Source organism: Ochrobactrum sp. RH2CCR150 (assembly GCA_014138095.1).
In the GTDB taxonomy this organism is placed as follows: Bacteria; Pseudomonadota; Alphaproteobacteria; order Rhizobiales; family Rhizobiaceae; genus Brucella; species Brucella gambitense.
The window spans coordinates 226,914-342,256 of the sequence record JACGXE010000005.1 but is presented as its reverse complement, the minus strand read 5'-3'; the positions used below and the strand labels follow the sequence as shown (position 1 = coordinate 342,256).

The following is a 115,343-nucleotide window of genomic DNA, read 5'->3' as shown; positions in this document are numbered from 1 at the left end:
TCTTCCGGGTTCTTGACCGCCTCAATCTGTTGAACCGTGTCCAGCAGCGGCTCGGCAGGCATGCGCATGCTGAAGCCGTTGCTGCGAAGCTCGTCATAGCTGAAGTTCACTTCACGGCTCTTCATGACGATATTCTTGGCCGAGAACGGACCATAGACCGGCTTAGCGTCCTTATCGTCCGGTCCGGCTTTATCCGTATAGAGACGGGCCAGATAAACTGCGTCGATGTCTTTGCCTTCGGTCAGGCCCATCGAGCCTTGCATCTGGTCGCGGACTGGTTCGCCCTCTTCCTTGGGCACTTCAAACGCAAATTCAAACGTCGTGCCTGCAGCGGAAAAACGGGCGACGTGACCTTGCTTGATGTCCTCAAGCTTCACGTCCTTGTAGGAGACTTTCTGCTCGTTGCCCGCAATGGTCTGAACCAGATTGATTTCCGGTGCAACGACGCTCTTGGCCGAGAAGCGGCCAACGCGCTCGGGCACGGTCAGCTGGCTGTTGCCAAAGGTCTCGCGCAATGTCGAAATATCGAAATTCGCATCGTCGATCTTCACATGGGGAATGGAGATCTTGTAGTTGGCGACTTGCGTGTTGATGTCGGACGCATCAAGCATACCTGTCAGAAACAGGAACTTCGGACGACCTTCAATCGAGCCGATGCGCACTTCAGAGCCGTTCTTGAGCGGCATCGTCACATCGCGCAGATGAATGCGCCCGAAGAAATCGGCCTCTACTGAACCGGCCTTGCCGCCGCGCTTTTCCAGTTGTGACGTGATGGTGTTCTGAAGCGTGATCTTGTATCCGGTCAGACCAGCGGCAGCTATCGCGATGACCGCAACGGCTGCCCAAAGCGCCTTGCGTCCACCCTTGCCGGTCCCGTTCTTTGCCTGCTCCACGATATTCGTCCTTTCAGCGCAATTGAAACGGTAGTTGTGTCAGCCGTCATCGCCTTGGGATCGTACAACCAGACGAACAGTCGTGGTTTGCAGAAACACGGCTAAAACAACGGTTTAGAGCATCGTCTAACTACCTGTAATTGTGTGCGCAAGCAGGAACGGCAGTTGTTGCCTGATTTTTCGGCATACCCCCAATTAAATGCGTAGTTTTTTAGTAGATCGCGCTAGAAACGCCACAGTAATTCACATCAAAGCGGCGCTTGCGGGTGCGGCGAACCATCATAAGCACCCCAGATCGACTGGTCGAAATTGACGATGGCTCCGGTCATCAGTCCCGATTCTTCCGAAGCAAGAAACGCGATTGCACGCGCAACTTCCGCAGGGTCGATCAAGCGCCCGAACGGTTGTGCCTTGGCGGCGTCATCAAGCCAGTTGGTGGGCGCGCCATGAAATTCGCGCTGGATACGGTCTTCTCCGTCCGACGCCATCCAGCCGATATTCAGGCAGTTGACGCGGATGCGATTGCGCAGGACCGAATAGGCAACGTTGCGGGTCAGCGTGTCGACTGCGCCCTTGGACGCACAATAAGCCGCGATGAAAGGTTGACCGCCCATCGACGACATGGAGGATATGTTGACGATAGCTCCCTCTACGGTGTCACGCCGGAAAAGCTTGATGGCTTCCTGAATGAGAAAGAAAGGCGCTCTGGTGTTCACAGCAAACAGCCGGTCGAAAAGTTCTGGCGAGGTATCCAGAATGGTCCCGCGGTCGGTCAGCCCGGCAGCATTGACCAGAATATCGAGACGCCCGAATGCACGATCAGCTTCAGCGACGATTTTTCTGCAATCCTCGACTTTCTCCAGATCGGCCTGAACAAAAACCGCGCGTGTGCCGATTTTCTCAAGCAGATCAACCTGCGCCCGTCCCTTTTCCGCGGAACGTCCACAAATAACCAGACCGGCTGCTCCTCGCTCGGCAAACAGCTTTGCCGTGGCCGCACCCAATCCTTGCGTGCTGCCGGTGATGACAGCAACCTTGCCTTTCAACTGCTCGCTCATCGCAAACTCCGAGACCTGATCAAACTCTGCCGCCCAATTCGGCTGACAGATCGGACAATTCCTGACCGCCAGCCATCAGGCTCTGTAATTCATCCATATCGACTTCACTCTTGGTGCGGGTGCCCAGCGTCACACCGCGATTGAGCACAGTGAACTTGTCGCCCACCGCATGAGCATGGCGGACGTTGTGGGTGATGAAAATCACGCCCAGACCCCGCGCGCGCACCTGATTGATGTATTTAAGCACCATCGCGGTCTGGCGGACGCCAAGCGCGGAGGTCGGCTCGTCGAGGATCAATATCTTCGCCCCGAAATAGACCGCGCGGGCAATGGCCACGCATTGCCGCTCGCCGCCGGACAGCGTGCCCACGGCCTGCTGCGGATCGCGCACATCGATGCCGATCCGGCGCATTTCCTCACGGGTTACGTCTTCGGCAAACTGCGTATCGAACCAGCGCAGCGGCCCGATCCCCTTGGTCGGTTCGCGCCCCAGAAAGAAGTTCCGCATCACCGACATGAGCGGGATCATCGCCAGATCCTGATAGACGGTCGCGATACCATGGTCGAGCGCATCGCGCGGGCTGTTGAACACGACCTGTTTGCCTTCAACAAAGAAGTCACCGCTCGTCGCCTTATGCACACCGGACAGGGTCTTGATGAGCGTCGATTTACCCGCGCCATTATCGCCGAGCAGGCAATGGACCTGTCCGGGTTCGACGCTCAGCGAGACGCCATTGAGCGCAATAACCGGCCCGAAATGTTTGACAAGATTACGGATTTCAATCGTTGGCGTCGTCGTTGTCATTGTCATGGCAACCTCCCGGCTCAGCGCTCGCCCGTGGCGCGCTTGCGAATGAAATTATTGAAGAGAACGGCGATCAGCAGCATTCCGCCGAGGAAGACGAGATACCAGTCCTGATCGATCTGCGTGTAGGTCAGGCCGATCAGCACCATGCCGAAAATGATTGCGCCGAAGAAAGCACCGATGGCCGAGCCGTAACCACCCGTCAAAAGACACCCGCCGATGACCGCTGCGATGATGGCTTCAAACTCTTTCTGGAAGCCGCGCCGCGCATCGGTCGATCCGGCATCAAGCACGGTGAGGATAGCGACCAGTGCTGCGGCCATGGCCGTGCACATGAAGAGCGTGGTCTTGACGCGCCGTACTGGAACGCCGGAGTTGCGCGCCGCCAAAGCATCACCGCCAGCCGCAAAAATCCAGTTACCGAAGCGGGTGCGCACCAGAACATAGGTGGCGATCAGCGCCACACCGGCGAACCATAATACCTCGACCGGAACGCCTTTTACGGTTGGTTCGCCATTCGGAAATTTGGCAATCAGGTCATGCTCAGCCATCCAGGCGAACAATCCCTGAAAAGCATCGCCCGAAAACAAACCGGCAATCATGCTGTTGCCGACGGCTTCCTTGACGCCGCGAAGCTGCGTTGCACCGCCGGTTGCCCATTTGAGACCAACCAGCGACAGGCCGCGCAGGATAAACAGAAAAGCCAGCGTCACGATGAAGGACGGCAACCCCGTCCTGATGACGATCTGGGCATTGATCACGCCGACCAGCGCCGCAAAGACAAGTGTAAGAATAATCGCCACGATCAGGGGCACCTGCCAGACGACAAGTGCTGCGGCAAAAATCAGACCTGCAAAAGCCACCATCGAGCCGATGGAAAGATCAAACTCGCCGCCGATCATCAGAAGTGCGGCGGCAACCGCCAGAATGCCCAGCTGCGACGCAGGCGCCATGAAGTTCATGATGCCCGCAGCCGTGAACATTGCCGGATTGGCCGTGGTCAGGAAGAAAGCCGTGATGAGAATAAGCCCGGAAACGGCACCAAGTTCAGGTCGGCTCAGGAGCCGCTGGATCGGACTTGCCGTTTTCAGCCGTTCGTCTCGTTGCTCCGCAATCGTCGCGGGCTTCGGTTCGGACATTGGTTCACTCATGATTTTCTCCTGAAATCGTCTCGCAGATGCTCCATGCGCAGCCGTCGAGCTTCGGGTGCGACCACCCGTTCCCGCCCATCGCAATGGGCGGGTCAAATGTCAGTTCTGAAAGTAGTTTTACCTGATGCCCTTGGCGGACAACTCCACAACCTGCTTGGCCTTGTCCTTGGTAATCAGGTTCGGACCGGAAGGCACATTGCCGCCGGGCATCAGGCCGTATTTGGCATTGAGGGCAAGGAACGAGACCGGCAGATAGCCCTGCAGGAACTGCTGCTGGTCGATGGCGAAGACTGCCTTGCCGTTCTCGACTGCCTCAAGGAAACCCGGAGACATATCGAAGGTTGCGACATGGATGCCGCTGCGACCGCTTTCAGCAGCCGCCTTCACCGCCGGTTCACCGGCAAGCGTGGCATTGAGCGTCAGGATCGTATCAATCGTCGTATCCGAAGCGAGCGCTGCACGCACCTTGGCTTCGTTTTCAGCCGGATCGGTCGAGGTCGGCAGAACGGTCACGTCACCGAAGCCTTCCTTGAAACCGGCGCAACGCTGATCAAGCGAGACATTGCCCACTTCCTGATTGACGCAGATGCCCTTCTTGCCGCCAGCCTTTTTCAAGGCTTCACCGGCAGCTTTACCGGCATCCGCCTCATCCTGACCGACATGCAGCAGCGCGCCGAGCTTCTTGGAAGCGTCGGAGCCGGAGTTCATAGAAATGACCGGAATACCCGCCGCGACAGCACGCTGGATCGACGGTCCGAGCGCATCAGCATCCGGGATCGATACGACAATGCCCTGCGGCTTCTGGTTGATGGCCGCATCGATAAGCTGCGCCATCTGCACCATGTCGAAGGTTTCCGGCGCACGATAGTCAACCTTTGCGCCTGTATCCTTGGCAGCTTCTGCCACACCATTCTTCACAACGGACCAGAACGGGTCCGATGCCTGACCATGACTGACGACAACAATATTGATGTCAGCCGCATGCGCAGCGAATGATGCAGCCATGAGGGCTACGCCAGCGACTGCCGATTTCAAAAGAGATTTCATGTTCACTCCTCCCATTGCCCGACGCTCCCCGCCGGTTTTCTCGATCTTCAGCCTTACCGGTAGCGTTACGGTGACTTCCTCCAAGCCATGACCCGCAACATACACCAACTTCAGCTATTCAATAGAATGAAACAATCATTAGAAAATTCTCGTGGAATTATAATTCCATTTCTGCTAGCTCATGTCAATCGCATAAGCTCTCCCCGAACGGCATATTTTCCGGCTGGATTATGTGTTTTGCGGGCGCAGCTTTGCCAGCATGTATGGTGTCAGCGCTTGGGAGGAAGGCATGGCAGTCGTTACAGGTCTGATCGGGTCCGGCTTTATGGGCAAGACCCATGCGCTGGCGCTGGCCAACGTCAATCGCATCTTCGATCTGCCCGTGCAGGTCGAGTTGCACACGCTGGCCGACATTGATGAAACAACGGCGCAGAAAGCGGCAAAACAGCTGGGCTTTACCCGCGCGACCGGAAACTGGCGCGACCTGATAGCCGATCCGGCAATCAATCTCATCGATATCACCACACCCAATCGCTTTCACAAGGAAATGGCTCTGGCAGCGATCGATGCGGGCAAGCATGTCTATTGCGAAAAGCCTCTCGCCCCCAGCGCAGCCGACTGTCTGGAAATGACGCTGGCAGCAGAAAAAAAGGGCATCCAGACAGCCGTTGGATTCAATTATCTCAAGAACCCGATGATCCGACTGGCGAAAGACATTATAGACAGCGGTGAAATTGGAGAGGTCCGAAACTTTCGCGGCATCCACGCGGAAGATTTCATGGCCGATGCGCGCATTCCCTGGACTTGGCGGCTGGACCCGGCAGGCGGTGGCGGCGCTCTTGCCGATATTGGCAGCCACATCATCGCCGCTGCGCGCTATCTGGTCGGGCCGATTGCCGAAGTCATGGGCAAAACCGTCACCGCCATCCGCGAGCGCCCGGATAGTGCCAATCCTTCACAGAACAAGCCAGTTGAAGTGGATGATGTCTGCCACGCCATGGTCAGCTTTGCCAATGGAGCAACCGGGACGCTGGAAGCGAGCTGGATCGCCAGCGGGCGCAAAATGCAGCACGACTTTGAAATCTCCGGCTCCATGGGCGCGATCTTCTTCTCGCAGGAGCATTTCAACGAGCTGGACCTGTTTCTCTATGCCGACAAAAAGGGACAGCAGGGCTTCCGCAAGATTTTTGCCGGTCCTGACCACGAACCCTATCGTTCGTTCTGCGTAGCGGCGGGACACCAGATCGGCTTCAACGATCTCAAGACCATTGAAGTGCGTGACTTCCTGCTGGCCATTGCGGGCCATAAAACCGGCCATGCCGATTTCCGCGAAGGCTATGAGGTGCAAAAGACGCTGGAAACGATCTACGCCTCAGCGCGCGAAAGGCAGTGGCGCAATGTTTAAGCGCGGGATTTCGGCTGCACGATGAACTGGCCGTCGAGATGCAGGATATGTGCTTCAATGCCATAAATCTGTCGTAGCCGCTCTGACGTCAGCACATCCTGCGGCGGGCCATCCGCCGCAAGACGCCCGTTATCGAGAATAATCAGCCGCGTGCAATATTGTGCCGCGAGGCTCAGCTCATGCAGAGACGCAATCACCGTCTGACCTTCTTGCGCAAGGGCTGCAAAATTTTCCATTAAGGCCAGTTGATGCGACGGGTCGAGCCCGGCCACAGGCTCATCGGCAAGAATGAGCGGCGTATCCTGCGCCAGAACACGTGCTATCAGCACTCGCGCCAGCTCACCGCCGGAAAGCGCATTGGCTGGACGCTCGCCGAAAGCTTCAACATCCATGCGTTGCATTGCCGAGCGGATCAGCGCCTCATCGCCAGCGTCCAGTGAAGCAAAGCTTGGTTTCAGCGCAGAACGTCCCAATGAAACCAGCATATGGGCGGAAACAGGCCAGGCGACATCGCGCTCCTGCGGCAGATAGGCAACCGCGCGGGCTTTGTCGCGCGCATTGAGATTACCTATCGCCTGACCATCCAGCAAAACTGCGCCATCCGCCCGGACAAGACCGAGCATTGCTTTCAAAAGTGTGGTTTTGCCCGCGCCATTCGGACCGATGAGACCGATGAACTCGCCCGCCCCCGCATCGAAGTCGACCTGATCCAGAACGGTTTTCCCGCCCAGCGACACGCTGATATTTTGAACCGTGAGCGCCGTCATACGAGTTGCCTGCGATATTTGAACACCAGCCACAGGAAGAATGGTGCGCCGATCAAAGCCGTCACGACACCAAGCTTCAGTTCCCGCCCCGGCATGGCGACCCGCACCAACACATCGGCAGCAAGCAGCAAAGCAGCACCGCCCAAGCTACTTGCGACTAGCAGCCGCGACGGTCTCGCGCCAACCAGCGGTCGCAGCAGATGCGGCACGACAAGGCCAACGAACCCGATAGACCCTGCCACCGCCGTCGAAGCGCCGACACAAAGTGCCGTGCCGAGAACGGCCAAAAGCTGCACACGCGCCAGACTGACGCCCATGCTTGCCGCGGCGTCCGCTCCGAGCGTCAGGCTATCGAGCGAGCGCCCAAGCGACAGCAGCATAATCCAGCCAACGAGAATGAACGGAACCACGAGCATCACATGGGTCATCGACCGGTCCGCCAGCGAGCCTAGCATCCAGAACACGATTTCCATGGCTGCGAAGGGATTAGGCGACAAGTTCAGCGCCAGAGCGGTCAGCGCTCCGGCAAGGCTGGTCACTGCGACACCGGCCAGAATGACAGCCAGCGTTCCGGCATTGCGCCCGGCCAGAACCTTGACGAGAAACACTGACGCGAATGCACCGGCCAGCGCAAGCAACGGCAAAGCCAAAGGAAACAGCAAAGACAACCCCGTATAAATGGCGACGACTGCGCCAAACGAAGCCGACGCGCTGACGCCGAGCAATCCCGGCTCTGCCAGCGGGTTTCGCAGATAGCCCTGAAGTGCCGCCCCTGACAGGCCCAGCGACGTACCAATCAGCAGTGCCAGCAAGGCGCGCGGCAGACGGATCTCGCGCATGACCAGCACGATGGCATCGCCCTCGCCGCTGAACAGCGCCCGAAGACTGTCGCTCACGCCGATATTGGCTGGCCCGATCAGCAGCGACCACGCGAAGAGAACCGCAACGAGCAAGGCAAGGCCGACAAGCAAAAGCACGAAACGAACGTTTTCAGTCACGCGCGGCCTCGCCAAGTTTTGCCACCGCTTCAACGCTGAATGGCCCGCCGCAAACGGTCAGATTATCGGGAAGCGTCATTGCTTTTGCCTCGCGTTCTATTGCGCGCAGGGCCGGGTGTTGGAAATTCTGGAAAGCGAGCGCCGGTGTTCGCTCGTTCGCACTGAGGATCAGCATATCCGGCTTTTCCATCACCAGCATTTCCAGAGGCAGCGCCGCAGGACCGTTGATGCCAGCCCGGTCGGCGATATTGTCCAGCCCGGCAAGCTTGACCGCCTCATCAATCAACGTGCCGCGTCCGGATGTGTAACTATTGGCGAAATAAAGCGCGACAGTCTTGCGATGTTGCGGCTTTTCTATCGCCGCAAGCCTTGCCCGCATGGAAGCGACTTGTGCTTCCGCCTGCTCTTCGCGCCCCAGCAATGTGCCCATGCGCTGCAGATGTGCTTCGATATCATCAAAAGAGCGGGCGGGCGCGAACTGTTCCACGCGCAGGCCAAGCCTGCGCAGGAGATCGACTGTCACCTGCGATGAAAACGTGCCCGCCAGCACCAGATCCGGTTTCATGAGGAAAATCTCTTCCGCCTGCGCATGATTGATCGGCAGTTTCGCCGCCTGCGCGGCCAGCACGGAAAGCTGCGGATCACGCGACAGATGAGAAACCGACTGCAATTGGCCCGGAGCGGCCAGAAGCATCGCCAACTGATCGGTGCAAACATTGATCGACACCACGCGCTGCGGTGGTGCAGCCTCGGCAGATGAAAGAGCGACCGAAACCGTGGCGGTGAGCGCCAGAAGCCAGTTTCTGCCAAGGATCATCGCTCTCATCATCTGCCGAAAAACCTCAGAAATTACGCGTCAGGCCGATATTGAAGGTACGGCCCGGCGCAATATAGCCGGAGGTCGTCTGGTAGTCCTTGTCAAAGATGTTTTCGACCGAAAACTTGAGCTTGGACTGCTTGTCGATGGCATAGAGCGCTATGAAATCGGCGGTCACATAGCTGCCGAGCTTCTGCGTATTTGCCGCATCGGCATAGCGCGAGCCGCCATAAAAGACACGGCCCGTCAGGTCGAGCCCCTCAAACGGCGTATAGTTCACCTCGGCGGTCGCCTTGAAGCGTTCGCGATAGGCAAGATCGGTGTCGTTTTCTTCATCGATGGGGCGCTTGAAGTCGAGCCCCCCCTTCACACCCCACTGGTCATTGAAGCGATGACCCAGCGTCGCCTCGAAGCCCGTAATCTGCGCACGCGCTACATTATAGGGAAGATAGGAAGGCGCTGTGCTCATGATCGCATCGCGCAATTCGTTGCGATAGAGCGCAAGATCGAGGCTGGTCGCCGCCGAGATCTGCCAGTTCAGCCCCACTTCATAGGAGCGCGACTTTTCCGGCTCTAGGTCGGGATTGGCGAAGCCCGGATAATAAAGCTCGTTGAATGTCGGCGCACGAAAGCCGGTCGCATAAGAGGACCGTACGACGAGATCGGGAATAATCTCATAGCTCGCGCCGATATTATAAGTCGTGACATCGCCGAACTGCTGGTTGTGGTCGTAACGCACGCCGCCATCCACGCGCAGTGCTTCATATTCCAGAGAATATTGGCCGAACACCGCCGCGAGATTGCGTCCCGTCTCATCATATTCGACGGTGGAATCGATGGTCTCGCGATAGGCTTCGACACCGCCGGTGACAACGTGCTTTGCCTTACCCGTCTCGAAACTCTTTTCGGTGGAAGCGAAGAGGCCGTAGCGCTTGGTTTCATAGCGGTCCGAACCGGGCATGCCCTTACGGAAATTGCGGCTGCTGTCGATGCCGCTGCTCAATTCAATTGTCGAAGACCAGTCATCCGTGTGATCGATCCGCGTACCGACTTTTCCCGTGAACGCAGTGCTGTAAGCCTCATTCGCGTAGGGAGCAGTGGCGTCATACTGATTGCGGCCCCGGCTCAAAAGTCCGTCCGCATAGAGCCTGCCCCAGTCGAAGTCTTTTCCAAGCGAGAAATTGAACGAGCCTTGCAGAAAGCCGTCCCGATCCGGCTCGTGCCCAAACGCATCAGGGCTGGTGAAATCATAGCCTTGCGTGCCGGTTATCGCCGCGCCAAAGGCATAATCGACACCAGCAGCGCTTTGTCCCTGTATCGAGCCGGATGCATAGCCGCCCCAGGGATGAGTGACGCCCGTGGTCAGGCTGCCGCACCATGAGCGCTCGCCGCAGGCCCTACCCTGCTTGGTAATGATGTTGATGACACCACCCATCGCATCAGCGCCATATTGGGCCGAATGACCGCCCTTGGCGATCTCGATACGCTCGATGGAGGTCAGCGGAATATTGGCCAGCGCTGTTGTTCCGTCGGTTGCCGAGGCGGAACGCACGCCGTTGACCAGCACGACCGTTTGCGTGGACGACATGCCGCGCAGATAAATGTCCGATTTGGAGCCCTGCCCGCCATTCGTCCTGATCGAAACACCGCTATAGGTTTTCAGCAAAGATTGCAGGTCGGGGGCTGCCGAGCGCTCGATTTCAGCCGCATCGATGACCGTGACCGACGATGTGGATCGTTGCAGCGAAGTCGCGCGGCGAAGCGGAGTGACGACGATCGTGTCGAGAACCACGCCTGCGCTGGCATCATCCGTGGCGCTGACAGTTTGGGCCGAAGCGTCGAGCGGATTTACAGCCGCAAAAGCCGCAGCAAGTAAAATCGATAATCTTGAAATATGCACCTGTATCTTCTCCTGCAAGGCAACACCGCCTGACCGCAGGTCGAAGAAATGAGGGAAAACCCGTTTCTCGTTCCGGCGGCAACATTTGTTCAATGTCACCGCTACGGAAAGCCGCGCCCCGACACGCCCCGCGTCGAAACTAGGTGACCGGATACGGCAGGTCTCCTGACTTCCGGGTCGCCGCTGTTCTTCCGCCTTCCCGAGTGCACGTGCATTCAGTGGCTTAATCGCCTTGGCGATTTTGGAAGATTGCTCTCCGGTTACAGTTGCGGGGGCAGTCGCAGAATTGGCCAGATGGCCTCACCGCGTTCCCTTTTCATCCGCCTTTTACAGCGAAACCGTTTCCTGTTTTGAGCGTTAGCAAGGCTGATGCGGATTAGCAATGCGCCAAAAAGGCTTCACCCTGAATCGCATTCTCAACGAAGCGATTCAGGGCGTTGTTTTCAAACGTCTTTGACTATCTCAAGAACGCCCGGAAACGTTGCAGGGCGAAGTAAAACAGCACCGAGCCGATCACGATCAGGGCCAGAAACTGCGGCCAGACCACGCCGATCCCCGCCCCCCGGAACAGGATTGCCTGCGCCAAGATGACGAAATGCGTATTGGGCGCTACCAGCATTATGTTCTGGATGATATCCGGCATGCTTTCCCGCGGGGTCATGCCGCCTGAAAGCACCTGCAACGGCATCAGAACCAGCATCAACAACATGCCGAACTGTGGCATGGAGCCTGCAACCGTCGCCAGGAAAATGCCGAGGCTTGTCGTTGCGAAAAGCTGCAATGCGGCACCGGCAAGGAACAGGAGGACAGACCCGTAAACCGGCACGGCCAGCAGGCCTTGCACCACAAAGACCAGCGCAAAAGCCGAAGCCACCAGCACGACCAGCCCCATGGACCAGACCTTGCTGACCATGATTTCAACCGGCGTCACCGGCATGACGAGCAGATGCTCGATGGTTCCGTGTTCGCGCTCGCGGATGAGCGCCGCGCCGGTCAGGATGATCGACAGCATGGTGACCGACGAAATGACATTGTTGATCGCGCCAAACCAACTCTTGTTCAGATCCTGATTGAAGCGAGATCGCAAATTGAGATCGACCTTCGTATCCGCCGTGCCACGATAACGGTTTAGAAACTCGTTCACCTCACCGGAAACGATAGACTGGACATAACCGCCGCCCGTAAAGGCCTGACTCATGCGCGTTGCATCCACATTGAGCTGAATCGTCGGCGACCGTCCAGCCAACAGATCGCGCTGGAAATTCGGCGGAATGTTCAGCGCAAACGTATCAAGCCCCTCATCCATGCGACTGTCCATCTCGTAGGACGAAATGAGCTTGGGCGGCACGAAATAAGGCGGGTAGAAAGCGGCAGTGATACGGCTGGAGACCGGCGACTGGTCCTCATCGACAATGGCGATGGCCGCATTGCTGAGGTTTTCAGGCTGCGCTCGCGCGGATGTATAGACCGCCAGCGTGAACGCATAGACGATCAGGAGCAGAAGCATCGGATCGCGGGCGAGACCGCGCAGTTCCTTGATGCCGAGCTGAAGTATGTTAGCTATCCGCATCTCAGCCCGCCTGTTTCTTGAGAAGGAGAATGGCCAGTACCATCAGCACCGGAATGGCGATCAGCAACGGGATGAACGACCCGGCAAGATCGCCGAAATCCAGCGCCTTGGAGAACACCCCGCGCGAGATGGTCACGAAATAGGTCGTCGGATAAATCTTGCCGATAAACGCGCCCGCACCCTGCAATGACGAAACCGGATCGATGATGCCGGAATATTGCACCGCGGGAATGAGCGTCAGCAGGGCGGTACCGAAGATGGCGGCAATCTGGCTGCTCATGAAGGTGGAAAGCACCAGCCCCATACCTGTCGCGATGATGACATAGAGCAGCGCCGCCGCTGCATAGGTGAGAAAACTGCCCGTAAACGGCACCCGGAAGATGAAGACCGCAAAGGCCGTCAGCATCAGGAAATTCAGGAACGCCAGCGCGATATAGGGCAATTGCTTGCCGAACAGGAACTCGAACTTGGTCACCGGCGTCACATAGAAATTGATGATGGAGCCAAGTTCCTTTTCGCGCACCACGCTCAAAACCGCGAGCATGGCCGGGATCATCAAAAGCAGCATTGGAATGACGGCTGGAACCATCGCGACCAGACTCTGAACGTCGGGATTGTAGCGATAGCGAATTTCCAGATTGAAATTGCCCACCGTCGCCGCATTGCCATAAAGCTCGCGCGCTTTTTGCGTCAGCCAGTTGGCATGCATGCCCTGCACATAACCGCGCACCGTTTCAGCGCGGGTTGGCATGGCGCCGTCAATCCACGCCGCCACCTCGACAGGCCGCCCATGCGCAATATCTGCGCCAAAGCGCGGCGGTATCTCAATGGCGAGACTGATCTCACCATTGCGCATCCGCCGGTCGAGATCGTCATAATCGGTGATCGGCGGCATTTCGGTAAAATAGCGCGAACCGGCAATCTGCTGTGTGTAGTCGCGGCTGACCGTTGTATCGTCGCGGTCAAGCACGGCGAATGTCAGGTTTTCAACGTTGAGATTGATGCCGTAACCAATCACGAACATCAAAATCACCGTGCCCAGAATGGCAAGCGTCGCGCGGATCGGGTCGCGTTTCAGCTCCAGCGCCTCGCGCCGTGTATAAGCGAGCATGCGGCGCGGATTGGGAAGCCAGCTTGAAGAAGGATTGGCGTGGCCCGTCGCGGCCTGAACCGGCGCTGGCGTCTCTTCTGCAACGGGTGCAGCCGGTTGGGCCGTCTCGCCGATGGCTTCAGTCAGGTAGGCGATAAAGGCTTCTTCAAGCGTAGCCGAATTGCGGCTTGCCGTGATCGCCTTTGGCGTGTCGCTGATCAGCACCTTGCCCGCATGCATCAATGAAATGCGGTCGCACAGCTCCGCCTCGTTCATGAAGTGGGTGGATACGAAGATGGTCACATTGTCGTTGCGTGACAGATCGGCAAGAATTTCCCAGAAAGCATCACGCGCCACCGGATCCACGCCGGAAGTCGGCTCATCGAGAATGAGGATATCCGGCGAATGGATCAGCGCCACCGCCAGAGACAGGCGTTGGCGGATACCGAGCGGCATGGAATCCGGCAGTTCATCCATCACACCGGCCAGATCGAAACGCTCGGAAAGTTCCTTGATACGTCGCGCCGTCAGTTCCGGCTCCATGCCGAACAGCTTGGCGTGAAGCTCCAGATTTTGAAGAACGGTCAACTCTGAATAAAGCGAAAAGGCCTGCGACATGTAGCCGACGCGACGCCTGATATCGATATCCTTCGGATCGACCTCGCGCCCGAACAACCGCGCAATGCCATCGCTGGCAGGTAGAAGCCCGGTCAGCACCTTCATGGTCGTGGATTTGCCGCAGCCATTGGAACCCAGAAACCCGAAGATTTCCCCGCGTGGAATGCGGAAGCTCACATTATCAACCGCCGTGAAATTGCCGAACCGAACCGTGACATGTTCGGCTTCAATGGCGATCTCCGCATCGGCACCCGGCGCACGTGGCGGAATGACGATTTCCTTGTGCCCCTGCCGCAATTCCTCCGGCAGCAAGGCAATGAAGGCAGCATCCAGATTGGGGGTGCCCGTGCGTTCCAGCAGTTCCTTCGGCGTACCTGTCGCCAATATCTGCCCGTCATTCATCGCGACAAGCCAGTCGAAGCGCTCCGCTTCCTCCATATAGGCCGTCGCAACGATGACACTCATCCCCGGCCGGTCCTTGCGGATATCGTCGATCAGCTCCCAGAACTGGCGACGCGACAAGGGATCAACACCGGTGGTCGGTTCGTCGAGGATCAGAAGGTCCGGATCGTGAATGAGAGAACAGCAGAGGCTTGTCTTCTGCTTCATGCCGCCGGAGAGCTTGCCTGCCGGGCGATCCGCAAAGGGCGACATGCCCGTGCGCGCAAGAAGATCGGCAATGCGCCGTTCCCGCTCCTGCCGGTCATGACCGAACAGCCGTCCGAAAAAGTCGATATTCTCGAAAACCGAAAGCGTCGGATACAGATTCTTGCCTAGTCCTTGCGGCATATAGGCGATGCGCGGATAGGCAGATTCGCGATGCTTCCGGTCGGCAATATCGCCGCCCAGCACCTCGATATGTCCTTCCTGCATGCTGCGCGCACCGGAAACGAGCGAAAGCAAGCTCGACTTGCCGACGCCATCGGGACCGATCAGGCCGATCATACGCCCTGCGGGAATATCGAGATTGACGTCGCGCAGCGCCTGCGTAGCGCCGTAGGACAATTTTACGCCCTTCGCGCGAACGACAAAACTGTCGCCTCCCGCCTCAGACTGGACCGAAGCTTCACTCATTTTACGGTTTCCGCGAGGTTCTTCGGCCATTCAGCAGCGGAATCGAGCTTGACATAGGCCATGCCTGGCAGCCCGGTTTTCACTTGCTGGATATATTTCTGAAGCAACTCCGGCGGAATCTTTGCCTTGACGCGGAACATCAGCTTCTGACGTTCCTCTTCGGTTTCAACCGTTTTCGGCGTGAACTGGGCAACATCGGCGACGAAGGAAATCGTGGCCGGAATGACGTATTGCGGTGCGGCATCCAGCACAATGCGGGCCTCGGCACCGATTGCGACGCGGCCAGCCTGCGCGGTCGGCAGGAAGAACGTCATATAGACATCGCCCAGATCGACGAGGTTGAGCACGCGACCGCCTGCCGAAAGCACTTCACCGGGCTGGGCAACGCGATACTGCACACGCCCCGCGGTTGGCGCAACCAAGGTGGCGTCGTTGATATCCGCGACGATGCTGGCAATCGCCGCCTTGGCCGCTTCTACCGACGCCTCGGCATCGACAACCTGCGCCTTGGCCGCACTGATGGCTGCCTCGCTGGCCGCAAGCTGCGCCTTCGCAGCCTCGACCGCTGCCTGCGCACCCTGCGCGCTGGCGCGATCATCATCGAGAACCTGTTCGGAGACGGTTCGAGACTGGGTCAGCGCCTGCGAACGGGCCAAGCGCCGCTGAGCTGCATCCAGCTGTGCATTGCGCTGGGCAACCGTCGCCTGATTGGCCGCGAATTCCGCTTCGCGTTGCGTGACAAGGGCTTGCGCCGTCTCGATGCCGATCTGCGCCCGGCGCAATTGTGCCTCCGCCTGCGCACGCTGGCTTTCAAGCTGGTCAGTATCCATACGCGCAAGGATCTCGCCCTGTTTGACGAAAGAACCTTCATTCGCAAGTATTTCACGGATTCGCCCGGGGCTCTTGGTTGAAATATCGATTTCGGTCGCTTCGATACGGCCATTGCCCGAGGCAATTCCGTCGGGCAATCCGCTGCCGTTCATGGCTTTCCAGGCATAGTAACCACCGACGGCCAGCGCCACCACCACTGCAGCCACAATCCATTGCTTGCGGTTGGAACTCATGCGAAACACCCTCTTTGCAATCTCTAAAACGCAGGCATTATTCTCGAATTAATTCAAAGCATTGGCAGATGGTTCTCACCTGTCGGGCTGTTCGCATTCCCACCGCCCCGCTCGATAATAACCGGAGAACCACTCGGTTGAGGATATGGAACAACTGCGCAAGTTGACAACCAGCAAATGCTAATTAACGCGTGATAAAGTAAATGCCGTCGCGGTCCTGCATACAGGCCCCGATTTTCTATTGCTTTGACCTGAATCAACAAGTGCTGAAATACTCGCAACTTCTTTGGGAATTTCTGCTGAATTCAGAGCGAATGAGAAGCGCGGGTGCCGATTTGGTGAAATAGAGGGGCAACGCCGACAGCACCCGCTGGCTGCCGAAGACGGCGGTACGGAAGATCGCGCTGATATGCGCTCGACAGATGGATGAATGCCGGGATGCCTTTTAGGGCCTGGGCATCCCGGGTCGCCGATTCTGGTGGAAACCGGCAACGGCTGGAGCATTAGCAACTTTGCACGAACCGCACTTTGATTAAGATCAAAGTTGACCGCAGAGATGCATCATTTCTGAACGCACTTGCCCCAGCTCTTCTTCAAATAACTGGACACATTCTTGAGCTTCGGTTCTGACAGAAACCCTTGTCGAAACAGGATGCTGCCCTTCACTTCTGGCAATGACTGGTTGAGTTCCAGCTGACGCTTGACCTCGCTTAAGCCGCCGCCTGCCTGCCAGCCCGGCTCTGATGTGGTTGCGGTTCCAGCGCGATAAAGCGCCATGCCGATGTAAAGGTCAGTCTTGGTGCCGCGCACCGTATCCGCCCACCATTTGACAATCGTGTCGTATGGCACAGCCTTTCGGTCGAACGACCAGTAGACCTGCGGCGCGATATAATCGATCAGGCCGTCCTTGACCCAGCGTCTCGTATCGGCAAAGTCGCCGTCGTAGTTCGTCTTGCCCGCGCGTGTGGCCGAACCCAACGGATCATCAGCCTTGTTACGCCAAACACCGCCGGGGCTGATGCCGAAACGCACATTCGGCTTGATCGACTTGATCTTGTCGGAAATCTCCTGAACCAGCGTATAGGTATTGTAGCGCCGCCAGTCATACTTGCTGGCAAAGCGCGTGCCGAAACGGGCGTAGGTCTTGTCGTCATCGAGAGGCGAAGACGCGGTTTCGTAATAGAAATAATCGTCGAACTGGATGCCGTCGACATTGTATTTCTGCACGACCTCGGCGGTAATATTCGTTACCCACTGACGCACGGCTGGAATGCCGGGATCAAGAACATAGCGATCCGCCGACACACCCACCCATGACGGGTGGGTCTTGTAGACACTCGACGGCGAATCCCTGGATGAGTTCTTCAACTCCTTGCGCGTCGATGCCTTGACGTCCATCGAAACCCGATAGGGGTTGAGCCACGCATGAAGTTCGATACCGCGCTTGTGCGCCTGCTCGATGGCAAACTGCAACGGGTCAAATCCCGGATCCTTGCCGAGTGTCCCTGTGAGATAGGACGACCACGGCAGGTAGGATGACGCATAAAATGCATCCGCCGCTGGGGACACCTGAAACACCACGGCATTGATTCCGTGTTCCGACGCTTCGTCGAACAGCTTGACCAGTTCCTGCTTTTGCCGGCGGATACGTTCCTCATCATTCTCGATTTTCGTTGACGCGCGCGACGGCCAGTCGAGATTGAGAACCGTCGCGATCCAGCTTGCCTGAAACGTATCACAATGAGAGGGCGTGGACGGCGATATGTCGAGAGGCATGGGCATTCCGCTTTTGATTTTGCATTTCCATCCGCAAACAATACGGCCAAGGCTTGGATATGGTCATTTTAGGCACTAGCTTAAAGCAGAATTTTCAAAAGCGAGGGCTCATGTACAAGAATATAGTCGCCACGACCGATGGATCGGAATTTGCAGAGCGCGGTCTCGTGCATGCATTTCAGCTGGCCAAAGCCGTTGGGGCCAAGGTCACGGTCGTGACGGTCACCGCGCCCTATTCCGTTTCCGGCCTGCCGGGCGGCTGGACCGACAGTCCTGCTTTCATCGAACGTTTCGAACAGGAATGGAAAGACTTCGCCGAGACGGCACTGGCACGCGCCAAGGAACTCGCAGCAGAAAACGGTGCAGAAATCCACACGTTGCATGTAATTGCCCAGCACCCGGCGACGGCCATCATCGATTCCGCGACGGAACTGGGCAGCGATCTCATCGTCATGGCTTCAAACGGACGACGCGGTTTCAAAGGCCTGCTGCTTGGCAGCCAGACCTATGAAGTCGTCACGCGCAGCACCGTTCCGGTGCTCGTCGTTCGATAGGCTCGATCTGATAGAAAATCGCGGCGGTCAGCTTGTCTGGTGACCGCTGGCGCTCTCGACATCGACCCGGAAGAACACAGGTTCCAGCTTGCGCGTACCGCCGTCCTTCGTAACGGTCTTCGTATAGGCCGGTTCCCACCATGTCGGCTCTGCGGACATGATGTTGACGATGGCCGCCTTTTCGTCCTCCCGGGCGATCTCGCGATACCGACCGTGCAGCACGACGGTTTTCCATTCGGTACGCGATATGATGTGATCAAAAAGGATGCAGACAGCATCGTTCTTGCGCATGGCTGCGGTCTTTTGTCCATCGGTTGTGAAGGAATAGAGCGACCCGCCATTAAACCGGAAACTCATCGGCACGATAACAGGGCGGTCGTCCAGAATATAAGCCAGCCGCCCCACATGCGAATTCTGAATCATCTCCCGAAGATCGTAGTCCGACATTTCCTTGATCATCATGGCGCGTCGTCTCCTGAAAAAGCTCTCTCAATACTCCTAATACATAGGGCAGCAAGATTGCCTTGACAGCGATCAATGGCGCGAAAGCAAATTGCGTCAGATGAACAGTCGGCCCTCGGCAATCTTGACCGCCGTGCCGCCGATGCGCGCGCCCGTGAGCTTCTGCCCATTGACGTCGAGTTCAAGACGGATGAGCGATGGACGCCCCATTTCCATGCCCTGCTCAACCCAACATTGCGAGCTGCCATCCACCGGCTTGTCGTTCTGCTGGATCATTCCGGCGAAGGCCGCGGCTGCCGAACCCGTCGCCGGATCTTCATAGACATTCGCACCGGTCACAAACATGCGCGCATGATAATGGCTGTTGAAGAGGATCGTCTCGCGGCAATAGACATAGATCGGCAGCGGGCGACCATCGACATGCGGCAGACTCTCGGTGACAAAGACCGGATCGATCGACACCTTGGCCGCGGCAATGAGATTGCTAACCGGCACGAGCAGATAAGGCGTCCCCGCGCTCCAGACCCCCGGCACATGGTTCTCAAAACCGATCTCGTGGGTTCCAAGCCCGATGGCCGCGGCGGCTTCTTCTTTTTCAACCCGCACATCGACCTTCTCCGGCAAGCGCGGCAGATCGAATTCAGCGAATGCGCTGTTGTCGCCCAGAATGACGCCGCAGCGTACAATGCCAACTTTTTCTTCCAGCGCGACAAGCCGGTCGGCCTCGTCGCCTGTCTTGCGGCGACGCGCCAGTGAAACGGCCGCACCCACCGTCGGATGACCGGCGAAAGGCAGTTCGTAATCGGGGGTAAAAATCCGCACGGCGGCTTCATGGGCGGGATTGGCAGGCGGAAAGATGAAGACCGTCTCGGACAGATTGAACTCGCGGGCGATGGCCTGCATGCGGGCGTCATTCAGCCCTTCGCAGTCATGAACGACGGCCAACGGATTTCCAGCCAGAGCTTTCTCGGCGAAAACGTCGAAAACCTCATAAAAACGGCCGGAAACAGCGGCTTCACTCATCCCTCATTCTCCCCTCGACACTTTTCCGGAAATAAACCAGAACCAGTGTCTTCAACAATTATATTCAAGCATCACATTTATCGAATTCAGTGCGAGCATAGCCAATTTATCGGCTCTGTCATCAGCAAGTCTGGCTTATTTGTTCAATGGCTGAAATGCCAATCGGCAAAAGCGCGAACATAAGACGGCGTTGCATCGCCCATCTTGCCCGCTCCCGTTATCGGAATGATCTCGGCCAGCTCTGGTTCCACCTGCGAAGACACGAAATTTTCGATCCCGGAAACCAGCTCCCGCGACGGCGCATCGAACCGATAACGGCGGAACAGCGCGATGCTGCGATTGCCAGTCACCAGATTGAGCTGCGCCTCGCCTTCAGCGTCGGCCAGATCGAGACCGGTTTCTTCATGCACCTCACGCCGCATATTGGCGACATAATCCACACGCCCCTCGACAATGTCATTATCGTCAATGGATCCCGCCGGGAAATAGATGCGACCTCCGCCTGCGTTCTGTAGGCCCATGCGAGCCGCGATCAGATGGCCTTCGCTGGAAACAATGACACCCACGCCAAAAATGTGCCACGGACGGACAGGCTCCGGGTCGTTGCGCCAATGCATCAGCGTTGCAAAACTGCTGCGCTTGAACCCCGCCTGCAAGACACTATCGGCCAGTATCGCCTCCGGCGCCAGATAGATTTCGCCGTCGAACAAGGCGGGCTTTGCAGCCTGCTCACGCTTCCAGTTGAGCGCAATCGTCTGTTCGTGCTGCTGCGTATATTCAAGCGGCCCCGGAACGACGCGTACATCGACGTCGTCGATGACATGAACTGTATTTTCCCGCACGTGTTCCATAAGAATTTGGTCCTGCTTCTCAGACAATATTCAACGTCACGGCAACCGGGCAATGATCGCTGGCCTTGGGCCGGTCCCAACCCGTGCGCGGATAGCGCTCCACCTGCTGATCGGGCGGAAAGACCGTGCGCCAGGGCTGGCCGCGACGGACGATCTGCGGCACCGCACTTTCATTCTTCAAAGCAAAGGATGGTGACGCCAGGATGTAATCAAGCTGACAAAGATGTCGCTCCTGTGGTCCGCGTGTGTGATAGAGCGTCCAGCGATCCATGACCGGGCGGCGCTCCACGAAGTTGACGGCAAAGCCGTCGCCGAGCAGCACATCGAGCGCGCTTTCCTCTTCCTGAACCGGCGTGAAGTCATAGCCGTTCCATTCGTCACCACCGATGAGGATACGCTCGCGATAGTCGTTGAAATCGCCGCAGATCAGCCAGCGCCGATCGGCTGCCTTGGCCGGTCCGAACTTGTCTTCGATGATCCGGCGGATTGCCCGTGCCTCGGCGCGGCGTACTGGCAGGGATGCTGTACGACCGTCAAAGCCGTTGCGCGCACCAGTCATGGATTTGAGATGTGTCACAAAAAGCGACACCGGCTTGCCCGCAATGCGCAAATCCACATTCAGGCAATCCCGCTTGAAAATGCGGTCGTGCGGCTCAATGCCAAGCTCTGCCAGAACAGGCTCGTAAAGTCCGAAATCAGTGTAGGTCAGATGCGCGTGGCTGGTGACCTCGCCCACCTCGATAGGTTGGCCGTCGCGGGTCGTATCCCGGATCATGACGGCCACGTCGATGCCCCGGCTGTCATTGCCGTCGATCAGATATTTGTGCCTGTAGCCATGGCCGATCATCTTGAAAAGATAGCCATATTCGAAGGCATTGAGCGCGGCCAGATTATCGACTTCCTGCAAACACAAGATGTCAGCGCGGGTTTCAGCGATTGCCAGCGCCGTCATCTGCCTTGTATCGTCAGCATGAGCGACAGCACGCGCCTGCTCCAGCAGACGGTATTGCGCCTCATCACCGATTTCGAACAATTGCAGGCTGCGGTCCTGATGCAATTCATTGCGGAAGCCGGAAAAATCGAACCGGCGCATCAGATTCTCGACATTGAATGTGGCTATCGTAAACATGTGCCAGCAATCTCGCCACTTGCATCGCGATTGGCAAGGACTTCTTGGCCGCGCCGGTATTTTTCCCCCGAGCGGATGATTTTGGAAGATAAAACACCCATATTGGGTGTATGGCGATAGCGAATGCCCGCACGCCATGCACGAAAGGCAAAGGTCGTAATGCTCAAGAAAGCCCTGTGCGCAGCCATGATTTCGAGCCTGTTTGCGGTCGGATTTGCCGTGCCGACTATGGCTGTCGAATTGCGCAAGACGCCCTATCTGCCATCCTTGCAGCCAGCCAGACCGCCGATCGTCAATCCGAATTCGAATACCAATCGCCCTGGCCCGAATTCGCCGGGATGCTACGGCTCGGTCACCTGCCGTAACAGTGAAAGCTATATCTCCGGCGAAGGTGTGTTGCGTTACAAGAACGGCGAACCGCTGGATGTGCGCCCATCGACCCGTCCGCAGGTTCAGCGCTTGGGGCCGAGCGTCAATCACATGCAGTGGTGCTCAAATCGCTATCAAAGCTACCGCAGCTCCGATGACACGTATCAGCCGCTCGCCGGCCCGCGCACCAGCTGCAACTCACCATTTCAATAAAAGACGAACCAATGAAAAAGGCCGGGATAAACCCGGCCTTTTTAATTCTCTTCCGATGATCAGGCAGCAGCAGCCTTGCTGTGCGTGCGGATCAGGCGGCCAAGCCGCATGATGCCTTCGTCGATCATTTCGTCATTGGCGCACGAATAGCTGAGACGCAGCGTATTTGCGCCGCTGGCATCAGCGAAGAATGCCTTACCCGGAACGAAAGCGACCTTCTCGGTCTCAATGGACGATGCCAGCAGCTGTGCGCCATCCATGCCTTCCGGCACCGTGACCCAGATAAACATGCCGCCTTCAGGCTTGGTCCAGCTGGTGCCTTCCGGCATATATTTGGCAAGGGCGTCCAGCATGCGGTCGCGGCGATGCTTGTAGACCTTGGCCACCTTGGCAACCTGCGCATCGAAGCCATGCGTCGCGACATGATGGATCGCGATCTGGTTGATGGTCGAAGAATGAAGATCAGCCGCCTGCTTCATGAGCACGAGCTTGCGGATAACGTTCTTCGAGGCAACCACATAACCGACGCGCAGACCCGGTGCGAGGGTCTTCGAGAACGAGCCGCAATAGATGGTGCGGGTCTTTTCGATGTCGCCGCCATTGCGGGCGATGTCGAGCGAAAGGATCGGCGGGATGGCTTCACCATTGTAGCGCAGATATTGATAGGCTGCGTCTTCAATGATCGGGATATTCAGCTCGTCGGCCTGCGCCAGAAGCTTTTCACGGCCAGCCAGATCGACGGTTTCGCCGGTCGGATTCGAGAAATCAGCCGACAGATAGCTAAACTTCACCTTGCCGCCCGCCTTTTCAGCGGCCTGCGCATAGGATTCAGGCGTGCGGTTGCCCGTGATCGACAGCGTATCGTAGGTCGGCTCATAGGCATTGAATGCCTGCAAAGCGCCGAGATAGGTCGGCGCAGTCACCAACGCGGTATCATTGGGCGAAATGAACAGCTTGCCGAGATAGTCGAGCGCCTGCTGCGAACCCGAGGTGATGAAAACATTGTCCTCGGTGCAGGGAATGCCGATCTTGGCCAACTCGCCGACGAGCCATGTGCGCAGCGGCTTGTAACCTTCGGATACCGAATATTGCAGCGCGGCATTTGCTTCCGCGCCCGTCAGCGTTTCCTTATAGGCAGCCTGGAAAGCTTCATGCGGGAACAGCGCCGGGTCGGGAATGCCACCGGCAAACGAAATAATGTCCGGGCGTTCCAGAAGCTTCAGAAGTTCACGGATTTCCGATGCGCGCATGCGTTTGGAGCGCGTTGCAAAAACATTTTCCCAGTCCAACACGGGAAATCTCCTCAATTAGACTTAACCATCCATCTGATGGAATTCGTACTAGCCAGATCTCCTCAAACCCTAGCTAATAGGGGGAAGCTCTAGCGCAATTTTTATCCAACGAGAACAGCTTTTCCCATGCTTCTATGGAATAAAGCTATTCGAAATTCTTTTGGCCTTCGACGTGCATGAAACGGAAAGCTGGCGCTGTGTTTTGGTTCTTTTCGTTCGCGGCTTAATCGCGATCAATCCAACCATTCAGCGTCAAGTAATGAAGGGGCGTTTGAAACGCCCCCTCTTTTTACTCGTCATGGAAGCTCGAAGGATTAGTTGCGAGCCTTATCCACCAGCTTGTTTGCTGCAATCCACGGCATCATGGCGCGGAGCTTTTCGCCAACTTCTTCGATCTGGTGCGCATCGTTGTTGCGGCGGATGCCCTTGAAGCGAGCAGCACCTGCACGATATTCCTGCATCCAATCGGAGGTGAACTTGCCGGTCTGAATGTCTTTCAGAACGCGCTTCATTTCTTCCTTGGTTTCGGCAGTGATGATGCGCGGGCCGGTGACGTATTCGCCCCATTCAGCGGTGTTCGAGATCGAGTAGTTCATGTTGGCGATGCCGCCTTCGTAGATCAGGTCCACGATCAGCTTCATTTCGTGCAGGCACTCGAAGTAGGCCATTTCCGGTGCATAACCGGCTTCAACCAGAACTTCGAAACCGGTGCGGATCAGCTCAACCACGCCGCCGCAGAGAACGGCCTGCTCACCGAACAGATCGGTTTCGCACTCTTCCTTGAAGGTGGTTTCGATGACGCCCGAACGACCGCCGCCAACGCCCGAAGCGTAGGACAGAGCGAGGTCATGCGCATTGCCGGAAGCATCCTGATGGATAGCGATCAGGCAAGGCACGCCGCCGCCCTTCTGGTATTCGCCGCGAACCGTGTGGCCTGGGCCTTTCGGTGCGATCATGACAACGTCGACCGACTTCTTCGGCTCGATGAGGCCGAAATGAACATTGAGGCCGTGTGCGAAAGCAATCGCAGCGCCGTCGCGCAGGTTGCTGTGGATGTGGTCGCGGTAGATGTCAGCCTGCAGCTCATCCGGGGTCGCCATCATCATGAGGTCGGCCCACTTGGCGGCATCGGCAACGCTCATCACCTGAAAGCCGTCAGCTTCGGCCTTCTTGATGGTTGCGGAACCTTCGCGAAGGGCGACGCGCACGTTGGCAGCACCGGAATCCTTCAGGTTCAGCGCATGGGCGCGGCCCTGGCTGCCGTAGCCGACGATAACCACATTCTTCGACTTGATCAGGTTAACGTCTGCATCCCGGTCGTAATAAACGCGCATTTCCTATTCCCTTCGTTTCCAGTTTATTCTCTGGCCTTCTTGCGTCAGCCGATCTGATTAGGCTCCATACAGAGCGAAAAACTGCTTTGTGGCGCGCCGGGCGTCCCGGATGACCACGTCGTCAGTCAGTTCCAGCCGGTCGCCCAACAGCAACCGGATTTGCATGTCCCGGACCACAAGCCCGAAGAACGTGCGAAATGCTTCGTCGATATCGTCGAAAGCAAGCAGCTTGGCTTCCATCCCCATTTCAAGGATCGGCATCAGGCGCTTGGCCATGGCCACCGGTCCGTTGGAGAGAACGATATCGCCCAGCGCCGACTTGCCCGATGCCGCATGGCTGACCGCCAGACGGTTAAGCGCAATCGACGTGCGCCCCGAAAGCACCAGCAACCAGTCGCGGGCAAAGTGCTCCAGACTTGAGAAAAGCGATTCCGCATCAAGCTTCTCGCGCGCCAGCGGCACAACGCGAACCTTGGAGGCCTGCCAGCGAACCATCGCCGTCAAAAGACCGTCGCGGTCGCCAAACCATTTATAGAGGCTTTCCTTGGAACAGTTGGCGGCACGCGCAATGCTCGCCGTCGTCAAAGCGCGGTCTCCGCCTTCAACAAGAAGGCGCAACGCCTGCTCCAGAACATCGTTCTGACGCGGCGAAAGAGCCTGCTGCTTTTGAGCCTGCAATTCGTCGCTACCATCAGTCACGGGTTACTTCCTCCTCTTGTACCGTACGGTACGGTTCCCATTCTATTAGACCTTGCCGCATAGGCGGTCAAGCGAGATTTTTGAGAAATTCGGAGGGCGAAGGCGCATACTAAAGATGTCGCTGCCAATAGCGCGCTTGAACTAAGCGGCTGCGTAAAAATAGCAGAGAAAACAAAAAATTAGGGCGTCATCCGGAATCAAATTCTCAGATAACGCCCTGATAAACCACAGCCTGTTAAAGCGAATTCCCGATCAGATATTCACCTGCGTGCCGATTTCCACCACGCGGCCGGTTGGAATCTGGAAATATTCGGTCGCGTCGGATGCGGTGCGTGCCAACAGAATAAATAGCTTATCCTGCCATAAAGGCATGCCGGAATGCACCGACGCCTTGAGCGAGCGACGCGACAGGAAGAAAGACGTCGTCATAATGTCGAACTTCCAGCCAAGCTTGCGGCAAAGGCCAAGAGCGCGCGGAATATTCGGCTGCTGCATATAGCCGAATTTAAGCGTCACCTGCATGAATCGCTCGTTATATTGCGAGACGCGGGCGCGATCCGCGCTCGAGACCCACGGCTTCGAAGCCGTGACGACGGTCAGGATGACATTGTTCTGATGCAGGACCTTGTAATGCTTCAGACTGTGCATCAGCGCGGTTGGCGCACTTTTCGGATCGCCCGTCAGAAAGACGGCTGTTCCCGGTACAATCGTTGGCGGACGCTTTGCCATCTGCTCGACGATGAGGTCAAGCGGCACTTCGCCCTTGCGCGTCTTGAGGAAGAGATGCCGCGTGCCCCTCACCCAGGTCCACATGATGATGACGAGCACAGCTGCAATGCCGATCGAAGCCCAGCCGCCTTCATGCACCTTGATGATGTTGGCGCTGAAGAACATGATGTCGATCAGCAGGAAGCCCAGCATCAAAGGCAGGGCGCGACCCACCGGCCACTTCCAGATCCGTGTCATGACGATATAGAGCAGTACGGTCGTCACCAGCATATTGCCGGTAACCGCGATGCCATAGGCAGCGGCCAGATTGGTCGACTTCTCGAAGCCCAGCACCAGAATGACCACGGCAAGGCCGAGCAGCAGATTGACGCGCGGAATATAGATCTGTCCGTGCAGCTTTTCAGACGTATGCTGAATTTCAAGACGCGGCAGAATATTGAGCTGCACCGCCTGTCGCGCCACCGAATAGGCTCCGGTGATGACGGCCTGACTGGCGATCACCGTTGCTGCCGTGGCGAGTAGCACCATCGGTAACAAGGCGAAATCCGGTAACATCTGGAAGAACGGCAATGCAGCCGCCTCACCATGCGACAGGATGAAGGCAGCTTGTCCGAAATAATTGAGCACCAAGCACGGAAACACGATCCACAGCCAGGCACGCACAATGGGCTTGCGCCCGAAATGGCCGAGATCGGCATAAAGCGCTTCCGCACCCGTCATGGCGAGGAAAACCGCGCCGACCGTAATGAAGGCGATACCCGGGCTGATGATAAGAAAATGCAGTGCATAATAGGGATTAAGCGCGGCGATCACGGTCGGGTCGTCGAAAATATGCCAGAGGCCCGAAGCGCCAAGCGCCAGAAACCAGATCGCCATGATTGGCCCGAACACGATAGCCACCCTGCCCGTGCCAAGCTTTTGCACCGAAAACAGCGTCACAAGGATGACAACGGTGATGGGAACCACAAACGGTGTGAGGCTGGGTGCAACGATTTCCAGACCTTCCATGGCGGAAAGCACGGAAATGGCGGGCGTAATGACTGCATCGCCGAAGAACAATGCCGCGCCGACAATGCCGACACCGAGAATGAGATTGGGACGTCCCTTCAACGCGCCACGCACCAGCGCCATCAGCGAGAGGATACCGCCTTCGCCGTTATTGTCGGCGCGCAGCACGAACAGGACATATTTGATCGTGACGACCAGCGTCAGCGCCCAGAAGATCAGCGACACGACGCCAAGAATATCCGGTCGGGACAGAACTCCGTCGGAAGCCGCAGCGTGCAGCGCCTCACGGAAGGCGTAGATCGGGCTGGTGCCGATATCGCCATAGACGACACCGAGAGCGCCCAACACCAGCGTCTTCATGCTGTCATTATGATGGTCGTTCTCTTCGGTGGCAAAGCCGGTTTCAGAGCCTGCCGCACCGCCAACAAGCGGCGCTGTGGCTGCGTCCTGCGGGGTGGGTTGCGATTGCGCGTTCTGGCCGTTCAGCTCATCGCTCATTTGCAGACACCTCGCAACGTCCTGAAGTCATTCTGGCTGGAAATCATATTATGTGGAGTCCACTCACAGGAACGCCCGCAAAAGATTGCGGATTGCAACAACCGTGCCGCACCTTGCCCCAATCAGGTTCAATCATAATCACCGGACCGAACGACAGAAACGAATCGCTTCGATGAAAACCGCAAGGCGAAACTCGCCATGGCGCATCGATGTGGAATGCGGACTTCGGAAAACTGTATCAATGCTTCCCTCATACGTTCCTGCGCGCCCCCGACGCGGATAGAACCAGCCGCGGACGCCTATAGCTTGTTGAGCTTTGGCACAAATGCGCTTTTTGCAAAGCTTGCATGCAAGCCATGCACAGAGCGCATTGAATGCACCAATTACCCAGCCAAAGCAGCGATGAAACGTGCCACTGTCGTCGCCATACCATACGTCAAAGCGTCCGCCGTCAATCCATGTCCGATGGAAACTTCTTTCAATTGTGGTATGCGCTTGACCAGTGCGGGAAGATTTTCAACCGTCAAATCATGACCGGCATTGACTTCAAGACCGAGTGCCGTCGCGGCTTCAGCGGCTTTGCCTATCCGGTCCAGCTCACGCGCTGCCGCTGCCGGGTCGTCATAGGTCGCGCCGTAAGGGCCCGTGTAGAATTCCAGCCGGTCAGCGCCAAGAGCCTTGGCCTTGTCATAGCCCAGCGGATCGGGATCGGCGAACAGCGAAACGCGCATGCCGCCCTTCTTCAGCCGCGCCACGATGGGTGCAAGATAGTCAGCCTTGGATAGAAAATCCCAGCCGTGGTCCGAAGTGGCCTGCGTCGGATCATCCGGCACCAGTGTCACCTGTTCCGGCTGATGCTTTTCAACCAGTTCCAAGAAAGCTTCGCTCGGAAAACCCTCGATGTTGAATTCAGCCTGCGGAAATTCATCGTCGATCAATGCACGAATATCGCCGAGATCGGAAAAACGGATGTGGCGCTGGTCCGGTCGCGGATGCACCGTCAAGCCCGCAGCCCCGGCTGCGAGGGCTATCCGTCCAAGACCGGTGACACTCGGCCAGGGCAGATCGCGGCGGTTGCGCAGCATGGCAATGGCATTGAGATTGACAGATAATTTCGCAGGCATGGAGGCGCTTCTCCCGTTATCGGTTTTCGCTTTATATCGCCCGCCGCAGGAAAGTGTGAGTGTTTTCCCGTCGCACCCGATCCCCCATCCCCAAATGTTGCCGTTTCCCGCCTTTCGAGCATGAGGCAAGCTGTTCCGCGCTGAAATTGGAACAACAATCCGCAACCTTTCACCCGGTCCAGGCGTTTGAATCCTGTCCCACCAAGGGCTCGATTGAAGGATTGATGATAGAACGACACCTGGAGACCGATGATGCGCAATGAGGACATCCCCGTCGTCCGCCGCATTCCCACAGACCGGAATGATGTATTCGCCTTTGCCATTGAAGGGCATCTGGACGATTCATCGCTGGAGAATCTCTACGGTCTGCTCGACGCGGCCTATGAGCAGTTTGACGAGATTGATCTCCTGATCCGCCTCGCCGGCTATGAAGGTGTGGACTGGACTGCGGCCTTTTCCGAAAGCATGCTGTCGATGCGTTCAAAATCGCTCAAGCATCTGCGGCGCTATGCGATTGTCGGCGGGCCATTATGGATTCAGGCCAGCATCACCCTGATGCAGCCCTTCCTCTCCATAGAAATGCGTTCTTTCGAAACCGATGAAGAACAGGACGCATGGGAGTGGCTGAGCGCGAAACCGGTCGAAAGCTGATTATTTTACAATCGTCAGCCGTTCAGCCGCACGCGTAATGGCTGTATAAAGCCAGCGCTCACGCGTATCGCGAAAAGCAAAGCTTTCATCGAACAGCACGACATCGTCCCACTGCGAACCCTGCGCCTTGTGCACCGTCAGCGCATAGCCATAGTCGAAATCGTCGTAGCGCTTCTTGGTCTGCCAGGGAATTTCGCTATCCGGGTCTTCGAACTGCGCTTTCAACAGCTTGATCTTGGCGACGCCGCGATCATCGTCTTCCGGCGCAACCAGAAGATTGATCCCCGGCTTCACGGTTTCCTTGGATGAGGTCATGACCTTCCAGAGCGACCCGTTGAGCAGGCCCTTGGCCGGATCGTTGCGCAGACAGACCAGCTTGTCGCCCGCTTGTGGATAATCCGCCGTAAAGCCCTTCAACTCACGCAGGCGCTGATTGTAGCGACGGCGCGTGCGATTGGTGCCGACAAGCACCTGATCCGCCTTCAGCACCATCTCCTGATTGACTTCGTTCTTGCTGATGACCTTCGCCGCGCCGTGATCGCCATAAGGCAATTCGCGCCCTTCCCGGACATCAAGCGCCATGCGGATAATCGGATTGTCCTGCGCCTGACGATGAATTTCGGTGAGCAGATAGTTCGGCTCATGTTCGGTGAAAAAACCGCCGCCCGAGATCGGTGGCAACTGGCCGGGATCGCCGAGCACAAGAATCGGCGTTCCGAAGCTCATGAGATCGCGCCCGAGCGCCTCGTCCACCATCGAGCATTCGTCGACCACGATCATTGCCGCCTTGGCAACAGGGCTTTGCCGGTTGAGCGAGAATGTCGGCGCGATGGACGTCTTGCCCGTCGTCTCGTCCTCGATAGCTTCCTCGCCGCGCGGCCGATAGATCAGCGAATGCAGCGTGCGCGCATTGCTCGCGCCCTTGGAACGCAGGACCTGCGCCGCCTTGCCGGTAAAGGCAGCAAACTGCACATCGCCATCGACATGTTCCGCGAAATAGCGCGCAAGTGTCGTCTTGCCCGTTCCGGCATAGCCGAACAGCCTGAAAATGGGACTACGGCCGTCTTTCAGCCATTGTCCCACGGCCTTGAGCGCCTGATCCTGTTCCGGTGAAAACTGCATGGCTCTTTCAGACAGGATTCGCGACCTGAAAACAAGATCAAACCGTGATCAAACAGCTGTATTCAGGAGAGCGGTATAGCGGGAGAGGTCGACATTGCCGCCGCTGACGATCACGCCCACCCGCTTTCCGCGCAATTGATCCGCAATCTGGCGGGCACCGGCGAAGGCCAGACAGCCGGTCGGTTCGACCACCAGCTTCATCTGCCGGGCAAAGAACTTCATGCCGTCGACAAGCGCCTGATCGCTGACTGTCAGCACATCCGTCACCTTCTCGCGAATGATCGCAAAGGTCAGATCGCCCGGCGCTTGCGTCTGCGCGCCATCGGCCAGCGTCTGCGGCGTGTCGATGCGCACAATCTTACCCGCACGCAGCGACTGTTGGACGTCATTCCCCGCTTCCGGCTCGACGCCGTAGACGGCGCAATCGGGCGAAAGCGCCTTGGCAGCCAGCGCCGATCCGGCAATCAACCCGCCGCCGCCGACACAGACGAAAAGCGCGTCGAGCGGACCCACTTCCTCGATCAATTCCTTGGTCGCCGTGCCTTGTCCTGCAATGATATGCGGGTGATTATAGGGCGGGATCAGGGTCAGACCGCCCTCCTCCGCCAGACGGTTCGTAAGGGCGTCGCGGTCATCCTTATAGCGATTGAACGTGATCACATTGGCGCCATAGCCGCGCGTTGCCTCGAGCTTCGACTGGGGCGCATCTTCCGGCATCAATATGGTGGCGGAAATGCCAAGCAGCTTTGCCGACAAGGCTACGGCCTGCGCATGGTTGCCCGACGAAAACGCGATCACGCCGCGCTTCTTCTGCTCGTCACTGAAGCGCGACAGGGCATTGAATGCGCCACGAAACTTGAACGCGCCGATGCGCTGCAGACTTTCCACCTTGAAAAAGAACTCTGCGCCGGTCTCGTCATTCAGCGCCGTCGAGGTCAGAACCGGCGTATGAAACGCGTGACCTTCGATCTGGCTCGCTGCGGATGCAACATCGTCATAAGTTGGAAGTGCCGACATGCTCATGCTCCTGATTGTATTACCTTAACATCGGCCAAAGGCTTGCGATAAGCAGCAAGGCCATAGCGATGTTGAACCATTTGAGACGCACCGGATCGTCCAGCCAGTTGCGCAGCAACATGCCAAAACCTGCCCAGACCGACACGCTCGGCAGATTGACCAGCGCGAAAGCGACGCTCACGAGCGATACCGCCAGATAGTAGTTGTCATGCGTGGCATAGGTGGCAATGCCGGTGACAGCCATCACCCACGCCTTGGGATTGACCCACTGAAAGGCTGCCGCCTGCATGAAAGTCATCGGCTTGCCATCACCATTGCTTTTGGCTTCGCCGATGGAACGCGACGTCGCGATTTTCCATGCGAGATAGAGCATGTATGCGCCGCCAGCGAATTTCAGGCTGGTATAGAAAGCCGGTACCGTTTCAAGCAACACGCCCAGTCCGAACCCGACCGCCAGAAGCAGGCCGAAAAAGCCGACGCCAATACCCAGCATATGCGGGATCGTGCGGCGAAAACCGAAGTTCACACCCGAAGCCAGAAGCATCAGATTATTCGGACCCGGTGTTATGGAAGAAACGAAAGCGAAGGCGATCAGCGCCAAAAATATTTCGACAGACATGTGATGAACCCGATTTACCCGCACAAATTAGCTCAATAAAAAACCGGCACAATCGAAACATTGTGCCGGTTTTAAGTCTTATTGTATCAATCCTCTGCCCTTGGCAGAGAAACTATACTTACATGCCTTCTGGGCCGCGGTTCATCGCCGCCACGCCAGTGCGGCAGATTTCGACGAGGCCGAGCGGCTTCATGATCGAGATAAACTGGTCGATCTTGGCGGTTTTGCCGGTGATCTCCAGAATGAAGTGATCTGTCGTCGCGTCGACCACCTTGGCCTTGAACGCATCGGCAAGACGCAGAGTTTCAGCGCGGGCTTCACCCTTGCCTGCCACCTTGACCAGTGCCAGTTCGCGCTCGATCGGATGATCGTAGCCAAGTTCGGTGGCGCGGTGGCTCAAGTCCACCACGCGATGAACCGGAACAATGCGTGCCAGCTGATGGCGGATCTGGTCAAGAACGTGCGGCGTACCACGCGTCACGATGGTGATGCGCGAAAGATGCTTCTCGTGCTCGGTTTCCGAAACCGTCAGGCTTTCGATGTTGTAGCCGCGGCCGGAGAAAAGTCCGATAACGCGGGCAAGGACACCCGGCTCGTTGTCGACGAGGACGGCAAGCGTATGGGTTTCCGGGGTCTGGGTTTCGGCTGCGATGAAGTAGGCCGATCCGGAAGCTAGGTTCTGTGCATTCATAATTAAATCCTCCGGATCAGACGAGCGCGCGGCCCTTGGCGTCGATGGCATTGGCAACGGCTTCGTCCGTGGCTTCATCGGGTAACAGCATTTCGTTATGCGCCTTGCCGGACGGGATCATCGGGAAGCAGTTCGCCAGATTGGCAACGCGGCAGTCGAAGATGACCGGCTTGTCGATGTCGATCATTTCCTGAATGGCGGCGTCGAGATCGCCCGGCTTTTCGCAACGAATGCCATGCGCACCATAGGCTTCCGCCAGCTTGACGAAATCCGGCATCGCTTCCGTATAGGAATGCGACAAACGATTGCCATGCAGCAATTGCTGCCACTGGCGGACCATGCCCATATACTGGTTATTCAGAATGAATATCTTGATCGGCGCATTGTGCTGGATGGCCGCCGACATTTCCTGAATGCACATCTGGATCGATGCGTCACCCGCAATGTCGATAACCAGCGCATCCGGGTGCGCGATCTGCACGCCGAGCGCGGCAGGCAGACCGTAACCCATGGTGCCGAGACCGCCCGAGGTCAGCCAGCGGTTCGGTTCTTCAAAACCATAGAACTGTGCAGCCCACATCTGGTGCTGGCCAACTTCCGTGGTGATGTAGGTCTTGCGGTCCTTGGTCAGTTCATACAGCCGCTCAATGGCATATTGCGGCATGATGACGTCTTTGTTCGGCGTATAGGCCAGCGAATTGCGGGCGCGCCAACGGTCGATCTGCTCCCACCAGGCCGCGATGGTCTTCTTTTCCGGCTTCTTGTCGGAAGCGCGGAACTGGCGAACGATATCCTCCAGAACATGCGCAACATCGCCGATGATCGGCACATCCACGCGGACATTCTTGTTTATCGAAGACGGATCAATATCGATGTGAATCTTCTTCGAATTCGGTGAGAAGGCATTGAGGCGACCAGTGATACGGTCGTCGAAACGCGCGCCGACGCACAGCATGACGTCGCAATCATGCATGGTCATATTGGCCTCAAAGGTGCCATGCATGCCCAGCATGCCGAGCCAGTTCTTGCCGGAAGCCGGATAAGCGCCAAGGCCCATCAGCGTAGAGGTAATCGGGAAGTTGCCGAGTTCAACCAGCTCGCGCAGCAGACGGGAAGCTGCCGGGCCGGAATTGATCACACCACCGCCGGAATAGATGACAGGCTTCTTCGCCGTGGCGAGCAGACGAACAGCGTCGGCAATCGCCTGCGCATTGCCGTCGAGAACCGGACGGTACGTGGTGCGCGGCGTGGTCTGCGGCGGCGTATAGATGCCCTTGGCAAACTGGATGTCCTTCGGAATATCGACCAGAACCGGACCGGGACGACCCGTGGATGCGACATGGAAAGCTTCGTGCAGAACGCGCGACAGGTCGTTGACGTCCTTAACCAGCCAGTTGTGCTTGGTGCAGGGGCGCGTGATGCCAACGGTATCCGCTTCCTGAAAAGCGTCGGAGCCAATCAACGAGGTTGGGACCTGGCCGGAAATGCAGACAAGCGGGATGGAATCCATCAGCGCATCCTGAAGCGGCGTAACCGCATTGGTTGCGCCCGGACCGGACGTCACCAGCAACACGCCAACCTTGCCGGTGGAGCGGGCATAGCCTTCGGCAGCATGGCCAGCGCCCTGCTCGTGACGCACGAGAATGTGCTGAACCTTGTCCTGCTGGAACAGTTCGTCATAGATCGGAAGCACCGCGCCGCCAGGATAGCCGAAAATGCTCTCCACGCCCTGATCGATCATGGCCTGGATGACCATTTCCGCGCCGGTCATCTCGCGTGGATGGCTTGTTTCCTGTGATCCTGCGGCGGTTGCTTCCGCCTCTTGTTTACCTGCAGTCATCGTTCTCTTCCCGTCTAGTCTATATTTCGGTGTTGGATTTAGCCGCATCGGGCTTTTTTGGATAATAAAAAAGGCCCCCGAGGGAGCCTGTCTTTCGCGCATGGGAGCTTTCGCCGGATGGTTACACCATCCTGCCCATGCGCGCCCGTACCACAAGAATAATAAACGTGTTCATGGGGCGGGACACTAATCGCCTGAAAAGAAGCCGTCAACGCATAAATACGGGCCCTGCGATATTTTCTTAAGATTCACCCCACCCTTTCGATAACTTTATTTCAACCCGGATTTGATAGTTTCCCTCGACACTCTTTTGAAAGTTGGCGGAATGAACACGGGCGGGGATATTGACGGCAATGCCGAGATGAAAGACCGTGGCTTCGTACAGCGCAACCGCACGGAAGGTCACGTCATCCAATGCGACGGCGAGCGCGCGATTATTGCAGCTCTTTCGGGGCCCTCCTCCACGGCATCGGACGACTACTGGACCGTGGGTCAGCTCATCTCGATACAGTCTGGCGGCAACCGTCTGGTCGGCCTCGTCCATAATGTCACCGTGCCCGACAATGCCTGGGCACGCGGCGGCGACAACATCGTCCACGTCCATGTCGAATTTCTCGGAGAAGTTCGCGGCGAACCGGATGGCCTTATGACGTTCAGCGGCGGCATTTCCAGATATCCTTATCCCGGCGCCATCGCCCACCGCATTCGCGCCACCGACCTGTCCGCAGTCTATGCCCAGATGGGCCAGACAAGCGTTCCCATCGGCGCGCTGACACAGGACGCTTCCGTCCCCGCCTATGTTTCGGTCGAAGATCTCATCTCACGCCACTTTGCCGTTGTCGGCACCACGGGCGTCGGCAAGTCCAGCGCCGTCATGCTGCTATTGCGCCGCATCGTCTTGCAGCGGCCCGATCTGCGCATCCTGATCCTCGATCCGCACAATGAATTTGCGGGGGCGTTTCCCGATCTTGCCATTGCCGTTGACCAGACCAATATCGAATTGCCGTTCTGGATGCTGCGGCTGGACGAGTTTGCGGATGTCATCTTTCGTGGCCGCACGCCAGAGCCTATGGAATACGACATATTGCGGGACCTCGTGCAGCTTGCCCGTGAAAAGACGAGTGACAGCGAAACCGGCGGCCGCCAGACCTTGCGGCGCAAATTGTCGGACAGAACGGTCAGTGTCGATACGCCAATTGCCTATCGTCTGCGCGATCTCCTGACCCTGATTGAAGACCGGATCGGCCTTCTCGACAGCAAGGCCGAGCGCCCCTATCTGCGCAACCTGAAAGCTCGGTTGGAATCCATTGCCAGCGATCCGCGCTTCCGCTTCATGTTCGCCGTCACCGGCGGCCCGGAAACCATGCGTCAGGCCATCGCCCGCATTTTTCGCATTCCGCACAATGGCAAGCCGATTTGCACCTTCCAGCTCGCGGGCCTGCCATCCGAGGTGGTCAACGCGGTCGCTTCGGTCCTGTGCCGCCTCTCCTTCGACATTGCCATGTCGAGTGAAGGCAGCCTGCAAACCCTCGTCATCTGCGAGGAAGCACACCGCTATATTCCAGCCGACAAGGATGCCGGGTTCTGGCCGACGCGACAGGCCATCGCCCGCATTGCCAAGGAAGGGCGCAAATACGGCTCGTATCTCGGCGTGATCAGCCAGCGCCCCGGCGAACTGGACGCCACCATTCTCTCGCAGTGCAACTCCATCTTCGCAATGCGTCTCGGCAATGAGCGCGATCAGGAAATCATCAAAGGCGCATTGCGCGGCGGCGCCCGCAGCATGGCCGGGTTTCTCTCGTCAATTGCCAATCGTGAAGCCATCGCCTTTGGTGAAGCGTTTTCAACGCCGATGCGGCTGACATTTGAAACGGTCCCGCCACATCAGCTGCCCGGACGCCGCAAGGCCGAAAGCCTCACCGCATCCTGGCAGGTCGATGACAAAATCGCACTGGATCGTATTGTGGATCGGCTTCGCTCCTTCGAAAACAATGCGCAAACCGGCGCGCCCGAAAAACCATCCGAGGATAGCGATCTGTTGGAAAGGCCTTCAACAATCAACAGGCTGGAAACCGTTACGGCTGCGCCAATTGCTTCGGAGCGACCGGTGGCCGTTGTCTCCCATAACAGCGAAACAGCCCAAAGCATGAAGAAACTCGGCGATCTGGTGCGCAATTTCCGCAAGGATTATGAGAGCTGACAGAAAGCCTTTAGCGGCCCGATATCAGGCGCAGACGCGATTGCGTCCCATATTCTTGGCGGCATAGAGCATCTTGTCGGCGCGGCGATAAAGGTCCTTCGACGTTTCGCGCCGGTCCCATATCGCAAGACCGATACTGACGGTAACCGTCAGCTTCACATCGCCAAGATCGATTTCCAGCGTTGCAATGGCCTTGCGGATACGATTGGCAAGCTTGATCATCAGCTCCGCGTCCATATTGGGGGCGAGCACCGCAAATTCCTCGCCACCAAGACGCGCAACCACATCGTGATACCGCGTATAATCGCGCAGGCAGCGCGCGACTTCCTGCAAGACCACGTCGCCAATATCGTGTCCATGGGTGTCGTTGACGGCTTTGAAGTGATCGAGGTCGATGATCATCAGGCCGACCGGTCGTTGGATACGGTCGAACTGAACCAGATATTCCTTCAACGCTTCGTCGAAATAACGCCGGTTCTGCATGCCGGTCAGACTGTCGGTCAGAGCGGCATGTTCGAGTGTCTGCGACCGTTCGGACAAATCCTGCGTGATGATCTGCAACTTGCCGCGATCCAGCGCCTCGGTGCGTATCTGCGGATAGATCAGCAAAAGCCCGCAAACGATGGAGGCGATGAGAACCCATATTGCCGCGTGATTGAGCCGTGCAAGAACGGCCACCAGTTCGGAAGCGGACGCATCAAGAGGGGTCGCTGCAAGCAAACCCAAGTCGACGTGCACGCGATAAAGCAAAATGCCTATCCCGCACATCAAAATAATCAGAATGAAAAATGCCCGCTCCGATTTATGAAACCGCATATTTCGCGCCCGCCTCTCCTTTCCGGAGATTGCCAGCGAGTTATTTCAGTGTCGTTAATTGAAGTAGTGCTTCATCAGAATTACTTAAAAAATTCCAGCTTTTATCAAGCTGGTTTCGAAACCAGGTCGACTGGCGCTTTGCATATTGCCGTGTTGCAATCACTGATCGTTCGATGGCTTCGTCTTCACTCATCATACCTTCAAGGAAAGCGCTGATCTCCCGAACGCCAATGGCCTTCATGGCGGGCAACGCCGGATCGAGATCCAAGGACAGCAACGCCTTCACTTCATCGATAGCGCCATTGTCCCACATCAGGGCAAAGCGCCGCGCAATGCGCTCCGAGAGCCAGCCCCGTTCTGGCAAAAGCACAACCTTGCGCGCCGATTGGTCGTCCACCAGCACGCGCCCCTTGGTCTGCTGCCATGTGCTCAAGGATTTTCCGGTGCTCTCGATCACCTCCAGCGCCCGCACGATGCGCTGGCTGTCGGTCGGCTGAAGCGTAGCAGCCATTTGCGGGTCGCGTTCGGACAGCGCCCGATGCAGCGCTTCGGCGCCTTCCGCCTCCATGCGGGTACGCCAATGATTGCGCACATCTGGCGATACTTCCGGCATTTGCGACAAACCACCCAGCAGCGCGCGAAAATAAAGGCCCGTGCCGCCGACGAAAATCGGTGTCCGTCCTGCCAGATCCGGCTGCGCCAGTAGCGCCGCCACATCGGCGAACCATTTGCCGGTGGAATAGGATACGGACGGTGCAACATGGCCGTAGAGATGATGCTCGGCTGAAGCCAGATCGTCTGCGCCCGGACGCGCCGTCAGCAGATCAAGCACGTCATAAACCTGCATGGAATCGGTGTTTACGATGAAACCGCCGGCCTCCCTTGCCATATGAACAGCAAGTGCCGACTTGCCGCTGGCCGTTGGGCCAGCTATCAGGATGGCATTCTTGATCGCCTCCTCACTCATCGCAGGAATCGCTCCCTCATGTCTGCATCCGCTTCGCTCATTGCCACTTTGATCGCCAACCCGGCCAAGGCCGCTCTTGTTCCGTCGCTCGGGATTAAAGCGTCAGCGGCAGTGAATGCAACAGGACTTTACTGGCTTGCAGACGGTATTGCCTGCGATATCCCCTTGCCAAGCGGCCTGAGCGCCGATGACGCCGACGCTGCGCTGCGCGCGGCACTGGACGGCGCGCCAGTTGATGTTGTTGTGCAGGAGCAGGATCGCCGCCGCAAGAAAATCCTGATTGCTGACATGGATTCGACCATGATCCAGCAGGAATGCATTGATGAACTGGCGGAAGAAGCAGGCTTGCGCGAGCATGTGGCCGCAATCACCGCCCGCGCCATGAATGGCGAGATCGCCTTTGAACCGGCGCTGCGCGAACGCGTTGCACTTCTGAAAGGCTTGCCCCTTCAGGTTATCGACAAGGTAATCGCCACCCGCATCACGCTGACGCCCGGCGGGCCGGAACTGGTCCGCACCATGCGCAAGCACGGTGCTTATACCGCGCTCGTCTCCGGCGGATTCACATCCTTCACCCACCGTATTGCTGAAATGATCGGCTTCAACGAAGACCGCGCCAACCTTCTTCTGGACGATGGAGCCAAGCTGACAGGCGTTGTCGCGGAGCCGATTCTCGGTCGCGAAGCCAAGGTGGAACGGCTGGAAGAAATCGCTGATCGTCTAGGGCTGACGCCCGAAGACGCAATCGCAGTGGGCGATGGCGCCAACGATCTCGGCATGATCCAGCTCGCAGGCACGGGCGTGGCGCTGCATGCCAAACCGGCAGTGGCGGCAGAAGCCAAGGTGCGCATCGACCATGGCGACCTGACCGCGCTTCTCTACATTCAGGGATACAGGAAAACGGATTTCGTCGAATAGAGGTTTGTCTCAATGCTGAGCACTATACCGCTTGCCCCGCAGACCAACCCGACGACCACGCCCACTGGAAATTATATCCGCCGAGCCAGCCAGTGACATCGACCACTTCGCCGATGAAATAAAGACCCGGCACGGACTTGGCTTCCATGGTGCGCGAATCGAGATCACGCGTATCGACACCACCCAGCGTTACTTCTGCCGTGCGATAGCCTTCCGAACCGGCGGGCTTGATGCGCCAGTCATTGACAGCGGCTTCCACACGCCGGAACAGCTTGTCGGACATATCGGCGAGATGCCCGCTGGCACCGTTTTCCTCGGCGATGGTCTGCGCAAGCTTCTTCGGCAGATGCAGGCCGAGCGCGGTCTGCAAGGCCTGCTTGCCATTCTGCGTGCGCTGTGTGCGCAAGACTTCGAACAGGTCCGTACCGGGCAACATGCTGATGCGGATTTCATCGCCCTCTTTCCAGTAGGATGATATCTGCAAGATGGACGGCCCGCTGATGCCGCGATGCGTGAACAGCATGGCCTCGGCAAAACTCGTCTTGCCGCAGGCCACCACCGCATCCACAGCAATCCCGGCCAGCGGCTTCAGGCGTTCCAGCGTATTCGGTTCAAAGGTGAGCGGGACCAGCGCCGGGCGTGTCTCGACCAGCCGTAAGCCGAACTGCTCGGCAATGTCGTAGCCGAAGCCGGTTGCACCCATCTTCGGGATAGATTTGCCACCGCAGGCAACGACCACAGAACGGCATCTGACCGTCGTGCGGATGCCGCCTTCCGTCAGCCGCAGCTCAAACCCTTCTCCTAATATTCTGGCTATACTCTCGACACCGCAGGAGAGTTTCAGCCGCGCGCCGTAACGCTTCATCTCGCCCAGCAGCATATCGATGATTTGCGTTGCCGAGCCGTCACAGAAAAGCTGCCCGAGGGTCTTTTCATGATAGGCAATGCGATGCCGCTCGACCAATGCGATGAAATCGCGCTGCGTATAGCGGCTTAGCGCCGAGATGCAGAAATGCGGATTGCGCGACAGATAGTTCTTCGGACTGGCATGGATATTGGTGAAGTTGCACCGGCCGCCGCCAGAGATACGGATTTTATCACCCGCCGACCTGGCATGATCGACAACCAGCACGGAACGCCCGCGCTTGGCCGCTTCGATGGCGCACATCATCCCGGCTGCGCCCGCACCTATCACAACAATATCGACAGTTTCCAACTCGCACACCACTCCATGAAGCGTTTTGGCGCTTCAATCCTGAATCTCATTCTCAGCACTTGCCGCTATTTGATTCAAATCGCAAATGAAAACGGCGCTGCGGATGATCCGCAGCGCCGCTCGAACTCTATCTTACAAAAGTCTCAGTCGATCCGAACGGTCACGAAACGCAACTCGCCGGAACGCGACGCCAGCATGAGCAGCGCGTTCTTGCGCCCTTCCCGCCGCAGCGCGTCGATGCGCTTCTTCACGTCATCGGGCGCCTTGACGGTGACCTGATTGATATCGACGATGACATCGCCCGTCTCAACCCGCTTGTCGCCCGCAGCCGAACCCGGAGCAACGTAGAGGATGGCTACGCCGTTCACATCTTCAGCAATGCCGAATTCGCCGCGCACATCGTCATTGAGTTCGGAAAGCTTCATGCCAAGCACGGTCGGACCCGTGGCTTCGCTCTTCTGCTCTTTCTTCGGCTTTGCTGGCGCTTCCTGTCCGTCTTCGCCCTCTGTTCCATCCGGAACCGGCGCCTGATCTTCGGTTGCAGCATCCGTGCTCTTGTCATCTTCGACAAGGCGGCCAAGCTTCACTTTAACGGTTTGCTCTGCGCCATCGCGAACAACCTTGATTTCCACTTCCTTGCCAACCGGGCTTTCGGCAACAAGGCGCGGCAGATCGCGCGCGGTATCGACCGGCTTGCCTTCATAGCCGATGACAACATCACCAGCCTTCAGCGCCGTGTTGTCTACCCCGGAATTCTCGATCAGTCCGGCAATCAGTGCGCCCTTCGGGTCCTTCAGGCCGAGACTATCCGCAATATCCTGCGTCACCGGCTGAATGCGGACACCAAGCCAGCCGCGCTTGACCTCACCGAATTCCTTCAGCTGATCGATCACGCCAACGGCCATTTCAGCCGGAATGGCAAAGCCGATGCCGATAGAGCCGCCCGAAGGCGAGATGATCGCCGTGTTGATCCCGATTACCTGACCGTTCATATCGAACAGCGGACCACCCGAATTGCCGCGATTGATGGCGGCATCCGTCTGGATGAAGTCATCATAGGGGCCGGAATTGATATCGCGCTTGCGCGCAGAAATGATGCCAGCCGTTACCGTTCCGCCCAATCCGAAGGGGTTGCCGATCGCCAGAACCCAATCGCCAATGCGCGCCTTTTCGGAATTGCCGAACTGCACGGCCTTCAGCTTGTGCTTGGTTGGGTCGACTTTCAGGACAGCCAGATCGGTCTTGATATCCTTGCCAACCAGCTCGGCCTTCAGCTTGGTGCCGTCGTTGAAATTGACTTCAATCTCGTCAGCATCCGCAATGACGTGATTGTTGGTGACGATGAAGCCCTTTTCGGCATCAATGACGAAGCCCGATCCAAGCGACTGCACCTTGCGGGACTCGTCACCCTGCTCACCGTCCTTGTTGTTGAAGAAATCCTTGAAATATTCCTGAAACGGAGAGCCTTCCGGCACTTTCGGCATGGGCACAGGACCATCGCCCTCGCCGCCGTCGTCCTTTACGGTCTGCGAGGTGGAGATATTCACCACCGCATCCAGAAGCCCTTCCGCAAGATCGGCAACAGAACCCGGACCCTGAATGCCTTTCACAGGTGCGTCCTGAGCAAAGGCGGGCGGGGTTGCGACCGTTAGCGTTCCGGTGACAGCCAGCGCGCCCATTGCCACGGTTGCGAATAGGGTGCGAGCGAATCCCGCCTTCGGTACGATTGCCATAAAGCTCTGCTCCGATCCTGAATATCTACGCAAATAACCTAAAGGTTAGATCGCCGTAAATTAAGGCCTGTTTGCGGCCCCGTATAGACGAAGGGCCATAAATAACGGAACGGAGGGGGCTTATCCCCTGACAAGCCAGACGATGCCGACGCCGATGGCCAGCGCCGCGATACCGGCAATGCGCAATGCGCTTTCCGGCGCTTCACTCGCTTCGCGTGCGAGTTTCTTGGCGAAAAAAGGAAAGCCGCCGTAGAGCAGCCCCTCGATAACGAAGAGAAGTCCTACGGCGGCTAAAAAATCGCTCATCAGAGCTGGTCCTGAGCTTTACTGGGAAGGCGTTGCCAGCTTGCCGCCAGCATCACGGAAGAACTTGAAGAACTCCGAATCCGGCGAGAGAACCAACGTTGTATCCGGAGTTTCGAGCGCTTCGCGATAAGCGGCCATCGAACGATAGAAGGCGAAGAAGCCCGGATCCTTCGATGCAGAGGCTGCGTAGATTTCACTGCGCTGCGCATCGCCCTCACCGCGAAGGATTTCCGATTCCTTGCGCGCTTCGGCAATGGTTTCCACCACCTGACGATCGGCCACCGCACGAATACGCTGGGCGGCTTCACGGCCACGGGCACGCAGACGCTCGGCTTCCGCCAGACGTTCAGCCTTCATGCGCTCATAGGTCTGCTGCGAGACTTCGGCCGTCAGATCCGTACGGCGGATACGAACGTCCTGAATGGTCAGACCAAGCGATGTCGCATCGGGACGCAGTTGATCGCGCACTTCGCGCATCATGTCGCCACGCTCTTCCGAAAGAGCGGCTTCAAAGCCGCGCTGACCGTAGACACCACGCAACGCTGCATCCAGACGGGTGCGCAGACGCTGTTCGGCAAGGAGCGTGCTGCCCGAAACCGTTTCACGGAACTTGCGGGCATCGGTGATGCGGTAGACGAGGAACGCGTCGACGTCATAGAACTTGCCGCCCGAAACCTGAACGCGGATATCGTCCAGATCGAAACGCAGCAGACGGTCATCGATCATCTGCACCGTATCAGCATCAAGGAAGCCGAATGGTAGCTTGAAATAGATGCCCGGCTCAGTCTTCACAGCGACGATCTGACCGAAACGAAGAACGATTGCCTGCTGACGCTCCGAAACGATGAACGTAGCGGAATAGAGCAGGAAGGCGAGGACAGCGATGATACCCGCAATGATCGGAAGTCTGTTCTGAGCCATTACTGGGCACCTCCGCCGGTCGAGGGAGTCGTGGTCACATTAGCGCCCGGAGTAGCACCCGTTGCGCCTGCGCGCGGTTGCTGGCGCATCAGTTCGTTCAGCGGCAGATAGGGCACGACGTCCTTTCCGGGTTCCACAATGACTTTCTTGGTGCTCTTCAGCACCTGTTCCATGGTTTCGAGGAAGAGACGGTTGCGCGTCACTTCCGGCGCCTTTTCATACTGGCCGAGAACCGAACTGAAACGCTGGGCTTCACCTTCGGCGTCCTGAACAACGCGGTTCTTATAGGCTGCTGCCTCTTCGCGAACCTGAGCCGCTTCACCTCGGGCCTGACCGAGCTTCTGGTTGGAATACTGGTTCGATTCCTCGATGAAACGGTCTTCGTCCTGTTCGGCGCGCTGCACTTCATCAAAGGCATCAGCCACTTCACGCGGCGGCGACGCATCTTCGATCGACACGGCGTTGATCTGGATACCGGCCTGATAGCTGTCGAGCGTCTGCTGCACGATATTGCGAACGCTCTGTGCAATCTCGGCACGATTATCACGGAAAACGTCCTGCGCCGGACGGCGACCGACGATTTCACGCATCGCGCTTTCGGACACCTGCTGCACCATCGCATCGGGGCTGTCGACATTGAACAGATAGGCGCGCGGATCGGAGACGCGGTAGAGAACCGAGAACTGGACGTTCACGATGTTCTGGTCGCCAGTCAGCATCAGACCCTGCGTCGCCGTACGGGAACCCTGAGCGCCGATATTGATCTGCTTTTCGACGATCTGCGCCTTTTCATAGGTTTCAATCGGCCACCAATGGAAATGCAGGCCCGGCTCGGAAACTTCATCCTTCGGCTTGCCGAAACGAAGTTCAACCGCCAGTTCATCAGGCTGCACCGTATAGACGGACTGGAAAACCCAGAAACCGAGCAAGGCCGCGCCGATCAATAGATAGATCGGACGATTGCCACCGCTGCGACCACCGCCACCGGGGAATACCTGCTTCAGGCGGTCCTGGCCTTTACGCAAAATATCTTCGAGATCAGGTGGCGTGTTCTGTCCGCCGCCGCGCGGGCCCTTCGGGCCCTGTCCCCAGGGGCCATTATTATTATTGTTGTTATTATTATTGTTATCACCGCCGCCGCCACCCCATGGGCCGCCGCCGCCATTCTGATTGCTCCAGGGCATCCTCACCTCTAAGCTTCTGTTTCCCGCATCTCCGGCAAAAAACGCGTCAGCGTTTCTAACGGAGATGCTCCCGGAAGACGGGAAAGCAAGGCGCAAACCCCCGTCATCAACTAATGTTACCGTTTTATAGGCATCGGGAGGCGCGCTTTCAACGGAAGCGCAATAAAATTCCTATGTTATGCTTTACGTATCACGCTTTTCGTAAACCATATAACGGGTCGGATGGCTGTCTTTTTCCCCGGCTGGCACGTCTTCCGACGACACCAGACGCCATGCAGCTGGCCTAATCTCCGGGAAATGGGTGTCCCCGTCGATTTCCGCCAGAACGCGCGTCAGATGCACCCTGCCCGCCAGCGGCAAGGCCTGCGCATAAATCTTGCCGCCGCCAATGATGCAGACTTCGCCAACGCCAAGCTCTTCCGCAAGCTTGCGCCCAAACGCAATGCCCTCTTCCAGCGAGCCGACGATGTGTGCGCCATCGGCCTGAAAATTCGCATCGCGGGTCACGACTATATTCGGTCGTCCCGGCAAAGGCCGCCCAATCGATTCCCAGGTGCGGCGTCCCATGATGACCGGCTTGCCAAGCGTCAGCGCTTTGAAGCGCTTCAGGTCGGTCGAAAGCCGCCATGGCATATCATTATCGCGCCCGATCACGCCATTCTCGGCTGCAGCTACGATAATCGAAACGACGGGCTTATCCCTGCTCACGCTGTTACTCATACGGCAATCGGCGCCTTGATCGTCGGATCGGCTTCATAGCCTTCCAGCACAAAATCCTCGAAGCGGAAGGAAAACAGGTCCTTCACATCCGGGTTGATGCGCATGACCGGCAGCTTTTTCGGCGTACGCGTCAGTTGCAGCCGCGCCTGCTCGAAATGGTTGGAATAAATATGCGCATCGCCCAGCGTGTGGATGAATTCGCCAGGCTTAAGGCCCGCGACCTGTGCGATCATCATGGTCAAAAGCGCATAGGAGGCGATGTTGAACGGCACGCCGAGAAAAATATCCGCCGAACGCTGATAAAGCTGGCAGGACAGCTTGCCATCCGCGACATAGAACTGGAACAGGCAATGGCATGGCGGCAGAGCCATTTCATCGACCAGCGCCGGGTTCCAGGCCGATACGATCAGGCGGCGAGAATTCGGATTACCATGCAGCATCTTCATGAGATTGGCGATCTGGTCGATATGTCGACCGTCAGGCGCTGGCCAGGAGCGCCACTGATAGCCGTAGACCGGGCCGAGATCGCCCTTCTCGTCTGCCCATTCATCCCAGATCGAAACGCCGTTTTCCTTGAGATAGGCGATATTGGTGTCGCCCTTCAGAAACCACAACAGTTCATAGATAATCGAGCGCAGATGCAGCTTCTTGGTGGTCAGGACCGGAAAGCCCTCCTCCAGATTGAAGCGCATCTGATAGCCGAAAACCGAGCGCGTGCCCGTTCCCGTGCGGTCGCCGCGATCGGTGCCGTTATCGAGCACATGCTGGAGAAGATCGAGATAGGTGCGCATGGGATGTTCCCAGATGGGGTTTTCGGGATCGATTCGTTTCACCCCTACTATAAGGAAAAACCCCGGCGCGGGGCACCGGGGTTCGAATTCCACAGGCAATATGCACCGATCAGAGATCGCCGAGTTTGCCGAGCTGCTTGGCCACCAGATAGTAGAAGGTCACGCGGTGTTTGTTGCGATCGCCTTTCATGACTTCCGCGACGTGATTCACCACTTCTTCCGCCTTGGCGGCATCGGTCACGCCGAGCTTCTTGCCAACCCAGCTGTCGCGCACACGCTTCAGTTCTTCCGGATCGGTCGCCGAAACGAGCGAGGAGTCGCGATTGCGAAGCGCAATGCCCAGATGCTTGACGATCTTCTCGACAACCGCTTCATCGGCAGCAGCATCATAGCGACGGACATCTGCGAGGTATTCACTCATATATCGGCTCTCCTTCAGTATGGGCACACCGCCCAATCTCAACTGCACATCCCGATTGACCGGAAGAAAACTCCAGCCCTTCCAATATATATGTGACCAAGATTGACCAGTGCGAGCAAGCTGTCAACGACATTTTAGGGAAGCAACGCACAACAATGATCTTCTGTCCTACAAAGAACAAAATACGATCTCACATATTCTCCACTCAACATTCATTCATAATGAATAGCGTCATTCTGATTAATTTTTTAAGTTTACTTATAGCTTCACAACTCATTTTATTATATTTAGACCTTTGTATATTCTCTCGGCATTGCAATTTTCCCTCACTCTACCCGTGCATTTTCGGCACCGGTTGATGTCTTGCAGAAAATATTGTGGGCTATACTCAAGGCCGCAGCCCCAAAGGACCGTGGCGGCGCTGATATTTCCTATATAGCGCCTTATGTTAAAGCGGGCATCGATGGACTGGGGCCATGGGGTGCAGGCGCGCATACGGAAAATGAGACCATCGATCTCTCATCTCTTCCGACCGCAACCAAGCGGGCTGCTCTGTTCATACTTCAGAAAATTCAGGAGTAGGTTTGCCCCTGACAAATGTAACGGCCCCTCTTCCAATATGGATCGACCGCGCCTATATACGTCTCGCTGGCGCAAGCCAGCTATGGTGATAAATGGACGGTGTAATAAACCCATTGGACCCGGGGGCGGTACCCGGCGCCTCCACCAGAACACAGGCTTTATCGTTGGTCTGTACTGTGGCGGGGGCGAAATAGGATCGACAAGGGTGTAAAGATCGCTCTTTTACTCGGCATGATACCACCGTTATCGGGTCAATTGAGTAGTTGCAAATGACAACAATGCTCAGGGTTACGCTCTCGCTGCCTAATGGCGGTGCGGGAAACCCGCTCTAAAGCCCTTAGGGTTAGCACCTTAAGGCGGGGTTCGGAGGCACCTGGCAACAGAAGCCTCCACTTTCCCTTACAAGCTAGACCCTCTTCAAATCAGGCTGCCGCCGCTTCCGTTTCGACATCGCTCGCCTTGCGGGAGAGGACGATCTGCGTCAGCACGAATGCTGCCAGTGCACAGCCAGCGATGCCACCGACCATAGGCACAGCCGTTCCGTCGAAGAACGAACCCGTGATTCCGATTGCCAGACCGCCGATCACGAAATGCAGCGTGCCCATCAGCGCCGAAGCCGTACCTGCAATTGCGCCGTAATCTTCCAGCGCCAGAACTGCGGTGGTTGGAATTACCAGCCCAAGGAAGCCATAACCGACAAACAGGAAGGCCGCGATCAGCCAGAGCGACTGGTGCCCCATCAGCACAGCTGCGAGCATAGCGAGCATGGCAGCGGCAAAACCGGAAACGGCGACGCGCATCACACGGCGCAGGCCGAAGCGCGCGCCGAGCACCCCATTCAGCTGCGAAACGCCGAAGAACGACACCGCATTGGCCGAGAAAGCAAGCGCATACTGGTTCGGGGTCAGGCCGTAATGGTCGATGAGCACGAAGGAAGAATTCGCCAGATAGACGAAGAACGATGCAATGCCGAAGCCGCCGACGAAAACCAGTCCAAGGAAATAGCGGTCCTTGAGCAGCCGGCCATAGCCACGCAGAGCGCTGCCTAAACTGCTCTCAAGGCGCGCTTCACGCGTTCGCGTTTCCTGCTGGGCGGTGGCAACCAGCACGAGGCCGATGATCGCCGCCACCAGAACAGCCCAGAACACACCGCGCCATCCGAAGAAGCTGATGATGATCGACCCTGTGAGAGGCGCCAGAATCGGCGAAATCGAGAAGACCAGCATCAAAAGCGACATGAGTCGCGCTGCTTCGACGCCGGTATGCAGATCGCGCACCACGGCGCGCGGAATCACCATGCCTGCGGCCGCGCCAAGACCTTGCAGGAAGCGGAACAGCACCAGCACATCGATATTGGTCGCCAGCGCAGAGCCAACGCTACCGATGGCGAAGAGAATCAGTCCGCCGTAAAGCGGGATTTTGCGACCAACCATGTCCGACAAAGGACCGCAGAAAAGCTGGGCAATCGCCAAAGCAATAAAAAAGGCAAGCAGACTCATCTGTACCGCGCCGGTCTCCGCATGGAGATCGGCGGCAATCGTCGGCAAGGCAGGCAGATACATGTCGATCGCGAAGGGACCGACTGCGGAAAGAAGACCAAGAACAATCGCATTGCGCACAAGACTCGAAGCCATGGGAGACGCGCTTTCATCAATGTTTCGTGAGGTGTCCGCACCGGTTTCGGATCGCCAACTTCGCTTGGGAGGATGGATCGTCGGGCTCGCAAAACCGGTACTGGACTGATAACTACATGGAACTGCTATGGCTTTTCAGATTTAATCCGGGATATATGCCCATCTTCGGGCAAACCGAACCGCTGAAATAACTGTCACAGTTTATTGTCTAGACGAAACGCCAAAAGGAATTTGACATTGATGTCAAATTAGACACCATTGTCCAAAACGTCAAGTCATCTTATGTTGGGCTTATGAAACCTACTGACATAATCGAAATGGCCGCCCCGCCGGTGAAGCGCAGCACCACCGGAAAAGGGCTGAATGCCGCGGCGAACACAGCCGCAATGAAGCCGGGACAGTGCATGAAACGCGATTTCATCCTGTGTTCTGCGGCGCGCGTTTTCTCGCGCGACGGGTTTCAGGGCGCCAGCATCGATCTTATTGCAAACGAGGCAGGCGTCTCGCGCCAGACCATCTATAACCACTACCGTGACAAGGAAGCCTTGCTGGCCGCCGTGGTGGAAGATGCGCTGGACCGCATGAATGCGAGCCTGTTCGCCGTGCTTTCCACTTTTCCACAGACCGGCGACAACCTTGAGCAAGACCTGACGGCTTTTGCGATCCGCATGAGCCGAAACTGCGTTTATGATCCATCGGGCGCGTTTTTGCGCAAACTTGTGCAATCCAGTTCGCCCGACCTGTCGTTTGCGGGATATGCCTGCAAAAACAAGGGGCCAGCGCAGGCTATACCCGCCGTTGCCGCCTGCCTGTCCCGCCTGGCGCTTGCCGGACATCTGCGTCTTGACGATCCCGATCTGGCGGCACTGCATTTCATGGCGCTGATCAGCGCCGACACGCAGCTACACGCCTTGCACGGATGCGCCATCGACGACGATACCATCGAACGCAGCGCCATCAATGGTGTCCGGACATTCCTGCTAGCATTCGGTGCAACTGAATCGCCCTTGGAAGCGGCCCCTCGCCCCTGACAGATCGAGCAGCGCCGCCTCACTTTCGCGATATATATCATCGTTTCCTGCGAGAACGAACTTGACATCTGCCTGCGAATCCGTGGGATAAGAAACCCATGGTACAGGATTTGATCCGTTACGACATTCTCGCTCAGGAAGCCCTTCGTGGCGTCATTCGCAAGGTTCTTGCGGAGGTGGCCAAGGCTGGCCTGCCGGGCAATCATCATTTCTTTATCACGTTCCTCACCGGAGCGCCGGGCGTGCGTATTTCTTCGCGCCTGAAAGAGAAATATCCCGAGCAGATGACAATCGTGTTGCAGCACCAGTTCTGGGACATGAACGTTACGGATCAGCTCTTCGAAGTCGGCCTGTCTTTCGGCGATATTCCTGAAAAGCTGGTCATTCCGTTCTCTGCGGTGCGCGGTTTCTACGATCCGTCCGTCAATTTCGAGCTTGAGTTCGATGTTGCGGCAGTTCAGCCGACCAGCGACAATGACGAAGAGAACAACATCGCGCCAATCGAGATGATGCCGGTCGAATCCGTGCCCGAAAAGCCGGAAAAGCCCAAGGCAAAGTCGCGCAAGTCTTCAGCTGAAAAGCAGGCTGCCGCAGCGAAGGATAATGCTGAAGGCGAAGATACGCCCAAGCCATCTGCCGACGTCGTCTCCCTCGACTCTTTCCGCAAGAAGTAAATTTTCTCTCCCAACTTTGCTTGGAGCCTTGAAACCACTGGCTGCGCTGCAAGCATAATGCTGCGGCGCAGAAGCCGTTTGTATAAAGCCATGGTCAAACGGGATGCTGTTTCATAGTATATCGATGGCTAAGTCGTGCTTTTTGACTTCGATCAAGGCAACCGAAGTTTAAAATGATATGATGGCAGCCATTACGGTAGTTGAAATCAAGGCGGGAATCTCATGGTCCGTTTGTTAGCGCAGGCAGTTCTCTGGATAAGCGGTGTTATCGCTGCGTTCTTCATGGCGAGTGATGCGCCAAACTTTCCCCTTTGGCAGTTGACGATCGGCCTACTGCTGCTCGTCGCGGTTTCGGTCGCGATCTGGTGGTTCACCAATCCCAAGGAACCAAGACAGTAAGCCGTATCGACAGCTTGCAGGTCATCGGAGCGCCGCGTTATAAAAGCGTATATCGACGCAGCAAGGCATCCGAGACATCAAAATGAGCGACATCGTCAATCTGCGGCAGTTCAAGAAAAAGAAAGCGCGTGACGCCAAGGAAAAGCAGGCGGATCAAAACCGCATTCTTTTCGGGCGGACCAAAACGGAAAAAGACTTCGCACGCGAAGTGACGCGCAAGAACGAACGCTTTCTGGATATGAACCGTCTTGAGCACAAAGACGACACGGACGGCGACCGTTGAGCACCGGCGGCCTGCGCAAGCATTCTGTCAGCATTCGCGGCCATGCCACCAGCTATACGCTGGAAGACGAATTCTTCGTCATTCTCAACCAGATCGCCGAGACACGCGGCCAGTCGATTGCCGCCCTTGTCGCAGAGGTGGACAGCAAGCGTGAGCGCACTGCCAATCTCTCCTCGGCGTTGCGACTTCACGTCTTGAACTGGCTCAAATCGCAGATACCATCAGCTTGCTGAGCACAGCCCCGATCAGGGTTGTGGAACAGGTGCGGTCGGCGCAGGCTCCAGAGTTTTCAGAAATTCATTGAGCGATTGACCGCCTTCCGGGCTCGCCAAAGGCGTCGTTGCGCCATTTGTCGCCCCGCCTTCGGGATTGGCTGGCTGCGGCTGCTTCGACTCCAGGCGCTTCTTTTCCTCGGCCTGTTTTTCGGCCGCGACGCGTGCTGCCGCCTCGGTACGGCGGCGCGTCTCGTCTTCCTGCTGGGCGCGCGCGCGTTCTGCCGCATCGGCTTCCAGAACGCCAAGCTGACGGCGCAGACGCTGCTTTTCCATCAGACTGGCCTGCATGGCCTCGACGCGTTCCTGCTCACGCTCGAGCGCGCGCTGCGTCAGGAACTGTACAAGCGGCTGCCTGTCGAAATGCACTTCTGGCCGGTCATAGGTTCCGCCGATGGTGAAGGCCACCTGCGGCGAAAGGCCAGTCTGAGCGGCATCGTCCCCTTGGAATGTAAATGTTCCACTGCCGCCAACGCCAAGCGTCGACAGATCGAATTGCAGGTCGCTTAACAAAGCTGCATTGCCGTCCGACAGGTTGGCCGCAGTCATGCGCGCAGTACCGCCCGCTACCGTGAATTCGAAGCGCGCATCGCCCGGCGTGAAGCGCGCATCCGGCGCGACTGCTTTGGCTGCGATGGCGGCAAACCGCTTCGCATCCAGTTTCTCATCACCGGCAGGCTGATCCCCAATGCCATCAGCGGCTGCGACCATAGCGGGCAGCGCCGCACCATCCAGACCAGCCACCGCGAATTTTTCAACGTCCACGGTCGCCGTGCCCGCCAGCGAGCTGACCAGCGCGGCGGCATTCTCGCCACTGCCATTCAGCGTTACCGCTGCCTTGACGACACCACCCAATGGAGCCGAGCCCTCTTCCAGATGGTAGAAATTGGCGAGATCGGCACCGCTCCATTTGAGATCGGTCGAAAGCAATGCATTCTTGTCGCTGTTGCGCAGTGACAGAGTGCCAACGAGATAGCCACCTGCCCAATTTCCACTCAGTTCCGACAGGCTCAGACTATCAATTGTCTTTTGCAGGCGTGTCGAAAATTCCGTTGCAGTGCCAAAGCCCTGCATATGCGCCTGCGCGACGTTCAGCTTCACATCAATCAGCAGCGGCAAAGACGGACGAACAGCAAAGGCGCCGCGCGGCCAGATGGACTTTTCTGTCGGCTTGGCCGGTTCAAACGCATCCTGTCCAAGCATGATGGCCGCCAGACTGTCGACTTCAAGCGAAGCGAGCTTCGCTTCGCCTTTCAGCTGCGGCAGCCCGCTATCGGCAAAATTAGCCTCCAGCCGCGCCGAAACATCTTCCCCGCCCAACTGACCGGCAAGGTTCGGAAAACGCAGAATGCCTTTGGCAAACTGGAAATCGCTGGAAAGATCGGCGGATAGGCCTTCACCGTAACCGGGCAATGCATAGCCTGCCGTGGCAATGAACGGCTGCAAGTCGGCGGATTTGATATGCGCTTTGCCGCTTGCGGCAATATCACTGCCGATCAGCGAAATCACCCCGTCAGCCGAAGCCGTGCCGTCAGGCGCAGTCAGCTTGAGAAGCGTCCGCATCCCGGCGCTCGGCGCGCCCTGCATGGTCAGATCGGCGGTCAGTTCACCGGCAAGCCCCAATGGCAGCGACGGCAGGCCGATCAAGGCCAGCACCGTCTCCCCCTGATCGGAGGTGGCGGTCCCGTTGAGCTGCATCTGCAAGGGATCAGCATCCGTCTCGCCGCCGCTGGCCGTTCCTGACAGGTCGAGTTTCATTCCACCGGTCTTGCCGGTGACGCTGAAGGAAAACTCGCCGCTGCCGGGGGAAGTCTTGGCCTTCGTATCGGCCGGTCGGGCGCTCTTGCCCTTCGCTGCACCATTCTTCGGGGAATTGGCTTGCGTTTCCGGCCTGACCGGCGCAACCGCATTGGCGATCACGTTGATCTCGCTGTCCTCGAACAGTCCGGGGAAATTCGCCGCACGCGCCGACAAGGCGCGGAACAGCGGCAATTGCGGATAACGATTGGCCATCAGGGAGATGAAGCGTGACAGATCCCCAGAGAGGATCGTCGCATCAAGTTTCCCCGATGGTGAATTGGCGAATGGCTCATAAGCGCCGGTTGCCGTCAGCGTCGCGTCTGCGACATCGTTGATCATCAACCGGTCGAAATCGAAACGTCCGTCGTGAAGGCGCATCGCAACATCAACACTGGCCGCTTCCATATCCTTGAATCGAACAGGCCCGGCCTTGAAGCCGACATTGAGCGTCTGTGCATCCAGAAGCGCCAGCCCCTCGCCGCCAGAGAAGAACGAAACGAAAGCCTGCAAGGCGTCGCTTTCCACAGCGCCGCCTTGGAGATTGACGTCGATGGTCGGCTGCGCCGCGCCATTGACCTGCCGCAACATCGAGCCTTTCAACGAAGTCTTGCCCAGTCCGATCTCAAGATCGTCGATGCGCTGCATGCCGTCGCGCAAATCGACCTTGCCGGAAAAACCTGCCCCGTCCAGCGTGCGGATCGACTCGTCCACTGTCTCATTGAGCCAGGTGGCCAAACCGGACGGCTGGCGGGATGCAACAAGCATTTCGCCCTGAAAGCCGAAATCATCGCCAACGGACAGCTTGCCCTTGGCCTCAACTTTCGTGCGGCCCGGCAAATCGGCAGCGAACTGGCGAATATTCCAGTCGCCACCATCGGGTTCGGCATTGATTGTCACCGAACGAATGGTAGTCCCGCCCGCAACGACTGCTGGCAGGCGAAGGTCGATCCGACCCGGTATGGTCGGGATCGGCAATTGCTCCAGAACCCGGCGCGCAATGGCGATTCGATCCGAAAGCGGCATGACAGTCGTGACCTGCTGGTCTTCCGCCGTCTCGCTCGGACCCCAGAAAATCTGCTGCCCATCGGCACTGATTTCAAAACGCGGTACATTGCCGTAATCGATCAGAGCCTTGCCATTGACGACATAAGGATTGTCGGCTGGCCCCTGCTCCATGCGGAACTCGCTCGCATCGAAACGATCGGTATCGGCGGTGAATTTGCCTGTCAGCCGCAGGCCGCTGAAAAACGGCTTGTCCGCCGACGCTTTGTTCTGGTTTGGACCGTTCTGAGTGACCATATCGGAAGAGCGGAGCGAAAAATCACCCGCATAATTCAAGCGGCCGTCCTTGAGGACGATATCGCCATCCGTTTCGAATGCGGCGGGAATGGCTTCCGGCGAAATACGTGCCCGCAATCTGAGCGAACCGTCGGGCTTGGCCTCGCCGCTCGTCAGATCGACCGCAAGCTTGCGGCCTCCGAGGCTGAAGCTGCTTTGGGCCTGCCATGGCCCGGCAAGGCTGTTAGCGGACAGGACGGCATTCAATCCGGTCGCCTCGTGAATACGTCCGCTCGCCAAGTCATGCAGCGTCACCGCGCCGTCGCTGATCGAAAGCCGCTCGACCTTGATCTGCGATGGATTGAGCGGCGTGGATGGGCGAATTGCCCAATCAACCTTGCCATCCTTGTCCAGCGAAATCGAAACCCGTGGACGCTCGACACGCATGTCGAAAATCAGCACCTGACCACGCAGGAAGGGCATCAGTTCCGCATCCATCGAGAACCGGTCGAGGGTCATGACAGGATGCGTTGCATCAGCCCCGACGCGAACATCGGAAAAGGTCACGGATGGAAACGGCAGCAGTCGCGCATTCACATCGCCCGCCACCTTGACCGGGCGTCCCAGAATACGGCTTGCCTCGCGCTCGAAATCGGCCCGATAGCCGCTCCAGTCGACAAATGGCGGCACCACCAGCGCAGCTGTCAAAAGCAGCACCAGAAGCCCGCCGACAATGACGAATATGCGGCCCAAGAAGCAGCTCCGGTCAGTCAGGTGAATTCGGTCAGGCGCGAGACAACGGGTGAATCACGCCATATTTACCAACGCAACATAGTGCATCAACACACAAAGTGCGAAGTGGTTTTCAGGATTGCGCGGCAACAAAAAACAGCATCGGTTCGGCGACAACAAGGCAAGCTGCCGCCCAACTGATTTAAACATGCCCGCTCATTGAATCGCCATCTGAACCAAGCGGCGCAGATAGCTGATTTGACTCACGAAATCAGGATTTTACCGGGGTTCATGATATTGAGCGGATCGAGCGCCTTTTTGATCATGCGCATATAATCGGTCGCTTCACCAAGCTCCATGGCGAGATATTTCATCTTGCCCTGACCGATGCCATGCTCACCTGTGCAGGTCCCCTCCATGGCAAGCGCCCGCATCACGAGCCTGTCCATGAAAGCTTCCGCCCGTTCCATCTCTTCCGGGTCTTCCGTGTTGAGCAGCAGGAGAAGATGGAAATTGCCGTCGCCGACGTGACCGACAATCGGCGCGATGATGTTGCTCTCTGCCAGATCGCGTTCCGTCTCGGTAATGCAATCGGCCAGACGCGAAATCGGCACACAGAGATCGGTCGAAATGCCCTTGCAGCCGGGACGCAGCAAAGACGAGGCGAAATAGGCGTCATGGCGCGCGCGCCACAGACGATCGCGCTCCTCGGCATCCTGCGTCCAGCGGAACGGTCCGCCGCCATGTCCGGCAGCGATTTCGCCGAAAATCTCGGCCTGTTCCGCAACGCCGGTTTCGGTGCCGTGGAACTCCACGAACAGATAGGGCTGCGCTTCGTAAGGGAGCTTCGAATAGAGGATCAGCGCTTCCATCTGGAGCTTGTTGACCAGCTCGATACGCGCCACCGGAACGCCCATCTGGATCGTATCGATCACCGCGCGACAGGCCGATTCCACATCCGGGAACGGGCAGATGCCGCCCGAAATCGCCTGCGGAATGCCCTGAAGCTTCAAGGTCAGTTCCGTGATGATGCCAAGCGTACCTTCCGCGCCTATCAGCAAACGGGTGAGATCGTAACCGGCGGCGGTCTTCTTCACGCGCTTGGAGGTTTCGATCAGGCGACCATCCGGCATGACGGCCTTCAGCGCCAGAACATTCTCGCGCATGGTGCCGTAACGAACAGCATTGGTGCCGGAAGCTCGCGTCGAGGCCATGCCGCCGAGCGTCGCATTGGCGCCCGGATCGATGGGGAAGAACAGGCCGGTATCGCGCAGATATTCGTTCAGCTCGCGGCGCGTCACGCCCGGTTCGATAACACAGTCGAGATCTTCGGCATGAACGGCCAGAATGCGGTTCATATGCGTCAGATCAAGCGATACGCCGCCTGCCGCCGCATTGACCTGACCTTCGAGCGACGAACCTGCACCGAACGCCACCAGCGGCACGCGATGTTCGGCGCAAATGCGCACCACATCCTGCACGTCCTGCGTATTTTCGGCGAATACCACGATATCTGGCGCTTGCGTCGGCACATAGCTGGTGGTGTGGCCGTGCTGCTCGCGAATGGCCTGCCCGGTCTGCGCCCGCTCGCCAAACCGCTGCTTGAGGATACCGACAGCAGCGGCAATACCCTCTTCATTGCGTGGAAGCGCGATCACATGTTCAAGCGACATTGTTCATTCTCCGGAATATTTAAACAGCAGGAAGAGCGAGCGCCGCCGGGTCCTGCCCCAGCTGCAAGGCGATTGCGCGCACGACGAGATTGTGATCCTCGCGCTGCGGCAAGCCGGAAACGATGGCTGCCCCGATGACACCAGCGCCCGCAACACGGATCGGAAATCCGCCACCCGCCAGCACATAATCATTTACATCCAGCGCCTTGTGCGGCGCAAACATCCGGTCTTCACGATTTTGTTCCAGAACGAGACGATAGGTCGAAGCATGGAAACGGCGCACGACATTGAACTTACGGCGCAGCCATTCCGTATTATCCGCCGTGGTGCCAGCAGTCGCCGCGAAGAACAGGCGACGGTCCCACAGAGAAATATCGATGCCGATGCCGAGCTTTTCCTTCACGGCAATATCGCGAATTCTCTGGCCCAGCGCAAAAGCCTCGTTCTCGTCGAATGATGAAAAAATCAGTGCATGTTCCTGACGGATGATCTGCTTAATGTCGTCGCTTTGCGCCACGTCTATCGCTCCTTGGAAACTCATATGCGTTTCTTGTGCCCCGTCATTCGCATGTTTGCAACAACGGATATCCACCGATGTTCATCGGCAAACTTGATTGATGGTACACAAGGCGCTAGTGGAACCTTATGGCTCAGAACCCCAATATCGATGTGCCTTTGCAGGGCGACCAAATTCCCCCGTTTGTGGAAACAGCCGTGTTCAAGCGCGACGTGTTTTCCGAAACGCGCGCGGGCTATTTTGCGAACGATCCCGACACGCGCATTATCCGCCGTGTGGTGAGTGCCGCGCCCTGGTGGTCAAAGCCGCTGGCATGGATTCTTGCCCGGCGCGAAATACGCGGCCTGAAGACCGTGCGCGGCATCGAAGGCGTGCCGCAGCTGATCGCAACTGACCGCGACGGCCTTTATCGCTCCTGGACAGAAGGCACGCCGCTGCATCTTGCGCGCCCTTCCGATCCGAAATGGTATCTCACCGCGCATCGCATTCTGCGTGATATGCGCCGTCTTGGCGTCACGCATAACGATCTTGCCAAGCCGCAGAACTGGCTGATGACGCCGGAAGGCGAAGCAGCCGTCATCGACTTCCAGCTTGCCAGCGTCCATCGCCGTCGCGGCGCGCTTTATCGCATGATGGCCTATGAAGACTTCCGCCACCTCATCAAGCAGAAGCGGGCTTTTGCCAAAGATCTGATGACGCCAACGGAAAAGCGCATTCTGGCGCGCCGTTCGCTGCCGTCGCGCATCTGGCTAGCCACCGGCAAGAAGGTCTACAACTTCATCACACGCGGCATTTTCAGCTGGTCGGATGGCGAAGGTACGGGCGACCGTATCGACAATGAAGGTCCGGCAATTCTGGCCGCCCTCAAGTCCGATCCACGCGTCAAGGACGTGGCACTGGCGCTTTATTCACTGCCAGCCAAGGGTGTTGGTCTTTATGCCTTCGTGGAAACGCTGGATGCAGACGAGAAAAGCCTGCGGGCGCGCCTGAAAAGCCAGAAGCTGGAGCTTATCCAGCCGGTCGCGCATCTGCCGCGCCGTGAAGACGGCACCGTCCGCGATGACATTCTGCGCCTGATCGCCATGAACCAGATGACGGAGCTGGACGATCTGCTGCAGCGTGAGCCGGAACTGCGCGGTCTTGTTGAAGCGCTGGCCGCCCATCGCCTGAACTTTACGGATCGGCGCGTTACTCAATTAGAGTAGTCGAATAGACAAGCCCGTCCGGGTCTTTGTTTTTCGTGAGCGAATCATTACATTCGGGGTCAGATGTCCGATTTTCCCGACGATATGCCTTTTTTCGGCGATGATGCACCGGCTGGCCGCGCGCCAGCTACCGGCGGTATTGCTGCGCGCGCCATGGCCGCACGCAACCAGCAGCGCGGCGAGCCCGACTACCTGAAAGGGCTTAACCCGGAACAGCGGCAGGCCGTGCTGACAACGGAGGGCCCGGTTCTGGTGCTTGCGGGTGCTGGCACCGGCAAGACCCGCGTTCTGACCACCCGCATCGCCCACATCATCACCACCGGCCTTGCCTATCCCAGCCAGATTCTCGCCGTGACCTTCACCAACAAGGCCGCGCGCGAAATGAAGGAGCGTATCGGCCATCTGGTCGGGGGCGCGGTGGAAGGCATGCCGTGGCTCGGCACGTTCCACTCCATCGGTGTGAAATTGCTGCGCCGGCATGCGGAACTGGTCAATCTCACATCCGATTTCACCATTCTCGATACCGACGATGTGATCCGGCTGATCAAGCAGCTCATTCAGGCAGAAGGTCTGGATGACAAGCGCTGGCCTGCCCGCACCTTCGCCAATATGATCGACGGCTGGAAGAACAAAGGTTTTGGCCCATCCGACATTCCGGAAGGCGATGCGCGGTCGTTCGGCAATGGCAAGGGCCGCGAATTGTATCAGGCCTATCAGGACCGCCTGCGCACGCTGAACGCCTGCGATTTCGGCGATCTTCTGCTGCACCCGATCCGCATCTTCCGCAACCACCCCGATATCCTGCGCGAATATCACGCCAAGTTCCGCTATATTCTGGTGGACGAGTATCAGGACACCAACACCGCCCAATATCTCTGGCTGCGCTTGCTCGCACAAAGACCGCAAGCCAAAGGCACCGCTCCTGCCCCAATTTCGGCAGACGGCCAGCAGGCACGAACCGGCGCGAGCGAAAACAAAGTGAACCTGTGCTGCGTCGGCGATGACGACCAGTCGATCTACGGCTGGCGTGGAGCGGAAGTGGACAACATTCTGCGCTTCGACAAGGATTTTCCGGGCGCAGTTGTAATCAAGCTTGAGCGCAACTACCGCTCGACCGCGCATATTCTCGGCACTGCCGCGCATCTGATCGCCCATAATGAGGGCCGTCTCGGCAAAACGCTTTTCACCGAAGCGCCAAACCCCGACGACCCGCGCGTGAAGGTGCATGCGGCTTGGGATTCGGAAGAAGAAGCCCGTGCAGTCGGCGAAGCGATTGAACAGGCACAGCGTCAGGGTCATCTGCTGAACAATATGGCGATCCTCGTGCGCGCTTCTTTCCAGATGCGCGAGTTCGAAGATCGCTTCGTGACGCTTGGTCTCAACTACCGCGTTATCGGCGGCCCGCGCTTCTATGAACGGCTCGAAATCCGCGATGCGCTCGCCTATATGCGCGTCGTCGCACAGCCAGCCGATGATTTGGCGCTGGAGCGGATTATCAACACGCCGAAGCGCGGTCTGGGCGAAGCTGCCATTCGTCAGGTGCATGATTATGCCCGCGCCCGCGACATTTCGATGTTCTCTGCTGCCTGCGATCTGATCGAAACGGAAGAGCTGAAGCCAAAGCCACGCTCAGCCCTGCGCGAAGTCGTGGAGAACTTCCTCCGCTGGCAGTCGCTGCTCGACAACACACCGCATACGGAACTCGCCGAGACCATTCTGGACGAATCCGGCTACACCGCGATGTGGCAGAACGACAAGACGGCGGAAGCGCCGGGACGATTGGAAAACCTCAAGGAACTGATCCGTTCCATGGAGGATTATGAAAGCCTGCGTGGTTTCCTGGAGCATATCGCTCTGGTGATGGATGCCGAGCAGAATGAAAACATGGATGCCGTCAACATCATGACGCTGCATTCGGCCAAGGGGTTGGAATTCGAAACCGTGTTCCTGCCCGGCTGGGAAGAAGGTCTGTTCCCTCACCAGCGCGCGCTTGATGAGGGCGGACGCTCCGGGCTGGAGGAAGAACGCCGCCTCGCCTATGTCGGCGTCACTCGCGCCAAGAAAAACCTGCATATCTGGTTCGTGTCCAACCGGCGCATCCACGGCATGTGGCAATCGACCATTCCGTCACGTTTTCTGGAAGAACTCCCGGAAGCACATGTTGAGGTCGCCGAGCTGGAAGGCAATTACGGCGGCTATGGCGGTGGTTACGGCCAGTCCCGTTTCGACCGGGCCGATCCTTTCCAGAATAGCTATTCGACGCCGGGCTGGCAGCGTGCGCAGCAGAACCGTTCGGAAGCCACGCGCAACAATTGGGGCTCACGCTCCGGCAGTCGTGTGGAACGCGTCGGTTATGGCGAAACGGATTCCGGCTTCGGCGCCGGGCGCGGTTCGGTCAAGGGCCGCACGATCGAAGGCGAACTGGTCGCGAAGTCGGTTGCCGACAAGCCTTCGGCTTTCAAGGTTGGCGACCGCGTGTTCCACCTGAAATTCGGCAATGGCAAAGTCGCCGCTATCGACGGCAACAAGCTGACCATCGACTTCGACAAGGCAGGACAAAAGCGCGTTCTCGACGGCTTCGTCCAGCCTGCCTGACACGAGACAAAAGCGAGCCGGGTTATTCCGGCTTGCCCTTCTCCCAAGTCACATCACCCCTGAACAGCGGCACGGTTGAGAGCGACGTCTTGGCCGAGCCGTCCTGTACCTGACTGGCATGGGCGAGATAGAGCAGTGTGTTATTCTGCTTGTCGAAAATGCGGGTGATGACCAGCTTCTTCCAGATCAGGCTGGTGCGCTCCGAAAAGACCCGTTCACCCTTCTGGCTCAGCTCAATATCGCCGATTGAAACCGGTCCGGTCTGCTCACAGGAAATGGATGCATTGGAAGGGTCTTCAAACCACTTCCCCTTTTGCAACCGGTCGATCATGCTGCGCGAGAAGGATGCGAGATGACAGGTCACACCCTTGACCTTCGGATCGGGCACCGCATCAATGACGATATCATTCCCGACCCAGTCCACGCCAACCTTGCCAACCTGTTCGGCGCTAGCCGGCAGGACCGAAACGGCAAGAAGAGCGAAAGCGGCGAAAGTCTGCTTCATCATGTTCTCCCTGAAAACCTGTGAGGAGAAGTGGCGCGACCAGCCTGTCTTTGCAAGTGCTTACTGAAAAACACCCGCCGCCGAACCGCCTATTCCCACTTATTGAGGAAGTCGCCTATCGCCATGGTTTGCATGTCGGGCACGGCCTCGAACAGCTTCTCGACCGGCCAGTCCCACCAGTTAAGCTTCAGCAGCCGTTCGCTAATGGCGTCGTCGAAGCGCTTGCGAATGAGCTTAGCCGGAACGCCGCCAACCACCGTATAAGGCGCGACATCCTTCGTCACGACAGCATTCGCGCCGATCACCGCACCATGACCGACCGTCACACCCGGCGTGATAACTGCGCCATGGCCGATCCAGACATCATTGCCGATAACCACCCGTTTTGCCTGACGGCGCGCGCGAAACTCGCCATCAACACCCAGATAGCGAAAATATTCGTTGGGACGATAGCTCAGCTTATGCGTGGTGAGCCGTTCCATCGGGTGTTCCAGCGCATTGATCCGCACATTGGCGGCGATGGAGCAGAACTTGCCGATCTCGGCATAAATGCCTTCGCCATTGCGTTCGAAATAGGTGAAATCACCGACCGTCACTTCGCGCAGGATGACCCGCTCGCCAATATCGGCATAGCGCCCCAGCTTGGACGATTTGAGCTGCGCCGTCGAATGAATGCGCGGCTCGCTGTTCTGGAAACGAAGGTCGTCGGAATTGGCCATCAAAAGTCTCAAAATTGCCCAAAGACAGCCTAGGCCGCCTGCTGCGAACTCTGTTCGCTCGATAAGTACGCCTTGATAGCATTCGGCAGGACGTCGTCAAACTTCGCGATCAACATCCCATGGATTTCTGCCCGGAACTCTGGCTCAAATCGTTCAAACCCTTGCACGCAACCGAAGGGTGCTGAACCGTCTCTGATCTTGTCCAGTTCTTCGCCCCAGTGCTTGGCCTGCACAAAATCGAGATAAGCCAGCTCCCGCACGGCATGGACCGGCGTGTGATGCTGCGCGATTTCCAGATGGTTGGCGAGGGAAACCGTGTTGAACTGCTCGATATTGCGATAGCGGAAGCCGACCTGACGGTTCAACACATCCGGTTGTGCCGAGAAGAACGATGCCAGCGTGCTGCGTCTCAGCGGATGCGGGTGGTGATGAATGCTCAGAAACCTGTCCTTCACTCCAGCCGTGACAGCCCCTTTCCACTGCGCAAGGCGGAATTTCGGGAAGGTGTATTCGTATCTGGAAATTTTTCCCAGAAAGCGCCGCAGCTTGTATTTCAAACGGGTATTTTCCGGTCGCACCCAGTCACCATGCAGTCTGGGCAGTCCGTTCTCGTAAAAATCGGACACGTCCAACGGAGCATTCAGGAAGAAATCATCGTTCGAATAGATGAAGTGTTCCGACAGGCCGGGAATGCGCCACACAGCCCCCTCAATCGCTCTCGCATTGAAGGACGGGCGCGCCGCCGGAAGATCTTGGAAAATATCGTCATGCGAGACAATCTGGATGAAGGACGGATCGCATTTGCCCTCGGCGGCAAAAGCATCAAGCAGCCGCGGCTTCTGATTGTCGGTGATGATGAAAATACGCCGTATGAACGGCGCGAACTTAATAACCGACGCGATATTGTAATAAATCTCGCCATTATCGAAGTAGCGCTCACTGGTCACCGCTTCGAAATGGGTCTTTTCGGATTCTGGCGCAAATTGCTGCCGGGAAGACTTATGCGCAGGATCCTGACCGTCCACCCACGCGATTACGTAATCGATTTCCAACACGCTTCTCTTACAATATTGCAGTTTTATAATGGAAATATAACAATCCTCCGGGCAACTCCAAACGAATTAGCCGACTTTCTTATTCAACTTTGGTTGTCCGGCAAACAAACGAACCGACAAAAGTTTCAGAAATTATTGAAAATTAGAAAAAGAACCGTAGATTAGGCGTAGTCTGAAGTGCAGCCTGTCGGTTCGGCAAGTTCGAGCTGCTTCGGGATTGAACCAATCTCGAAAATGTTGCTCTTCGTGATCGCGGAATACGGCTATGATGACGGTTCTGCCCGCACCAGAAAAATAGGTTGTAAAGCGGCGCGCGAATGCCGTTCGAATATGCAAGGTCGACTGGACATGAAAAAATTCCTGCCCATCTTCATCGTAGCCTTCATCGTCGTGATTGTCGGCGCTGCTGGTCTCAACATGTTTCGGGATCGCGAGGCCGCGAAGGAACCCTTCGGCGGACCGCTCAATCTCGTCACGATGGATGGACAGCCATTTACCGAAAAAGATCTGCGCGCCACGCCGGCTGTCGTCTTTTTCGGCTTCACCCATTGCCCGGATGTCTGCCCCACCACGCTTTACGAACTTGACGGCTGGCTGAACCAGCTTGGCAACGACGGACAGGACCTCAAGGCCTATTTCATCACCGTTGATCCGGAACGCGACACGCAGGACATCATGAAGACCTATGTGGGCAATGTCTCGAAGCGTATTGTCGGCATCACCGGCACGCCGGAAAACATCGCCGACATGGTCAAGTCCTACCACATCTATGCCAAGAAGGTTCCGGGTGAAGACGGCGAATACAGCATGGATCACACGGCATCGGTCTTCCTGCTCGACAAGGGCGGACGGTTCCGCAGCACCATCGCCTATCAGGAAAACCCGGATACCGCTCTGGAAAAGCTGAAGAACCTCGCCAAGGGCGCTTCTGCCGGCTAATCCTGAACTGATATCTGCTTTCTATGGCAACCGCCCTTTGGCGGGCATGTAAATCCCAAAGATTCGGAGCGCCATTTATGTGTTCGGATGGACGCGCGGCGCTCCGACAGCTAAACAGAAGCTCTTGAACTTTTAGAGAGCTTTTTACCTCATGGCCCAATCACGACTTTTCTTTTCGGCGAACAAGACGGAAGCCGAGCGCGTTTATAATATTCTCGAACAGGCTTTCGAGGATGACGGCTTTCCAATCGCCATCACCGAAATCGATGAAGACCGGCAGATTTTCGAAGTCTCGGTCTATGTCGAAGACGGTGCTGAAGAGGTCGCGACCCGTGTGGACGAACTGGTTGGGGCCGACAAATTCGAAACCGAGGAACTGCCGGATATCGATTGGGTCACCCATTCGCTCGAGGGCCTGAAGCCGGTTCGCGCCGGACGATTCTTCGTCCATGGCTCGCATGACCGCGACAAGATCGAACCGAACGACATTCCGATTGAAATCGATGCAGGTCTGGCCTTCGGCACAGGCCATCACGGCACGACAGCGGGCTGCCTCGAACTGATCGAGGAAGTGGTTGAGAACGAACATCCGACCAACGCACTCGATCTTGGAACCGGCAGCGCCGTATTGGCCATCGCCATCGCAAAGCTCGCGCCGATCCCGGTTCTCGCCACCGACATCGACCCCATTGCGGTTACCGTCGCGGCAGAAAACGCCGCCAAGAATGGCGTTGCCGAGCACGTCATCACGGCGACGGCCGAAGGTTTCGACCATTCAATCTTCCGGTCCTATACGCCTTTCGATCTGATCGTCGCGAATATCCTTGCCAATCCGCTGATTGAACTTGCGCCTTCGTTGAAGCAGCATCTGGCTCCGAGCGGCTCGATTGTTCTGTCCGGCATTCTGGAAAGCCAGCACGATGCAGTGCTCGCTGCCTATCAGGCACAGGGCTTGACGCATCAAAAGACGCTTCATCGCGAAGGCTGGGTGGCGATCCATCTGAAGTGATGGATTCCCGAACCAGAACCCAGAAACGGTTATCTTTCATCTGTTGTGAGTTAGACCCATGGCTTTTCAGACCTTTGACGTCACCACCAACCCGGCCAATGGCGCGCCCCGCGTGGCGAAGCTGCGTGAGAAGATGGCGGCGCTCAGCCTCGATGGTTTTCTGGTGCCTCGCGCCGACGAGCATCAGGGCGAATATGTGCCGCCGCACGCGCAGCGCCTTGCATGGCTGACCGGCTTTACCGGCTCGGCAGGTGCGGCCCTCATCCTGAAGAAGTCGGCCTATATGTTCGTCGACGGTCGTTACGAATTGCAGGTACGCGCGCAAACCGACCCGAAGGTCTTTTCCTATGAAAGTCTTGTCAGCACGCCGCCTTCCGTCTGGCTGGCCGAGAATGGCAAGGGCCTGACCATCGGCTTCGATCCATGGCTGCACACCATTTCCGAGGCCCATGCGCTTCGCGAAGCTCTGGAAAAGCAGGGTGGCAAACTGGTGCCGGTCGAGACCAATCTGGTCGATGCTGTGTGGGATGATCAGCCAGCAGCGCCGACCGCTGCCGTGACCATCCAGCCCGCACGTTTTGCCGGTCATGAGGCCAAGGACAAGATCAAGGAAATGCAGAAGGCCGTTGCAACAAGCGGTGCTACGGCCACTGTGCTGACCGATCCGTCATCTGTCGCATGGGTGTTCAACATTCGCGGCAAGGATGTTTCCAACACGCCGCTGCCCTTGAGCTTCGCTATCATCCCCGCCAAGGGCGAACCGGAAATCTTCATCGACGAAGCCAAGCTCGCTATCGAACCCCGCGCCTATCTGACCCAGCTCGCCAAGCTGTCGGCCCCCAGCAATCTGGAAGGCCATCTCAGCGCCCGCGCCGCAAAGGGTGAAACCATTCTGCTCGACCCTGCGCTTGCAGCAGAAAAACTGCGCCTGATCGTCACCGGCGCAGGCGGCTCCGTGATTGACGGCAAGGACCCGGCCCGCATTCCACGTGCTGTAAAGAACAAGGCCGAGCTTGACGGTTCGCGTGCCGCGCATGAACGCGACGGCGTGGCTATGGTCAATTTCCTGTCCTGGGTCGATGGGCAAAAGCCGGGTACGCTGGATGAAATCGGCGCGGCCCAAAAGCTGGAGGAATCACGCGCCAATGCCGGACGCGATTTCCAGATGCCGCTGGAAGACGTGTCCTTCGACACGATTTCGGGTGCCGGTCCGAACGGCGCTGTCATCCATTACCGCGTCAACACCGACACCAACCGCACGCTACAGGATGGCGAGCTTTATCTGGTCGATTCCGGCGCACAATATCGCGACGGCACCACCGATATTACCCGCACGGTTCCGGTCGGCAAGATTACGCCTGAAACCATCAAGGCTTTCACGCTCGTTCTGAAAGGTGTGATCGGGATCAGCACTGCGCGCTTCCCGGCGGGTACGCGCGGGCAGGATATCGATGTTCTCGCGCGTATCGCGCTCTGGAAGCACGGTTTCGATTACGCTCATGGCACCGGCCACGGCGTCGGCGCTTATCTCTCGGTACATGAAGGACCGCAGCGGATTGCCAAGACGGGTTCGCAGGAACTGCTGCCGGGCATGATCCTGTCCAACGAACCGGGCTATTACAAACCGGGCTCGTTCGGCATCCGCATCGAAAATCTCATCATCGTCACCGAGCCGGAACTGCCGGAAGGCGGCGACATTCCGATGATGGGCTTCGAAACACTGACCTTCTGCCCCATCGACCGTCGTCTGATCGACAAGTCGCTGCTGACGCAGGAAGAACTGGACTGGCTCAACAATTACCACGCCAGCGTGCGCGCAAAGCTGTCCGGCCATCTGAAGGACGCCGAACGCAAGTGGCTCGAAACAGCAACTGCGCCGCTATAAGTTTAAATTGGAAAAAAATGGCGCAGCGCGATCAACAGCGCTGCGCCTGCAAAAAACATCGTTAGCATGCTGACCCGCAAGGACAGGATGACACAAACGACGAGCACAAGCAGCTCCCGCCAGCCATGATCCGATGCAGGTGCGGCGACAATCGCCGTCAGCACTGCCGCCGGCACGGCATTCAGTGCCGCTTCCACACGAAAATGCAGACGCTCGAACCGCGACAGAACCAGATGCCCGCCAATTCGGGTCAGATAGGTGAAGAACGCGGCGACAATGATGATCCAGGTCGTAGTGTCCATGGCCGTCACACCTTCACATTCTGTGGCTTGGCAAGAATGGCTGCAAGCACAACGCCGCCAGCCGCGCCAAGCGTCACATGCCAGGGTGAACCAACGAATTTATAGGCGGCAATGGCCGAGATCGCGCTGACGACAACCACCGGCCACCAGTGCTTGCGATGACGAAAACTCATCACCATGCCGAGGAAGTAGATCGGCAGCAGGAAATCGACGCCAATCGCATAAGGGTTGGAAATCAGGTCGCCAAACATGGCGCCAACCCAGGTTTCCAGTATCCAGCAGATATAGGTCATCAGACCCAGCCCCATATACCAGGAGAAGGTGATCTTCTTGCCTGCCTCGCTGCGAATCTCGACCTCTGCATATTGCGGATCAACCAGCACGAAAAAGGCGACTGCCTTTTGCAGGAATGAGAAGTGGCGAATACGCCGCCCAACCGTTGCCGAATAGAGCACATTGCGGAAATTGACCGCAAAAATGGAGAGAACGATCATCCATGGCGCGATATTCTGCCCGAACATGTCAAGGCCGACCATCTGGCTGGCACCGGCATAGAGCGTTGCGCTCATGAACACCGCTTCACCCACCGAAAGCCCGTGATCGAGAGCAACAGCGCCGAACAGCACCCCGAAAGGTGTGCCCGCCAGCACAATGGGCACGCCACGTTTCGCGCCGTGCAGAAACTCGCTGCTCGCAGAGGCCTTTGCCGGCCTGAAACCCTGGTCCACGGAATCCCCTCCTCCAGACGAGGAGTCATTAGGCAATTCCATGACGCGTTGGAATAGGTGTCCGGCAAAAATCATACAAATAGAGACGCTGCGGTCAGTTTATCTGACGCACGCAACATTTAGGCATCACTCATGCAGGCAATTGATAAGACGATCAATCCGGTTGATCTGGAGGCAACGTACCTTCAATCTTTCTGATCCAGTCAACCAGAGGACGCGAGCGCTCGACAAAGTCAACCAGCCGGTCCGCAAGCGCGGCCTGCGTAATACTCTCCGGATCGATTTCCATCCGCACCGCAAAATGCCGGTTGCGAATGGCTTCAACGAGATCCGATTCGGTGACGCCCTCAAAGCCGCGCGGCGTGCGCTTCAGGCGGTCGCTATCGCTGATCTGCAAACCGTTCTTCTTCAGCTTTGCCACGACGGCGCGATATTCGTCCGGCTTCTCCGCAATCGCCTTGCGGATGGCCAGCAGGAGCTTCGGTTTTGGTCCCCACCAGGCAACACCGGCATAGCAATCGCGCACGCCGGGCAGACCGATACAGACATAGAAACAGCCGCTTTCGTCCCATTTGGTGCCAGAGCGTGAAAGCAAAGCCGACAGGTGCCGGTTATAGGGCGCCTTGTCTTTCGAGAAGCGTGTATCGCGCTTGATGCGAAACTGCGACTTCACGCGGTCGCCCTTGAAGCCCAGCCCCGCCTTTTCAAAGCGCGTGCTTAGTTCTTCAATCAAATCACCGAGCGGCTCTTTCAGGTGCTCTTCAAAAAGATCCTTGTTCTCCACAAACCATTCCCGGTTCTGGTGGAAATCGAGCGCCTTCAGAAAAGGAATAGCCTTGTCACCAAAACCCTTGAATGGCGCCATTCGATCATTCCTCCCCGACGAGCGTGAACCAAGCGTCTTCATCAATGACTTCGATACCAAGTTCGGCAGCTTTTGCGAGCTTTGAGCCCGCACCCGGACCAGCCACCACCAGATCGGTTTTCTTGGAGACCGAACCCGCCGTCTTCGCACCGTAGCGCTCCGCCATGGCCTTGGCCTCGTCGCGCGACATGCGTTCGAGACTGCCGGTAAACACCACCGTCTTGCCTTCCACCGGCGAGCCGGTGGCGACACGGGCCGCTTCATCCAGAGGGGTCACTTCCGCCAGAAGCGCTGCCAGCACCTCGCGGTTATGCGGCTCGCCGTAGAAATCGACTACCGCTTCGGCAACGATAGAGCCGATCCCTTCAACGGCAAGCATATCCTGCCAGGCTTCATTGCCCTTGTCGGTGCGGTCTCCGCCTTTCGGCGGATTGGCTTCCAGTGCCGCCTTTTCGAAGGCGGCGTAGGACAAATAAGCCCGTGCAAAGCGCTTGGCGTTGACTTCGCCGACATGACGGATGCCGAGACCGAACAGGAAGCGGCTCAACGCAATTTCGCGCCGGTCATTGATCGCGTCATAGAGCTTCTTGACCGACGTCGCGCCAAAACCCTCGATATTTTCGAGCTTCTTCAGGGGCGATGCGGCCTGTCGCTTTTGCAGCGTGAAAATATCGGCTGGCGATTTGATTTGCAGGTTTTCATCTTCGGCATGGAAGAAGAACTCGACCTGCTTTTCGCCCAGACCTTCAATGTCGAAAGCATTGCGCGACACAAAATGGCGAATACGCTCAACAGCCTGTGCTGCGCAGGTCAGCCCGCCCGTGCAACGATAGACAGCTTCACCTTCCTCCCGCACTGCATGGCTGCCGCAGACCGGGCACTGGTGCGGAAAAATAAACGGCACCGCATCCGCCGGGCGTTTTTCCAGCACGACATCGACGATCTGCGGGATGACATCGCCAGCGCGCTGCACGATCACCGTATCGCCAATGCGAATGTCGCGTCCTTCACGGATAGGCTCGCCCTTCTGGCCGATGCCCTTGATGTAATCCTCATTGTGCAGCGTGGCATTGGTCACCACCACGCCACCGACGGTGATTGGCTCCAGACGCGCCACGGGCGTCATTGCGCCAGTGCGTCCGACCTGAATATCAATACCGCGCAGAATAGTGGTTGCCTGTTCCGCCGGGAACTTGTGCGCAATCGCCCAGCGCGGGCTGCGCGAACGGAAACCGAGCCGTGTCTGAAGATCGAGCCGGTCAACCTTATAGACCACGCCGTCAATGTCGTAGTCGAGATTGGGGCGCTCCAGACCGATGGCCCGGTAATGGGCAATCAGTTCATCGACGCTCGAGAGGCGCTTCATCAGCGGATTGACGGGGAAGCCCCAGTTGCGGAACGTCTCGACCATGCCAAGCTGGGTGTCGGCAGGCATGTCCGACATTTCGCCCCAGGCATAAGCGAAGAAACGAAGTTTGCGGCTTGCCGTCACTTTGGCGTCGAGCTGGCGCAAGGAACCAGCAGCCGTGTTGCGCGGGTTCACATAGGTCTGCTTGCCATCCGCTTCCATTTGGGCGTTGAGCGCCAGAAAGTCGCTCTTGGCCATATAGACCTCGCCACGCACTTCCACCACCAATGGCGCTCCAGCCGGGAGCCTGTGCGGAATCTCGCCGATGGTGCGGATATTGGCGGTTACATTCTCGCCCGTCGTGCCGTCACCGCGCGTTGCACCGCTGACAAGCACACCATTTTCATAGCGGATCGACATGGACAGACCGTCGATCTTCGGCTCGGCAGTAAAGGCAATGGAATTGTCCGGCAATTGCCCCAGAAAGCGATAGACGCTGCCGACGAAATCGCGCACGTCCTCATCGGAAAAGGCATTGTCCAGCGACAGCATGGGCCGCGAATGAACGATAGGTGCAAACGTCGCCAGCAGAGGTGCAGCGCCCACGCGGCGCGAAGGACTGTCATCGCGCACCAGTTTCGGGAAACGCGCCTCTATGGCCTCGTTACGCCGCTTCAGCGCGTCATAATCAGCATCCGAAATCTCCGGCCTGTCATTGGCATGATAAAGCTCATCATGATGAGCAATCTCACGCGCCAGTCGCTCCAGTTCGGCAGCGGCTTCAAGGTCGGTCAGTTTTTCAACGAGAATTTCGGACATATGCAACAAGCATCCTGGCTATCTGAATCGAGCAGAAACATATCCAAGAAATGTCATTTAGCCTACAGCCGCCTGACTTTACGAACAGAGGATGCTGTCAGGAGGCCAGAGCGCTGTTTTCCGCCAGCAAACGTTCTGCAGCCGCACGCGCTTCATCGGTGATGCTGGCACCGGCGAGCATACGGGCGATTTCTTCCTGCCGCTCACCCACGCCGATAGACCGGATCGATGTCGACATGCGATCTTCGTTGGTCGCGGACTTGGCGATGAGGAAATGCGTCGATGCCCGGGCCGCCACCTGCGGCGCATGGGTTACGGACAGCACCTGCACCCGCGACGACAAACGCGCCAGACGCTGGCCGATGGCATCCGCCACAGCACCGCCCACACCCGTATCGATTTCGTCGAAAACCAGCGTCGGCGCAGAACCGCGATCCGCCAGTGCAACTTTCAGCGCCAGAAGAAAACGCGACAGCTCGCCACCGGAAGCGACTTTCATCATCGGACCGGCTCGCGTGCCCGGATTGGTGCGGACCCAGTATTCCACCGTGTCGATGCCTTCGGCAGCACGCGCTTGCGGGTCGGTGATCATCTCGACCAGGAATTCGGCACGTTCCAGCTTGAGCGCCGGAAGTTCCGCCATTACGGCCGCTTTCAGATGCTCCGCCGTATCCTTGCGCCGGGCAGAAAGCTCCGAAGCAGCTGCGTCATAGGACGCCCTTGTCTCGGTTGCCTGCGCTTCAAGCTGCACCAGCTTTTCCGCGCCTGCATCGAGCTCTGCAAGGTCGGCATCCATCTTGTCGCGCAGAGCGGGCAAGCCTTCCACCGCGACCGAATATTTGCGCGCAGCTGCACGCAGCGCGAACAAGCGCTCTTCCACCTGCTCAAGCACACGCGGATCGAAATCGATCTCCCGCATGGCGTGGTCGATGCCATCCTGCGCAATAGCCAGACTGTTCAGTGCTTCATCAATGGCTTTGCAGACTGGCTCAAGCAGATGTGGCGCTTCCGGGATTTTACGCTCCAGACGGCGCACGAGGCTTGCAAGCGTCGGCACCGGCGAACCATTGCCCGAAAGAAGTTCGCCCGCTTCGTTGACGTCACCGGCGATCTTTTCAGATTTCATCATCACCGCACGGCGTTCGGCGAGTTCGTCTTCCTCGCCGGGCTGCGGATCGAGCTTCGTCAGTTCTTCAACGGACGAGCGCAGATAATCGCCTTCGCGCTCAGCCGCCTCCACACGGGCGCGGTGACGCGACAATGCGGTTTCCGCATCGCGCCACGCCTTGTGCCGTTCGCGCACCACGACCGTCTCGGCGTCGAGACCGCCAAAAGCATCCAGCAATGTGCGGTGAAGGTCGGTATCGATCAGCGCGCGGTCATCGTGCTGGCCGTGAATTTCCACCAGCCTGCGGCCCAGATCGCGCAACAGTGCAACGCTTGCCGCCTGATCGTTGATGAAAACGCGCGTGCGCCCATCGCCCATCTGAAGACGACGCAGGATGACGTCGCCGTCATCATCAAAACCATTTTCGCGAAGGAAAAGCCGGGCCGGATGTCCGCCCGGTACATCGAATACTGCCGTCACCTGCCCCTGATCCGCCCCAAGGCGAACCAGCGAAGCGTCGCCGCGCGCACCAAGCGCCAGCGACAGCGAATCAAGCAGAATGGATTTACCGGCCCCGGTCTCGCCCGTCAGCACGGACAAGCCGGTCTTGAACTCGATGTCGAGCCTTTCAATCAGGACAATATCGCGGATCGAGAGGTGCGACAGCATGTCGGGCTCAAACTGTTTATGAACCGCCGCCCGTGATGAGCGACGAAGCCTTGGCCAGCCATGAACCGCCGTTTTCGCGTGGCTCAAGACCACCGCTCTGCAGCAGCTTGTAGCTGTCCTTGTACCACTGGCTATCCGGGAAGTTCTTGCCGAGAACCGAAGCGGCCATCTGGGCTTCCGAGGTCAGGCCAAGCGCATAATAGGCTTCGACCAGACGCGCCAGAGCTTCTTCGACCTGACGGGTGTTGGAATATTCCTCGACCACACCGCGGAAGCGCTTGATGGCGGCCAGATATTCCTTGCGTTCCAGATAATAACGGCCGACCTGCATTTCCTTGCCGGCGAGCTGGTCGCGGGCAAAGCGGATCTTGGCTTTCGCGTCGTCGGTATATTCCGAATCCGGGAAGCGATCGACCACTTCCTGCATCGCGGCAATGGCGCGACGGCTCGCAGCCTGATCGCGCGTCACGTCCGGAATCTGACGGAAATAGGAAAGACCGATGATGTAATAGGCGTAAGCCGATTCGGGCGATGTCGGGTAAAGCGTGTTGTAACGCTTCGCCATGCTGATCGCTTCTTCGTAGTTACCCTTGCGGTAATTGGTGAAGGCAGCCATTACGAGCGCCTTGCGGGCCCATTCCGTATAGGGATGCTGGCGGTCGATGGCAGCGAACTTCTTGGAGGCTTCATCGAGACGACCCGCATCCAGATTGGCCAGACCTTCATTATAGAGCTTGTCAGCAGGATCGATCGTCTCAACATACTTGGTGAGATCGATATCGTCGTTCTTGCTTGCACAACCGGCGAGCGGGATAAGAACGGCGATAGCGCCAGTCAGCAGCGCGGTTTTCGTCACACCCGTGAATTTGAAACTCGTCATGCGGTCTCCGGCCTTCTGGCAGCGTCATTCCTGTTTGAAGCAACGTGCGCGCTTGTAGCATTGCAACTGTGCTTCATCCATCCAAATCATTCAACATTGGCAAAGATTAAACAGTGCCAAGGCTGTTTTGGCCGTCCATAAACCACATGCAGGCGCAATCGTCTAGCTCTTCAATCGCCAGATTTTGGCCGAAACACTGTCCGGACGGCTCCTTCGCAACGTGTGAACCGTGAAGATTGGTCCCCTCATCGGCCCGCCGCAAAACGACAACCGACTCGTATCGTGATGGTGACCCGCCGAACACGGCTCAATTAAGGCCGTGCTCCGGGATCATCCAAATTATTGTGGACTAAGGGACGAAGGCTTAAAGTGTTACTTAAAGCGCCCAGGGTGCAGCAATATTTGGCTTCACCGCAACGAAATCCGAGCTCTTTGCATTGCGACGCACACCGGATGCCTCGACGATGTCGAAAGCGCTCTTGTCGGCAAGAAGCGCCTTGACCGTTTCAGCATTCAGACGATGACCGCTGCGGTAGGAGCGGAAGCAGCCAATGAACGGCAAACCGGCCAGTGCCAGATCGCCCACGGCATCCAGCGTCTTATGACGCACGAACTCATCCTTGAAGCGCAGACCACCCGGATTGATGACCGAATTATCATCGCCGATGACCAGAGAGTTGTCGAGCGAGGACCCCAGCGCATGGCCGGAGGCCCAAAGACGTTCCACGTCCTTCATGAAGCCGAAGGTGCGCGCAGTGGAAATTTCCTTGCGGAAAACCGCCTCGTCCATGTCTTCCGCAAATTTCTGACGACCGATCAACGGGCATTCGAAATCGATCTCAACTTCAAAACGTGTACCGGAGAACGGGCGGAACTCACCCCACGAGCCGCCGGCTTCCACACGAACCGTCTTAAGAATACGGATGAAACGACGCTTGGCCTGCTGCGTGACAATGCCTGCCTCGTCAAACGCTTCGATGAAGCGCGCCGAGGTGCCGTCAAGAATAGGCACTTCCGGGCCATCAACCTCGACAATCAGATTGTCGATACCGAGTGCAGCAATAGCGGCCATCAGATGCTCGACCGTATCGATCTTCGCTTCTTTCGGTCCAAGCGACGTGCAGAGGTCTGTCGCGCCAATCTCCGAAACATGCGCGCGGATTTCGCGCGCGCTGGATTTCAGGTCCGAGCGCTGAAAGACAATACCTGTATCGGCATCGGCTGGAATAAACGTGGCCGACGCCGGAGCGCCACCATGTACGCCCACGCCGGAGAGGGTCACCGCACGACCAATTGTCTTCTGATAAGCGCTCAAGGCTGTTCCAATCTATTCAAAATCCAGAATATACGCTCAAAGCGTAAACAGGCCGCACTTGCTCGCTGGCGTACCCTGCTCCCGCAATCGCACAATCTAATTCGCAAACGCGATTAATCCGTTAGATATGGCAAAATTAGCGGCAGGGAAGACAAAAAGAATCACAACCCCGTGTGAGCCCCGATACAACCGACCACGCTTAAAATAGTGAGCCGGCTCGTCGTGACAAAATCACGCTTTCTTACGCTCTATTACCATAAACCGCGTTTTATTCCAGAGCGGTTCCGTTGAAAACGGAATCTTGGAACCGCTCTATCTATTTGTTTCTACGCATTATCCTACGCAAAACCGCTACGCACTTTTGCTGGAAATGCTCTAGAATTTGCCGTGAAAAGCAAAAAGCCCGCCTGAAACAGGCGGGCTTTTTGAAGTTCTACATCAGCGTTCGATCAGTTCGACTGGCGGCGCAGGAAGGCCGGAATTTCGAGCTGGTCGTCTTCCGAAGCTGCGCGCGGCTGCGGGCGGCCCTGATCGTCGAGCTGGCCACGGCGCGGCGCGTAGATCGAGCCATCCTGCTGCATCGGGCGGCGTTCAGCCGGACGCATGCCAGGTTCACGATGCTGAGCTGGCTCCAGACGCGCTGCAGGCTGCTCTTCTTCACGACGCGACAGACCATGGGTCAGGCGCTTGAGAAGGCTCATCGGGCCGCGTGGCTCTTCCTGAGCAGGCTGTGGCTGCTGCGGAGCGCGACGGGCGGCGATTTCAGCCTGTGCAACCGGCGGGAAGTCCGAAACAGCGGGCATACGTGGAGCCGGGCGCGGTGCCGGTTCTGCATGCATCTGCTGCGGCTGCTGGTAAGCCTGCGGCTGAGCTGCCTGAGCCTGGGGCATCGGTGCACGAGCGACCGGTGCACGTTCGAAGGCTTCCGGTGCAGGAGCCTGGAAAATGCGGCTCTGCGGACGGAAATCGGGCTCTGCGGAAGCAGCCGGTGCGGCTGGCGCAGGTGCAATCGGCATGTCGACTTCGGCAGACTGGATTGCCTGAGCAATCGGGTCGACCTGACGCGGCTGCTCAACGACCGGAGGACGCAGAGCGCCATGCGGTGCCATAGGCTTGGCCTGCGAAGTCGGCTGCTTTACTGGCTGGCGAAATTCCAGCGGCGCAGGCGCCGCATCTCCGATCTGCTTGTCGATGCCGGTAGCAACCACGGATACGCGGATAACGCCTTCGAGACCTTCGTCGAAGGTTGCGCCGAGGATGATGTTTGCTTCCGGATCGACTTCTTCACGGATACGCGTTGCAGCTTCGTCGACTTCGAACAGGGTCATGTCGCGACCACCGGTGATCGAGATCAGCAGGCCCTTTGCACCACGCATCGACGTTTCGTCGAGCAGCGGGTTGGCAATCGCAGCTTCGGCAGCAGCCATTGCACGGCCTTCGCCGGAAGCTTCGCCGGTGCCCATCATCGCCTTGCCCATTTCGCGCATAACCGAGCGAACGTCAGCAAAGTCGAGGTTGATGAGGCCTTCCTTGACCATCAGGTCGGTGATGCAGGCAACACCCGAATAGAGCACCTGATCAGCCATTGCGAAAGCGTCGGCGAAGGTGGTCTTGTCGTTGGCGATGCGGAAGAGGTTCTGGTTCGGAATGACGATAAGCGTATCGACGTTCTTCTGCAGTTCTTCGATGCCGAGGTCGGCCGTCTTCATGCGACGAGCGCCTTCGAAATGGAAAGGCTTGGTCACGACGCCGACAGTCAGTATACCGCGTTCACGTGCTGCGCGGGCTACAACCGGAGCTGCACCGGTGCCGGTGCCGCCGCCCATACCTGCGGTGACGAAGCACATATGCGTGCCATTGAGGTGATCGACGATTTCGTCGATGCATTCTTCAGCAGCAGCACGACCGACTTCGGGCTGGGAACCTGCGCCCAGACCTTCCGTCACGGCAGCGCCGAGCTGGATGATCCGATCGGACTTCGACATGGTCAAAGCCTGCGCGTCGGTGTTGGCCACAACGAAATCCACGCCGCGAAGACCGGCATTGATCATGTTGTTGACTGCATTGCCGCCGCCACCGCCGACACCGAATACGGTGATGCGGGGCTTCAGCTCGGTGATGTCCGGCTTTTGCAGATTGATAGTCATTGGTCCTTGTTCCTCTTAAAGCCCGTCACCGCGTTTCGCCGCTGCGGTGCTGATTGGTTGTTACCCAGATGGTCACGTCCCGGAAAATTCGACTGTTCACTCAAAGATCGGTTACTCAGAAACTCTCCCTCAGCCATTGGCTGACACGTTGAATGCGCCCACCCGTACCGGTCATTAGACCGGAGGAAGCTGCTTTTACCGACCGCTCTTCTATCCCGGCCACCTGCGGGTAGATCAGAAGTCCGACGGTCGCGGCAAAAGCTGCCCCCTTAGCCGCCTCAGGCAATCCCGCTATTCCTAGAGGACGCCCGATTCGTACATTTCTTGCAAGGATTCGTCTGGCTGCCTCCGGCATTCCCGGCAATTGGCTTGCGCCGCCGGTCAAAACCACACGCTTGCCGACAATGTGTCCGAGGCCTGACTGGTTCAGCCTGTCGCGAACCAGTTCCAGCGTTTCTTCCACTCTTGCACGGATAATCCGCGTCAAAACTGACCGCGGATATTGATTGGGTACATCACGCTCATCGTCGCCAATGGGCGAGACGGAGATGAGATCGCGGTCATCGGCAGCGCTTGGCAGCGCCGAGCCATACATGACCTTCAGGCGTTCGGCGTCGTCCATGCGAGTGGAGAAGCCGCGCGCCACGTCCATCGTGACGTGATTGCCGCCGATGGCAACTGCATCGGCGTGAATGAATTTGCCTTCAGAAAAGACGGAAATCGTGGTGGTGCCGCCGCCCATATCGATGCAGGCTGCGCCCATTTCGGCTTCATCACCGACCAGAGCCGACAGACCGCTTGCATAAGGCGTAGCAACAATAGCTTCCACCGAGAGGTGGCAACGATTGATGCAAAGCTCGAGATTGCGCAGCGGAGCGGCATCAGCCGTCAGCACATGCATATCGACGCCGAGGCTGTCGCCCAGCATGCCCTGCGGGTCGCGAACACCGCGCTCGCCATCCAGCGTATAGCCGATCGGCAGCGAATGAACGAGGTGACGTTCTGCGGCCAGAGCCTGCTTTGCGCCCGCAGCGAGAACACGGCGAATATCGGTCTGCTCGACTTCATGGCCGCCGAGATTGACGCTCGCAGTGAATGTTTCGCTCTTGAGGCGACCAGCGGAAATATTCACGATCAGGCTGTCGACGGTCAGACCGGCCATGCGCTCTGCAGCATCGACCGCGAGACGGATGGACTGTTCGGCAGCATCGAGATCGATGATCACGCCGGACTTCACGCCACGCGAACGCTGATGGCCGATGCCGAGCACTTCCATGCGGTGCGTGCGGCCCGGCAGAAGCGCGCCGCCTTCATGCGGACGCAGCCTTGCGATCACGCAGGACACCTTGCTTGAGCCAACATCCAGAACCGTGAGCAGGCGCACCTTGCGCCCTGCAGTTCCGCCTTGAGATGATCCCTTACCGCCCAGAATACTCATACGCGCTTCCCCGTGCGGGCCAATTCTTTCTTACGCTCCGCCAGGAACTTCTGGCGCTGTTCCATACCGCTTGCCGTCAGCTGAACGGTGACGCGATCATCCAGACGGAGATCGACCGCCATAATATCGCGGGTCAGAAGATGTTTTTCCTCATCGAGCTTCTGGATCTGCGCGAGAGCCTTCAGCGGATCATCTGCCGGGAGCATGACGCGCACGCCATTGTCCAACAGCAGGTCCCAGCGACGGTCTGCGACGCGGATATAGGCGCGAACCTTGCCAGCCAGCGCCGGATAGTTTGCGACCTCGTCAACGAAGCCCTTAACAACCTTTTCTGCACCGTCACCGACAACGAGTGGCAGTGTGTTGTAGCGGCCTGCACGGAAAGGAACGATGGTGTCGCCTTCGGCATCGATAAGCGACAGTTCCTTGTCGTTCTGCCAGATGGCGAAAGCCTGACGCTCATGCAGCGCAACCTGAACCGTACCCGGATAAACCTTGCGTACTTCGGCGCTCTGAACCCATGGCAGCTGTGCGATGGAGGCGCGCGCTTCTTCAGCGCTCAAGCCAACCAGCGATGTTTCGCCATCAAGGTTAAGCTGACCCAGAATATCGATATCGGAGGTTTCGTGATTGCCGACGACCTTGACGTCCTCGATAGCAAAGCCGAGCGTCGAGGCCGTAGCCTTCACCACGTCCTGGGAGTGATTACCGACGACCATGCCGTAAAGGCCGGTAGCACCGAGGAAACCCAGCATGCCAATGGTGCCAGCGTGACGAGGAATGCTGACATTGCCCTGAAACAGACGTACGGCGAAGCGAAACGGCTTGCGCAGAAAGCGCGGCAGGACGAATGTGACATTCATCGCCGATGCGTCTCGCATCGCGCCCGAGCGCCTATATCCATCATTTTTGCCGTTCAACGCAAACAAGACGCGTCCTCCACCATCCAACTCAACAATTCACCGAAAGAGATACCAGCCGCTTTGGCGATATCAGGCACGAGCGATGTGGGGGTCATTCCCGGTTGGGTGTTAACTTCCAACCAGATAACTTCGCCTTCTTCTGAAAAACGATCATCGAAACGGAAGTCCGACCGGCTTACGCCCCGACACCCGATTGCCCGATGCGCCGTAAGGGCCATTGTTTGTATTTTTTGGTAAATATTTGGTAAAATTTTTGCCGGACACACGTGAGTTGATGCGCCTGCAACATATTTTGAATCATAATCGTAGAACTGATGACCGACCGGAACGATCTCGCAGACATCCATGGCGCGATCACCCATCACGGCGCAGGTCAATTCGCGCCCGGCGATGTAGCTTTCGACCAGAACTTCGTCGCCATATTTCCAGTCGGCGGAGCCGATGATTTGCGGCGGATGGGTCTGGTCTTCCTTGACGATCACGACGCCGAAGCTGGAGCCTTCACGCACCGGCTTGACAACATAAGGCGGCTCCATCGGATGCTCGGAACCAATGTCGAAACGGTTCATCAGACGCGACGGGGCCACAGCCACACCAGCAGCCGCAGCAACCTTCTTGGCGCGATCCTTGTCCATGGCGAGCGCTGAAGCCAGAACGCCTGAATGCGTGTAGGGAATCTGGAGATATTCGAGGATGCCCTGAATGGCGCCATCCTCACCGAACGGACCGTGCAGCGCATTGAAGGCGACATCAGGATTCAGCTCGGCAAGAACACTCGCGACATTGCGATCCACATCGATGCGGGTCACGCGGTAACCGCACTCTTCGAGGGTCTTTGAACAGGCCGCGCCAGACGACAGGCTGACAGGACGCTCGGAGGAGAATCCACCCATCAAAACGGCGACGTGTTTTCCCGTCATGTTAAGCATCCCCTCTGCGCAATCCCCTGCGCGGTGAATCAAGAACAGAGTCCGAGTAGCCCAGCGGCGCGGGCCGCAGACGTCCACGGCAGGAAAATCCTGCCGAATCAAATCACTGTGTGGTTAACCATAAAGAATCAGAGGATTGATTCCGTGACAAGACCCTATCAAAAGGGACGAACCTTACGCGTCGCTTGCGAAGGCAAAAAAGCCCGGAATTTCAGGCAGAAAATCCGGGCAATTTTTTTATTAAACTTTGCCGAGAAACTCTTCTACGCGCTCGCCGTCGCGGAACAAACCGAGACGCTTGATCTCCCAATGGAGGCGAATCCCCGAGTTCTCGAAAACTTTTGCGCGAACTGTCTCGCCCAAAGTCTCCAGATCATGCCCGGTCGCGGTGCCAGTATTGATCATAAAATTGCAGTGCATCTCCGACATCTGGGCACCGCCGACGCGCAATCCACGACAGCCAGCCTTGTCGATTTCCTTCCAGGCAGATGTGCCCTCGGGGTTCTTGAAAGTTGAGCCGCCGGTCTTTTCGCGCACAGGCTGCACCGTCTCACGGTGATGCTGCACTTCGTCCATGGCGCGCTGAATATCCTCGCGGTCACCCGGAACGCCCTCGAACAGCGCCGAGGTGAATATCAGCTCCGGCGATGCCGAAGAATGGCGATAGGCATAGCCCATATCAGCGTTGGAAAGCACATGCAGCTCGCCCTTGCGGTCAAGCGCCCGCACTTCCATAACGCGCTCGCGTGTTTCCACGCCATTTGCGCCCGCATTCATGCGCAACGCCCCGCCAATGCCACCAGGAATGCCGTGGTAGAAATGGAAGCCCGAAAGGCCTGCTTCGAGCGCCGCCGCAGCCACGCGCTTGTCTGGCGTCGCTGTGCCTGCTCTGAGCTGCGTCTCGGAGACGCGCTCCACCTCGCCAAAGCCCTTTGCGGAGAGCCTGACAACAAAGCCAGGCACGCCGCCATCGCGGACGAGCAGATTGGAACCGATACCGACCACGAGGATCGGTATTTCTTCCGGCACAGCCTTCAGGAAATTCGACAGGTCTTCCTCATCGGCAGGCTGGAAAAGAACCTGTGCCGGGCCACCGGCACGGAACCAGGTGATCTTGTCCATGCCCGTATCGGGCGTCAGACGCCCGCGCAGGCCCGACAGCTTGCCGTCGAGCTTCTTGAGAAGCGTCTCGCCGCTTTCCATCGGGTGATAGTCCATTACTTCTTACCCTGTTCGGCGAGTTCTTTGGGCAGCGCATAGGCCCATTGCGTGATGTTGCCCGCACCGAGACAGACCACGAAGTCGCCCGGCTGCGCGATAGAAGCAACGAGCGGGGCCAAAGCTTCCGGTCCGCTGGCATAACGCGCATCGCGATGGCCCGCAGTCTTGATGCGGCTGACCAGCGTTTCGGAGTTCACGCCTTCGATGGGGTCTTCACCGGCCGTATAGACCGGCGTGACGATGACGGTGTCGGCATCGTTGAAGCATGCAGCAAATTCGTCGAACAGGCTGTGCAGGCGCGTATAGCGATGCGGCTGCACGATGGCGATCACACGACCGCCCGCCTGGCTTGTGGCTTCGCGTGCGGCTTTCAGCACTGCGCGGATTTCCACCGGGTGATGTCCGTAATCGTCGAAAATCTCGACGCCGTTCCACGTACCCGTATGGGTGAAGCGGCGCTTCACGCCACCGAATGAGCCGAGGCCGCGACGGATATCGTCGGCGGATATGCCCAGTTCATGCGCGACCGCGATGGCAGCCGTTGCGTTGGAAACGTTGTGCTGGCCAGGCATCGGCAGGCGCAGATCCTTGATTTCAACTGTCTCGCCCTTACGCGAACGGATGACCACGTCGAACAGGTTCGCCGCACCTTCCATGCGCTGATTGACGAAGCGCACTTCGGCCTGCGGGTTCTGACCATAAGTGATGATGCGGCGGTCTTCGATACGGCTGACGAGCGCCTGCACTTCCGGATGATCGAGGCACATGACGCCAAAACCGTAGAACGGCACATTCTCCACGAACTGCGCGAAAGCGGCACGCACATTGTCGAAATTGCCGTAATGGTCGAGATGTTCCGGATCGATATTGGTTACAACCGCAATATCGGCGGGCAGCTTGAGGAAGGTGCCGTCGCTTTCGTCGGCCTCCACCACCATCCAGTCGCCGTCACCCATGCGGGCATTGGTGCCATAGGCGTTGATGATGCCGCCATTGATGACGGTTGGATCGAGATGGCCTGCATCAAGCAGCGCCGCCACCATCGACGTGGTGGTCGTCTTGCCATGCGTGCCGCCAATGGCGACCGCACGACGGAAGCGCATCAGCTCGGCCAGCATTTCAGCGCGGCGCACGATGGGCAGAAGCTTTTCACGTGCAGCAGCCAATTCCGGGTTGGTCTTCTTGATTGCGGTCGAAACAACGATGACTTCCGCGTCGCCGAGATTTTCAGCCTTGTGACCAACGAAGACCTCAATGCCCTTCTCGCGCAGACGCTGCACATTGGCGCTGTCCGACTGATCCGAGCCCTGAACCTTGTAACCGAGATTATGCAGCACCTCGGCGATACCACTCATGCCGATGCCGCCAATTCCGATGAAATGGACGAGCCCGATGTTCAGCGGCATTTTCATGGCCGAGTTCCTTCTTTGAATTCCTGGACAGATTTTCCTGCTGCAATAGCCTCTGCCAGATCGGCAAGCAACCGCGCAGCATTCGGCTTACCGACGCTTTTTGCAGCTTTTGCCTGATTTTCGAGCCTTTCGGGCTCATTCATCGCCGATTGCAGGATTTGCGCAAGGCGTTCGGGGGAAAGGTCCGCCTGTCGCACAACCTCGCCGCCGCCAGCGCTGGCGAGTGCAGCAGCATTGGCCGCCTGATCGTGATCGAGCGCATGGGGGAACGGCACCAGAATGGCCGGACGACCAATCACGGTGATTTCCGAAACGGTCGATGCGCCGGAGCGCGAAATCACGAAATGCGCATCCGCCATGCGTGCGGGCATATCGTTGAAGAACGGGGCCACATCGGCTGGAATGCCAAGCTTCTTGTAGGCCTCGCGCACGGAAGCTTCGTCTTCCTTGCGCGCCTGCTGGGTGATCAGAAGTCGCGCACGTTCCTTTGCGGGCAACAGAGCAACAGCAGCCGGTATCGCATTCGAGAAGAACTGCGCACCCTGACTGCCGCCGAAAACCAAAAGACGGAAACGCTCATCCGGCTTTGCGGGCTTGTAAGGAGTGGCGGCTGCCGCCAGCACAGGCGGGCGCACCGGATTGCCGGTCGTCACTGTCTTGTCGGCAAAGGCACCGCCTGTTTCCGGCAGAAAGCCGCCTGCAATCGCCTTGACGCGCCCGGCAAGGCCTTTGTTGGCGCGGCCCATCACGGCGTTCTGTTCATGCACCAGCGTCGGGATATGCATGTTGCTGGCCGCATAAAGCGGCGGCAAGGTCGGATAGCCTCCGAAACCGGCGACAAGCTGCGGCTTCAGGCGGCGGAACAATTTGCGCGAGTCGAGATTACCCTGCCACAGCGACCAGAACGTCTTGAGAAGCGCAATCGGATTGCGGCCCGCAATGGTCGCGGAACGGATCACATGCACATGGCTTTCATCGAAAGCGCCGGCAAAACGCTGCGCACGGGCGTCGGTCGCCAGATGCACGTCCCAGCCGCGTGACTTCAATTCATGCGCCAGCGCTTCCGCCGGAAAAAGATGGCCGCCCGTTCCCCCGGCGGCCAATACGATAACACCTTTACCCATCAGCCCCTCACAGCGCAGGAATGCGCTCGCCTCGACTTGAACCAATGTGCCCGACCGTATGCGTCATGCGCGCTTCCGGACGGCGACGGGTGAGCGCCAGCAGGATGCCCATGGTGATGGCAATCGCCACCAGCGACGAACCGCCATAGGAAATGAACGGCAGCGTCATGCCCTTTGCGGGCATCAGGTGCAGGTTCACCGCCATGTTGATGATCGACTGGAAGCCGAACAGGATCACGATGCCCGACACAGCGAGACGCGTAAACGCATCGCGTTCCTTGAGCGCGATCGAAAGTCCGCGCACCACGATGAAGGCAAACAGGAACATGATGATCATGCACAGGATGATGCCATATTCTTCCGCAGCCACGGAGAAGATGAAGTCGGTGTGGCTATCGGGAATGATGCGCTTGACAGTGCCTTCGCCGGGCCCCTGCCCGAACCAGCCGCCACGCAGAATGGCTTCGCGCCCGGCATCGACCTGGAACGTATCGCCCTCGCCCGTCATGAAGCGGTTGATACGACCGGCCACGTGGTCGAACACGAAATAAGCGCCGAAACCACCGCAGACGGCGAGCCCGCCGAGAACCAGAATCCAGAACATCGGCAGGCCAGCGAGGAAGAACATCGCACCCCATGTACCGGTGGTCAGCATGGTCTGGCCAAGATCGGGCTGCAGTACCAAGAGACCCGCAACGGCACAAAACAGCATCATGGCAAGGAAATAACCTGGCATGTCGCCGCCGCGTTCGCGCTCGGAGAAAAGCCATGCGCAGACGACCACAAAGGCGGGCTTCATGAACTCGGACGGCTGGATGGAGATACCGGCCAGATTGACCCAGCGGCGCGCGCCCTTCACTTCAATACCGAAGAAGAGAGCCGCAACCATCAGCACCATGGAAACGGCAAGCAGGATCAGCGCGAAACGCCTGATCTGCCGAGGCGAAAAGAACGACACACCGATCATGACGATGACGGCCGGTATCATGAAGACGGTCTGGCGCTCCACAAAATGGAAGCTGTCGAGACCGATACGCGAAGCCACAGCCGGGCTTGCCGCAAAGGACAAGAGAATGCCAAGCCCCATCAGGGCCAGACAGGCTACGAGAAAGAAGCGGTCTATTGTCCACCACCAGTTGGCAACAGGACCGCGATCGACACGGCTTACCATCAGCTTTCTCCTCCAATTGGCATTATACCGGGAAGTGCCAATACGGCGCTGCGGAAGGCATCGCCGCGTTTTTCAAAATTCTGAAATTGATCGAAGCTGGCGCAGGCTGGCGAGAGCAGCACAACCGGTTCCGGCGCTGCATCATTGCCCGCATCGCGCGCGGCATGGTCCACGGCCACGGCCAGCGTATCCGAAATCTCGAACGGCACGCTGTCACCGAGCGTCGCGGCAAACTGCGCTGCGGCCTCGCCGATCAGATAGGCTTTCGCAATGCGCGGGAAAAACCCGCCGAGAGACTCGATACCGCCCGCTTTCGGCACGCCGCCAGCGATCCAGTAGATGTTATTCGAAAAGGACGAGAGCGCCGGAGCGGTCGCTTCGGCATTGGTCGCCTTGGAATCGTTGACGAACAGCACCTTGCCGCGCCGCGCCACCTGCTCCATGCGGTGCGCCAGCCCCGGAAAGCTTTTCAGTCCAGCGCGAATTTCATCGAGCGACAGGCCAACCGCAAGACAGGCCGCCACAGCTGCAAGTGCGTTCTGCGCATTATGCGCGCCGCGCAGCGAACCGATCCCGGCCAGCGAGGCCAGTTCCTCAACCTTGCCTGCCTCAGCATGCATCAGGGTCGACCTGTCGGCAAAATAACCGCTGTCGAGGTGCTTTTCCTTGGAAATCCGCGCGACATTGACGCCGTTCGCCGCCAGATTTTCGGCAATCGCCGTGCAATAAAGATCGTCAACGCCGATAATCGCCGTGCCGCTGGCCGCAACCAGCCGCGCCTTGATGGCCGCATAGTTTTCCATCGTGCCGTGACGGTCGAGGTGATCCGGCGTCAGGTTCAGCAGAATTCCGGCAGTCGGGTTCAGCGATGGCGCCAGATCGATCTGATAGGACGAGCATTCAACCACATAGAAGCGGTTGGCCGCAGGCGGGTCCAGCGTCAGGATTGCCGTGCCGATATTGCCGCCAAGCTGCATGTCACGACCAGACGCCTTGATGATATGGGCGATCAGCGCCGTGGTGGTCGATTTGCCGTTAGTGCCGGTAATGGCGATGAACGGGCAATCGGGTGCGATATGATTGCGCTCGCGCACGAACAGTTCCACGTCGCCGATAATCTCGACGCCTGCGGCATGAGCAAGATCGACCGTCCAATGGGGCTTCGGATGGGTCAGCGGAACACCGGGCGAAAGCACAAAGGCAGCGAACTGTGACCAGTCCGCCTGCCTCAGATCGCCTGTTGCAATGCCTGCGCCTTGTGCGCGGGCCACACTGTCGGGATTATCGTCCCAGGCAATGATCTTCGCCCCCCCGGCCACAATGGCCTTGGCCGTGGCGATGCCCGACCCGCCCAATCCGAAGAGGGCGACAGTCTTGTCTTTAAGGGCGGTGATCGGGATCATTCTTCTTGCCTGTCGATACTGGTCTTGTTGTTATCTGAGCTTGAGGGTGGAAAGGCCGATCATCGCGAGAATGATGGCGATGATCCAGAAACGGATCACAACCTGACTCTCGGTCCAGCCCTTCTTTTCAAAATGGTGGTGGATTGGCGCCATCAGGAAGACGCGCTTGCCGGTCAGCTTGAACGAGCCAACCTGAATGATCACCGAAAGCGCCTCCATCACGAACAGACCGCCGATGATGGCGAGCACGATTTCATGCTTGGTCGCAACGGCCACGGTGCCGAGCATGCCGCCCAGTGCCAGCGAACCGGTGTCGCCCATGAAGATAGCGGCAGGCGGCGCATTGAACCACAGGAAGCCAAGGCCTGCACCGATCACTGCGCCCAGCACCACGGCGAGTTCACCTGTGCCCGGCACGAAATGAATTTGCAGATAATCTGCGAAGATCGCATTACCGGAAAGATAGGCGATGAAGCCGAAGGAAGCTGCGGCAACCATGACCGGCACGATGGCCAGACCGTCGAGACCGTCCGTCAAGTTCACGGCATTGCCCGCGCCAACCATCACGAAGGCAGCGAACGGGATGAAGAACCAGCTCAGATTGATGACAAACTGCTTGGCGAATGGAAACGTCAGCGAGGAGGAGAAAGGCTCCTGCCCTGCGCGCATGATGACGAAGGCGGCAATCGCTGCGATCAGGAATTCAATGCCCAGGCGCGCCTTGCCGGAAAAGCCCTTGTCGGACTGCTTCGTCACCTTGAGATAATCGTCATAGAAGCCGATAGCGCCGAAGCCCACCGTGACCAGCAGCACAACCCACACATAGACGCTGGCGAGATTGGCCCACAGCATGCACGAAATGAGAATGCCGGTCATAATCATCAGACCGCCCATGGTGGGCGTACCGGCTTTCTTGAAATGGGTCTGCGGGCCGTCCGCGCGGATCGGCTGCCCCTTCCCCTGACGGACGCGCAACGAATTGATGATCGTCGGGCCGAACAGGAACACGATCAGCGCCGACGTAATCATTGCGCCGCCGGTGCGGAAGGTGATGTAGCGGAACACGTTGAGCGGTGTCATGTGTTCAGCGAAGAAGGTGAGAAGCATCAGCATGTGGAGAAAATTCCCTCGACCATCGCCTATTCCGCCGGTTCAACCGGCGGAAACTGGTTAGTGAAAGCCTTGACGATTTTGGAGAAGCCGATTCCCTTGGACGATTTCACCATAACGACATCGCCAGGACGGACCGCCTTTATCACCAGCGGCAGTAATTCTTCGGTGCTCTGCCTGTATTCGGTGTGAATTTCAACCGGCAAGGCGTTTTTAAGCACCGACATTTCAGGGCCGCCGATAAAAAGTGAACTCACTTCGGCATCCACGATCGGACGTGCGAGGTCGGCATGCAGCTTTCCGGACTGGCGACCGAGTTCCAGCATGTCGCCAAGAACGGCAATGCGTCGTCCTTTCGGACCTTCCGGCTTGGACGACTGGAGCAATGCCAGCGCCGCACGCATGGAAGTCGGATTGGCATTGTAGCTTTCGTCGATCAGCGTGAACGTGCCACCATCGGGATGTTGCAGCACATGCTGCGCGCCGCGCCCGCCTTCTGCCGAAAGGGTCGCCATGGCCATGGTCACCTTGGCGAGATCAGCACCGACGAGGTCGCAAGCGCCAAGAACCGCCAGCATGTTCTGCACAATGTGACGGCCCGGTATGCTGACCTTTACGACGGCTTCGTGATTGCCGATCTTGACCGTCATGCAGGAGCATGTCGGGTGCAGCTTGACTTCGCGCAGGCGATACTCGGAGCGCGGATTTTCGCCGAATGTCGGAATGTGCTCGACGCCAGCTTTTTCCGCCAGTTCTTCCAGTTGCTTGAAACGCTTGTCGTCACGGTTCAAAAGCGCATAGCCGCCCGGAACAATGCCTTCGAAAATCTCGGCCTTGGCGACCGCGATTTCCTCCAGATTGGCGAAATGGCCAAGATGCGCAGGCGCGATCAGCGTGATCAGAGCCACATGCGGACGCACCATCTTCACCAGCGGACGAATTTCGTCATGATGGTTCATGCCGATTTCGAACACGCCGTAATCGGTATCCGCTGGCATGCGCGCAAGCGTCAGCGGCACGCCCCAATGGTTGTTGAAGGATGCGACCGAGGCGTGGACCTTGCCGACGCCGGACAGAACATGGCGCAGCGCTTCCTTGGTCGTCGTCTTGCCGACTGAACCTGTCACCGCAATGATCTGCGCCTTCGAGCGCGCACGCGATGCGATGCCCAGCTTGGTCAGCGCTTCAAGCACATCTTCCACGACGATCATCGGCACTTTGAGATTACCGAAAGCAGGCAGGCGATGCTCGGCCACCACCAGAAGCCCGGCACCCGCCGCCATTGCAGCGGTGGCAAAGTCGTGGCCGTCGAACAGGTCGCCCTTGATCGCGAAGAACGCCTCGCCGGGTTTCAGCGTGCGGCTGTCGATGGAAATGCCGGTGATGCCTTTAGGGAGCTTGCCGAAAGGCCTGCCTCCCATGGCGTCAACCATATCAGCCGATGACCACAGCCAGTCTTTCATCCCTGACGCTCCTCAAGACGGGCGGCCAGTGCGGCTGCAACTTCCGCATGATCGGAGAATGGCAGGGTAATGCTGCCGACAATCTGGCCTTCCTCATGTCCCTTGCCCGCAACCACCAGCGTGTCGCCCGGCATCATCATGGACACAGCAGTGAAGATCGCTTCGCGACGATCACCAATTTCAGTCGCGCCAGTCGCCGCAGCCATGATTTCCGAGCGGATTTGCGCCGGAACTTCCGAACGTGGATTGTCGTCGGTGACGATCACCACATCGGCAAGACGCGAGGCGATTTCGCCCATGATCGGGCGCTTGCCCTTGTCGCGATCACCGCCACAGCCGAACACGACGATCACGCGACCGGTGGTGAACGGACGAACAGAAGTCAGAACATTTTCAAGCGCTTCCGGCTTATGTGCATAATCGACATAGGCAGGGGCGCCATCTTCAGTCGCGCCCACCAGATCGAGACGACCCGGCGCGCCCTTCAGGCGTTCCAGCGCGCGCATGGCGGCGGCGGCAGGCACGCCCGTAACCATGGCGAGACCAGCGGCAACCAGCGCATTCGCCACCTGAAAATCACCGGCCAGCGGCAGCTCGATTTCGAAGATTTCGTCGCCGATGCGCACTTCGACATGCTGGCGGAAACGCTCATGCTCAACGCGCTTCAGATTGATGAAATTGCCCTTGCGGCCAACGGTCTTCACATCACAACCGGCAGCGGTCGCCGCATCGATAGCCTGTTGCGAGAAATGATCATCGGAAAAGATGATCGCAGGCGCGCCCTTCGGCAGCAGCGTATCAAACAGGCGCATCTTCGCGCCAAGATATTCTTCAATGGTCGCGTGATAATCCATGTGATCACGACCGAGATTGGTGAAGGCGCCAGCAGACAGTTTCACGCCGTCGAGACGACGCTGATCAAGCCCGTGCGACGAGGCTTCCATTGCGGCATGGGTCACGCCCTCGTCGGCCAGTTCGGCCAGAACGCGCTGAAGCTCCACCGGATCGGGTGTCGTCAATGAATTATAGTCGCTGCGGGTCGGCGAAAACACGCCCGTGGTGCCGATATTGGCAGCAGGAAAACCTGCATAGGCCCAGATCTGACGCGTGAAGGAAGCAACGGAAGTTTTGCCGCTGGTGCCAGTGACGGCAACCATCATCTCGGGCTGCTTGCCATAGAACTGTGCCGCAGCGGTGGCCAGCGCGTGACGCGGATCGTCCACATGCAGAACCGGAACGCTCGCATTGTCGATGGTTGCATCCTTGGCCGCGATCACGGCGGCTGCGCCGCGCTTGATTGCATCCGCAGCAAATGCTGCTCCATCCGCCTTCACGCCTTTCAGCGCGGCGAAGAGAAAACCGCGTTCGACCTTGCGGGAATCCGAGGTCACGCCCGTGATTTCCACCTCACCGTCGGTGCCGGAGGCCAGTTCCGTAAAAAGAGCGATTTCCTTCAGTTTCATGGCAATCAAATCCAAATTTCGTTGCGTACCCAAGCTATGCTGCGCGAATCAGTCGTATTCGTTGGAAACCATTGCTGGCGGCAATTCCTGTTTTAAATCAGGCCCGCCGCTCATATTGCTAACAGTTGCCGGTTGCGCATCCAGTTCGAAGTCAGGTTTGACGCCCAGGAAGGATGCCGAGCGGCTGATGATTTCATAGACCATCGGCGCAGCATTGAAGCCCGCGGTCGCACCGAATTTGCCCTGTTCCGGCTTCGGCTCATCGATGATGGTCAGCACGACATAGGCCGGATCTTCGATCGGGAACGAAGCAAGGAAGGCGTTAAAGCGCGAATCCTTCGAATAGCGACCGTGAACCACCTTTTCAGCCGTACCCGTCTTTCCGCCGACGCGATAGCCCGGAACGGCTGCGCGCTTACCCGAACCGCCCGGCGCCGTGGCATTGAGGCGGTAGAGATAACGCATATCAGCAGAAACTTGTGGATGAACGACCTGCTTCTCTCCGAGCGCAACCGTTTCAGCCTGAGACCGCATCAGGAAGGTCGGGTTGAACAGCTTTCCGCCATTCATAAGTGCTGCCGCACCCACTGCCGTCTGAAGCGGAGTCGTCATCATGCCGTGACCAAACGAGATGGTCATCGAATGAACCTTCTTCCAGACGCGCGGCTCGACCGGACGCGCCACTTCCGGCAATTCCGTCTGCATGCGGTCAAGAAGACCCATCTTCTTGAGGAAGGCGCGGTGGCCTTCGATGCCGACGGCATCGGCTTCGCGACCCGAACCGATATTCGACGAGAAGATGAAGACTTCCGGCAGTGTCAGCCAGCGGCCCTTGCCGTGGAAGTCGCGGATGGTCTGGCGACCGAACACCAATGGACGCGTTGCATCGAGCTTCGACTGCAAGGTGAACTTGCCGGAATCGAGCGCCATGGCCGTCGTGAAGGTCTTGATGGTCGAGCCCATTTCATAGGTGCCCGCCGACATGCGGTTCAAACGATCCTTGTCGAGCGCATTGACCGGGTTGTTCGGATCGAAATCCGGCACCGAGGCCATGGCGATCACTTCGCCGGTCTTGATGTTGAGAACGACGGCACCGGCAGCAATAGCGCGATAGCGCTCCATAGCCTTGACCAGAACGTCGCGCATGATGTGCTGCACGCGAATATCGATGGACAGGCGCACCGGCTCAAGCGATTGGCCGGTTGCAAGACCAGCAAGACGAAGATCGGTCAGGCCCTGGCTGTCGATATATTTCTCCATACCGGCAATGCCCTGGTTATCGACATTGACCAGACCGAGAATATGCGATGCGGTCGGACCGCCCGGATAGAAGCGGCGCTTTTCGGTACGGAAGCCGATGCCTGGCACGCCGAGCGCCATGATCTGGCTCTGTTGCTTCGGTGTCAGGCCGCGCTTGACCCAGACGAAGCCTGCGCCGCTCTTGAGGCGCTTATAGGTCGCTTCCCAATCCAGATCGGGCAGCACCGTGGACAGCATCTCGATGGTTTCATCCGGATCGACGATCTTGCGCGGTTCGGCATAAAGCGAAGCGGTGTTGATGTCGGTCGCGAGAATTTCGCCGTTACGGTCCAGAATATCCGGACGCGAGGCGAGCTGATGCACCGCCGGGCCGGAAGCGTCTTCGTCCTCACCGCCGATCATGCCGAAATAGACGAGCTTGCCGCCAATCACGCCATAGATACCGACGAAGCAGGCAATCGCCATCCACAAACGATTACGAGCACGATTGCCGTGCTTTTTACGCGAACCGACAAAAGCCATGTTGCCAGCCAGCTTTTCATCGCCGACCGGCTCCAGACCGTCCATCGCATTTTTATTCTTCTTCTTGGAGAGACCGAGTTTCAGCCGCATGATCAGTGCTTTGCCCCGCTCTTCTTCTTGATGCTACCGGTTGTGATCTTGTCCTGTTCGAGCACGCCGCTTGCGACCAGTTCATCGGTGCCGGAGATGATTTTCTGGATGTCGTCCAGCGGACGCTCTGGAATATCGGCAGCGCTCAGGATAAGCTGCTCGGCCACGATCGGCTGCAGGTTCAGTTCTTTTTCATAGACGCCGGTCAGGCTTTGCAGGCGACCCGGCTGCGTCATCAGTGCCCAGTCAGCACGCAACAGCGTAATCGTATCGCGCTCGGAATTGATCTGGCGCGTCAGCTTGGCGATGACCGCGACCTGTTTTTCGGCGTCATACTTGATGGTGTAGGTGACAGCTGCTGCCACCAACATCGCCGCAATCATGATGAGATCAAAAGTACGCAGCACTCGTTCAACTCCGGCCCAGTTCATGCGTTTCAGGCAATTTGGGGAGCCCGAACAGCGAAAGATCATCTTCAAGCGGCGGATTTACAGTCCGCAGTCCGGCGCGCAGCTTCGCCGAGCGCGCACGTGGATTGCTGGCTTCTTCCTCCGGCGTCGGCCCGACAGCGCCTTTGACGGCGGGCGTAAAACTCGGATGACGCACATGCGTTTCCGGCATGTGGCGCGAACCCGCGCTACCGCCTGCGCGATCCGCGAAGTAACGCTTCACCATGCGGTCTTCGAGTGAGTGGAATGTCACCACCACCAGCCGTCCGCCGGGTTTCAAAACCTGTTCGGCAGCCAAAAGTGCACGGGCCAGTTCGCCCAACTCGTCATTCACATAGATGCGCAGCGCCTGAAACACCCGCGTTGCGGGATGAATAGGTACCTTAGGATTACGACCGACCAGCGATTCGATGGCATTGGCGAGATCAAGCGTGCGGCTGAAAGCCTGCGCTTCGCGGCGCTTCTCGATCATCCGTGCGATGCGCCCGGCATGACGTTCTTCGCCGAGGAAATTGAATATACGCGCCAGATCACCCATTTTCAGACGATTGACGACATCGGCAGCACTGGGCCCTTTGCTTGACATGCGCATGTCGAGCGGTCCGTCCTTCTGGAAGGAGAAACCGCGCTCGGCTTCATCGATCTGCATCGACGAAACACCGATATCGAGCACAACGCCATCCACCTTGCTGCCTGCTCCCTTCACTTGCGCGACCGCTGAATCCAGCGCCGAAAACCGGCTTTCCACCAGATGCAGACGCCCCGGAAACTGCTTTTCCATGGCGCGTCCGGCTTCGATGGCCGTCGGATCGCGGTCTATCGCGATCACTTCGGCCCCCTCATCCAATATGCGACGGGTGTAGCCGCCTGCCCCGAAGGTGCCATCGACGATAACTTCGCCGGGCTGGGGCTTGAGAGCGTCAATCACCTCGGAAATCAACACCGGAACGTGACGGACTTCAGCCCCTTCGGCTTGAGATTTGTCTCCGCCGAGGCTCGCCATCATTCCGTTCCTTTCCCGGGAGTTGCCCCCGCTATCCTGTGTTCTGTCTGTGGATTCCGGCCTTTTGCCGTCATGGAGACGATCAGGCGGATTCGTTCGTCAGTTATCGGATATTAAGCTTAATGAAGCGTTATCCTTTGCATCAGCGCACAGGAATATTGAAGGGAGTAAGGGAGTAAGGGAGTAAGGGAGTAAGGGAGTAAGGGAGTAAGGGAGTAAGGGAGTAAGGGAGTAAGGGAGTAAGGGAGTAAGGGAGTAAGGGAAGAGGATCGCGGGCGCTCGTTCGGCGCAAGCGATTTTTTTAGAGGCTCCGAGTTCCTACCCTATTCCCCTATTCCCCTATTCCCCTATTCCCCTATTCCCCTATTCCCCTATTCCCCTCCACACTATTGACGCATCACCCGTCTGCCATTATTAAATGCAAATAGTTTGCAAGTGCATATTGGTAATAAAGGTCTTTATAATGACACCCCATGGTGCGGGCCCATCCGAAGGTCACGACGTCACCTTTGAAGGCTGGCGGCGGGATCGAGGCGAAGCCTCTATGTCCGATGTTCATCGTTCCGTGGCGGTCAACCGTTCCGGGTCACGCTTTCGCAGGGCCATGGCCTTTGTTGGTCCCGGCTATCTTGTCGCCGTCGGCTATATGGATCCCGGCAACTGGGCGACCTCGCTCGCCGGCGGCTCCCGCTTCGGCTATGCGCTGCTTTCGGTCGTACTTCTGTCCAATCTGATGGCCGTTCTGCTGCAGGCGCTGTGCACGCGACTTGCAATCGCCACCGGGCGCGATCTGGCGCAAGCCTGCCGCGACGCCTATCCGCGCATTCTCGCCTGGCCGCTATGGCTTCTGGCGGAACTCGCAATCTGCGCCACCGATCTTGCGGAAGTCATCGGCACGGCCATCGGCCTCAATCTTCTGTTCGGCATTCCGCTCGAAATCGGCGTCATCATCACCGCCGCCGACGTGCTTCTTGTGCTCTATCTGCAAAACAAGGGCTTCCGCCGCGTTGAAGCGCTCATCATGACGCTTCTGGCCGTCATCGCGATCTGCTTCCTGGTCCAGATCCTGATGGCGCAGCCAAAATGGAATGAGGTCATTCTCGGATTTGCGCCAACGGTCGAGATCATCCGCAATCCGGACATGCTTTATATAGCGCTCGGCATTATCGGTGCGACGGTCATGCCGCATAATCTCTATCTGCATTCCGGCATCGTGCAGACCCGCGACTATGGGCACACCACCGCTGAAAAGCGCGAGGCCATTCGCTATTCGACGCTCGATTCCACCATCGCACTGACTTTTGCGCTGCTGGTCAATGCATCGATCCTGATCCTCGCGGCAGCCAGCTTCAACGCGACCGGGAATACCGGCGTGGAAGATCTCGACAAGGCCCATGCCCTGCTCAACCCGCTGCTCGGATCATCGCTTGCGCCAACGCTTTTTGCCATCGCGCTTCTCTGCTGCGGTCTGAACTCGACCATCACCGCCACCATGGCCGGGCAGATCGTCATGGAAGGCTTTATCCGCATCCGGTTGAAACCGTGGCTGCGCCGCGCCATCACACGCTTCGTGGCCATTGTTCCCGCAGCTGTTGTCACGATCATGTACGGGTCGCAGGGCACGACGGAACTCCTGATCCTGTCGCAGGTCGTACTAAGCCTGCAATTGCCTTTCGCGGTGATACCGCTGGTCATGTTCACCGCAGAAAAGAAGAAGATGGGATCGCTGGTCGCGCCGCGCTGGGTCACCTTCCTCGCGGCCATCACTGCCATCATCATTGTCGTGCTGAACCTGAAGCTCATCTACGATTTCTTCAGCGGCGTGCCGATCTGATCCATCTGGAGCGCATCCCGAAAAGTGTGAAACGGTTTTCGGAAAAGATGCGCGTTAAATTAAAGGACTACCGCAGCGCCTCCCAAGCAACCGCGCCGCAGAAAGAAAAAGCCCGGCTCAAAGCCGGGCTTTTTCTGATCGTAAAGTAGTGTCAGCCGGTCTGTAAGCCGGGTTCTGTATGGCCGGGCTTTCGCCCGACGTGGCAGCCATTCATCTGGGACGGATGTCGCCACCCGCCTCTTGCAACCCACCCGGACGACTGATCCGGAAACCGATTGCCGGTCCTTGCGAACCGGCGCGCCGTCCCTATTCGGTTTTGCTCCCGGTGGGGTTTACCGTGCCGTCTCCATTGCTGCAGACGCGGTGGGCTCTTACCCCACCCTTTCACCCTTACCTCGTCATCCCTGTCGTTGCAGCTTTTGCACAACGATACGGAAGACGAGGCGGTTTACTTTCTGTGGCACTATCCCTGGGGTCGCCCCCGCCGGGCGTTACCCGGCACCGTATTTCCATGGAGCCCGGACTTTCCTCACCTGCCGCCTTTCGGCATATGACAAGCGCGGCTGCCCGACCGACTGACACCGCGTATAAATTCGCTTCTGTCCGAAAAAGCAACAGAAAAGCCGGTAGCAAAACCGCTACCGGCTTTTCGTTCACATCAAACGGCTTGAAACTCTACGCAACCGCCGACGTAAATTCTGGAGCGAACTCCAAAAGCTGTATTTAAAGCCCGGCCATATATGCCTTCACCGAGCTGCAATATTTTGCAGAGATCGGGTTCATGCGCGTTGCGCCATGACCGGCATTGTATTTCAGGATCGTGCCGCAGGTGCTGCCGCCGCCGAGCTTCTGCGCCATGGCGAGATACTTCATGCCGTACTGGATGTTGGTCGCAGGCTCATAAAGCCCCTTGGCCGAGCCGGAATAGCCCATGGCGCGCGCCGTCGAGAGCTTGATCTGCATCAGGCCGATTTCGCCTGCAGCACCGCGCACATTCGGCTGGAAATTGCTTTCGTGGCGCACGACAGCATGAGCGAGCGAGGACGGCACGCCATAGGTCGAAGCGTAGCGGTTGATGATCTGCGAATAGCTTCCGCCGCTCTTGGTCGAACGGCTGGAGCCACCGGACTTGGAACCCTTGCCCACAGGCGCAGCACGGTTGGTGATGACCGACACCTTTTTAACCGAAGTCTTTGCCTTATCGGCCTCAGCAACTTTGTTCTGCTGACGCGCCTTGAGAAGAGCTGCGAGGTTGGTTGGTTCACTTGCAGGGGCGCTAAGCGCCGGATTCAGGCCAAACGAACTCATCGCGCCAACAAGGGCGCTAACAATAACAAATTTTACTTTCATAACCTACCGTCTTGGAACGTTTCTTATGGGGGAGCGCCCGTCTTGGGGGGAGACGATCCCGTTTATTCAGGTCCCGGTTGGTATAGGCTCTCAAGGCCCATTTCCGCCGGGATTAATCGATGATCTGACGGGGAAATGCAGCCGAAGATTGGTTGCAAAAGTAAAATCGTCTTACAGGTTGTAACAAAACTGATTCAAACGGGCGCAATTCGGCACCCCTCCGCACAGGCGGAGCCGGAAAAGTGATTCGGCTAAATTTTTGAAAATTTGAACGAAATTCGAATTAAATTGCGAAAGTCATCCCGCTACCGCCGCTCAATCAGGCGGTAACATTTTGCCGGGAAAAAATCAGTCTGTAGAGGGTATCTATGGTAGAAACATCGGCCACACCGTCTACATTTTGTGGCCGAAAGTGACGCTGAAATGCCTTAACCACCGTTTCCGTGTCCTCATCGAAGACACCAGTGATCTCGATCCCATAGCCGTAGAGCGCCAACATGGACTGCAAGGCCTCCACAGGCTGCCCCTGCTCGCCCCGCGCCAGAAACCGTCCGCCACGGATCGAGGTCGGCTCAATGAAGTGGCCAATGCCCGCCTCATGCAGACGCTTCCACGGAAAGTTGTGGCCCGGATCGGTCTTGCGCGCCGGTGCGATGTCCGAATGCGCAAGCACGTTTTCCGGCGCAATGGCATAACGCTCGCAAATATCACGGCAAAGGCCAATGACTGCCTCGATCTGCGCATCCTTGAAAGGCGGATAGTCTTCCAGATTCCCCGGATTGACGATTTCAATGCCGATGGAGGCTGAATTGATGTCGGTCTCGCCCTTCCAGAAGCTTTTGCCTGCATGCCAGGCACGGGCCTTTTCCGACACCATCTGCGCCACTTGCCCGTCCTCATGAACGAGATAATGGGCCGAGACCTGCATCTCTGGCGATTTGAGAATGTCGACGGCCTCCTGAGCGGTCGCCAGACCCGTATAATGCAGGATCAGATAGACAGGCATTTTGCCGTCACGACGCGGACCGAAATTAGGCGAAGGATCGAGCGCAGCGCCCGCAAAGTCGGCCTGTTCCAGCGCCAGTTCTGCCAGATCCTGATCCTCGTCCCGAAATTCGGTTGCGCCGCTCGTTTCCTGCATTACGCAGCCTCCAAATGCTTTTCTATGCTTGCCCAGGCAGCGTTTATGGCAGCAAGACGCGCATTGGCAATAGTAATGAATTCCAGCGGCAGACCTTCCGCGACCAGCCGGTCGGGATGATGCTGCTTGACCAGCGTCCGATAGCGGCTGCGCGCATCATCGAACGACACACCGCGCTCAAGGCCGAGAATGGCGTAAGGATCGCCCTCGCCGCGCTGCACATGCCGTATCGCGATGCGGTCGAAGGCAACCTCGTCAAAACCGAAGATGCCTGCAACCTCGGTCAGAAACGCCATTTCCTTCTCATGGACATAGCCATCGGCCTTGGCGATATGAAACAGCCCGTCAAGAATATCTTCCAGAAGATGGCACTCGGTCTGCCCTTCCTGACAGAGACCGGCCAGTTGGCGGGCATAGCTTTCAAAGCCTGCCACATCCTGCTTGGCCAGATCATAAAGCCGCGCCACATGGGCAGTTTCTTCCTGCGGTACCGCGAAAATATCCTGAAAGGCCCGTATCTCGTCCTGCGTCACGACCCCGTCGGCTTTCGCCATTTTGGCGGACAGGGCGATCATGGCAATGGAGAAGGCAACCCGCCTGCGTGTATCGGCATCGCCTTCAAAAACGGTGCGCACAGCCTCGATAACGCCTGTAATAGCGTTCGACGTCACAGACGCCACAAACTCACCGATGCGAACCCAAATCGACATGGTTCTGTTCTACAAAATTCCGTCGCTGCTGAAAACCGCCCGCATGAAGTGCGGTCGAAAAAACAATTATTTATATGCTCTTATCACCGGTCTGTGATGAGAAATGCGCCGCATCGAAAGATTATTGCGCTGAATGCGCTTCAAACATACAACCGGAACACTGGCCCAACTCAGTTGGATTGCACCGCGTTCTGGCGTTCAGTAAAAGAGCGTTGCGCTGTCGCGGCAGCCGCTTCCCCGGCTGCCTGAGCCTGTTCTTCATTCTGTCCAACCGATTTTGCGGCGGAAACGGCATTGGTGCGCGCCCGTTCGATGGCAGCAGCCTGTTCCTCAGGCGTGTTTACACCGGCATTGTCACGCAAGGCCTTGACGAGATCCGGACCCTTTTTGTCCGATGCGCCTTCCGCCGGTGCGGCAGGCTGCGAAACAGCGGTGCCATCCTGCGCCGGAGCAGCGGCCTTCTCGTCATTGCCCTTGCCGCAAGCAGCAAGCGCAACCAGAACAATGGCGGCAACGAAAAACAAGGTGTTACGGTTCATGATCAAAGCCATAACCGAAGACAGCCTGCGTTTAAACACGGAAATCGCTTGCGCGCCGTCTTTCCCGTAAAATGCCGCGGGTTCATTCATTCAATGCAAATCCTTCTGGGACAAATGGCGATCCAGTTTCCCGGACCGCCATCTGTATGACATTTACCACACGGGACTATGACAGCTCACCGGCTGCAACTTGCCCGCACTTGCTTGGTGCTAAATAACAATCCCGCTTAATTAGCAGGTGCGCTACCCGTACCGCCTGTACCCGTGCCCGGAGTAGCCGGAGCCGGCGTTGCAGGCGTGGTCGTCGTATCATTGTTCGAAGGTGCGGCAGGCGCAGCCGGTGCCGGTGCGGGAGCGTTGCTGGCGCCGTCATCCTTCTTCTCATTGCAGGCGGCAAGGCCCAGAAGCGACACGGCGGCAACAGACGTAATCAGAAACTTCTTCATATTGTCTCTCCTTCCTAGCGTGGGTTTGCTCGTTGCGAGCTTATCCCTGTTGAGCATGGCGCAATTTGCGCAGAACACCCCTCTGCTCTCTTCGTAGCTTTCTTCGTGTCCGGCCGGCTCCTTACCGGTCGATCACTTTTGCGGTTGGATCAGGCACAGAAGTCCTGTCGATACCCACCGTCACAGATGAAAACGGCAGCGAAGAGGAAAGGTTCTCTCAAATAGTCTTACCGTCCGTAATAAAACGCCAAGATTGCAGGCACTTACTCGTGCATTTCGCTGTCAGAAAGCGGTCATTAATCCGTCAATCCCCTGTCATGGCGCGATGTTTAACTTTTTGAAACCAAGCGCGGGATTCGTCCCAAAGGGGAATTTTATGGCCGACCAATCAGCTGACGGTACCATTCTGAAACGTGCAGTAACCCAGAACCATGTGCTTTCCCGCGCAGGTTTTTCGGAAAGATTGTTCGCCTGGCTCTTCAAGGGGCTGGTCTATCCGCAGATCTGGGAAGACCCCGATGTGGATATGACAGCGCTCGCAATTCAGCCCGGTCATCGCATTGTCACCATTGCGTCCGGCGGCTGTAACGCCTTGTCCTATCTCACCGCCGATCCGGCCCACGTCGAAGCCGTGGACCTCAACGAGGCCCACGTCGCCTTCAACCGGCTGAAACTCGCAGCGCTCAAGAACCTGCCCGATTACAGCGCCTTCTACCGTTTCTACGGCAAGGCAGACGACAAGACCAATCTTGCCGCCTACAAGCGCTTCGTGCGTCCGCATCTCGATGCCGAAAGCCGCGCTTATTGGGAAAAGCGCAAATGGAACGGTCGCCAGCGCATTTCGATCTTCTGGCGCGATCTCTATCGCCACGGCCTGCTGGGTGTGTTCATTGGCATGGGGCATCGCGTGGCGCGCCTCTACGGCATCGACCCGCGCGACATCCTGAAGTCGCGCACCATCGAAGAGCAACGCAGCTTCTTCGATACGGCGCTGGCGCCTCTGTTCGAAAAGCGCATGGTGCGCTGGGCAACAGCGCGTAAGTCCTCGCTGTTCGGCCTCGGCATCCCGCCCCAGCAATATGACGCGCTTGCCACCGCCGGAAACGGCAACATGGCCGAGGTGCTGCGCAGCCGCCTCGAGAAACTCGCCTGCGGCTTTCCGCTGACGGAAAACTACTTCGCCTGGCAGGCTTTCGGGCGCGGCTATAGCGGCGACGAGGAAACCGGCCCGCTGCCGCCTTATCTGTCACGTGCCAATTTCGAAACGGTGCGCGCCCGCGCCGACCGCATGACCGTCCAGAACGCCAATTACACCGACTTTCTGGCTGCCAAGCCTGCTGCATCGGTGGATCGCTACATCCTTCTCGACGCGCAGGACTGGATGAATGACAGTCAGCTCAATGCCGTCTGGACCGAGATCACACGCACTGCCGCGCCGGGTGCTCGCGTTATTTTCCGCACCGCCGCAGAACCGAGCCTGCTGCCCGGCCGTGTTGCACCGGAAGTCCTCGACCGCTGGGAATATCGCGCCGAAGAATCCCGCGCTTTGCACGACCGCGACCGCTCGTCGATCTATGGCGGCTTTCACCTCTATGTCCTGAAGGACGCCTGACATGCTGCAAAGCCCGGAAGGAAGCCGTGCGAGCGCACAGGGCAATGGTCAGGGTGCAAGCCATGCGCGTTTGATGGACAAGGTTTACCGCCATCAACGCCACTTTTATGATGCGACCCGCAAATATTACCTTCTGGGTCGCGACCAGATGATCGCGACACTCCATGTGCCAGACGGCGGCAACGTTCTGGAAATCGGTTGCGGCACCGGCCGCAACCTCGTCAAAACGGCGCAGCACTACCCCGATGCGAAACTCTATGGCATCGATATTTCAGCAGAGATGCTGGATACCGCCCGTAGCGCCGCCAAACGTGCTGGAATCGAAAGCCGTACTGAGCTTGAACTCGCAGATGCAGCGCAGTTCGACCCCGAACAACTTTTCCGTCAAACCGGCTTCGACCGCATCTTCATTTCTTACGCCATATCAATGATCCCGCAGTGGCAATCGGTCATTCGCGAAAGCATCCGGCATCTCGGACCGGCGGGTGAATTACATATTGTCGATTTCGGCGATCAGTCCCGCCTGCCCGGATGGTTCAAGCGTGGTCTCTACACGTGGCTCGACTGGTTCCATGTGACGCCGCGTCAGGACATGTTCGCCGTGTGTGAACGGCTTGCAGCCGAGCGCGGCCTGTCGGTGGAACGCCGCGTGCTTTATCGCGGCTTTGCGTGGATCGCCGTTATTCGCGCTTCAGCTTAAAATTAGGAGCAAGAACAGCACTGGGCTAATGACGACCGGTCGCGGATCGCGTAACCGTTGTAGGGACTGATTCGCGACACCGGAAACCCTGCATGAAACGTCTCATGAGCCGTCTGGCCAGCCGCAACTTTCTTGGCTCCTGCTTTGCCTCCTGCATGGGCGTCGTTCTGCTTTCGGCCTGTACGACGGTGGATTACGATTTTTCTGATGTGAAAAAGCACGGCACGGTCGCCCGCATTCCGCCGCCATCGGGATCTGTGAAGGCGCCACGCTTTGGCGACCGCGATCCGCATGACTGGACCGGCAAGACGCCGTGGCACTATCCGATCCACGGCACCGACGTTTCGAAATATCAGGTCAATACCGACTGGAGCGCCGTGCGCGCCAGCGGCATCTCCTTTGCCTTCATCAAGGCGACCGAGGGCGGTGACCGTGTGGATGACCGTTTTACCGAGCATTGGAATGGCACACGCGAGGCGGGCATTCCCCGCAGCGCCTATCATTTCTATTATTTCTGCCGTCCGGCCATCGAACAGGCGCGCTGGTATATCCAGAATGTGCCGCGCGATCCGTCCGCGCTGCCGCCTGTTCTGGATATGGAATGGAACCCGCAATCGCCAACCTGCAAATTGCGGCCCAATGCGGCGGTTGTGCGCAAGGAAATGCGCATCTTCCTTGCCGCGCTTGAAAAGCATTATGGCAAGCGCCCGATCATCTACACGACCGTCGATTTCTTCGACGACAATGATCTGCGCCAGATTCCCGACTATCCGTTCTGGCTGCGCTCGGTCGCCGGTCATCCGGATGAGAAATACGGCCCGCATCCGTGGACGTTCTGGCAATATACCGGCACGGGCGTTATTCCGGGCATCAAGGGCGACGCAGACATCAATGTCTTCGCGGGCGACGCCGCCACGTGGAAAAAGTGGCTGGAAAGCAACAAGGCCCGTTAAGACGGGCCTGTTTGACCTCACACATCAAGTTTTGCTTCATTTCCATGGCTTGTTGGGGCAATAGCTTTAGCAATCCTTGGAAGGGACCTGTTGCTCCCTGCAAAACGAGTGTGAGTTACCGATGAAGTTTGTTGCTTCCATCATGACAGCCGCCCTGCTCGCTTCGACCGCGGTGTCGAATGCGCAGACTGCCAATACCTCTCCGGCACCCGCGGCTCCGGCTGAAACTGCCATCAATGCACCCAAGCCAGAATGCGAAACCGATCTTGGCCAGTGGATCGAAAATCTGGCCAAGGAAGCGCGCGAAGCGGGCGTCGGCGAAAAGGGCATCAGCGAGCTGCACAAGGCTTCGCTTGAGCAGAAAGTGCTCGACCGGGATCGCAAGCAGACTGTTTTCAATCTGACCTTTACCGAATTTTCCAAGCGCCTCATCTCCGAAGCGCGCCTGAAAAAAGGCCAGGAAAATCTGGTCAAACATGCCGATGTCTTCAAGAAAGTTGAAGAAACCTACGGCGTGCCGGGTCCGGTTCTTGCCTCTTTCTGGGGCCTTGAAACCGATTACGGCGCAATTCAGGGTGATTTCGACACGCTGAACGCGCTCGTCACCCTTTCCTATGACTGCCGCCGTCCGGATCTCTTCCGTCCGCAGCTGATCGCACTGCTCAAGCTGTTCGACACGGGCGTTGTTGATGCGAGCACGACCGGCGCATGGGCTGGCGAAATCGGTATGATGCAGCTTCTGCCCAAGGATTATCTGGAGCGCGGCGTCGATGGTGACGGCGACGGCAAGGTCGATCTGAAGAACAGCGTTCCTGACGCCATGATGACCGCTGGTCGCATGATTTCCGAACTGGGCTGGAAGCGCGGCCAGCCGTGGCTGGAAGAAGTGCGCATCACCAAGGATCTGCCTTGGGAAGAAGCCATCCGCACCAATCGCAAGCCGCATTCCTGGTGGGCTGAGCAGGGCGTGACCGGCCTGAATGGTCCACTCGGACCCGATGACGGCGATGCCTCTCTGCTGCTGCCGCTTGGCCGCAAGGGCCCGGCTTTCCTGTCCTATTCGAATTTCGACGTCTTCGTCGAATGGAACAAGTCCATCGTCTACGCGACGACCGCCGCCTATTTTGCAACGCGCCTTGCCGGTGCGCCTGCATTCGATCCCGGCAATCCGATTCCGGGTTTGACACAGGAGCAGATGAAGGAGCTGCAAACGAAGCTTCAGGCACGCGGCTATGATATGGGCGCGAAGATCGACGGCGTTTACGGTCTCCTGACCCGCGATGCCGTGCGCGCCGAACAGATGCGGCTTGGCATGCCTGCCGATTCCTGGCCAACCCAGGAGCTTCTGGACAAGCTCTAAGCACATCATAAGGCGCGGGATCATCCCCGCGCCTTTTCCTATTCTGCTCTCATCACGAATGCCTGTTTCATGCTCACTACCCTGCTCGTCGTCCTGCCTGTATTTGCGCTCATTTTCTCCGGATGGGGCGCCTTCAAGCTGAAAATACTGGGACCACATGCCATTGCAGAGCTGAACCGCTTCGTGGTCTATCTCGCGCTGCCTGCGCTTTTGTTCGACATCATGGCCAATACGCATGGCAGCGAACTCTGGCAGCCGGGCTTCATCGCCGTCTTCCTGCTGAGCAGCGCCATCGCCTTCGTCCTGCCCTTTCTGGTGCGGCTGCGCGGAAAGCTGCCCCTTGCCGACACCGCGCTCGACGGACTCAATGCCGCCTATCCCAATACCGGCTATATGGGCATTCCGCTGTCGATGATCGCTTTCGGCTCTGGCGTTCTGGCCGCAACCACCATCTCCATCATCATCACCGTTTGCGTCACTTTCGCCTTTGCGATCGTGCTGATCGAAATCGGCCTGCAAACCGAAAAGAAGCCGTTTCATCTCGTCTGGAAAGTCGTCCGCTCGCTCATTCGCAATCCACTGCTGTTTGCACCAGCACTTGGAGCGATCTTCTCTTTCCTCGGGTTGACGATCCCCGCCCCTGCCGAAACTTTTCTGAAAATGCTCGGTGGCGCCGCATCGCCTTGCGCGCTTGTAGCGCTTGGCCTGTTCCTCGCACAATCGCGCAAGGTCGAGCGCGAAAGCGTCAACGCCATTGCCTTCCTCGTTTCGGTCAAGCTGATCGTCCAGCCGCTCGCCACATGGCTGCTTGCAGTCTATGTGTTCGGATTGCCGCCGCTGATGGCGGAAAGTGCCGCTCTTCTCGCGGCATTGCCGACGGGCACCGGCCCTTTCATGCTCGCCGAACATTACCGGCGCGAGGCGGCCATCACCTCCAATGTCATTCTCTATTCGACAGTCATTTCCGTGGTGACCCTGTCGGCGTTTCTCGCCCTGATCCGCTGACGAAAAGCGGGGGATCGCCGCAAACAGCCTGTGGAAATTGTGGCAATTGCCCCGTAAATCCTGTCAGTTCTGTGTCTTTTTCATGAAATGTGAACAGATTTTTCAGGTCAGAAATTTCAATAACTTAGGTGGTAAACAGAAGGTTTTTTTCGCAATCACGCCAGGTTGCAGTACGAAATCTTCTTTTGTTCGCGGCTTTTTGCGCTTAGATTCCAGTCTCTACCAGCGCGCGCCGGACGCTTGTCTGGCGCATATGAAGGAGACAGACCGATGGGACTGACACGATCTTTGAATGTCCTCATGATCTGTGCAGCATTTGCATTTGTTGCAGCGTTGATAGCAGGCGTCATACCGTAAAGCAGACGCATTAGACCATTACGGCGACACAGGTTTCGAGGATAGACCGGTCTCGCAAGAAACAGAAAGCCCGCCGAAACGGCGGGCTTTCTTTTGTTCTCAGGCAGGCTCCAGAGCCGCTTCGGTCTTCGGGCGAATGCCAATCATATGGCAGATCGCATAGGGCAGATCGGCGCGGTTCATCGTATAGAAATGGAAGTCCTGCACGCCGCGTTCGATCAGATCCATAACCTGTTCGGCGGCGATGGCCGCAGCCACCAGCTGATGCGTCTGCGGGTCGTTTTCCAGCCCGTCGAAACGCTCTGCCAGCCAGGCTGGGATATGCGTCGCGGAACGGGCGCAGAAATTCTTGACCTGCTTGAAATTATGCACCGGCAAGACACCCGGAACGATCGGGATATAAATCCCAGCCCGGCGCACGCGCTCGACATAACGCTCATAAAGATCGTTCTCGAAGAAGAACTGCGTGATCGCGCGCGTTGCACCAGCGTCCACCTTGCGCTTCAGCATGTCGATATCGGTTGCGAAATCGGGGCTTTCCGGATGCTTTTCCGGATAGGCCGAAACCGAAATATCAAAATCCGCAATCTGGCGCAGGCCGCCGACCAGATCAGCGCCATTCAGATAGCCGCCGGTTGTCGGCACATATTTTTCGCCAATACCCGCAGCCGGATCCCCGCGCAGGGCCACGAAACGGTTGACGCCGAGATCGGCGAACTCGCGGACTACGCGGTCAACTTCCTCGCGCGTCGCATCCACACAGGTCAGATGCGCCGCAGGCTGGATATCGGTTTCCTTCAGGATACGCGCGACGGTGCGGATCGTACGCTCACGCGTGGAGCCGCCCGCACCATACGTGACCGAGACGAATTCCGGTTGCAAAGGCGCCAGCCGTGTGACCGTTTCCCAGAGCCGCTGTTCCATTTCTTCCGACTTGGGCGGAAAGAATTCGAACGATACCCGGGTGGTCTGGCCGACATCCGGTCGGCGGGAAAGACCATAAAAACCCATCACACTGTCTCCGTCATGCTTGATTCATTCTTTGCCGGATCAGCAATGAGCAGACGCGGATCGCGTGCAAGCCAAAGCTTGACGGTCAGTCCCTCATCGCCGTTTGCGCCCTTCGGGGTAAGCTCCAGCGTCTTTTCAGGCTCAAGGCCTGCTTCCTTCATCCAGCCCAGCATCTGCTCGTCGCTGAAGCCGAGGCGCAAATGCGCATGGTCTTCGCGTAGGAATTCGAGCGTGTGCGGCGCAAAATCGACAATCAGCAAACGACCATTCGGGCGTAGCGCACGTGCGCCTTCGCGGATCGCCGAAAGCGGATCGTCCAGAAAGTGAAGCACCTGATGGATCGTCACCAGATCGAAGCTCTCACGTTCGACCGGCAGGGCATAAACATCGCCCTGACGCACCTGCGCATTGCCGATGGCTGCAAGATCGAGATTGGCGCGGGCTACCGCCAGCATGTCGCGATTGATGTCGATGCCGAGACCACGCGCATAAAGCGGCGCGAAAAGCTCCAGCAAGCGCCCGGTACCGGTTCCGACATCGAGCATGGCCTGAAACGGCTTCTCGCCGACGATCTTCTTGAGTGCGGTTTCAACCGCATTTTCGGACACATGCAGCTTGCGGATTTCACCCCAGCTGCCTGCATTGGCGCTGAAATAGGCCGCAGCCTTTTCCTGACGGCTGGATTTGACCTGTGAAAGCCGCTCCAGATCGCGCTCGACCAGCGCATCGGAACGGTCGAGACGCGCCAGCAAGCCACGCGCAAGATCGCCGCAGATCGCATTATCCGCCAACCGGAAATAGGCCCATGCCCCTTCCTGATAGCGGTCGATGAGATCGGCTTCGCCCAATAGCTTGAGATGGCGTGACACGCGCGGCTGCGACTGGCCGAGAATGGTCGTCAGATCGGAAACCGTCAGGTCGCCCCGCGCCAGAAGCGCCAGAATGCGCAGACGGCTTGGCTCTGCCACTGCCTTCAGCACATCCACCATCTGATCGAGTTGCAACTGCAAACCGGCCATATCTTCAGCTCTTCCGTTGGACGCGCAACCCACATTGCGCCTAAAAACATATAAAGATATGTTTATATGGAAAGGCATTCCTATGCAAGCGCTTTTCATGGCAGAATGAATCGAGCTGGGGATTCGTTCACAGTGAATGCAGGAAAGGAAAGCGCCATGCGTGCGAGCACTATGCGTCAGAAGGCAATCGCCAAATCGCTCACATTGCTGCTTCCGGCGGTTCCCTATTCAGATTCCGAGCCAATCAGAGCGGCGGCTCTCGCCCCGCATATGAAGACACTGCCGCCATCCACAGCGGTGTGGCTTGCCACGGTGGCGCATGTGCGCCATGCCCATACGGATTACGATACGTTGCGCGATGACGGATACGACAAGGAATCCGCCCGCTTCTTCGTGCTAGATGCTATCAATTCAAAGCTGACGGAATGGCGTGCAACGCGGCTTTTGTCGCCGGAAGACGACGAAGCGGTGGAGATGTGAAAACGCCGCCCGGAGGCGGCGTTTGATCGTAGAGGCTTAGGGCCGTTTAATCGACAGACCCATGCCCCTGGAGATAGCCGTGCTTGCGCGGGTTCGGCATAAAGATGCTGACCGCAAACACGATGACCATCATGATGGTCACGTACCAGAAGAAGCCGCTTTCCATGCCCTGCTGCTTGAACCACAGCGCGACATATTCCGCCGTGCCACCAAAGATCGCATTGGCGATAGCGTAGGAGAAACCGACGCCCAGTGCACGCACTTCCGCCGGGAAAAGCTCGGCCTTCACGATGCCGCTGATGGAGGTGTACATGCTCACCACGGCCAGCGCGATCACGATATAGATGAAGGCCATGGTCGAGCTTTGCACCGAGCCGATCAGCGTCATCAGCGGGATGGTCGTGAGGATCGAAATACCGCCAAAGCCGATCATCATGGTCTTGCGACCGATCTTGTCGGACAGCGCGCCAAATAGAGGCTGCATGAGCATATAGGCCAGCAGCACGAAGGTCATCGTTTCGCTGGCGGTTTCCTTGCTCATACCGGCGGTATTGACCAGATATTTCTGCATATAGGTGGTGAAGGTATAGAAGGCGAGCGAACCGCCTGCCGTGAAGCCGACAACCACCAGAAACGCCTTGCGGTGATGCTTCCAGATGGTGGCAAAGCTGCCTGCAGCCTTGCTGTTACGGGTTTCTTCCGTGGTGGTTTCATGCAGCGTGCGGCGCAGAAAGAGCGCTACGATGGCCGCAAGACCGCCGATTGCAAACGGGATGCGCCAGCCCCAGGCGTGAAGCTGCTCGGATGTGAGCAGGAACTGGAGAACCACGATCACCAGAACGGCCAGAAGCTGGCCGCCGATCAGCGTGACATACTGAAACGACGAGAAGAAGCCGCGACGCCCAGCGAGCGCCACTTCACTCATATAGGTCGCTGTCGTGCCATATTCGCCGCCCACCGAAAGGCCCTGCAACAGACGCACGATCAGCAGCAGCACAGGAGCCAGCACGCCAATCGATGCGTAGGTCGGCAGAATAGCGATGGCAAACGAGCCAAAACACATCATGGTGACGGAAATCAGCATCGATGTGCGACGGCCCAGCTTGTCGGCGATACGGCCGAACAACCAGCCGCCGATCGGACGCATCAAAAAGCCAGCCGCGAAAATCGCAGCTGCATTCAAAAGCTGGCTGGTCTGATCCTCGGCCGGGAAAAACTGCGATGCGAAGTAAAGCGCACCAAACGAATAAACGTAGAAATCATACCATTCGACCAGATTGCCCGAGGCGCTGGCCACAATCGCATAGACACGACGGCGCGTATCGTGGGCGTCATGCACCGCTTCGATCTCGCCATTGGCATCCTCATGCGTTCCTGCATTGCTCATGTTAAAAACTCCCAAAAGCGGATTCTGCTACCCACATCGAACGACAGCGATAATGTTGGATGACGCAACGTTATAAGGATGCTCGCTAAATTAGCGCAGGTCCAGAATGCGACCAGACCATAGGTGCAAAATCGTTTGCATGCAATCTATTGACCCGTGGCGCATGGCAAAGCGGGCGATGACAATTCATCTGCCACCGCCCATCGCAGTTCTTTGAAATAATTGCAAAAATCCTGGATCAACGCAGCCATCGACACGGAGAGCATTAATCACATCCCCGTGTAGTGACCGGTTTCGGCATGATTATCGCTTCTGAACAACCATGAAGATGCGCGGGAATCGAAGCAGCACCTTGCCGTCGCGAGTCGTCGGATAATGGGGCGCGATGCGCTCTTTGTAGGCTGCGAGATAGGCCACCTGCTCATCCGCGTCCAGCGGGTCGAGGAACGGCCGAAGGCCCGTGCCCTTGACCCATTCCACAATGGCATCGACGCCTGCGAGCGGGTGATTGTAGATCGTGTGCCAGATATCGATCCGTGCCGCATCGGCCGCAAACGCGTTGTAATAGGTGGCGACCGGCGGCAACACGCCCCTGCCCGTCTTGCCGATCTTGGCGGCAAAAGGCGCGGTCTTGGCAACATCACGCATCCCGACATGGGTTTGCTCGCCCATATTATCCGGCATCTGGATCGCCAAAAATGCACCCGACTGCATCAAGGACAAAAGCCGCTGCAATTGCTCGATATGATCAGGCAACCACTGGAAGACGGCGTTGGAGAACAACACGTCGGTTTCGGTATCCGGCTCGAAACTGGCGGCATCGCTGATGAAGAACTCCACATCCGGCAATCGGGTCTTCGCCTTGTCGATCATATCTGGCGATGTATCGAAGCCCGAGATCTGAGCATCCGGCCAGCGTTCCACAAGAAGCTCGGTTGAATTGCCGGGTCCACAGCCAATATCAACCACCTTGCGCGGCGCTGTCAGGGGTATCTGCGCCAGAAGATCGCGCGCCGGGCGGCTGCGTTCATCTTCAAACTTCAGATACTGTTTTGCGGACCAGTCTTTCATCGTCTTTCCTTTCATCAAATGAAAAGGCCGGTGCGATGCACCGGCCTTGGAAGTCATTATCGGGTAAGCGGCTTGTAGGTCACCCGCTTCGGGTTGACGCTTTCCGGTCCGAGACGACGGACCTTGTCAGCCTCATAATCTTCGAAGTTGCCTTCGAACCATTCAACATGGCTGTCGCCTTCGAAAGCGAGGATATGCGTCGCCAGACGATCGAGGAACATACGATCGTGGGAGATGATAACAGCGCAGCCAGCATATTTTTCGAGCGCATCTTCAAGCGCTGCCAGCGTTTCCGTATCAAGATCGTTGGTCGGTTCGTCGAGGAGCAGAACGTTGCCGCCTGCCTGCAACATTTTGGCAAGATGCACGCGGTTGCGCTGACCACCGGAAAGGTTACCAACCTTGGCCTGCTGATCGCCGCCCTTGAAGTTGAACGCACCGCAATAAGCGCGCGAGTTCATTTCAAACTTGCCGAGCTTGATGATGTCGTTGCCACCGGAAATTTCTTCCCAGACATTCTTGTTCGGATCAAGGTGATCGCGGCTCTGATCGACGTAGCCAAGATGCACAGTATCACCGATGCGGATCGAACCGGAATCCGGCTTTTCCTGACCAGTGATCATCTTGAACAGCGTCGACTTACCGGCGCCGTTCGGGCCGATAACACCAACGATACCGCCCGGAGGCAGCTTGAAGGTCAGGTTTTCGATCAGCATGCGGTCGCCAAACGACTTGGTCAGACCTTCAGCTTCAATAACCACCTGGCCGAGACGCTCACCTGCCGGGATCAGAATCTGGGCATCGCCAGGACGCTGATTTTCCGCAGCTTCGACCAGCTGATCGTAAGCCTTGATACGGGCTTTCGACTTGGCCTGACGTGCCTTCGGGCTTGCGGCAATCCACTGGCGCTCACGCTCAAGAGCTTTCTGACGCGAATCTTCTTCACGTCCTTCCTGAATCATGCGCTTGGCCTTGGCTTCAAGATAAGCCGAGTAGTTGCCTTCGTAAGGAATGCCACGACCACGGTCGAGTTCGAGAATCCAGCCGGTCACATTGTCGAGGAAGTAGCGATCGTGCGTGATAAGCAGGACAGCGCCCTGATATTCGCGCAGATGCTTTTCCAGCCATGCCGTGGTTTCAGCGTCAAGGTGGTTGGTCGGTTCGTCGAGCAGCAGCAGGTCAGGCTTCGACAGCAGCAGCTTGCAAAGTGCAACGCGACGACGCTCACCGCCCGAAAGCTTGGTGACATCGGCATCGGCTGGCGGGCAGCGCAACGCTTCCATCGCCATTTCAACCTGGCTTTCCAGATCCCAGAGGTTCTGGCTGTCGATGACATCCTGAAGCGCCGCGCCTTCGTCGGCGGTTTCATCAGAATAGTTCATCATCAGTTCGTTGTAACGGTCGAGAATGGCGGTCTTTGCTGCCACACCTTCCATCACGTTGCCGAGCACAGTCTTGTCTGGATCGAGATGCGGTTCCTGTGCGAGATAACCGCACGTAGCGCCGTCTGCAAGCCAGGCTTCGCCGGTATATTCCTTGTCGAGACCGGCCATGATCTTGAGGATCGTCGACTTACCGGCACCGTTGGGGCCGAGAATACCGATCTTCGCATCTGGATAGAATGACAGGTGAAGGTTTTCGATAACCTTCTTGGCTCCGTAAGCCTTGTTCAGGCCGGACATATGATAAATGAATTGGCGTGCCATAAAGCGCGTCGTCTCCACGGGTTGGAAAGCGCGGCGGGTTCATACGAAGCCGAACCGCGCGGAAATTGCTGAGGCGTATGTAGGCCAAATAAAGAGCAGACGCAAACGCCATCGCGTAAAACAAAAATGACGGGCAAGACATTGTTCGAAGAAGCACGCGCTTGAAAAATGGGGCTTAAAAGAATGAAACCGGGCGCGGATATTTCCGTCACCCGGTTTCCCCTCTGGCCACCGTCCGCGAAAGTTTCCTCCCTTTCATCGGACGGCCTGCAAATGATGGCTTGGATTTCTCTAAATGACGCCCTTTATGTCCGTCAAAGCCCCTGTATTTCCCCGTTGAGCGTAGATTTGCCCAGCTTTTCACGCATTTCAAGCAGAATTTGCACAAAAAACGCTTTTGCCTAAAATTCGCTCATACAACGTTGTCATGCCTCTTTTAATGCCGCGCTCAACGGGGGAATTGACTATTTGCGCGGCATAAAATCAGATGGCGAAATGTCGTTTGAAACCGTTCATCACATCTCCCTGTCCGACGCGACGCAACTGCCGTTTCGAAGCGCGCTTGCCGATGCGCCACGGGCGGTCGTTCAAATCTGCCACGGCCTTGCGGAACATTCCGCGCGCTATGGCCGGTTTGCCAAAGCGCTCGCAGACGCTGGCTATCACGTCTATGCGCATGACCACCGTGGCCATGGCGTGAATATTGGCGCTCATGCGCCGAGAGGAATGTTTTCACAAAAGCAAGGCCATGATGTGGCCATCAACGATGTTCTAGCACTGAACCGCCACATTCACCTTGAGCATCCCGGCTTGCCGGTGGTCGTGTTCGGGCATTCGATGGGTGGACTGATTACCCTGAACTATGTGCTGGACCATGCCGACACGGTGGACGCCGCTGCAATCTGGAATGCCAATTTCGACGGCGGGCTTGAAGCCAAAGCCGCTGCAGCACTTCTTTATATAGAGCGCATGTTGAAAGGCTCAGATGTTCCAAGCAGCCTTCTGCCGAAACTAACCTTCCGCGCCTGGGGCCGCGCCATACCCGGTCATCGCACGCCCTTCGACTGGCTGTCGCGCGACCCGGCGGAGGTCGATGCCTATGTCGCCGATCCACTCTGCGGCTTCGACGCCACCGTATCGCTATGGCTCGATCTCGTGCACATGACTGCGCGCGGTGCGGATGATCGCAACTTCAGCAATATCCCGCGCAGCCTGCCCTTTCATCTGGTCGGCGGCAGCGAAGATCCAGCTACTGCCAAAGG

Annotated in this window: 100 protein-coding genes, 2 other RNA genes, 1 pseudogene and 1 riboswitch (2 of these 104 cut by a window edge); of the genes and pseudogenes, 26 read left to right on the top strand and 77 right to left on the bottom strand. The window is 57.7% G+C overall.

Going from position 1 to position 115,343, the window contains the following annotated elements; all coding sequences use genetic code 11:
• The 5 genes from FHW03_RS26065 to FHW03_RS13580 all read right to left on the bottom strand — a co-directional run.
• Positions 1-893, bottom strand: the 5' portion of a protein-coding gene (locus FHW03_RS26065) for a hypothetical protein (RefSeq protein WP_182521106.1). 1,312 nt of this gene lie to the left of the window's left edge; the window shows 893 of its 2,205 coding nt (coding positions 1-893); its start codon is at positions 891-893; its stop codon lies beyond the left edge, outside the window.
• 248 nt (positions 894-1,141) lie between these two features.
• Positions 1,142-1,951: an SDR family oxidoreductase gene (locus FHW03_RS13595; protein WP_182521105.1), complete on the bottom strand. Its 810-nt coding sequence runs from the start codon at positions 1,949-1,951 to the stop codon at positions 1,142-1,144.
• A gap of 19 nt (positions 1,952-1,970) precedes the next feature.
• Entirely contained in the window at positions 1,971-2,756 is a 786-nt protein-coding gene (locus FHW03_RS13590) for an ATP-binding cassette domain-containing protein (protein WP_182521193.1), read from the bottom strand.
• A gap of 20 nt (positions 2,757-2,776) precedes the next feature.
• Positions 2,777-3,907, bottom strand: coding sequence for an ABC transporter permease (locus FHW03_RS13585; protein WP_182521104.1), 1,131 nt, complete (start codon positions 3,905-3,907; stop codon positions 2,777-2,779).
• A gap of 117 nt (positions 3,908-4,024) precedes the next feature.
• A complete protein-coding gene (locus tag FHW03_RS13580; protein WP_182521103.1) occupies positions 4,025-4,954 on the bottom strand; it encodes a sugar ABC transporter substrate-binding protein in 930 nt (309 codons plus the stop codon).
• 289 nt (positions 4,955-5,243) lie between these two features.
• On the opposite strand from FHW03_RS13580, the gene FHW03_RS13575 reads away from it, so the two are divergent.
• Positions 5,244-6,359 carry a Gfo/Idh/MocA family protein gene (locus tag FHW03_RS13575; RefSeq protein ID WP_182521102.1) on the top strand — a complete coding sequence of 372 codons (1,116 nt, stop codon included), beginning with the start codon at positions 5,244-5,246 and terminating at the stop codon, positions 6,357-6,359.
• Here FHW03_RS13575 and FHW03_RS13570 read toward each other — a convergent pair.
• The 8 genes from FHW03_RS13570 to FHW03_RS13535 all read right to left on the bottom strand — a co-directional run bounded on the left by FHW03_RS13570 (position 6,356) and on the right by FHW03_RS13535 (position 18,033).
• Complete coding sequence (locus tag FHW03_RS13570) at positions 6,356-7,126, bottom strand: ABC transporter ATP-binding protein (protein ID WP_182521101.1); 771 nt, start codon at positions 7,124-7,126, stop codon at positions 6,356-6,358. The genes FHW03_RS13575 and FHW03_RS13570 overlap by 4 nt on opposite strands.
• Positions 7,123-8,124, bottom strand: coding sequence for an iron ABC transporter permease (locus FHW03_RS13565; protein ID WP_182521100.1), 1,002 nt, complete (start codon positions 8,122-8,124; stop codon positions 7,123-7,125). Before FHW03_RS13565 ends, FHW03_RS13570 begins: the two co-directional genes overlap by 4 nt.
• Entirely contained in the window at positions 8,117-8,941 is an 825-nt protein-coding gene (locus FHW03_RS13560) for an ABC transporter substrate-binding protein (RefSeq protein ID WP_377514795.1), read from the bottom strand. Before FHW03_RS13560 ends, FHW03_RS13565 begins: the two co-directional genes overlap by 8 nt.
• A 25-nt stretch (positions 8,942-8,966) precedes the next feature.
• Positions 8,967-10,841, bottom strand: coding sequence for a TonB-dependent receptor domain-containing protein (locus FHW03_RS13555; RefSeq protein ID WP_182521098.1), 1,875 nt, complete (start codon positions 10,839-10,841; stop codon positions 8,967-8,969).
• A 137-nt stretch (positions 10,842-10,978) separates the two neighbouring features.
• Positions 10,979-11,199, bottom strand: a riboswitch (cobalamin riboswitch).
• A gap of 99 nt (positions 11,200-11,298) precedes the next feature.
• Positions 11,299-12,411 (bottom strand): ABC transporter permease, encoded by a 1,113-nt coding sequence (locus FHW03_RS13550; protein WP_182521097.1) that lies wholly within the window; start codon positions 12,409-12,411, stop codon positions 11,299-11,301.
• A 1-nt stretch (position 12,412) separates the two neighbouring features.
• Positions 12,413-15,223 carry a ribosome-associated ATPase/putative transporter RbbA gene (rbbA, locus tag FHW03_RS13545; RefSeq protein ID WP_377514792.1) on the bottom strand — a complete coding sequence of 937 codons (2,811 nt, stop codon included), beginning with the start codon at positions 15,221-15,223 and terminating at the stop codon, positions 12,413-12,415.
• Positions 15,190-16,257 carry an HlyD family secretion protein gene (locus FHW03_RS13540; protein WP_182521095.1) on the bottom strand — a complete coding sequence of 356 codons (1,068 nt, stop codon included), beginning with the start codon at positions 16,255-16,257 and terminating at the stop codon, positions 15,190-15,192. Before FHW03_RS13540 ends, rbbA begins: the two co-directional genes overlap by 34 nt.
• 561 nt (positions 16,258-16,818) lie before the next feature.
• Entirely contained in the window at positions 16,819-18,033 is a 1,215-nt protein-coding gene (locus tag FHW03_RS13535) for a glycoside hydrolase family 10 protein (RefSeq protein ID WP_377514790.1), read from the bottom strand.
• A gap of 110 nt (positions 18,034-18,143) precedes the next feature.
• Between FHW03_RS13535 and FHW03_RS13530 the strand changes: the two genes are divergently transcribed.
• Positions 18,144-18,587: a universal stress protein gene (locus FHW03_RS13530; protein ID WP_182521093.1), complete on the top strand. Its 444-nt coding sequence runs from the start codon at positions 18,144-18,146 to the stop codon at positions 18,585-18,587.
• 27 nt (positions 18,588-18,614) lie between these two features.
• Here FHW03_RS13530 and FHW03_RS13525 read toward each other — a convergent pair whose 3' ends face one another.
• The 4 genes from FHW03_RS13525 to FHW03_RS13510 form a co-directional block, all read right to left on the bottom strand.
• Positions 18,615-19,049, bottom strand: a complete 435-nt coding sequence (locus FHW03_RS13525; RefSeq protein WP_182521092.1) for a pyridoxamine 5'-phosphate oxidase family protein — start codon at positions 19,047-19,049, stop codon at positions 18,615-18,617.
• Positions 19,050-19,145: 96 nt separating this feature from the next.
• On the bottom strand, positions 19,146-20,072 hold the full coding sequence (locus FHW03_RS13520) for a PhzF family phenazine biosynthesis protein (protein ID WP_182521091.1): 927 nt from the start codon (positions 20,070-20,072) through the stop codon (positions 19,146-19,148).
• A 143-nt stretch (positions 20,073-20,215) separates the two neighbouring features.
• Positions 20,216-20,923 (bottom strand): NUDIX hydrolase, encoded by a 708-nt coding sequence (locus FHW03_RS13515; protein WP_182521090.1) that lies wholly within the window; start codon positions 20,921-20,923, stop codon positions 20,216-20,218.
• Between the two features lie 19 nt (positions 20,924-20,942).
• Positions 20,943-22,052 carry an endonuclease/exonuclease/phosphatase family protein gene (locus FHW03_RS13510; RefSeq protein WP_182521089.1) on the bottom strand — a complete coding sequence of 370 codons (1,110 nt, stop codon included), beginning with the start codon at positions 22,050-22,052 and terminating at the stop codon, positions 20,943-20,945.
• Positions 22,053-22,211: 159 nt separating this feature from the next.
• On the opposite strand from FHW03_RS13510, the gene FHW03_RS13505 reads away from it, so the two are divergent.
• The gene (locus FHW03_RS13505) at positions 22,212-22,634 is read left to right on the top strand and encodes a BA14K family protein (protein WP_182521192.1); all 423 of its coding nucleotides are present in this window, start codon (positions 22,212-22,214) and stop codon (positions 22,632-22,634) included.
• 59 nt (positions 22,635-22,693) lie between these two features.
• Here FHW03_RS13505 and FHW03_RS13500 read toward each other — a convergent pair whose 3' ends face one another.
• The 5 genes from FHW03_RS13500 to FHW03_RS13480 form a co-directional block, all read right to left on the bottom strand.
• Complete coding sequence (locus tag FHW03_RS13500; protein WP_182521088.1) at positions 22,694-23,926, bottom strand: PLP-dependent aminotransferase family protein; 1,233 nt, start codon at positions 23,924-23,926, stop codon at positions 22,694-22,696.
• A gap of 314 nt (positions 23,927-24,240) precedes the next feature.
• Positions 24,241-25,260 (bottom strand): ketol-acid reductoisomerase, encoded by a 1,020-nt coding sequence (ilvC, locus tag FHW03_RS13495; protein WP_078339362.1) that lies wholly within the window; start codon positions 25,258-25,260, stop codon positions 24,241-24,243.
• 57 nt (positions 25,261-25,317) lie between these two features.
• Positions 25,318-25,959: a TetR/AcrR family transcriptional regulator gene (locus FHW03_RS13490; RefSeq protein ID WP_182521087.1), complete on the bottom strand. Its 642-nt coding sequence runs from the start codon at positions 25,957-25,959 to the stop codon at positions 25,318-25,320.
• 252 nt (positions 25,960-26,211) lie between these two features.
• On the bottom strand, positions 26,212-28,056 hold the full coding sequence (locus tag FHW03_RS13485; protein ID WP_377514835.1) for a potassium transporter Kup: 1,845 nt from the start codon (positions 28,054-28,056) through the stop codon (positions 26,212-26,214).
• A gap of 521 nt (positions 28,057-28,577) precedes the next feature.
• The gene (locus tag FHW03_RS13480; protein ID WP_182521085.1) at positions 28,578-29,318 is read right to left on the bottom strand and encodes a pyridoxine 5'-phosphate synthase; all 741 of its coding nucleotides are present in this window, start codon (positions 29,316-29,318) and stop codon (positions 28,578-28,580) included.
• A 252-nt stretch (positions 29,319-29,570) separates the two neighbouring features.
• On the opposite strand from FHW03_RS13480, the gene FHW03_RS13475 reads away from it, so the two are divergent.
• The gene (locus tag FHW03_RS13475) at positions 29,571-29,969 is read left to right on the top strand and encodes an STAS/SEC14 domain-containing protein (protein ID WP_182521191.1); all 399 of its coding nucleotides are present in this window, start codon (positions 29,571-29,573) and stop codon (positions 29,967-29,969) included.
• Here FHW03_RS13475 and FHW03_RS13470 read toward each other — a convergent pair whose 3' ends face one another.
• The 5 genes from FHW03_RS13470 to FHW03_RS13450 all read right to left on the bottom strand — a co-directional run bounded on the left by FHW03_RS13470 (position 29,970) and on the right by FHW03_RS13450 (position 35,258).
• Entirely contained in the window at positions 29,970-31,091 is a 1,122-nt protein-coding gene (locus FHW03_RS13470; protein ID WP_078339367.1) for an ATP-dependent RecD-like DNA helicase, read from the bottom strand.
• A gap of 48 nt (positions 31,092-31,139) precedes the next feature.
• Positions 31,140-32,108: a threo-3-hydroxy-L-aspartate ammonia-lyase gene (locus FHW03_RS13465; RefSeq protein WP_151589389.1), complete on the bottom strand. Its 969-nt coding sequence runs from the start codon at positions 32,106-32,108 to the stop codon at positions 31,140-31,142.
• 19 nt (positions 32,109-32,127) lie between these two features.
• Complete coding sequence (locus FHW03_RS13460) at positions 32,128-32,727, bottom strand: LysE family translocator (RefSeq protein ID WP_182521084.1); 600 nt, start codon at positions 32,725-32,727, stop codon at positions 32,128-32,130.
• A 118-nt stretch (positions 32,728-32,845) separates the two neighbouring features.
• Positions 32,846-33,418: an acetolactate synthase small subunit gene (ilvN, locus tag FHW03_RS13455; protein WP_182521083.1), complete on the bottom strand. Its 573-nt coding sequence runs from the start codon at positions 33,416-33,418 to the stop codon at positions 32,846-32,848.
• A 16-nt stretch (positions 33,419-33,434) separates the two neighbouring features.
• On the bottom strand, positions 33,435-35,258 hold the full coding sequence (locus tag FHW03_RS13450) for an acetolactate synthase 3 large subunit (protein WP_182521082.1): 1,824 nt from the start codon (positions 35,256-35,258) through the stop codon (positions 33,435-33,437).
• 325 nt (positions 35,259-35,583) lie between these two features.
• On the opposite strand from FHW03_RS13450, the gene FHW03_RS13445 reads away from it, so the two are divergent.
• The gene (locus tag FHW03_RS13445) at positions 35,584-37,458 is read left to right on the top strand and encodes an ATP-binding protein (protein WP_377514784.1); all 1,875 of its coding nucleotides are present in this window, start codon (positions 35,584-35,586) and stop codon (positions 37,456-37,458) included.
• Positions 37,459-37,482: 24 nt separating this feature from the next.
• Here the strand turns inward: FHW03_RS13445 and FHW03_RS13440 are convergent, their stop codons facing one another.
• Positions 37,483-38,274, bottom strand: coding sequence for a GGDEF domain-containing protein (locus FHW03_RS13440; protein WP_182521081.1), 792 nt, complete (start codon positions 38,272-38,274; stop codon positions 37,483-37,485).
• Between the two features lie 40 nt (positions 38,275-38,314).
• Complete coding sequence (gene miaA / locus FHW03_RS13435) at positions 38,315-39,241, bottom strand: tRNA (adenosine(37)-N6)-dimethylallyltransferase MiaA (protein ID WP_182521080.1); 927 nt, start codon at positions 39,239-39,241, stop codon at positions 38,315-38,317.
• 18 nt (positions 39,242-39,259) lie between these two features.
• Here miaA and serB point away from each other — a divergent pair, with 18 nt between their 5' ends.
• The gene (gene serB, locus FHW03_RS13430; protein WP_182521079.1) at positions 39,260-40,159 is read left to right on the top strand and encodes a phosphoserine phosphatase SerB; all 900 of its coding nucleotides are present in this window, start codon (positions 39,260-39,262) and stop codon (positions 40,157-40,159) included.
• 22 nt (positions 40,160-40,181) lie between these two features.
• Here the strand turns inward: serB and FHW03_RS13425 are convergent, their stop codons facing one another.
• From FHW03_RS13425 to FHW03_RS13390, 8 genes are all read right to left on the bottom strand, one after another.
• The gene (locus FHW03_RS13425; RefSeq protein WP_182521078.1) at positions 40,182-41,375 is read right to left on the bottom strand and encodes an NAD(P)/FAD-dependent oxidoreductase; all 1,194 of its coding nucleotides are present in this window, start codon (positions 41,373-41,375) and stop codon (positions 40,182-40,184) included.
• Between the two features lie 143 nt (positions 41,376-41,518).
• The gene (locus FHW03_RS13420; RefSeq protein WP_182521077.1) at positions 41,519-43,108 is read right to left on the bottom strand and encodes a DegQ family serine endoprotease; all 1,590 of its coding nucleotides are present in this window, start codon (positions 43,106-43,108) and stop codon (positions 41,519-41,521) included.
• 120 nt (positions 43,109-43,228) lie between these two features.
• Entirely contained in the window at positions 43,229-43,414 is a 186-nt protein-coding gene (locus FHW03_RS13415) for a DUF2065 domain-containing protein (protein WP_078339379.1), read from the bottom strand.
• 18 nt (positions 43,415-43,432) lie between these two features.
• Positions 43,433-44,335: a protease modulator HflC gene (hflC, locus tag FHW03_RS13410; protein WP_182521076.1), complete on the bottom strand. Its 903-nt coding sequence runs from the start codon at positions 44,333-44,335 to the stop codon at positions 43,433-43,435.
• Positions 44,335-45,519, bottom strand: coding sequence for an FtsH protease activity modulator HflK (gene hflK / locus FHW03_RS13405; RefSeq protein ID WP_377514780.1), 1,185 nt, complete (start codon positions 45,517-45,519; stop codon positions 44,335-44,337). The genes hflC and hflK overlap by 1 nt, the downstream gene beginning before the upstream one ends.
• 183 nt (positions 45,520-45,702) lie before the next feature.
• Complete coding sequence (locus FHW03_RS13400; protein WP_377514833.1) at positions 45,703-46,152, bottom strand: dihydrofolate reductase; 450 nt, start codon at positions 46,150-46,152, stop codon at positions 45,703-45,705.
• A gap of 83 nt (positions 46,153-46,235) precedes the next feature.
• Complete coding sequence (locus FHW03_RS13395; protein WP_138786352.1) at positions 46,236-47,030, bottom strand: thymidylate synthase; 795 nt, start codon at positions 47,028-47,030, stop codon at positions 46,236-46,238.
• 109 nt (positions 47,031-47,139) lie between these two features.
• Positions 47,140-47,451, bottom strand: a complete 312-nt coding sequence (locus FHW03_RS13390; protein WP_109369383.1) for a DUF2853 family protein — start codon at positions 47,449-47,451, stop codon at positions 47,140-47,142.
• Positions 47,452-47,814: 363 nt separating this feature from the next.
• Between FHW03_RS13390 and FHW03_RS13385 the strand changes: the two genes are divergently transcribed.
• Both FHW03_RS13385 and ssrA read left to right on the top strand, forming a co-directional pair.
• Entirely contained in the window at positions 47,815-48,033 is a 219-nt protein-coding gene (locus FHW03_RS13385) for a hypothetical protein (RefSeq protein ID WP_182521074.1), read from the top strand.
• A gap of 26 nt (positions 48,034-48,059) precedes the next feature.
• Positions 48,060-48,427, top strand: a transfer-messenger RNA (tmRNA) gene (gene ssrA / locus FHW03_RS13380).
• 28 nt (positions 48,428-48,455) lie between these two features.
• Here the strand turns inward: ssrA and FHW03_RS13375 are convergent.
• A complete protein-coding gene (locus FHW03_RS13375; protein WP_182521073.1) occupies positions 48,456-49,667 on the bottom strand; it encodes a multidrug effflux MFS transporter in 1,212 nt (403 codons plus the stop codon).
• A gap of 293 nt (positions 49,668-49,960) precedes the next feature.
• On the opposite strand from FHW03_RS13375, the gene FHW03_RS13370 reads away from it, so the two are divergent.
• The 5 genes from FHW03_RS13370 (at position 49,961) to FHW03_RS13350 (ending at position 52,287) form a co-directional block, all read left to right on the top strand.
• On the top strand, positions 49,961-50,698 hold the full coding sequence (locus FHW03_RS13370) for a TetR/AcrR family transcriptional regulator (RefSeq protein WP_182521072.1): 738 nt from the start codon (positions 49,961-49,963) through the stop codon (positions 50,696-50,698).
• A gap of 98 nt (positions 50,699-50,796) precedes the next feature.
• Entirely contained in the window at positions 50,797-51,372 is a 576-nt protein-coding gene (locus tag FHW03_RS13365; RefSeq protein ID WP_182521071.1) for an SspB family protein, read from the top strand.
• A gap of 222 nt (positions 51,373-51,594) precedes the next feature.
• A complete protein-coding gene (locus FHW03_RS13360; protein WP_182521070.1) occupies positions 51,595-51,771 on the top strand; it encodes a hypothetical protein in 177 nt (58 codons plus the stop codon).
• Between the two features lie 82 nt (positions 51,772-51,853).
• A complete protein-coding gene (locus tag FHW03_RS13355; protein WP_182521069.1) occupies positions 51,854-52,054 on the top strand; it encodes a DUF4169 family protein in 201 nt (66 codons plus the stop codon).
• Positions 52,051-52,287, top strand: coding sequence for a ribbon-helix-helix domain-containing protein (locus FHW03_RS13350; protein WP_182521068.1), 237 nt, complete (start codon positions 52,051-52,053; stop codon positions 52,285-52,287). The genes FHW03_RS13355 and FHW03_RS13350 overlap by 4 nt, the downstream gene beginning before the upstream one ends.
• 12 nt (positions 52,288-52,299) lie before the next feature.
• Here FHW03_RS13350 and FHW03_RS13345 read toward each other — a convergent pair whose 3' ends face one another.
• The 3 genes from FHW03_RS13345 to FHW03_RS13335 form a co-directional block, all read right to left on the bottom strand.
• Complete coding sequence (locus tag FHW03_RS13345) at positions 52,300-56,157, bottom strand: AsmA family protein (RefSeq protein WP_182521067.1); 3,858 nt, start codon at positions 56,155-56,157, stop codon at positions 52,300-52,302.
• Positions 56,158-56,399: 242 nt separating this feature from the next.
• Positions 56,400-57,809, bottom strand: a complete 1,410-nt coding sequence (locus tag FHW03_RS13340; RefSeq protein ID WP_182521066.1) for an FAD-linked oxidase C-terminal domain-containing protein — start codon at positions 57,807-57,809, stop codon at positions 56,400-56,402.
• A gap of 19 nt (positions 57,810-57,828) precedes the next feature.
• A complete protein-coding gene (locus tag FHW03_RS13335; protein ID WP_210277261.1) occupies positions 57,829-58,350 on the bottom strand; it encodes a heme-degrading domain-containing protein in 522 nt (173 codons plus the stop codon).
• Positions 58,351-58,454: 104 nt separating this feature from the next.
• On the opposite strand from FHW03_RS13335, the gene FHW03_RS13330 reads away from it, so the two are divergent.
• Together FHW03_RS13330 and FHW03_RS13325 are read left to right on the top strand one after the other, a co-directional pair.
• Positions 58,455-59,531 (top strand): serine/threonine protein kinase, encoded by a 1,077-nt coding sequence (locus FHW03_RS13330; RefSeq protein ID WP_182521065.1) that lies wholly within the window; start codon positions 58,455-58,457, stop codon positions 59,529-59,531.
• Between the two features lie 63 nt (positions 59,532-59,594).
• Positions 59,595-62,126: a UvrD-helicase domain-containing protein gene (locus FHW03_RS13325; RefSeq protein ID WP_182521064.1), complete on the top strand. Its 2,532-nt coding sequence runs from the start codon at positions 59,595-59,597 to the stop codon at positions 62,124-62,126.
• Positions 62,127-62,148: 22 nt separating this feature from the next.
• Here the strand turns inward: FHW03_RS13325 and FHW03_RS13320 are convergent, their stop codons facing one another.
• The 3 genes from FHW03_RS13320 to FHW03_RS13310 all read right to left on the bottom strand — a co-directional run bounded on the left by FHW03_RS13320 (position 62,149) and on the right by FHW03_RS13310 (position 64,402).
• Positions 62,149-62,631 (bottom strand): CreA family protein, encoded by a 483-nt coding sequence (locus tag FHW03_RS13320; RefSeq protein ID WP_182521188.1) that lies wholly within the window; start codon positions 62,629-62,631, stop codon positions 62,149-62,151.
• Positions 62,632-62,720: 89 nt separating this feature from the next.
• Positions 62,721-63,350 (bottom strand): DapH/DapD/GlmU-related protein, encoded by a 630-nt coding sequence (locus FHW03_RS13315; protein WP_182521063.1) that lies wholly within the window; start codon positions 63,348-63,350, stop codon positions 62,721-62,723.
• Between the two features lie 29 nt (positions 63,351-63,379).
• Positions 63,380-64,402, bottom strand: a complete 1,023-nt coding sequence (locus FHW03_RS13310; RefSeq protein ID WP_182521062.1) for a hypothetical protein — start codon at positions 64,400-64,402, stop codon at positions 63,380-63,382.
• Between the two features lie 351 nt (positions 64,403-64,753).
• On the opposite strand from FHW03_RS13310, the gene FHW03_RS13305 reads away from it, so the two are divergent.
• From FHW03_RS13305 to FHW03_RS13295, 3 genes are all read left to right on the top strand, one after another.
• The gene (locus tag FHW03_RS13305; RefSeq protein WP_182521061.1) at positions 64,754-65,344 is read left to right on the top strand and encodes an SCO family protein; all 591 of its coding nucleotides are present in this window, start codon (positions 64,754-64,756) and stop codon (positions 65,342-65,344) included.
• A gap of 151 nt (positions 65,345-65,495) precedes the next feature.
• A complete protein-coding gene (locus FHW03_RS13300; RefSeq protein ID WP_182521060.1) occupies positions 65,496-66,353 on the top strand; it encodes a 50S ribosomal protein L11 methyltransferase in 858 nt (285 codons plus the stop codon).
• Between the two features lie 58 nt (positions 66,354-66,411).
• Positions 66,412-68,238 carry an aminopeptidase P family protein gene (locus tag FHW03_RS13295; RefSeq protein ID WP_182521059.1) on the top strand — a complete coding sequence of 609 codons (1,827 nt, stop codon included), beginning with the start codon at positions 66,412-66,414 and terminating at the stop codon, positions 68,236-68,238.
• Positions 68,239-68,240: 2 nt separating this feature from the next.
• Here FHW03_RS13295 and FHW03_RS13290 read toward each other — a convergent pair whose 3' ends face one another.
• The 22 genes from FHW03_RS13290 to rsmH form a co-directional block, all read right to left on the bottom strand.
• Positions 68,241-68,540, bottom strand: coding sequence for an AzlD family protein (locus tag FHW03_RS13290; RefSeq protein ID WP_078339400.1), 300 nt, complete (start codon positions 68,538-68,540; stop codon positions 68,241-68,243).
• A 5-nt stretch (positions 68,541-68,545) separates the two neighbouring features.
• Positions 68,546-69,268 carry an AzlC family ABC transporter permease gene (locus tag FHW03_RS13285; protein WP_377514773.1) on the bottom strand — a complete coding sequence of 241 codons (723 nt, stop codon included), beginning with the start codon at positions 69,266-69,268 and terminating at the stop codon, positions 68,546-68,548.
• Positions 69,269-69,422: 154 nt separating this feature from the next.
• Positions 69,423-70,133, bottom strand: a complete 711-nt coding sequence (locus FHW03_RS13280) for a TIGR02453 family protein (RefSeq protein WP_182521057.1) — start codon at positions 70,131-70,133, stop codon at positions 69,423-69,425.
• 4 nt (positions 70,134-70,137) lie between these two features.
• On the bottom strand, positions 70,138-72,300 hold the full coding sequence (ligA, locus tag FHW03_RS13275; RefSeq protein ID WP_182521056.1) for an NAD-dependent DNA ligase LigA: 2,163 nt from the start codon (positions 72,298-72,300) through the stop codon (positions 70,138-70,140).
• 97 nt (positions 72,301-72,397) lie between these two features.
• Positions 72,398-74,077 carry a DNA repair protein RecN gene (recN, locus tag FHW03_RS13270; protein WP_182521055.1) on the bottom strand — a complete coding sequence of 560 codons (1,680 nt, stop codon included), beginning with the start codon at positions 74,075-74,077 and terminating at the stop codon, positions 72,398-72,400.
• 16 nt (positions 74,078-74,093) lie between these two features.
• Positions 74,094-74,957, bottom strand: a complete 864-nt coding sequence (locus FHW03_RS13265; protein WP_078339405.1) for an outer membrane protein assembly factor BamD — start codon at positions 74,955-74,957, stop codon at positions 74,094-74,096.
• A 376-nt stretch (positions 74,958-75,333) separates the two neighbouring features.
• A complete protein-coding gene (gene lpxC, locus FHW03_RS13260; protein ID WP_182521054.1) occupies positions 75,334-76,272 on the bottom strand; it encodes a UDP-3-O-acyl-N-acetylglucosamine deacetylase in 939 nt (312 codons plus the stop codon).
• 449 nt (positions 76,273-76,721) lie between these two features.
• The gene (gene ftsZ, locus FHW03_RS13255; protein WP_182521053.1) at positions 76,722-78,419 is read right to left on the bottom strand and encodes a cell division protein FtsZ; all 1,698 of its coding nucleotides are present in this window, start codon (positions 78,417-78,419) and stop codon (positions 76,722-76,724) included.
• Positions 78,420-78,534: 115 nt separating this feature from the next.
• Positions 78,535-79,857: a cell division protein FtsA gene (gene ftsA, locus FHW03_RS13250; protein ID WP_182521052.1), complete on the bottom strand. Its 1,323-nt coding sequence runs from the start codon at positions 79,855-79,857 to the stop codon at positions 78,535-78,537.
• Complete coding sequence (locus FHW03_RS13245) at positions 79,854-80,786, bottom strand: cell division protein FtsQ/DivIB (protein WP_182521051.1); 933 nt, start codon at positions 80,784-80,786, stop codon at positions 79,854-79,856. The genes ftsA and FHW03_RS13245 overlap by 4 nt, the downstream gene beginning before the upstream one ends.
• Positions 80,774-81,700, bottom strand: a complete 927-nt coding sequence (locus FHW03_RS13240; RefSeq protein ID WP_138786376.1) for a D-alanine--D-alanine ligase — start codon at positions 81,698-81,700, stop codon at positions 80,774-80,776. The genes FHW03_RS13245 and FHW03_RS13240 overlap by 13 nt, the downstream gene beginning before the upstream one ends.
• A gap of 249 nt (positions 81,701-81,949) precedes the next feature.
• Complete coding sequence (murB, locus tag FHW03_RS13235) at positions 81,950-82,912, bottom strand: UDP-N-acetylmuramate dehydrogenase (RefSeq protein WP_182521187.1); 963 nt, start codon at positions 82,910-82,912, stop codon at positions 81,950-81,952.
• A 14-nt stretch (positions 82,913-82,926) separates the two neighbouring features.
• Positions 82,927-84,342 carry a UDP-N-acetylmuramate--L-alanine ligase gene (gene murC, locus FHW03_RS13230; protein ID WP_182521050.1) on the bottom strand — a complete coding sequence of 472 codons (1,416 nt, stop codon included), beginning with the start codon at positions 84,340-84,342 and terminating at the stop codon, positions 82,927-82,929.
• Positions 84,339-85,466, bottom strand: a complete 1,128-nt coding sequence (murG, locus tag FHW03_RS13225) for an undecaprenyldiphospho-muramoylpentapeptide beta-N-acetylglucosaminyltransferase (RefSeq protein WP_182521049.1) — start codon at positions 85,464-85,466, stop codon at positions 84,339-84,341. Before murG ends, murC begins: the two co-directional genes overlap by 4 nt.
• 7 nt (positions 85,467-85,473) lie before the next feature.
• Positions 85,474-86,637: a putative lipid II flippase FtsW gene (gene ftsW, locus FHW03_RS13220; protein WP_182521048.1), complete on the bottom strand. Its 1,164-nt coding sequence runs from the start codon at positions 86,635-86,637 to the stop codon at positions 85,474-85,476.
• Positions 86,637-88,040: a UDP-N-acetylmuramoyl-L-alanine--D-glutamate ligase gene (murD, locus tag FHW03_RS13215; protein WP_182521047.1), complete on the bottom strand. Its 1,404-nt coding sequence runs from the start codon at positions 88,038-88,040 to the stop codon at positions 86,637-86,639. The genes ftsW and murD overlap by 1 nt, the downstream gene beginning before the upstream one ends.
• Before the next feature lie 30 nt (positions 88,041-88,070).
• Positions 88,071-89,153, bottom strand: coding sequence for a phospho-N-acetylmuramoyl-pentapeptide-transferase (gene mraY, locus FHW03_RS13210; RefSeq protein ID WP_151589353.1), 1,083 nt, complete (start codon positions 89,151-89,153; stop codon positions 88,071-88,073).
• Positions 89,154-89,179: 26 nt separating this feature from the next.
• Positions 89,180-90,613, bottom strand: coding sequence for a UDP-N-acetylmuramoylalanyl-D-glutamyl-2,6-diaminopimelate--D-alanyl-D-alanine ligase (locus tag FHW03_RS13205; RefSeq protein ID WP_182521046.1), 1,434 nt, complete (start codon positions 90,611-90,613; stop codon positions 89,180-89,182).
• Positions 90,610-92,082 (bottom strand): UDP-N-acetylmuramoyl-L-alanyl-D-glutamate--2,6-diaminopimelate ligase, encoded by a 1,473-nt coding sequence (locus FHW03_RS13200; RefSeq protein ID WP_182521186.1) that lies wholly within the window; start codon positions 92,080-92,082, stop codon positions 90,610-90,612. The genes FHW03_RS13205 and FHW03_RS13200 overlap by 4 nt, the downstream gene beginning before the upstream one ends.
• Before the next feature lie 42 nt (positions 92,083-92,124).
• Positions 92,125-93,948: a penicillin-binding protein 2 gene (locus FHW03_RS13195; RefSeq protein ID WP_182521045.1), complete on the bottom strand. Its 1,824-nt coding sequence runs from the start codon at positions 93,946-93,948 to the stop codon at positions 92,125-92,127.
• A 2-nt stretch (positions 93,949-93,950) separates the two neighbouring features.
• Positions 93,951-94,355 carry a hypothetical protein gene (locus FHW03_RS13190; RefSeq protein WP_078339417.1) on the bottom strand — a complete coding sequence of 135 codons (405 nt, stop codon included), beginning with the start codon at positions 94,353-94,355 and terminating at the stop codon, positions 93,951-93,953.
• Between the two features lie 4 nt (positions 94,356-94,359).
• A complete protein-coding gene (gene rsmH / locus FHW03_RS13185) occupies positions 94,360-95,403 on the bottom strand; it encodes a 16S rRNA (cytosine(1402)-N(4))-methyltransferase RsmH (RefSeq protein ID WP_182521044.1) in 1,044 nt (347 codons plus the stop codon).
• Between the two features lie 460 nt (positions 95,404-95,863).
• On the opposite strand from rsmH, the gene FHW03_RS13180 reads away from it, so the two are divergent.
• The gene (locus tag FHW03_RS13180) at positions 95,864-97,234 is read left to right on the top strand and encodes an Nramp family divalent metal transporter (RefSeq protein WP_182521043.1); all 1,371 of its coding nucleotides are present in this window, start codon (positions 95,864-95,866) and stop codon (positions 97,232-97,234) included.
• A gap of 147 nt (positions 97,235-97,381) precedes the next feature.
• On the opposite strand, the gene rnpB is transcribed toward FHW03_RS13180, so the two are convergent.
• The 6 genes and pseudogenes from rnpB to FHW03_RS13150 all read right to left on the bottom strand — a co-directional run bounded on the left by rnpB (position 97,382) and on the right by FHW03_RS13150 (position 101,420).
• Positions 97,382-97,813, bottom strand: an RNA gene (gene rnpB, locus FHW03_RS13175) — RNase P RNA component class A.
• 144 nt (positions 97,814-97,957) lie between these two features.
• On the bottom strand, positions 97,958-98,584 hold the full coding sequence (locus FHW03_RS13170; RefSeq protein WP_182521042.1) for a transglycosylase SLT domain-containing protein: 627 nt from the start codon (positions 98,582-98,584) through the stop codon (positions 97,958-97,960).
• Between the two features lie 319 nt (positions 98,585-98,903).
• Positions 98,904-99,725 (bottom strand): N-acetylmuramoyl-L-alanine amidase, encoded by an 822-nt coding sequence (locus tag FHW03_RS13165; RefSeq protein WP_182521041.1) that lies wholly within the window; start codon positions 99,723-99,725, stop codon positions 98,904-98,906.
• The gene (locus tag FHW03_RS13160) at positions 99,725-100,435 is read right to left on the bottom strand and encodes a DnaJ family molecular chaperone (RefSeq protein ID WP_182521040.1); all 711 of its coding nucleotides are present in this window, start codon (positions 100,433-100,435) and stop codon (positions 99,725-99,727) included. The genes FHW03_RS13165 and FHW03_RS13160 overlap by 1 nt, the downstream gene beginning before the upstream one ends.
• A gap of 170 nt (positions 100,436-100,605) precedes the next feature.
• Positions 100,606-101,060: pseudogene (locus FHW03_RS13155) on the bottom strand (antifreeze protein).
• A gap of 141 nt (positions 101,061-101,201) precedes the next feature.
• Positions 101,202-101,420 (bottom strand): hypothetical protein, encoded by a 219-nt coding sequence (locus tag FHW03_RS13150; protein WP_113534689.1) that lies wholly within the window; start codon positions 101,418-101,420, stop codon positions 101,202-101,204.
• A gap of 376 nt (positions 101,421-101,796) precedes the next feature.
• Between FHW03_RS13150 and FHW03_RS13145 the strand changes: the two genes are divergently transcribed.
• The 5 genes from FHW03_RS13145 (at position 101,797) to FHW03_RS13125 (ending at position 107,050) form a co-directional block, all read left to right on the top strand.
• A complete protein-coding gene (locus FHW03_RS13145; protein ID WP_182521038.1) occupies positions 101,797-103,032 on the top strand; it encodes a DUF3419 family protein in 1,236 nt (411 codons plus the stop codon).
• A gap of 1 nt (position 103,033) precedes the next feature.
• The gene (locus FHW03_RS13140; protein ID WP_182521037.1) at positions 103,034-103,732 is read left to right on the top strand and encodes a class I SAM-dependent methyltransferase; all 699 of its coding nucleotides are present in this window, start codon (positions 103,034-103,036) and stop codon (positions 103,730-103,732) included.
• A gap of 104 nt (positions 103,733-103,836) precedes the next feature.
• Positions 103,837-104,685: a GH25 family lysozyme gene (locus FHW03_RS13135; protein ID WP_078338862.1), complete on the top strand. Its 849-nt coding sequence runs from the start codon at positions 103,837-103,839 to the stop codon at positions 104,683-104,685.
• 121 nt (positions 104,686-104,806) lie between these two features.
• Positions 104,807-106,045, top strand: a complete 1,239-nt coding sequence (locus FHW03_RS13130) for a lytic murein transglycosylase (protein ID WP_182521036.1) — start codon at positions 104,807-104,809, stop codon at positions 106,043-106,045.
• A 69-nt stretch (positions 106,046-106,114) separates the two neighbouring features.
• A complete protein-coding gene (locus FHW03_RS13125; protein WP_078338674.1) occupies positions 106,115-107,050 on the top strand; it encodes an AEC family transporter in 936 nt (311 codons plus the stop codon).
• Positions 107,051-107,506: 456 nt separating this feature from the next.
• Here the strand turns inward: FHW03_RS13125 and metF are convergent, their stop codons facing one another.
• Both metF and FHW03_RS13115 read right to left on the bottom strand, forming a co-directional pair.
• Positions 107,507-108,418, bottom strand: coding sequence for a methylenetetrahydrofolate reductase [NAD(P)H] (gene metF / locus FHW03_RS13120; RefSeq protein ID WP_182521035.1), 912 nt, complete (start codon positions 108,416-108,418; stop codon positions 107,507-107,509).
• Positions 108,418-109,437: a metalloregulator ArsR/SmtB family transcription factor gene (locus FHW03_RS13115; protein ID WP_182521034.1), complete on the bottom strand. Its 1,020-nt coding sequence runs from the start codon at positions 109,435-109,437 to the stop codon at positions 108,418-108,420. The genes metF and FHW03_RS13115 overlap by 1 nt, the downstream gene beginning before the upstream one ends.
• A 156-nt stretch (positions 109,438-109,593) precedes the next feature.
• On the opposite strand from FHW03_RS13115, the gene FHW03_RS13110 reads away from it, so the two are divergent.
• Positions 109,594-109,917 carry a DUF2293 domain-containing protein gene (locus FHW03_RS13110; protein ID WP_182521033.1) on the top strand — a complete coding sequence of 108 codons (324 nt, stop codon included), beginning with the start codon at positions 109,594-109,596 and terminating at the stop codon, positions 109,915-109,917.
• A gap of 46 nt (positions 109,918-109,963) precedes the next feature.
• Here FHW03_RS13110 and FHW03_RS13105 read toward each other — a convergent pair whose 3' ends face one another.
• The 3 genes from FHW03_RS13105 to ettA all read right to left on the bottom strand — a co-directional run bounded on the left by FHW03_RS13105 (position 109,964) and on the right by ettA (position 114,081).
• Positions 109,964-111,304 carry an MFS family transporter gene (locus FHW03_RS13105; protein ID WP_182521032.1) on the bottom strand — a complete coding sequence of 447 codons (1,341 nt, stop codon included), beginning with the start codon at positions 111,302-111,304 and terminating at the stop codon, positions 109,964-109,966.
• A gap of 303 nt (positions 111,305-111,607) precedes the next feature.
• On the bottom strand, positions 111,608-112,375 hold the full coding sequence (gene tam, locus FHW03_RS13100) for a trans-aconitate 2-methyltransferase (protein ID WP_182521031.1): 768 nt from the start codon (positions 112,373-112,375) through the stop codon (positions 111,608-111,610).
• Between the two features lie 56 nt (positions 112,376-112,431).
• The gene (gene ettA, locus FHW03_RS13095) at positions 112,432-114,081 is read right to left on the bottom strand and encodes an energy-dependent translational throttle protein EttA (protein ID WP_182521030.1); all 1,650 of its coding nucleotides are present in this window, start codon (positions 114,079-114,081) and stop codon (positions 112,432-112,434) included.
• Between the two features lie 495 nt (positions 114,082-114,576).
• Between ettA and FHW03_RS13090 the strand changes: the two genes are divergently transcribed.
• On the top strand, positions 114,577-115,343 hold the 5' portion of the coding sequence (locus tag FHW03_RS13090; RefSeq protein ID WP_182521029.1) for an alpha/beta hydrolase. It continues 178 nt past the right edge of the window; the window shows 767 of its 945 coding nt (coding positions 1-767); it begins with the start codon at positions 114,577-114,579; its stop codon lies off the right edge, out of view.

What these genes read in the sequence shown, in the direction of transcription:
- FHW03_RS13570 (WP_182521101.1), bottom strand. Translation starts at nt 7,126, where the DNA reads ATGACGGCGCTCACGGTTCAAAATATCAGCGTGTCGCTGGGCGGGAAA.
- FHW03_RS13480 (WP_182521085.1), bottom strand. Translation starts at nt 29,318, where the DNA reads ATGCCTGCGAAATTATCTGTCAATCTCAATGCCATTGCCATGCTGCGC.
- FHW03_RS13375 (WP_182521073.1), bottom strand. Translation starts at nt 49,667, where the DNA reads ATGGCTTCGAGTCTTGTGCGCAATGCGATTGTTCTTGGTCTTCTTTCC.
- mraY (WP_151589353.1), bottom strand. Translation starts at nt 89,153, where the DNA reads ATGCTGATGCTTCTCACCTTCTTCGCTGAACACATGACACCGCTCAAC.
- FHW03_RS13240 (WP_138786376.1), bottom strand. Translation starts at nt 81,700, where the DNA reads ATGACGGGAAAACACGTCGCCGTTTTGATGGGTGGATTCTCCTCCGAG.
- ligA (WP_182521056.1), bottom strand. Translation starts at nt 72,300, where the DNA reads ATGTCCGAAATTCTCGTTGAAAAACTGACCGACCTTGAAGCCGCTGCC.
- FHW03_RS13115 (WP_182521034.1), bottom strand. Translation starts at nt 109,437, where the DNA reads ATGGCCGGTTTGCAGTTGCAACTCGATCAGATGGTGGATGTGCTGAAG.
- FHW03_RS13370 (WP_182521072.1), top strand. Translation starts at nt 49,961, where the DNA reads ATGAAACCTACTGACATAATCGAAATGGCCGCCCCGCCGGTGAAGCGC.
- recN (WP_182521055.1), bottom strand. Translation starts at nt 74,077, where the DNA reads ATGCTGTCGCACCTCTCGATCCGCGATATTGTCCTGATTGAAAGGCTC.
- ilvN (WP_182521083.1), bottom strand. Translation starts at nt 33,418, where the DNA reads ATGAATGCACAGAACCTAGCTTCCGGATCGGCCTACTTCATCGCAGCC.
- FHW03_RS13540 (WP_182521095.1), bottom strand. Translation starts at nt 16,257, where the DNA reads ATGAGTTCCAACCGCAAGCAATGGATTGTGGCTGCAGTGGTGGTGGCG.
- ftsA (WP_182521052.1), bottom strand. Translation starts at nt 79,857, where the DNA reads ATGAGTATTCTGGGCGGTAAGGGATCATCTCAAGGCGGAACTGCAGGG.
- murG (WP_182521049.1), bottom strand. Translation starts at nt 85,466, where the DNA reads ATGGGTAAAGGTGTTATCGTATTGGCCGCCGGGGGAACGGGCGGCCAT.
- FHW03_RS13390 (WP_109369383.1), bottom strand. Translation starts at nt 47,451, where the DNA reads ATGAGTGAATACCTCGCAGATGTCCGTCGCTATGATGCTGCTGCCGAT.
- FHW03_RS13470 (WP_078339367.1), bottom strand. Translation starts at nt 31,091, where the DNA reads ATGCAGTTTTCACCGGAACAGGATCAGGCGCTCAAGGCCGTGGGACAA.
- FHW03_RS13305 (WP_182521061.1), top strand. Translation starts at nt 64,754, where the DNA reads ATGAAAAAATTCCTGCCCATCTTCATCGTAGCCTTCATCGTCGTGATT.
- FHW03_RS13165 (WP_182521041.1), bottom strand. Translation starts at nt 99,725, where the DNA reads ATGCAGGAAACGAGCGGCGCAACCGAATTTCGGGACGAGGATCAGGAT.
- FHW03_RS13340 (WP_182521066.1), bottom strand. Translation starts at nt 57,809, where the DNA reads ATGTCGCTTGAACATGTGATCGCGCTTCCACGCAATGAAGAGGGTATT.
- FHW03_RS13520 (WP_182521091.1), bottom strand. Translation starts at nt 20,072, where the DNA reads ATGAGTGAAGCCGCTGTTTCCGGCCGTTTTTATGAGGTTTTCGACGTT.
- FHW03_RS13535 (WP_377514790.1), bottom strand. Translation starts at nt 18,033, where the DNA reads ATGCCTCTCGACATATCGCCGTCCACGCCCTCTCATTGTGATACGTTT.
- FHW03_RS13295 (WP_182521059.1), top strand. Translation starts at nt 66,412, where the DNA reads ATGGCTTTTCAGACCTTTGACGTCACCACCAACCCGGCCAATGGCGCG.
- FHW03_RS13505 (WP_182521192.1), top strand. Translation starts at nt 22,212, where the DNA reads ATGCTCAAGAAAGCCCTGTGCGCAGCCATGATTTCGAGCCTGTTTGCG.
- FHW03_RS13445 (WP_377514784.1), top strand. Translation starts at nt 35,584, where the DNA reads ATGAACACGGGCGGGGATATTGACGGCAATGCCGAGATGAAAGACCGT.
- ettA (WP_182521030.1), bottom strand. Translation starts at nt 114,081, where the DNA reads ATGGCACGCCAATTCATTTATCATATGTCCGGCCTGAACAAGGCTTAC.
- tam (WP_182521031.1), bottom strand. Translation starts at nt 112,375, where the DNA reads ATGAAAGACTGGTCCGCAAAACAGTATCTGAAGTTTGAAGATGAACGC.
- FHW03_RS13395 (WP_138786352.1), bottom strand. Translation starts at nt 47,030, where the DNA reads ATGCGCACCTATCTCGATCTTCTCCAGCATGTGCTCGATAACGGCACC.
- metF (WP_182521035.1), bottom strand. Translation starts at nt 108,418, where the DNA reads ATGGGTTTTTATGGTCTTTCCCGCCGACCGGATGTCGGCCAGACCACC.
- FHW03_RS13195 (WP_182521045.1), bottom strand. Translation starts at nt 93,948, where the DNA reads ATGCGGCTGAAACTCGGTCTCTCCAAGAAGAAGAATAAAAATGCGATG.
- FHW03_RS13355 (WP_182521069.1), top strand. Translation starts at nt 51,854, where the DNA reads ATGAGCGACATCGTCAATCTGCGGCAGTTCAAGAAAAAGAAAGCGCGT.
- FHW03_RS13145 (WP_182521038.1), top strand. Translation starts at nt 101,797, where the DNA reads ATGGCCGACCAATCAGCTGACGGTACCATTCTGAAACGTGCAGTAACC.
- FHW03_RS13105 (WP_182521032.1), bottom strand. Translation starts at nt 111,304, where the DNA reads ATGAGCAATGCAGGAACGCATGAGGATGCCAATGGCGAGATCGAAGCG.
- FHW03_RS13440 (WP_182521081.1), bottom strand. Translation starts at nt 38,274, where the DNA reads ATGCGGTTTCATAAATCGGAGCGGGCATTTTTCATTCTGATTATTTTG.
- FHW03_RS13135 (WP_078338862.1), top strand. Translation starts at nt 103,837, where the DNA reads ATGAGCCGTCTGGCCAGCCGCAACTTTCTTGGCTCCTGCTTTGCCTCC.
- FHW03_RS13415 (WP_078339379.1), bottom strand. Translation starts at nt 43,414, where the DNA reads ATGAGCGATTTTTTAGCCGCCGTAGGACTTCTCTTCGTTATCGAGGGG.
- FHW03_RS13575 (WP_182521102.1), top strand. Translation starts at nt 5,244, where the DNA reads ATGGCAGTCGTTACAGGTCTGATCGGGTCCGGCTTTATGGGCAAGACC.
- FHW03_RS13280 (WP_182521057.1), bottom strand. Translation starts at nt 70,133, where the DNA reads ATGGCGCCATTCAAGGGTTTTGGTGACAAGGCTATTCCTTTTCTGAAG.
- FHW03_RS13170 (WP_182521042.1), bottom strand. Translation starts at nt 98,584, where the DNA reads ATGAAAGTAAAATTTGTTATTGTTAGCGCCCTTGTTGGCGCGATGAGT.
- murB (WP_182521187.1), bottom strand. Translation starts at nt 82,912, where the DNA reads ATGGAAAGCGGCGAGACGCTTCTCAAGAAGCTCGACGGCAAGCTGTCG.
- FHW03_RS13160 (WP_182521040.1), bottom strand. Translation starts at nt 100,435, where the DNA reads ATGTCGATTTGGGTTCGCATCGGTGAGTTTGTGGCGTCTGTGACGTCG.
- FHW03_RS13365 (WP_182521071.1), top strand. Translation starts at nt 50,797, where the DNA reads ATGGTACAGGATTTGATCCGTTACGACATTCTCGCTCAGGAAGCCCTT.
- FHW03_RS13335 (WP_210277261.1), bottom strand. Translation starts at nt 58,350, where the DNA reads ATGAGTTTCCAAGGAGCGATAGACGTGGCGCAAAGCGACGACATTAAG.
- FHW03_RS13315 (WP_182521063.1), bottom strand. Translation starts at nt 63,350, where the DNA reads ATGGCCAATTCCGACGACCTTCGTTTCCAGAACAGCGAGCCGCGCATT.
- FHW03_RS13460 (WP_182521084.1), bottom strand. Translation starts at nt 32,727, where the DNA reads ATGTCTGTCGAAATATTTTTGGCGCTGATCGCCTTCGCTTTCGTTTCT.
- FHW03_RS13595 (WP_182521105.1), bottom strand. Translation starts at nt 1,951, where the DNA reads ATGAGCGAGCAGTTGAAAGGCAAGGTTGCTGTCATCACCGGCAGCACG.
- FHW03_RS13130 (WP_182521036.1), top strand. Translation starts at nt 104,807, where the DNA reads ATGAAGTTTGTTGCTTCCATCATGACAGCCGCCCTGCTCGCTTCGACC.
- FHW03_RS13475 (WP_182521191.1), top strand. Translation starts at nt 29,571, where the DNA reads ATGCGCAATGAGGACATCCCCGTCGTCCGCCGCATTCCCACAGACCGG.
- FHW03_RS13265 (WP_078339405.1), bottom strand. Translation starts at nt 74,957, where the DNA reads ATGACGAGTTTCAAATTCACGGGTGTGACGAAAACCGCGCTGCTGACT.
- FHW03_RS13360 (WP_182521070.1), top strand. Translation starts at nt 51,595, where the DNA reads ATGGTCCGTTTGTTAGCGCAGGCAGTTCTCTGGATAAGCGGTGTTATC.
- FHW03_RS13180 (WP_182521043.1), top strand. Translation starts at nt 95,864, where the DNA reads ATGACACCCCATGGTGCGGGCCCATCCGAAGGTCACGACGTCACCTTT.
- FHW03_RS13510 (WP_182521089.1), bottom strand. Translation starts at nt 22,052, where the DNA reads ATGTTTACGATAGCCACATTCAATGTCGAGAATCTGATGCGCCGGTTC.
- FHW03_RS13420 (WP_182521077.1), bottom strand. Translation starts at nt 43,108, where the DNA reads ATGGCAATCGTACCGAAGGCGGGATTCGCTCGCACCCTATTCGCAACC.
- FHW03_RS13110 (WP_182521033.1), top strand. Translation starts at nt 109,594, where the DNA reads ATGCGTGCGAGCACTATGCGTCAGAAGGCAATCGCCAAATCGCTCACA.
- ilvC (WP_078339362.1), bottom strand. Translation starts at nt 25,260, where the DNA reads ATGCGCGTTTATTACGACCGGGATGCAGACGTTAACCTGATCAAGTCG.
- murD (WP_182521047.1), bottom strand. Translation starts at nt 88,040, where the DNA reads ATGATCCCGATCACCGCCCTTAAAGACAAGACTGTCGCCCTCTTCGGA.
- ftsW (WP_182521048.1), bottom strand. Translation starts at nt 86,637, where the DNA reads ATGGTAAGCCGTGTCGATCGCGGTCCTGTTGCCAACTGGTGGTGGACA.
- FHW03_RS13125 (WP_078338674.1), top strand. Translation starts at nt 106,115, where the DNA reads ATGCTCACTACCCTGCTCGTCGTCCTGCCTGTATTTGCGCTCATTTTC.
- FHW03_RS13585 (WP_182521104.1), bottom strand. Translation starts at nt 3,907, where the DNA reads ATGAGTGAACCAATGTCCGAACCGAAGCCCGCGACGATTGCGGAGCAA.
- FHW03_RS13485 (WP_377514835.1), bottom strand. Translation starts at nt 28,056, where the DNA reads ATGAAGACGCTGGTGTTGGGCGCTCTCGGTGTCGTCTATGGCGATATC.
- FHW03_RS13530 (WP_182521093.1), top strand. Translation starts at nt 18,144, where the DNA reads ATGTACAAGAATATAGTCGCCACGACCGATGGATCGGAATTTGCAGAG.
- FHW03_RS13300 (WP_182521060.1), top strand. Translation starts at nt 65,496, where the DNA reads ATGGCCCAATCACGACTTTTCTTTTCGGCGAACAAGACGGAAGCCGAG.
- rsmH (WP_182521044.1), bottom strand. Translation starts at nt 95,403, where the DNA reads ATGATGGCGAGCCTCGGCGGAGACAAATCTCAAGCCGAAGGGGCTGAA.
- FHW03_RS13465 (WP_151589389.1), bottom strand. Translation starts at nt 32,108, where the DNA reads ATGTCGGCACTTCCAACTTATGACGATGTTGCATCCGCAGCGAGCCAG.
- FHW03_RS13450 (WP_182521082.1), bottom strand. Translation starts at nt 35,258, where the DNA reads ATGACTGCAGGTAAACAAGAGGCGGAAGCAACCGCCGCAGGATCACAG.
- FHW03_RS13525 (WP_182521092.1), bottom strand. Translation starts at nt 19,049, where the DNA reads ATGATGATCAAGGAAATGTCGGACTACGATCTTCGGGAGATGATTCAG.
- miaA (WP_182521080.1), bottom strand. Translation starts at nt 39,241, where the DNA reads ATGAGTGAGGAGGCGATCAAGAATGCCATCCTGATAGCTGGCCCAACG.
- FHW03_RS13150 (WP_113534689.1), bottom strand. Translation starts at nt 101,420, where the DNA reads ATGAAGAAGTTTCTGATTACGTCTGTTGCCGCCGTGTCGCTTCTGGGC.
- FHW03_RS13560 (WP_377514795.1), bottom strand. Translation starts at nt 8,941, where the DNA reads ATGATCCTTGGCAGAAACTGGCTTCTGGCGCTCACCGCCACGGTTTCG.
- rbbA (WP_377514792.1), bottom strand. Translation starts at nt 15,223, where the DNA reads ATGGCCGAAGAACCTCGCGGAAACCGTAAAATGAGTGAAGCTTCGGTC.
- FHW03_RS13290 (WP_078339400.1), bottom strand. Translation starts at nt 68,540, where the DNA reads ATGGACACTACGACCTGGATCATCATTGTCGCCGCGTTCTTCACCTAT.
- murC (WP_182521050.1), bottom strand. Translation starts at nt 84,342, where the DNA reads ATGAAAATGCCGCTGAACATCGGGCTCGTCCATTTCATCGGAATTGGC.
- serB (WP_182521079.1), top strand. Translation starts at nt 39,260, where the DNA reads ATGTCTGCATCCGCTTCGCTCATTGCCACTTTGATCGCCAACCCGGCC.
- FHW03_RS13580 (WP_182521103.1), bottom strand. Translation starts at nt 4,954, where the DNA reads ATGAAATCTCTTTTGAAATCGGCAGTCGCTGGCGTAGCCCTCATGGCT.
- FHW03_RS13550 (WP_182521097.1), bottom strand. Translation starts at nt 12,411, where the DNA reads ATGCGGATAGCTAACATACTTCAGCTCGGCATCAAGGAACTGCGCGGT.
- hflK (WP_377514780.1), bottom strand. Translation starts at nt 45,519, where the DNA reads ATGCCCTGGAGCAATCAGAATGGCGGCGGCGGCCCATGGGGTGGCGGC.
- FHW03_RS13325 (WP_182521064.1), top strand. Translation starts at nt 59,595, where the DNA reads ATGTCCGATTTTCCCGACGATATGCCTTTTTTCGGCGATGATGCACCG.
- FHW03_RS13590 (WP_182521193.1), bottom strand. Translation starts at nt 2,756, where the DNA reads ATGACAACGACGACGCCAACGATTGAAATCCGTAATCTTGTCAAACAT.
- FHW03_RS13515 (WP_182521090.1), bottom strand. Translation starts at nt 20,923, where the DNA reads ATGGAACACGTGCGGGAAAATACAGTTCATGTCATCGACGACGTCGAT.
- hflC (WP_182521076.1), bottom strand. Translation starts at nt 44,335, where the DNA reads ATGGCTCAGAACAGACTTCCGATCATTGCGGGTATCATCGCTGTCCTC.
- FHW03_RS13205 (WP_182521046.1), bottom strand. Translation starts at nt 90,613, where the DNA reads ATGAAAGACTGGCTGTGGTCATCGGCTGATATGGTTGACGCCATGGGA.
- ftsZ (WP_182521053.1), bottom strand. Translation starts at nt 78,419, where the DNA reads ATGACTATCAATCTGCAAAAGCCGGACATCACCGAGCTGAAGCCCCGC.
- FHW03_RS13330 (WP_182521065.1), top strand. Translation starts at nt 58,455, where the DNA reads ATGGCTCAGAACCCCAATATCGATGTGCCTTTGCAGGGCGACCAAATT.
- FHW03_RS13320 (WP_182521188.1), bottom strand. Translation starts at nt 62,631, where the DNA reads ATGAAGCAGACTTTCGCCGCTTTCGCTCTTCTTGCCGTTTCGGTCCTG.
- FHW03_RS13400 (WP_377514833.1), bottom strand. Translation starts at nt 46,152, where the DNA reads ATGCCATGGCGGCTTTCGACCGACCTGAAGCGCTTCAAAGCGCTGACG.
- FHW03_RS13140 (WP_182521037.1), top strand. Translation starts at nt 103,034, where the DNA reads ATGCTGCAAAGCCCGGAAGGAAGCCGTGCGAGCGCACAGGGCAATGGT.